Here is a 115,343-nt window from a genome sequence, read left to right as displayed (position 1 = left end):
CCCGAGTGCTTGAACCGGCCCAGCGTCGTGCGCTTGACCGGTGTGCTGCCCGGCCGCAGAGGGTCGATCTCGGCGATCCAGCCGTGCCGGTTGGCCTCACGGGGGTGCGCGGCCAGGTCGTACCGCTCGTCCGCCCGGTGCCACCGATGCCCGTAGCCGAAGGAGTTGAGGCCGTAGCGCCGCTGAAGCTCATCGGGTCTCCACGAGGCGTCGTCCGTGCCGAAGAAGCGGTTGAAGTTCTCCTCGCACGCCAGGTATGTCCCCCACGGCGTCGAACCGCTGAAGCTCGCTCCCAGCACACCGCGTGCGGCGTACGGGGTGCGGAGCTCCGGATGGTCCGCGGTGACGGGGCCTGAAAAGGTGACGGGTGTCGATCCGGTGATCCGCCAGTTGCGGCGCGAGGTGACCGTACGCCAGCCCTCGGCATGCCGCCGGACGTGGACGACCGACACGCCTGTCGCCGCGAGCGCCTTGGCGAGGTGCCCGTCGGCTGTGTCGGTGCGCGGGCCGTCGGAGGAGAGCAGCGACTCGTCGACGTACTCGTGGCTGATCACCAGCAGGCCCTGGCCGGCGGCCGTCAGTGGCTCGAAGTGCAGACCGCTGTGGTGTGTGCCCACCTGACGCGTCTGACCTGCGGCGTCGTCATGTCGGGCTGCGGCACCGGCCTGGAGCGGTGTGCCCCACGGGGCCAGGGTCCGGGCGGTGTGGCCCGGTCCCACGGTGACGGTGTCGGCTGTGCCGGCCGGTATGGCGGCCGTACGCGTTCTCTGCCCGCCGGGAGCACCGCGTGAGGAGTCGGCGGCCGCGGTCCGCTCGGCGGAGAGTCCTGCCGCGACCGCGACGGCGCCCACGACGAGGCTGCGGCGGCTCGGTCCCTCCGGTGCATGCGGTGACATCAGGGTCCTCCCGGGTTCGCACAGTGATCCGCTCTTGCCGCGGACACTGTGTCAGGCCCGCCCGGTGGGCGGACAGTGTTTGCCGCCCACCGCAAACTCATGGGTCAGGGGGGCACTTGGCCGTTCAGTACGGGCGAGGCCGAGCGGAGTCGCGCGGTGATACGCGGAGTTGGCCCTGCGCCGGATCGACAGCAGGCCGGCTTCCCGCAGCACGGCGGTGTGGCGGCTGACGACCGGTAACGCCACCCCCGCCCGCTGCGCCGGCTGACTGGTGTTGCCGCCGGCCGCGGCGGCCTCCAGGACGGCACCCCGGGCGCGGCCCAGGAGCGCGCCGAGTGCCTCGGCGCGACTCGTCTCCCCGGTGGACGTCGTGGGCCGCAGCCAGCCGAACTGCGGCTTCACGGGGTAGACGAGAACGGGTGGCAGGGTGCTGTCCAGGAGCATGATGGGCTGGATGCGGCAGAGGAAGGACGGGACGAGGACGATCCCGCGACCGTCGAGGTGGATCTTTTGATCGGCATAGACCGGGATCCTGAGGAGCGGAGGCTGCCACTCCAGTCGCGGACGGAGTCCGGCGAACAAGCCGTCGACGTCGCCGGTTAGCAGCGCCTGGCCGCGCCGCAACAGGTCGGCTTCGACGGACTCCTGGCACGGTAGTCATAGGGGGCGAGGGCGATCTCGTGGTAGGTGGTCAGTGCACTTCCGAGGTGGCACATCAGCTGGCTGGAACCGGCTGCGAGCTGGGCGACGGGAGGCGTCGTGGAGCCTTCCCGTGCCAGTTGGACCAGATCGTTCCGGAGTCGTGTGTGTGGGCGTGCACAGGACGCGTTCGAGCTGATCGGGAAATTCTGCCCCGCCCCGGCCCGGCCCGGAGTCAGGAAGTCCGGGGAATAGCCCCATGGTCGCGCGAGTTCCAGTAGCAATCGGGTTCTGGAGGGAAGCGCGGCAGCCGTGCGGCGGCGCAATTCACCGAACACCAAGGGATTGAAGTCCTCCTGCAGGCTGAGCAGGATCTCCCATATCGGATCCACGCGATGGGCAATAGTGATCTTCCGCGACATTCCGCAGGTCTTCCGATGTGAAACGGACCCGCAGCATGCGCAACGCCCCAGGGCCACATATGTAGCCGGCCTCCCGATTGCGTGCTCTCGGTGGAGTGGAACGCGGTGCCGAACCACTCTGCGTTCGGCTGGTTTTCCCCCGCAGCGTGGGCGGCGCGGCTTGCGCTGAGGCCGCGACCTCGGGTGCGGGGGGTCGGCAGCATGAGGCCCCGAGCGATGACGCCCGGGGCCCGCCTTGAGCCTGCTCTCCCCGGGGGCTGCAATGTCAAACCACTGTAAGCCGAGGTGGTCCGAAGCGCTGGTACTCAAGGCAACCGGCGGGCCGTGCGAAAAGGAAAGCCTAATTCAGGTTGCAGCGGGGTTTCGCTCCGGCGCTGGAATCGCTCGTGTAGCTCGAGAAATTGTCTACGGACATCCATCCCATCGTTTGAGTGTTCGCGACTCTCCCGTAGACCCACCAATTTCCGTGGTCGTTCTCGGCCCAGCAGTGAAAGTATATGAGGGTGTTGGATCCCAGGGAGGCAACACTGTCACACCTCGCATAGGGGGCGTTTTTGAGGTTGTAGGAGCTCCTCAGCCTGCCCGAGCCGGTGTCAATGTTCGGACCCCACCAGTCGGTGCATTCAGCCGCAGCCGCAGCTTCCGGGCTGGAGTTCTCGGCCTGGGCGGCGCCAGTGAACCCGACCAGCAGGCTGGCGGTGGCGGCGGCAGTGGCCAGCATGTGCCGCGTGCCCTTGAAAATGTCGGCTCGCATGAGGGGGGACCTCTCGCTTCGGTTGGCGTTACCGGACTGGGCATGAGCATGCTGGATATGTTCATGGTGTTGTTGGCATCCGGTGCACGGTTGTTGGCTCTCAGCGCACTGCAGTCATTCCGGGGTGCTGGGTCTGGTGGCGGTGGTCGCGTGGGGTGATGCCGTACAGCGTCTTGAGGGCACAGTTGAAGGATGTGGGGCTCCGGGAATCCCCGGCGTGCGGCGATGTCCTGGTGTCCCGGATGCGCAGCAAGGTCATTCACGAGGTGTATGAACGCTGGTGGGCCGGTCCGGAACTGCCCGTCGCCTCCTGGCCCGCCCAGATGCCGGCCCGCGCCGCGTCCACCGTGGTGGAACTGCTGCGCTGGATAGCCACCGGCGACCGGCCCGCCGACATCCCGGCCGACGTCGAGTGCCACCAGGGAGACGTTCTGGTCTTCCTCACCGGACGCGGCGGTATCACGACCGCCATCAAGGAGACCACCCAACTCATCGGAGCAGAGCCAGAAATGGGCCGGATCGCCGACGCGCTTGAGCTGCTGCCGCTGTACGGCGAGCTGCCCGCCGCCCAACGGAGCCGCGCCCTGCGGCCGGAGAGTCGTCGGCGCGGCACCCGCTACCGAGTAATTTTCGCCACCAACCCGGGCGGAGACCTCGCTGACCATCGACGGCATCCGCCACGTCGTGGACACCGGTCTGATCAACCGCTCCTTCTGGGATCCGGCAACCGCCATCGAGTCGACCGAACCGGTACCGCATTCTCAGCACGGGCTGCGGCAGCGGCGCGGCCGGGCCGGCCGGACCGCCCCGGGGATCTGGCACTGCCTTTACACCGAGCGGCAGTTCACCGAGCTGGAAACCGAGACCCCGCCGGAGATCGTCCGGGCGCCGCTGCCCCGCCGTGCTGCTGGTTGCCACCGTCGCCGGGGTGTCCGACCCCACTTCGCTGCGCTGGCCGCGCCCGCGACGAACATGGAGACCCGCCCCCTGTCGGCCGTCAACTGGCGATCACACCAACGAAACCGCGTGCTCCCCGCACCCGCGGGGATGGTCCCGCCTACCTCTTCAACCCCGCAGACCTCGAGACGTGCTCCCCGCACCCGCAGGGACGACACCTCGTCGGGTTGAGCTAGCGCCGGTTCAGCTTTAGGTGGGCGATATGACCCATTCGATGAAAGTGCCTGCGAACGGCGCATGCGTGACGCAAACTCGCAGGTGAGGCTGCTCCCCGCACGAGCGGGGATGGCCCCTCGGCCGCTTCGGCATGGGTCAGCCCGGCCTCCTGCTCCCCGCGCGAGCGGGGAAGGTCCCTCATCGAGGCCCACACGGACGGCACCGGAGTCCTGCTCCCCGTATCCGCGGGGATGGTCCCACCGAGCTCCGTGCAGTAGCGCCGTGATCATCTGGGCCGGCTGCTGGAGGTGAGTGGGGCGGGTCGGGTCATGCCCGAAACCTGAGCGGCCGCACTCGGCTGCGGGCCCCCGGACTCGGCGGTGCCCCGCCCAGTTCCCCATGTGGGGTGCCTGGCGGGGCACGGCTGTGTCCCAGAATCTTCAGTAGGTGTTTTTGATCCCTGGCCGTGAGGTGCGTGCGCCTGGATGATCTGAGTTGTGAGGGCTGGCGGGACGGCTCGGCGGTACTGCCGGGAGTGTGGTGATCCGCTGCCGCAGACGATGGCGGCGGAGGCGGTGTTCTGCTCGGGTCGGTGCAGGTCACAGCGGTGGCGGAGGCGCTGTCACGTTGTTGGGTGGGTAGGTGTCTGATGGTGCGTCGTGGCGTGGTGGAGCCCGGTTCCGGGCTGTGCTCAGGCCGTGGTGGAGGGGTAGGCGGCGCCGGTGATCTGCTCCCAGATTGCGAAGCGGATGCTCATTTCGGCTCGGTAGTGGTGTGCGGACAGCCGGTGGCGTCGGGGTCGGAAGTGGGGTGAGATGCCGCTGAACGCGGACAGGAACCGCTGGGCTGCGCCGGTGCCGCGGAAGCCTTTCATCGCCCGTTCGCGCTGCCTTGTTGGCTGGTGGCTGTTCTCCGCCCGGTTGTTCAGCCCCTTGTGGGAGCGGTGCTCGACGCAGGGCATGACCTCGCGGAGGGCGGCGCCGTAGGAGCGGAGCTTGTCGGTGACGATCACCCGCGGCACCGCACCCGTGTTCTTCAGCAGGCGGCGCAAGAAGCGTCTGGCCGCGGCCTTGTCTCGCCGGTTCTGCACCAGGACGTCCAGGACGTTGCCGTCCTGGTCGCCGGCCCGCCACAGGTACTTCTGTTCCCCATTGATCTTGACGAAGACCTCGTCCAGGTGCCACTTGTCCCCAGGTCGAGGCTGTCGGCGGTGCAGCGCGTTGGCGTACTGCTGACCGAACTTGCCGCACCACCGCCGTACCGTCTCGTACGAGACGGTCACGCCGCGCTCAAGCATCAGCTCCTCGACCTCGCGGAACGACAGCGGGAAACGGAAGTACAGCCACACACAGTGGGAGATCACCTCGACCGGATACCGGTGCCCCTTGTACGACAGCGACGCACTCCCCACGGACGACCCCTCCCAGCCTGATCGATCCGAAGATCATCCCACCGGTCAGCCAACGTGACAGTGCCAGCGCGACAGTCCGGTGAGGACTGACTCTCGGGCAAGAGACGGGTGTCGATGACGTTCTTTATGACAAGGGCGGAGTTCATGGGAGTCCATGCTGTGAGGGGTACTGACAGGGACCCCCACTGATCGCTTCGCTTTCCTACGCTGGGATCCATGGACAACCGGGCCGAAGTCAGCGCGTTCCTCAAGTCCCGCCGCGCCAAGATCACACCGAAGCAGGCGGGCATGCCGGTGTACGGGCAGCGGCGGGTGCCCGGGCTGCGCCGCGGTGAGGTCGCGATGCTCGCCGGGATGAGCGTCGAGTACTACACGCGCCTGGAGCGCGGCAACCTCACCGGGGTCTCCGACAGCGTCTTGGACGCCCTCGCCCAGGCCCTGCGGCTGGACGACACCGAGCGGGATCACCTCTACGCGCTCGCCCGGGCGGCCAACACCAGTGGGGCCCGGGTCCGGCACCGCCCGAAGAAGGCCACCGTGCGGCCGAGTGTGCTGCGCATCGTCGAGGGACTTCACGACCAGCCGGCGTACGTGCGCAACAACCGAATGGACATTCTGGCGGCCAATCCGCTCGCCCGCGCTTTGTTCAGCGAGGTGTTCGAGGCGGAGCCGGTCAACACCTGCCGGTTCGTCTTCCTCGACCCCCGCGCCGCCCGGCTGTTCCCCGACTGGGAACGCGTGGCCCGCGACGGGGTCGGGGTGCTGCGGGTCGAGGCAGCCAACAACCCCTACGACCGGGAGCTGTCGAACCTGATCGGTGAGCTGTCCACCCGCAGCGACGCCTTCCGCACCATGTGGGGCGCGCACGACGTGCACGTCTTCACCGAGGGAACCAAGCGGTTCCACCATCCGGCGGTGGGCGAGATGGAGCTGGTGCACGAGTCGCTGGCCCTGCCCGGCGACGAGGGGCTGTCCATCACCGTGTACAGCGCCGATCCTTACACCCCGGCCGCGGACGCCCTGAAGCTGCTGGCCAGCTGGGCAGCGAGCCAGAACCGGGACGCGGCCGCCTCTTAGAGGTCGTTTGCTTCTGATGTTTTATCCCGGAATCTGCTGTTTAGCCTATGGTGTCGGGTCGCGCCAGGAGATGGTGGCCTCATCGGTGAGGCGGCGGGCCATCAGGTCGGTCATGGCGAGGTGGATCACGGCTTCGGAGCGGGCGGGCAGGGGCTCGTAGTCACGGGCGAGACGTCGGTGGAACATCAGCCAGCCGTAGGTTCGTTCGACCGCTTACCGCTTCGGGATCGGGGTGAATCCCCCTCCCAGGGGTGCGGGCGGTGATTTCCATGTCGATGCCGAGGGTGGCTGCGTGCTCGACGAGGTGCTGGCGGTAGCCGCCGTCGACCCACACCTTGCGGATGCCGGGGTGTTCGGCGGCGACCTGGTCCAGGAGCCGGGTGCCAGCTACGGAGTCCTGCACGCTCGCCGCGGTGACCAGCACGGCAAGCAGGAGTCCGATGGTGTCGGTGACGATGTTCCGCTTTCTGCCCACGATCTTCTTCCCTGCGTCGATGCCCTGGCTGGAGGCATGAACGCTGCTGGAGGTCTTGACGCTCTGGGCGTCGATCACACAGGCCGATGGCTCGGCGTCCCGTCCTTCCTTCTCCCGCAAGAGTTGCCGGAGCAGGCCGTTGAGCTGGGTGAACACTCCTTCCTGTTGCCACTTGACGAAGTAGCCGTAGACCGTGTTCCAGTTCGGGAAGTCGTGCGGGAGGTAGCGCCATCGCACGCCGGTGCGGTCCACGTACAAGATCGCGTTCATGATTTCGCGCAGGTCATGCTCGGGCGGCCGGCCGAAGTCCAGGGCCCTGCCGCGGCGCTCGAAGCGCCGGGCTGAGAGCACCGGCTCAATCAACTCCCAGCGGGCATCAGAGAGATCGAGCAGGCGCCTGGCCGGGCGCCAGCCAGGCGCCTTCAGCCGGCCGACGCCCCGACGTCGTGCGCGAGTGGCTGACGTGGGCGTCGGCTGGGATGGAGGGGGTGGTCTTCAAGAGGCTGGACGACGCCTACCGCCCGTCGGTGAGGGGCTGGCAGAAATACAAGGTCCGTGAGACGAGCGAGGCGATCGTCGGCGCATCTGTTCTCCCTACTCACATGAGTGCGCATGGGCGCAGGTCGCCAAGGCGCACGCGCCCGGTGCGACGACCGCTCCGCTGCTGCGAGGTCACCGGCCCGGGAGGCTTCCCTTCCGCGTCTTCTCCACCGGCGCCCTTCTCCACGCAACCTGCAGCGGCAGTGGCACAGGGCTGCCGCCGACCGGAAGGACTCCGCTACCGACCGCCGCACGCAGCCGTCCGCGTCACACCCTCGTCCACCTCTCTTCGCTCGCCGCGGCGGCATGAGCCGGCGGACGCCTCCGCCATCTCATGGTCCTGCCACCAACGGTCTCCTCATCTGGACGTCATGTCTCATGCGGGGCCGGGCGAGGCATGACTTGGCCGGGGCATCTGTGCCGATCGGTCCCCTGAAGCCGATGGTCGGCCACCTGGGCACTGCTGGCGACCCGACCCGGACTGCGCGCGGCAGCCGCCCGCAAGCCCGAGGCTGGGCAGTGTCCGGGGCGTCCGGCGTGGGCCGTCCCGGACACTGCCGGCGCCAGCCGTCCCGGAGCGACTTGTCTCCAGCCCCGGCGCTGGAGGCAGGCGTCTGACAGTGGCTGCGCCGTGTGATCGTGAGCTGGTCCGATCGCGCTCGTGGAGCAGGATCAGAGACTCGCGAACCCCAGCACCAGCGGCGCCACGGCAACGAGCATGATGGCGGCCGGGATGCCGCTCCCCTTCGCGTCGCCTCCACGGACGTGCGTGATCACGGCGCCCAGGAAGTACAGGACGACACCGATCGCCGCCGCGATGCCCAACGGTCGGAAGACGATGCCGGCCAGCAGCCCCAGAGCGCCCGCGATCTTGACCAGGCCGAGCGGCAAGAACCAGCTGTCGGGCACCCCGAGCGCCTTGAGCGGCTCTGTGATCTTCGGATCGCGGGTGATGTCGGGAACGGCAGAGAAGACCAGCAGCAGGGACACCACGACAGCGAGGACGACATAGGCGATAAACACGGAGAACTCCGGAGGGAGAGGGGACCGCCGACCGGTCCGGGAATAGAGGGCGGCAAGCGATGAGTGGCGGAAAATAATGTAAGTGCTTCAATGATTGACTGCAACCGATTGTTTCCTTGCTTGCTACGGTCGGACCATGGCCAGCGAACGATCCGAGGGCACCGCCCCCGCCACCAGCGCTCCCGTCAGCTCCCCCATCAGCGACGACACCCCCGAATCCGGCGGTCCCGACTCCCGCCTCGCCCTGCTCCTGGCGCGGCATGGTGGAGCCACCGACACCTGGATCCGTGAGGCACTCACCGCCTCCGAGGTCACGCCCCGCCAAGCCGTCGTGCTGATGTACCTCGACGGCGGTCAGCTCGGCCAGCGCGACCTCGGTGCCCGGCTGCGCGTAGACCCCAGCGTCCTGGTCGCTCTCCTCAACGCGCTGGAGGACCGCGATCTGGTACGACGGCGCCGTGATCCGGCCGACCGCCGCCGTCACATCGTCGAGATCACCGAAGCGGGCACGGCCGCCGTTACCAAGCTCGACGCCGCCATCGGCCGCGTCGAGGACGAGCTCTTCGCCGACCTCACCCCGCAGGAGCGCGACACCCTGCACTCACTCCTGGCCCGTGTCCGCACCACCTACGACGGCGCCTGCGACGCCTAGCCGACCACGGACTGCTGAATACATGAACGTGCCGGGGTGCGGAGCGCTTCACGCTCGGCACCCCGTTCTCGCAGGCGATGGGCGAATTCCAGGGATCGACGCAACACGTGGTCGGTTGATCAGGCCGCGAGCAGATCAGACAGGCACTCGGCTGGGGTTTCCCAGCCGAGTGTTACGGCGACGGCGTCCAGGTGCTCACGGGTGTGGACGTTGAGATCGGTCCCCTTGCGGACGTACTGCCATAGCAGGCCGTTGGTGTTCTCGTTCGATCCGCGCTGCCAGGGCTGCTGGGTCCAGAAGTAGACAGGGATGTCCGTGGCTACGGTGAACGCCCGGTGAGCGGCCACCTCACCGCCCTGGTCCCAGGCGAGGAATCGCCGCAGATGCCGCGAGAGGTGCTTCACGGTCTCGATCAGTGCGTCCCTCGTGGCTGCCGCTCCGTGGCCCGTTGGTCGTGCAGCCGGCGCGGGACGTGGACCGTGCGGACGTTGTCGCGGAAGTACCGCTTGATCTCGCCAATGACGGTCGGCATCGCGAACGTCGGGAACTGCACGCCCGGTCCGGATCGAACCGGCCGATGGCCTTGATCAGCCCGATGGTCCCGACCTGAGAGGGCGTTAAGTCCCGTTCCTGGTGATATGGTGTCACCCGTTCGTGGGTGATGGGGTGGTTCCTCCCTCGTGTCATGTCGTGTGCATGATGGAGTCGCGGGCATGGAACGGATGCCGTACGCAACCGACTTGTCCGACGAGCAGTGGGCGCTGATCGAGCCGCTGGTCACCGCGTGGAAGCAGGAGCGGGTGGCCCGGTCGGCGACCGGGGCCCCAGGTTCCTGCGACCTGCGCGAGGTCGTGAACGCGCTGCTCTACCAGAACCGGACGGGCTGTCAGTGGCGGCTCCTGCCACATGACCTCCCGGCCTGGTCGGCGGTGTTCTACTACTTCACCCTGTGGCGCCAGGACGGCCTTGACCAGCGGATCCAGGAGATCCTGCGCTGCCAGGTGCGGGAGCGGTCCAGACGATTAGAGGACCCGTCCCTGGTGATCATCGACACCCAGTCCGTCCGCGTGGCGGCCGGGGTGCCGAAGGAGACGACGGGACTGGACGCGCACAAGAAAACGCCCGGCAGGAAGCGGGGACTCGCCGTCGACGTGCTGGGCCTGATCATCGGCGTGGTGATCCTCGCCGCGAGCGCGCACGACAACGAGGCCGGCATCGCCCTGCTGGACCAGGCGGCCGAACGATGCGGGACGCGCCTGGAAAAAGTCCTGGCCGACCAGGGTTTCAAAGACGCCGTGATCATCCACGGGGCGGTGAAGGACATCACCGTCGAGGTGGTCCGACGCAACCCCGACGACGAAGGCAAGGGCTTCGTCCCGCAGCCGAAGCGGTGGGTGGTCGAACAGGCCAACGGCACCCTCATGCTGCACCGGCGCCTCGCCCGCGACTACGACCACCGACCCGACAACGCGGCCTCCCGCGTCTACTGGGCCTCCACCGCCGGCATGCTCCGCCGCCTCACCACCCCTGCCCCCACCTGGCGGGACGACGTGGATCTGGCCGCGTGAACGTCCACGAACTCCTGCGGCTGCTGCAGACCGAACACGATGACACCGCAGCCCGCGCCGACCACCTGCGCGAGCAGATCGAGCGGCTCACCACCGCCCTCGCCGAGACCGAAGCCCGCCTGGCCGAGCTCGCCGCCACCCGCAAGGTCATCGACGGCCTCACCCCTCCCGACCACGCAACAGCCCCCGCGGAGACCGCCACCGCCACCGTCTACCAGCGCATCGTGACCACGTTCAACGAGCACCCCGGGAAGGTGTTCCGCGTCCACGATCTGCACGAACACCTCGGCCTGCCCACCGACGAGCCCTCGATCAACGTCACCCGCTCCCGCCTGGGACGACTCGTCCGCCAAGGACTCCTCGAACAAACCGGACGCGGCCGCTATCAGAAACGGACTTAACGCCCTCTGATACCGCCATGTTGCGCGAGAGTTCAAGACAGGAGGCGCAGCGGGTGCAAAAAAGCCCTGCACCGTGCGAGTGCGGGGCGGGGATGCGCGGCCGTACCCTTCGAGAGTTCGGCGGATCAGAATTCGTAGTCGGCGATGATCCACGTGGCGATCTCGCGCCACAGCGCCACGCCCGCCTGGTGGTCCGGGTGCTCGAAGTACGTGTGCAGCGCGTCCACGTCGTCGAACGCGAAGTTGGCCGCGAAGTCGTAGGCGATGGGGCGGTCGGTGAAGTTCCAGCCGAGCTCGCAGGAACGGATCTCCTTGATGCTGCCGTCGAGCGCGCGGAGGGCGTCCACACCCTTCATGACCCGCGGGTCATTGCGCTCGACGCCCTCGTTGAGCTTGAAGAGGATCAGGTGGCGGATCATATGAGCTCCAGGAGGGGCGTAAGGGGTGGGGGGCTACTCAGCCTGGTCAGCGAGCCAGGTGAAGAAGTTGCCGACGGACTGAGCCGGGTTCGAGATGCCCTCGAACCCTGTCTGGACGTAGCTGGCGGCGTTTCCCGGGTCCGTGACATCACGTACAGCACGAAGACCACGAGCTGGACGCGTTGGAGGCTGAGGGCCGCGCCGTCTTTGCGGCCCACCTGGTCGACACGAGCGGGCGGCCTGGAGACGGCGACCGCAGGCTGCGCGGACTTCGAGCGCAACTACTTGTACCCGACCGCGCCTGCGCCGGCACCCTCGTCGACGGGGCCAAGACCTGTCTCAACCTCACGATCAAAACCGCGAGCAGGCCCAAGGGCTCGCAGGGCTTCGTGGTCGCTACTCGCGGAGCATCGCGCCGCCGTTGACCGACCAGACCTGCCCGTTGATCCACTCGCCGTCGTCGGACAGGAGGAAGGCCACTGTGCCGGCCAGGTCTTCCGGCTTGCCGAAGCGGGTGCTGGGAAGCGTCATGCGGGTGAACTCCAGCGCCTCCGGGCTCAGAGCCATCTTCTGCGCGGATTCGGTCAGGACGACTCCGGGAGACACGCAGTTGCAGCGGATGCCCTGCTTGCCCCAGCGGGAGGCGATGTGCCGGGTGAGTGCGTTGATCCCCGCCTTGCTCGTCTGGTACGCCGCGCGCTGGTGGTCGCCCACGTGCGCCGCGAGGGAGGAGGTGTTGACGATGGCACCACCGCCTTGTTCGAGCAGCAGGGGAAGGACCGCGCGGCTGGTGAGCGCGAAGCCGATCAGGTTCACTTCCAGGGTGCGCCGCCATACGGCCGGGTCCATGTCGAGCAGGTCGCCGTCACGGCCCAGGGTCTCCGCCGAGACGTCGGCGGCGACGTTGTAGAGGCCGTCGACTCCGCCGAGTCGGGAGACGGCGGTGTCGACGAGTGCACGTACCGAACGCTCATCGGCGAGGTCGAACTCGACAGCGAAAGCCGTTGCGCCCGTACTGGTGATGCGCTTGGCGGTGGCCTCGGCCGCGTCGATGTCGACGTCACCGACCACCACCGCCGCGCCCTCGGCCGCGAGCCGCTCGGCGGTGGCCGCGCCGATCCCGGAGGCACCTCCGGCGACGACGATGCGCTTTCCGTTGAGTCCCTGCATTGCACTACTCCTTGTCTGTTCCGGCGCCGCAGCGATCGTCTGCTGGTAACGCCTCGTGGGGGATGTGCGGGTCTGATGTCGACCCGTCATCTCGAACTGGGGACCGTCGTCCGCGCTCTCAGCCCCTTGCGGGTGGAACCCGGCGGGGCAGATCAGTCCTGCGGTACCAAGGGCTGCCTCCTCCAGGCCCCCGGGGGCCTCGGTCAGCAGTACGACGATGTCTCCCTCTTCCCGGTGATCAAAGACGTCGGGGCGATCAGGGCGCACTGCCCGGCGCCCACGCACTTGGTTTCGTCCACGGTGAGCTTCATGGGGGTTCGTCATTCGACCGGAACGTCCACTTCAGACAACACAGTATCCGACACTAGTTGGAAAACCAACACTTGTTGGTTAGGTAGAGTGTGGGCCATGACCACGTCTCGACGGAACGCGCCGGCAGGCGACCGCCGCGTACGGCGTACTCACGCGGCCCTGCAGGGAGCGCTGATCAAGCTCGTCGAGGAGCAGGACCTGGGGCAGATCAGCGTCGCGGACGTGGCGGAACAGGCCGGGGTGAACCGCACGACCTTCTACGACCACTACCGGGACGTGCACGAACTGGCCGAGGCCGCCTGCACCGCGACGATCGACACCCTCATCGAGTCCCTCCCCGCCCTCGACCCCGCGCTGGCGGCCCCGGATGCGGAACCCGCCCGCTCACTCGTCGCGTTCTTCCAGAACCTCGCCGAACACGCCGGCCTCTACCGCAGCCTCCTGGGACCGCAGGGCAGCGCCCGCGTCATCGACCACATCCGCAGCCGAATCTGCGCCAGCGTCCACGTCACGGTGCGCCTCAACGCCGGCGCTGCGCCGGACAGCGTCTCGACGACCGACACCCCCCACGACGTACCCGCCGCATTCACCGCCGGGGCACTCCTCGGCGTGGCCACCGACTGGCTCCAACGCGACAGCCCCCGCACACCGAACGAGATGGCCGAACTGACCTGGCAACTCCTCGTCACCCACCACCCCACCGACGCCCGGCATGCCACAACATGAGGTGATCCTGCGGCTCGCGAGCCTCGAGAAGAATCGCCCGCGAACGACGATCAAGACCGCAGTCGACAGCGCGAAGGGCTGGAGGAGACGCTGGGCAGCGGGGGATCGACGGACATGCGGCTGGGAGGAAACCACCTTCGCCCAGCTCTACACGCCCCGCGCCGCCGTCGCGTCCGTGCCGCACGGAAGTCACCGCAGGCCGGGGGCGGACAAGCATTCCGAATCCCGCACCCCAGGCCAGGCTTTGAAGCCACCCGGCCAGACTCCGGCCCGCTGCTGCTGGTCGGCCGCCGCCCGCCCGCCCGACGGCGCGGGGATCACCGTGAGGCAGCGGCATCTGTCTCCTCGTGGAGGTCTCACCCTGAAAAAACTTGCACCTGACGTTAGCGTGAGGTTCTAGCGTGGCTGTTGTCGGGCCCATCAGGGCGCTTCCGACGATGCATACCTACGTGAAGGACCACTCCCATGGACATCGCCAACTCCGTCGCTCTCGTCACGGGTGCGAGCCGCGGCCTCGGCCGCCACTTCGTCACCCAGCTGCTGGAGCGGGGAGCGTCCAAGGTGTACGCCACCGCACGCAACCCCGAGAGCGTTGATCTGCCCGGAGCGGAGGTGCTTCGGCTCGACATCACTGACCCGGCCTCCGTCGCCGCCGTGGCGGAAGCCGCCTCGGACGTGACGCTGCTGGTCAACAACGCCGGGATCATCACCATCAATAGCCTGGTCAACGGGGATCTGGACCAGATCGAACTGGAGATGGACACCGCCTACTACGGCCCGTTGCGCATGATCCGGGCCTTCGCCCCGATCCTGGAGGCGGGTGGCGGCGGGGCGATCGTCAACGTCCTGTCGGTGGCGTCCTGGGTCCCTTCCGAGCACTGGGGTGCCTACAGTGCGGCCAAGGCCGCCGCCTGGAGCCTGACCAACAGCGTCCGCCTCGAACTGGCCGGCCAGAACACTCTGGTCACCGGCGTGTACATGGGACCCACCGACACCGACATGGCTAAAGGTCAGCTGTTCGAGAAGAACGATCCGGCCGACGTCGTCAGGGCCGCGCTCGACGGGGTGGAGGCCGAGAAGTCCGAGGTCATCGCCGACGCGCTGTCCGCGCGGGCCAAGGCTGACCTGGCCCTGGATCCCGCCGTGATCTACACACCGGCCACGACCGCCGCCTGACATCCAGGGATCGCTCCCCACGGCGCGACGGTCCGCAACCGAGGAGCGCGCCCTCCATTCCCCCAGCTCGCACAGCGAAAAGAAGGCCCCGCCATGAACACCCCCACCTCGTCCAAGCCCAAGGCACTGATCGTCATCCCATCGGCTGCTCTTCTGCCGCTTATCGAACCGGCAGGCCACCCCGGCGTATCCACCGGGTTCTACCTGGTCGAGCTGGCGCAGATCCTCAAGGAATTCGGCGACGAGTACGACTTCACCTTCGCCACCCCCGGCGGGATCGTCCCGCAGCTCGAGATCAACGGCCTGGCCCTGTCGATGCACGCCGCGGACAAGTTCAGCTCCGCAACGGTCTCGGCCACCGCGGCACAGGCGTTCCGCTTCGATGTCGACACCTTCCGCGCCAAGCGGCCGGAACTTGTCGCCCGCCGTGACGCCGAACTCGCCCTCTCTCGCCGCTACCTGGGCCGACTGCCCGTTTCCGAGGCGCTGCCGGGCAGCGACAAGGAAGTGGTGGTGCTGCGGGACGACCTGATCAAGTCGATGCAGGACCTGCCGGAGCACACCTTCCCGTCCGTCGAGCAGCTCGTGCACAGACACCGTGACCCCGAGGACGCCTTCGACCTGGGCGCCTTCGACTTCGTGCACATGCCGGGCGGCCACGCTCCCATGGTCGACTTCGTCGACAACCCCTGGCTCGGTGAACTCCTGCACACCCTGCGGGAGAACCAGGTGCTGATCTCACTGATCTGCCACGCCCCCATCGCCATGGCCTCGGCCAAGTACCGGGTGAGCCCCGACGGCACCGTCGTCAACGACCCCGAACACGCCTTCAACGGCGTCCGCGTGACCACGGTGGCCAAGTCCGCCGAACTCTTCGTCCTCAGCAACGGCTACCTCAAGATCCCCGGCAAGAAGGTACGGATGGGCTACTTCATCGACGAAGCCCTCAGGAACGCCGGCTACCAGGTACAGACGACCACCAACCCGACCGCCATCAAGGTCATCTGGGAGGAAGGCGTCCGCCTGCTCACCAGCAACGGCCCCCAGGCCATCGACGAGCACACCGCACGCCTGCGCACCCTCCTGCCCCGCCACTGACCCTCCCTTTCCGGCCGCCGACGTGGCGCGTGGCGTCCGCGGATGCCATACGCCAGGCCGGCATGTGTCCGCCTGATTCACCGTGATCTGGCCCGCTGCTGCCGGACGAGATGAAAGGCCCGTGATGTCGACGTCAGCTACGCTGAAACCTCCCACTAACGTCAGATACAACTCTGACGCGACGCTCAATCGGAAAGCAGGAGCGATGCGGATCGGAGAGGTCGCCGAACAGGCGGGGGTCAGCGTTCGGGCGCTGCGTTACTACGAAGAGCAGAAACTGCTCGGCGCCACGCGCACCGGCGGCGGGCAGCGGCAGTACCCGGAGGGCGCGGTCGCCCGGGTCAGGATGATCCAGCAGTTGTACGCCGCCGGCCTGTCGAGCAGGCTCGTCCGCGAGGTCCTGCCCCGGTGCATGAACGAGGGCGAATCGCCCGTCGGGTTCAGCGACAGTCTCATCACCGAACGGGCCCGCATCGACCGCCAGATCGGCGACCTGACAGCAGTGCGCGCCCGCCTCGACGAGATCATCGCGGTGGCGACAGACCCCAGCCACCCGCACCACAGCCACCCCGTACGCGGCGGCGCTACCGCCGGCACCGCCTGAATCGGTACCCAGGACCACCTGAATCGGCCTGCCGCACACTGGTCACCAGCAGTGTGCGGCAGGCCGATTCAGCGACGGACCTCACCGTGGCCGCAGGGTCGTACGAGCCGGTGCCCCTTCCGCTGCCGCACGGTCGCCGGACGGTGCGACCGGCCACGGCGCAGAGCGCCCCGGCCGGTCGCGTCACAGGAGTACGAGAGGGTGCGTGCTCACTCCATGGTGAGGACGACACGCCCCTGGAGCCCGCCCTTGACCATGCGCGCGTAAGCCTTCGAGGCCTCCTGCAGCGGGTAGGTCGCGGCCACACGCAACGCCAGGTCTCCGGCCGCGGCCAGATCGGACAGCGTCGAAAGCGTCGCTCCGTCCGGGCCGACCTGCGTCAGGAGGACCCGGATGCCCCGCTCGGTCTGGGGCAGGGCGTCGAGCCGTGTGGTCACGAACCTGCCGCCGTCCGCCACCGCCCCGATGGCGGTCTGCCCCAGCCTGGCCGTGTCCAGAACGGCGTCGACTCCTTCGGGGCGCACCTTGCGGACGGTCTCGACGAGCGGCTGCGACGCCGGCACGTACACGTCGGCCCCTGCCACCTTGGTCGCGAACTCGCCCTCGGGCGACAGGTCGGTCGCGATGACCACGGCTCCCCGGCGCTTGGCCAGCTGCACCGCGTAGCCGCCGACCGCCCCCTCCGCCCCGGTGATGAGCACGGTCTGGCCCGCCTGGATGCCGAGCAGCTCGACGGACTGGGCGGCGGTCAGGCCGTTGAGGGGGATGGTGGCGGCGTGGACGGGGTCGACACCGGCGGGCGCCGCGGCGATGGCCTGGGAAGGAACCACGATGTACTCGGCCTGGCCCCGGTTCAGCCCCAGGGGCAAGCCGTGGCTGAACGCGATGACGCTCTGCCCGGGCTTCCAGTGGGTCCCCGGGCCGACGGCGTCGACAGTGCCGGCGACATCCCAGCCGAGGCCATAGGCGACCCCCTCCGGCGGAGCGGGGAAGAAGCCCCCGCTCCAGGCCGCCACATCGGTCGGATTGAGTGCGGCCGCCTGGACCTTGATGCGAATCTCGCTCAAGCCCGGAACAGGCTTTTCGACTTCGGCGACCTCGACGACGTCCGGGCCGCCGAGCGAACGGTAAACAACTGCGCGCATGAGTACTCCTGCTGTCGGTCGCACCTGCTCACAGCAGACGCGGAAGATCGTTGACGTAGGGAGGCGAGGTCCACAGGGAACCGCGGAGCGCCAACAGCAGCCACGCTAAAACCTGACGCCAACGTCAGGTGCAAGTCGGGCGGCGTTCGGCATGAGGCCGAGCACGCCGAGCTGGTTCTCCTCCATGGTCCAAGCCCTCGGTCGCGTAGAGCGGGGGCAGGGACGCCACGCAGGACTGGACAGGGAAGTCGTCACCCACGACGCCTCGCAGATCATCGAGCGAGAGCACCTGCGAGGCCGGCCAAGCGCGGGCCAGCGTCGACTTGCCCGCGCCGGAGGCTCCGATCAGCAAGATCGGCACGATCAGCCCGTTCTCGAGCAGGCCCGGGTACAGCACCGAGGTCCTTGGGTATCTCCTTGCGGGTGACGGGCGGGCAGCCCGGTTCAGGCGTTGCCCGGCGTTGTCGTGATCAGGGCGGCGGCCTCGTGCAGGTAGCAGGAGGCGTCACCGTCGCGGTCCGGCTCGATCTGCTCCGCCCGGCGTGCGTCGGTGCTGACCAGCTGCGCGAGCATCGGCAAAGACGGCCCACCTCCCGTGCCGCGGCCGTTACCCCGATTCGCCGTGTACACGCTCACGTTCTCGGCATGAGGGGGTCTCTGCTGTTACCCCTCACAAGCGTGACTGTCTGCCGGTCTCGACTGCTGGTTTCGTGGAATGCGGCGGGCCAGAAGTGCTCCGCCCGCACCACCTACGGCGCGCATGCCGCTTTGCCGGAACGCCTCCGGATGACCGGGGCCCGCCCCGGCTCTCTTGAAAGGATCGTCAGTGAGTTCCCCCTCGTCCACGAAGCCGGATCCCTCGGCCGCCGCACCCCTCACGGGTGACGGCGGCACGGCAGCGCCTGCCGGGAAGGTCAAGCTGCCGCCGGTGGTGTGGCTGCTGGGTGCCATCACCTTCATCATGGGCACCAGCGAGTTCGTCGTCTCCGGCCTGCTGCCGGAGATTTCCGGCGCCCTCGGTGTCAGCGTCTCCAGCGCCGGGACGCTGATCAGCGCCTTCGCCGTCGGCATGATGATCGGCGCGCCCGTGATGTCGATTGCAACCCGGCGCCTGCCGCGTCGCTCGGCCCTGGTCGCCGCGCTGCTGGTCTTCGCCGCGGGTCACGTCGTCAGCGCGCTCAGCTCCAGCCTGGGGCTCGCGCTCGTCGGCCGGGTCGCCGCCGCGCTGGGCAATGGCACCTTCTGGGCCGTGGGCGCGGTGGTGGCGACCGCCGCCGCGGGACCGGCCGCCAGCACCCGTGCCACGGGTGTGATGGTCGGCGGCATCACCCTCGCCAATATCGTCGGCGTCCCGCTCGGTACGGCAGCCGGCCAGCTGGGCGGCTGGCAGGCCCCCTTCTGGATGCTCGCCGCTCTCGCCGTGGCCGCCGCCGTGGTGGTGGCCCGCCAGCTGCCCGCCGACACCACACGCGCCGGCACATCTCTGCGCTCGGAGACGGCCGCGCTCAAGCATCCGCGCCTGTGGCTGGTCTACCTGGCCATCGCGCTCATCCAGGCCGGCATCATGGGTGCCTACAGCTACGTCGCCCCGCTGCTGACCGAGCGGGCCCACCTCGCGAGTGCCGTGGTACCGCTGGCGATGCTCGGCTTCGGCATCGGCGCCCTGGCCGGCACCACGGTCGGCGGACGCCTCGGCGACCGCCGGCCCTACACCACGCTCATCCCGGCCACCGCAGTCACGGCCGCGATCCTGGGTGCCATCACCCTGTGGGCGACCAACAGCGTCGTGGCCGTGGTCCTGGTCGTACTGCTCGGCGCAGCCGGCTTCGCCAACAACCCCATCGTCGTCGGTGAGGTCGTCCGCATCGCCGGAGCTGGCCGGTCCCTGCCCATGGCCCTGGCCACGTCCGCCTTCCAGGTCGGCATCGCCACCGGTTCCTGGCTCGGCGGCATCGCCCTGACCTCCAGCCTGGGCCTTAAAGGCCCGTCGCTGACCGGCTTCGCCTTCGCTCTCGCGGCCCTGCTGCCGCTGGGCCTGCTGGCCGCCTCCCACCGCAAGACGGAAGCAGCGCGAAGCTGACACCGCACGGGGAAGCCGGGCCCTCCCCGTCCGGCATCCGACACCTCGATCCGAGCAAGCCGTACAAGACAGTTGGAGATCACCATGGAGCACCGTCTGCTGGGCCGGACCGGCCTGTCCGTCAGCAAGATGTGCCTGGGCGCGATGATGTTCGGCCCGTGGGGCAACCCCGACCACGACGAGGCCACCCGGACCATCCACCGCGCCCTGGACGCCGGCATCAACTTCATCGACACCGCCGACGTCTACTCCCACGGCGAGTCCGAGGAGATCGTCGGACAGGCGATCAAAGGCCGCCGGGACGACATCGTCCTGGCCACCAAGTTCCACAACCTCATGGGGGACGACCCCAACCAGCGCGGCAACTCCCGACGCTGGATCATGCGGGCCGTCGAGGACTCGCTGCGCCGGCTGGGAACCGACTACATCGACCTCTACCAGGTGCACCGGCCCTCACCCGACACGGACATCGAAGAGACCTTGGGCGCCCTGACGGACCTGGTACGCCAGGGCAAGGTCCGCTACCTCGGCTCCTCCACCTTCCCGGGCAGCCAGATCGTCGAAGCCCAGTGGGCCGCCCACGACAGGCGCCTGGAGCGGTTCGTGTGCGAACAGGCCCCGTACTCCATGCTCGTGCGAGGCATCGAGGCCGACGTCCTGCCCACCGCGGCCCGGCACGGCATGGGAGTGATCACCTACAGTCCGCTCGCCGGTGGCTGGCTCTCGGGCCGCTGGCGCCAGGACGCCGACCTGCCCACCCCGTCCCCGGCCCGGCAGCGCCTCGCCGACCGCTTCGACATGTCCCTGCCGGTCAACCAGCGAAAGCTGGAGGCGGCCGAAGCCCTCGCCCACCTGGCCGAGGACAACGGAATGACGCTGATCGAGATGGCCATCGCGTTCGCGCTCAACCATCCCTCGGTCGTCTCGGTCCTCATCGGCCCGCGCACGCTCCAGCATCTGGATACGCAACTGCCTGCGGCCGACGTGGTCCTGGACCCCGCGGTCCTGGACCGCATCGACGCCATCGTCACCCCCGGCACGGTCATCAACCCGGCCGACAGCAGCTTCGCCAACCCCGCCCTGGAACCGGTGGCCCGCCGACGCTGACCAGGGACTTACACGGAACACGGAACATCGAACCAGCAAGGAGCAAGCATCCATGCGGTACCGCACACTCGGCAGCTCGGACCTTCAGGTCTCGGAGATCTCCCTCGGCTCGTGGCTTACCTACGCTGGCGGCATCGAGGCCGACGCGACCCATGCCTGCACCGAAGCGGCCTTCGACGCCGGAATCAACTTCTTCGACACCGCCAATGTCTACGGACAGGGAGCTGCCGAGACGGCCTGGGGTGAGATCCTCTCGGCCCACCCCCGCGACTCCTACATCCTGGCCACCAAGGTCTGGGGCCCGATGTCGGACGACCCGGCCGACAAGGGCCTGTCTCCCGCCCAGATCGCCCGGCAGATCGACGCCTCCCTCACGCGCCTGAAGACCGACTACGTCGACCTGTACCAGGCGCACCGCTTCGACCCGTCCGTGCCCATCGAGGACACCATCGAGGCGTTCCAGAAGGTCGTCCAGCAGGGCAAGGCTCGCTACCTCGGCTTCAGCGAGTGGACCCCCGAGCAGATCCAGGCCGCGATCGACATCGTCGGCCCCGACCTGTTCGTCTCCTCCCAGCCGCAGTACTCCATGCTCTGGCAGGCCCCCGAGGCCGAGGTGTTCGGCCTGTGTGCCGCGGACGGCATCTCCCAGATCGTCTGGTCCCCCCTCGCCCAGGGCGTCCTGACCGGCAAGTACAAGCCCGGACAGCCTGTCCCCGAAGGCAGCCGGTTCGCCAGCGAGACGATGGCGGTGTCGAAGGACCTCGTCTACAGCGACGCCATCCTGGAGGCGGTCCAGCGCCTCGCGCCCATCGCCGAGCAGGCCGGGATGAGCATGCCCATCCTGGCGCTGGCCTGGGTCCTGCGCCAGGGTGAAGTCGCCTCCGCCATCACCGGCGCCTCCCGCCCCGAACAGGTCCACGCCAACGCCGCCGCCTCCGGCGTGAAGCTGTCGGACGACCTGCTGGCGGCCGTTGACCAGGCCCTCGGCGACGTCCCCGTTACCGAACCCACCCTCGCCCCTTCCGCTCAGGCTGGCGTCAAGCACCGCTGAGCAGACGGCTGCTGCCCGGCCGACGCCCCCCACCACAGTCAGAAAGCGAAGGTCTCCGCCATGACCAGCAAGATCCCCCAGGTTTCCCTCAACAACGGCGTGCAGATGCCGATTCTCGGCTTTGGCGTCTTCCAGATCCCCGAAGACCAGACCCAGCGACGTGACCGACCGCGTCGTCCTGGCCACCAAGGGCCGCTACGGCACCGGCACCGACGTCAACAGCCTCGGCTCCACCCGCCGACAACTGCGCCGATCACTGGACGCCTCCCTGCACCGCCTCGGACGCCGCGGCCATGCCGACCTGTACCAGATCCACGCCTGGGACCCCCTGACGCCGATCGAGGAGACGCTGCCCTTCCTCGACGACGCCGTCCACGCGGGGAAGATCACCTATGTGGGGCTGTCCAACTTCACCGGCTGGCAGCTCCAGCTCACCCTCTCCACCGCGCAGCAGATGGGCACCCACATGCCCGTGACACTCCAGCAGCAGTACAGCCTGCTCTCCCAGGAGAGCGAATACAAAGTCATCCCCGCCGCACTGCACAACCACGTCTCCCTGCTGCCCTGGTCCCCGCTCGCCGGCGGCTTCCTCACCGGCAAGTACCAGCGCGACACCACCCCGCCCCCGACACCCGCGCCGGCTCCGACGACAAGCTCTACCAGTGGGTCTCCGCCGAGTACGCCGCCTTTGACCGCAACTGGCACACCATCGGCACGGTCATCGGCACCGCCCACGAGATCGGCGCGACACCCAGCCAGGTCGCCCTGGCCTGGGCAGCCGACCAGCCCTCCGTCGCCGCTCCCATCGTCGGCGCCCGCACCCTCACCCACCGCACCGAGAACCTCGGTGCGGCCGAACTACACCTCGACGCCGACACCACCGTCCCCCTCAACACCGTCAGCGCACCCCAGCACGGCGGCTACCCCTACGGCGGCTTCGGCATCGCGCAGCGCTCCCGCGACTTCCACGGCAGCAAAGCCCAGACGAACCTCATCGACGGCGGAAGCGACGCACCTCTCGGTCACGCATAGCCGCACCGGTCCGGTCCGCGTCACGGCGGGAGTGTCATGAATTAGGCTCTGTTCCGTAGTCGGCCGACTACGAGACAGAGCCTAAGACCGTACAGGCCCTAGTGTCCTGAGTCTTTGATTCACTGAAGAAGTAGGCTGGGCTCATGGCGCGTATGGGTCGGCCGACGGTCGAGGTGGTCCTGACAGACGACGAGCGGGATACGTTGCTGCGCTGGTCGCGGCGGGCGACGTCGTCGCAGGCTTTGGCGTTGCGGTGCCGGATCGTTCTGGCCTGCGCCCAGGGTGGCTCAAATACCGTCGTGGGTACGGAGCTTGGGGTGCACCCGGTGACGGTGGCCAAGTGGCGCAAGCGGTTCGCGTCCGATCGGCTTCAGGGCCTGTCGGACGAGCCGCGGCCAGGGCCGCCGCGCACGGTGAGCGACGAGAAGGTCGAGGAGGTCGTGGTGCGCACGCTGGAGTCCACCCCGAAGAACGCCACGCACTGGTCGACGCGGGAGATGGCCGAGGCCAGCGGCTTGTCGCAGTCCACGGTCTCCAGGATCTGGCGGACCTTCGGCCTCAAGCCGCACCTGGTGGACACCTTCAAGCTGTCCAAGGACCCGCAGTTCATCGAGAAGGTCCGCGACGTCGTCGGTCTGTACCTGGACCCGCCGGAGCGGGCGATCGTGCTGTGCGTGGACGAGAAGTCGCAGATCCAGGCGCTGGACCGGTCCGCGCCGGTACTGCCGATGATGCCCGGCATGCCCGAGCGCCGCACCCACGACTATGTGCGCGGTGGGGTGACGGCCCTGTTCGCCGCGCTGAACGCTGCGACCGGCGAGGTCATCTCCTCCATCCACCGCCGGCACCGCGCGGTGGAGTTCAAGAAGTTCCTGGCCAAGCTCGACAAGGAGGTGCCCGAGCACCTCGATGTCCACCTGATCTGCGACAACTACGCCACTCACAAGACCCCCGCGATCCAGAAGTGGCTGCTGGCCCACCCCCGGTTCCATATGCACTTCACGCCGACCAGCGCCTCCTGGCTCAACCAGGTCGTGCGACACGAAGTCGCTTGAGAAGAGTGGGAATCACCAAGGAGGTTCGACGATGTCGAAGGTGTAGACCCGAGCCAGTGCACAGGGCTCGTTCCCGCCTCAGCGTGCGTCGCGAGTGATCGCGGGGTGCGAAGCCTGAGGAAAGGTCCAAGGATTCCCGTTCCATCCGGGGATTACAGGCCGGGAAATGCCGGACGGGTGAATGCGAATGAACCCTTGATGATGCCTCGTCATGAGCACTCTCGCCGATGGGTTGTTTCAGCGGGAGATAGGGACTGGCCATTGAAAAGTGGCAGGCGCCGACCGGAGATATCTGACCGGTCGGGAGTGCACCGCCGTCCCCGGGGTGCAGAGGGCACCCTCCCCGGCAGCACCTCTCTCATGCGGAACGTGACAACCCCGATGGAGTCCAGGCAATAAGTTTCTGGCCTGGTAAGCCAACCGCAAGTAAGGCCCAAATCTCCAGCGGGCGCAGGAAGACCCAGCAAGCGAATGCCGGTGGCCGAAAGGCAGCAGGAAACCGGGAACCACATGCCGACACCTCCGTCGGCGGTTCCCGCATAACTGGCCGGATAGGGGCCGATACCCCGACCTGAAAGGGTGCTGACGTGGGTCTGGTGAGCTTGTGAAGGCACGAAGACCGAAGACACCGGAACCGAAGGAAAAGTTGGACGTCATGACGACACACGCGGCCGGGACGGCGCAAGCCGCAGCGACCGCCGTCGGCATAGCGAACGGACCGGAGGGCGAGATCACCGACTGGCCGTCGATCGACTGGCGGAGGGTCGAGGACGACGTACGGCGTCTGCGGCAGCGCATCTTCACGGCATCGCAGGCAGGAGACCTGGCCAAGGTCAGGAATCTGCAGAAGCTGATGCTCCGCTCCCGCGCCAACGCACTCGTGAGTGTGCGGCGGGTCACGGAGGTCAACGCTGGCCGCAAGACGGCGGGGGTTGACGGGAAAGTCGTCCTGCCGCCCCAGGAAAAGGCCGAGCTGGCCGACTGGGTCCAGCATGGCGCGGCCCCGTGGAAACCCAAGCCCGTCAAGCGGGTGTATATCGCCAAGGCGAATGGAAAACAGCGCCCGCTCGGAATTCCCGTGATCGCTGACAGATGCCTCCAAGCTCTGGCACTGAATGCGCTGGAGCCCGAGTGGGAGGCACGGCTGGAACCGAAGGTCTACGGCTTCCGTCCCGGCCGTGGCTGTCATGACGCGATTGTGGCCATCCACACGACGGCGTGCGGCAAGACCGCCAAGCGCCTGTGGGTGCTCGACGCCGACTTGAAAGCGGCATTCGACCGGATCGACCACGATAATCTGCTCACGTCGCTGGGTTCGTTTCCCGGAAGGGGAATGATCGCCGGATGGCTGAAGGCGGGCGTGGTCGAGAAAGGTTGGTTCGCCCCCACGTTGGAAGGAACTCCTCAGGGCGGGGTGATCAGTCCCGCGTTGTTGAATATCGCTTTGCATGGAATGGGAAAGGCCGCTGGAGTCCGCTACCAGACTCTCGGCAGCGATGCCGCGATTTTGGCGCGTGACTCACCGGTTCTGGTCGTCTACGCCGACGACCTCCTCGCCCTGTGCCACTCGCAGGAACAAGCCGAGGAGGTCAAGGCACGGCTCGCCGCGTGGCTCGCGCCCCGGGGACTGGCTTTCAACGAGGACAAGACGCGCGTTGTCCACCTCGATGAGGGCTGCGACTTCCTGGGGTTCAACATCCGACGCTATCGCGGCAAGTTGCTGACCAAGCCGAGCAACGCGGCCCTGTGGCGGATCCGGGAACGGCTCGCCGCCGAGATGCTGGCCCTGCGAGGGGCCAACGCCGACGCGGTGATCGCCAAGCTCAACCCGATCATCAAGGGCTGGGCCGCCTACTACCGGATCGGGGTGTCCAAGCGGGCGTTCAACTCGCTGGACGCCTACGTGTGGAGGCTGGTCTACAAGTGGGCCAAGTTCTCTCACGCGAACAAGTCGAAGCGCTGGGTGACCGACCGGTACTTCGGCATGTTCAACCCGTTCAGGTATGACAGGTGGGTGTTCGGGGACCGCACCAGCGGTTTCTACCTCTACAAGTTCGCCTGGACGCCGATCGTCCGGCACCGGATGGTGCCAGGAACGGCGTCGACCGACGATCCCACCCTGGTCGACTTCTGGGCCAAGCGGCGTCGCCGCGGCAAACTCCCGCTGGGCAAAGGCACCCTGCATCTATTGCAGAAGCAGGACGGCCGATGTCCAGTCTGCGGAGGGCTGTTGCTGCACGCCGACCACGAGCCGCAAACTCCCGACCAGTGGGAACAGTGGCTCAAGGTCACCCGCACGGCGATCCGGAAACACGCGATCATCGCTGATGCGGGCAACGGCAAGCCGGACAAATCCGCCGCCCCACGTCTGATCCACACCCACTGCCACCGTCGGCTGACCACCGGCATCGGCAAGTCGCCAGCACTTCTGACCAGCCCGCGAGCCATAGAGCTTGCTTGAGCCGGTTGCCTGGAAATCGGGCACGGCCGGTTCTGAGGGGGGACCGCTGCAGCAATGCAGCGGTCCTACCCGACGAGCGCTGGTTCGGCCTGCTGACGGACAAGCAGATACGGCGCGGCGTCCACAAGAACGTGCAGGCCCTGGAGAAAGACATCCGCTCCTGGATCGCCACCTGGAACGAAGATCCCCGACCTTTCGTCTGGACGAAGACCGCCGACGAGATCTTCGAACGCCTCGCCGGATATCTGAACCGAATCAAAGACTCAGGACACTAGCCGGTTTCTCCTGCGCTCGCGGACTGCGCGTGCGCCGCGACGCGGCTGAGGTGGTGAGCGCCGTAGGCGTTGGCTTCGGATATCCGGCGGTGGCTCTGGTCGGAGATGCCGTCGCGGGTGTCGAGGACGGCCTGGAGTGTTCGGACGTGGATCCAGCCTCCGAGGACCAGGCCCCACATCTTGAGATAGGGGACGCCGCCGGCGTAGGCGTCACGTCGGCGGCCCTCGGCTGCGTGGTCCAGCAGAAGGGCGGTGACGTCTCGAATCGAGGCGAGGGACCGCGTCATTCGCTCGGCCGTTGCGACGGCTACCGGGTGCTCGGCTTCGGCCAGATGCCGAACATCGGTCTCGATCATGTCGAGCACGCGGGAGGCGGTGCCGGCTCGATCTCGCAGGATCTTGCGGCCGAGGAAGTCGTTGGCCTGGATCGCGGTGGTGCCTTCGTAGATTGCAGCGATGCGGACGTCGCGGTAGTACTGGGCGACGCCGGTGTCCTCGATGTAGCCGGCGCCGCCGTGGACCTGGACGGCGTCGGAGGTGATCCCGATGGCTTCCTCGGTTATCCAGCCCTTCACGACGGGGGTGAGGAAGTCGGTGAGCTCGAAGCTCTCGGCGTCGCCGGCGAATGCTCGGTCGAGGTGGATGCTGGTTTGCAGCATCAGCCCACGCATGGCGGTGATGATGCCGGCCGACGAGGACAACAGGCGCGCTACGTCGGGGTGGCGGGCGATGGGTGTGCCTTCGGGCTCGTCCAGGACCCTGCCCTGGACACGATGGTGGGCGTAGTGCTGAGCCGCCTGGTGGGCGCGGTCGGCGATGCCGAGGGCCCAGATGCCGGCGCCGAGGCGGCTGAGGTTCATCATCACGAACATCGCCGGGAGCCCCTGGTTCAGCTCCCCCAGGAGAAAGCCGGTTGCGTCCTCGTACTGCAGGACGCAGGTCGGGCTGCCTTTGATGCCCATCTTGTGCTCGAGTGCGATGGGGGTGACCCCGTTCGCGTGGCCCGGGCGGCCGTCGGCGTCGGGAAGGAATTTGGGGACGATGAACAGTGACAGTCCCCGTAGCCCTGCCGGTGCGTCCGGCGTTCGAGCGAGCACGAGGTGCACGATGTTCTCGGTCAGGTCGTGGTCGCCCCAGGAGATGTAGATCTTCTGGCCGCTCACACGCCATGTCTGATCGTCCTGCGGTCGAGCGAGGGTGCGGATTGCGGCGAGGTCTGTGCCGGCCTGGGGCTCCGTCAGGTTCATCGTGCCGGTCCAGCGGCCTTCGGCCATCGGCTCGAGGTAGACGGATTTCTGTTCGGGTGTGCCGGACCAGGAGATTGCGGCGACGGCGCCTTGGGTCAGTCCGCTGCACATGGCGAATGCAGGGTTCGCAGCGCTCCACAGTTCGGTGAGAGCTGCCGAGACGATTCGGGGAGCGCCGCCGGCTTGGACCGGTGCGCCTACGCTGCTCCAGCCCGCCCCGATGAACTTCGCGTAGGCCTCGCGCATGCCGGGTGCGGTGATGACCTGCCCGTTCTCGATGCGCGCTGCGACCCGGTCGCCGGAGACGTTGGTGTCCTGCAGGACCTCGGCGGCCAGTTTGGCGGCCGGCCACAGAATGGCCACGACGTCGTCGATGTCGTATTCGCCGTTGGTCACGTCCGCCAGGTGCTCGGCGCCGTTCATGACGCGGCGCAGGAAGAACTCGTACTCATTGATCGGTGGGTTGTAGCTCATGGCGGTTCTCACCGTTCTCGACGCGTGGACAGGGGCGGTTCGGCACAGCGCCGCACCGTTGGGGAGGTTTGTTCAGGGACGGTGGTGAACCGCGGGCCGGGGTCAGAGCCGGGCGGCGAGCTCGGTGGCCTGGCGGATGGCTCGCTTGGCGTCGAGCTCGGCGGCGACGTCGGCGCCGCCGATGACGTGGGCCGGGCGGCCCAGCGCTTCGAGCGGTTCGATCAGGTCGCGGACCGACTCCTGGCCCGTGCACAGGATGATCGTGTCGACGTCGAGTACCCGTGACTCGGTGGTGTCGTCGCCGACGGCGACCGTGATGTGCAGGCCGTCGTCGTCGATCCGGTCGTAGGTCACACCCTTGACCATCTCGACGCCGGAGTCCTTGAGTGTCTGGCGGTGGACCCAGCCGGTCGTCCTGCCCAAGCCCTTGCCGAGCTCGGTTGTCTTGCGCTGGAGCAGTGTGACCTGCCGGCGGGGCGGCGCCTTGACCTTCGTTGTCAGGCCACCGCGCTCCAGGGACGGGTCTGTCACTCCCCAGCGCTGGTTCCAGTGCTGCACCGACTCACCGACGTCGTGCAGCAGGAACTCCGACACATCGAAGCCGATGCCGCCTGCACCCAGCACCGCGACCCGTTCCCCGACGGTGGCGGTGCCACGAAGGACGTCCTGGTAGCCGACGACCGATGGGTGGTCGACGCCTGGGATGGTCGGCACGCGCGGCTCGACGCCCGTCGCGACGACAATCTCGTCGAAGTCGGTCAGGTCGTCGACGCTCGCGCGGACGCCGAGGTGGACTTTCACCCCGTTGATCTCCATCCGGCGCGAGAAGTAGCGAATCGTTTCGCGGAACTCCTCCTTGCCGGGTATTTCCATGGCGAGTCGGAACTGTCCGCCGATTTCATCGCGCGCTTCGAAGAGCTCGACGGTGTGGCCGCGCCCGGACAACTCGGTCGCGGCGGCGAGACCGGCTGGACCTGCGCCGACGACGGCGACCCGCTTGATGGCCCGAGTCGGCGACAGGACCAGCGTGGTCTCGTGACCCGCGCGGGGGTTGACCAGACAGCTCACGCGCTTGTTGACGAAGCCGTGGTCGAGACACGCTTGATTACAAGCAATGCAGGTATTGATCTGGTCGGCACGCCCATCGCCTGCCTTCTGGACGAAGAACGGGTCGGCCAGCAGCGGCCGGGCCATCGAGACCATGTCGGCCTGGCCCAAGGCGATGATCTTCTCGGCGACCTCGGGAGTGTTGATCCGGTTGGATGCGACGACAGGAACCGTGACCTCGGCCTTGAGTTTGGCCGTGACCCACGCGAACGCCGCGCGGGGCACGGACGTCACGATCGTGGGGATCCGGGCCTCGTGCCAGCCGATGCCGGTGTTGATGAGCGAGACGCCGGCGGCCTCGATTCTGTGGGCCAGCTCGACGGTCTCTTCCCAGTTCTGCGCGTCGTCGACCAGGTCGAGCAGGCTCATCCGGTACATCACGATGAAGTCGTCGCCGACAGCCTCGCGGACTCGCTCGACGATCTCGACCGGGAAGCGCATCCGGTTGGTGGCGCCGCCGCCCCAGCGGTCCGTGCGGTTGTTGGTGCGCGCGGTCAGCATCTGATTGATCAGGTAGCCCTCGGACCCCATGATCTCGACGCCGTCGTAGCCCGCGCGGCGGGCGAGGACCGCCGAGGCGGCGAAGTCGTCGATGGTCCGGTCGACTTCCCTGGTCGACATCGCCTTGGGGGCCCGGAACGGAGTGATGGGCGATTTGATGTCCGACGCCGCCCGCTTGAACGGATGGTAGGCGTAACGCCCAGCGTGGAGGATCTGCATCACGATCTTGCCGTCGTGCTCGTGCACCGCGTCGGTCACGATGCGGTGCTTGTCGGCAGACCGCCTCGACGTCATCTGCGCTCCGAACGGGAGCAGCCAGCCGTGCCAGTTCGGTGCATAGCCACCGGTCACCGCCAGGGCGACGCCACCCTTCGCGCGCTCGGCGAAGTAGGCCGCGAGTTCGGGCAGATGCTTGGCGCGGTCCTCCATGCCGGTGTGCATCGACCCCATGACGACGCGGTTGCGCAGCGTCGTGTGGCCCAGGTCGAGGGGTTCCAGCAAGTGCGGGTACGGGTTCACGGTGCTCACTCTCGGGCGGGTGTCGTGCTGTGGAGACCGGCGATCGCTTCGGCCTGGATCTGAGAAAACTGGGCGCCCATGGCCGCAGCGAGGGCGGTCGCCGCCGACAGAGGCCGCACCATGACGGTGAACCCGCTGACCAATCCGGCGTCATTCGTGCGGATCTCGCCCAGCGCGGCGAAGTCGCCGGCCTCGACGGCGGAACGAAAGGCGCGTATCGGGCAACGGGTGGTGGAACGGCCTCGGGCTTACTATGTCGTGCTGATCGCGCTGACGGTCCCGACCTGCCTGAGCATCCTGGTCCGGGGCGTCGGGGCTCATCGATCCGTCTCCTCGGGCGCCAGCCGCTGCAGAATCTCGTCGCACCAGGCCAGCGCGGTCTCCTCGGCCAGCATTCCCCCGCGCAGCACGAGCCAGGCGCCCATCTGGTCCGGGCGCAGGGCGTCGGGGTCGGGATAGAAGCGCGCGGCGCTCTCGGCGTAGTAGGCGAGGCGTTCTTCGTGCACCCGGCGACGGGTGCGGACATCTTCGACGATCGCAGTCGGGTTTCCGAATGGCAGGGCACGCAGTTTGATCGCGAACTCGCTGCGCAGGTACTCGACCGGCGTTGCCTGGGATGTCCACACACCCAGCTCATCGCGACCAGCCGATGTCAGAACGTAGACCTTCTTGTCGGGTCGCCCGTCCTGGGCCACGGTCTCGAACTCAACCCAGCCGGCGCGCTCCATCCGGCCCAGCACCTTGTAGATCTGCTGGTGGCTGGCCTTCCAGAAGTAACCGATCGATGCGTCGAACCGGCGCGCCAGGTCGTATCCCGTGGCGGACTTTTCCGCCAAGGACACAAGAATCGCGTGCTCCAAAGCCATGAGCGCACCGTAATATGCAAATCGATGCTGTGCAACTAGATGCATAGGTGGGTTCGCGAGCTGGGGTGGACCGCGCCGCGACTGCCCGGGGTGGCCTGCAGCGGCCGTGTCGCGCCGGTCCGTGTCGGCTGATCTGGCTTCCTGACGTGACCGAGGATCGTCCGGCCGGTAGCTCGAAGACGGGCGGGCGTATGACTCATGTCGTCTGCGCTACTGCTGCGCTGCTTCGCTGACATCGCTGCCTCACGGACGGCCGCGAGGCCGAGCGACAGGAGCAGGAGCACCGGCCAGAGTGTCTTGCCGTTGGCGGCGGTGATGAGCACGTCCGCGGCGGCCGGCAGGACCAGCGTGATGATGCCCGCCACCACACGTAGGCAGCCCTGTCGGCGGGCCGTGTCGCGGTGAAGGGCGCTGTCACGTTGTTGGGTGAGTGGCTGTCTGATGGTGCGTCGTGGTGGGGTGGAGCCCGGTTGCGGCTGTGTGCTCACGGTGCGGTGGGCAGGCTGGCGACGCCGGTGATCTGCTCCCAGATTGCGAAGCGGACGGTCATTTCGGCGCGGTAGTCGTGTGCGGGCATCAGGTGGCGGCGGGGTCGGAAGTGCGGCGAGATACCGCTGAACGCGGAGAGGAACCGCTGTGCTCCGCCCACGGAGCGGAAGCCCTTCATCGCCCGTTCGCGCTGCCTGGTGGGCTGGTGGCTGTTCTCGGTCCGGTTGTTGTGGTACTTCGACTGGCGGTGCTCGACGGAGGGCCTGACCTCGCGGCGGGCGGCGCCGTAGGAGCGGAGCTTGTCCGTGACGACCACCCGCGGCACCGTGCGGGTCTTCTCCAGCAGGCGGCGCAAGAAGCGTCTGGCCGCGGCCTTGTCCCGGCGGTTCTGCACCAGGATGTCCAGGACGTTGCCGTCCTGGTCGACGGCCCGTCACAGGTACTTCGGTTCTCCATTGATCTTGATGAAGACCTCGTCCAGGTGCCATTTGTCACCCGGCCGGGGTTGCCGCCAGCGCAGCGCACCTGCGTACCGCTGTCCGAACTTGGTGCACCACCGCCGCACCGTCTCATAAGAGACAGTCACGCCGCGCTCAAGCATCAGCTCCTCGACCTCGCGGAACGACAGCGGGAAACGGAAGTACAGCCACACACAGTGGGAGATCACCTCGACCGGATACCGGTGCCCCTTGTATGACAGCGACGCACTCCCCACGGACGGCCCCTCTCAGCCTGACCGATCCGAAGATCATCCCACCGGTCAGCCAACGTGCCAGTGCCTTCCTCGGGGCAGGCATCGTCTGGGCTCCTCTCATGAGACCCATCTGACCTGCTGTCACCTTTCCCCGCATCTCGGGGGAACCTCAGACCGACGTCTGCGGTCAGCCGCCGAGGCCGCCTGGTCACCTTGTCTTGAGGCCGACGCGAGGGAGTGGCGTGCTGGCAGTTACTTCTGAGCGAACGCCACCGCGATACGGGCACCCAGGCGGGCGTTGTTGTTGACCAAGGCGATGTTCGCGCGAAGGCTCTCGCCCTCGGTGAGTTCGACGATCTTGCCCAGGAGGTACGGGGTAGCCTCCTTGCCGCCGATGCCGACCTTGTCCATTGAGGCGAGGGCCTGCTGGATGATCCCCTCGATACGCTCGGCGGGGATCTCGTCGGCCTCGGGGATCGGGTTGGCGATGTTCAGGCCGCCGGTGGCGCCCAGTTCCCAGTGGGCTCGCATCACCGCGGCGATCTCTTCGGGGGAGTCGGAGCGCAGGGGCGAGGTGTGGCCGCTGGTCCGGGAGTAGAAGGAGGGGAACTCGTCCGTGCCGTAGGCGATGACCGGGACGCCCAGGGTCTCCAGGGTTTCCAGGGTCAGCGCGATGTCGAGGATGCTCTTCACACCCGCGCTGACCACTGCGACGGGAGACGTGGCGAGTTCGGTGAGATCGGCGCTGGTGTCGAAGCTGGTGGGGGCGCCCCGGTGCGCCCCGCCGATACCGCCGGTCACGAAGACGGGGATCCCTGCGAGTGCCGCCAGGCGCATCGTGCTCGCCACCGTCGTCGCGCCGTGGGCGCCCCGGGCGACGACGTGTCCGAGGTCGCGGACACTGACCTTGGCGACATGGGGGCTGGTCGCCAGGAGTTCGAGATCGTCGGCCTCCAGACCGATCCGGGGCCTGCCGTGCAGCACCGCGATGGTCGCCGGAACCGCGCCGTTGTCTCGGATGATCTTCTCGACCTCGGTGGCCATCTCCACGTTCTGGGGATAAGGCATGCCATGGCTGATGATCGTGCTCTCCAGGGCGACGACCGGGCGGCCGTCGTGCAGGGCGTCCCGGACCTCGTCGGTGATCGTCAGCATGGGGTGGTGCGTGGTCATCTCAGTCTCCGTAAGAGTGGTTCAGTGCGTCCTCGACGAGGCGCGGGGTCAGGTCGGGTCGTACGGTCGTGGTGGCGGCGACGGTGAGCGCGGCGGCGGCGTGGCCGAAGCGCGCGGCCTCGACGGGCTCGGCCCCGGCCAGGACGGCGTGCACGAAGGCGGCGAGCATGGAGTCCCCGGCGCCGGTGACGTCCACGACCTCGGTCGGGGGCGCGGGCAGGAAGGTGTGCTCCTGGCCCGCGCTGCTCAGCAGGCTGCCCTGCGGGCCGAGCCGCACCCAGACGTGGCTGACGCCCTGGTCGTGCAGCGCGGCGGCGGCGGAAAGGATCTCCTTGTCGGTGTCGACCGGGAGATCCACCAGCGCCTGGAGCTCGTCCTTGTTGGGCGTGATGGCGAAGTACGGGCGCTCCGGCATGATCCCGGGGCCCAGCAGCGCCGCTTTGGGGACGCTCACCGGATCGATGACCACCGGGACGTCGGCTGCCTTGGCCAGCTCTACGACGTAGTTGAGCGTCACCGTGGCGAGGTTGCCGTCGAGCACCAGCATCGCGGCGCCGGCCACCAGTTCACGGGTGTGGTGGAGATCGGCGGGGGACAGTTCGTCCGTGGCCGTCATGTCGGCGATCGCCACCAGTAGGTCGCCGTCCGCGTCCAGGACGGCGGTGTAGGTGCCGGTGGGATGGGCGCTGAGGTGGACGTGGTCCGTGCGCACCCCGGCGGCCTGGGTGTCGCGCAGCAGCGCCTCACCCGCCGCGTCCCGGCCGACGGCGGCGATCAGGTGCGTGGGGGTGCCCAGCCGGGCGAGGTTCTCGGCGATGTTGCGCCCGACCCCGCCCGGACTGGTGTGGGAGACGCCGGGGTTGCTGGTGTGCCGGGTCACCGGTGCCAGACTGCGGACCTTGTGGTCCATGTTCGCCCCGCCGACCACGACCACCGCGTTGTCCTGCCGGACGATGTAGCCGCGCCCCAGGATGGCGCCCTTCTTGCCGAGGTTGGAGAGATGGACGTTCACCGCGGTGCGGGTCGTCCCCAAGGCCTCTGCCAGCACCTGGGGTCCTGCCAGAGGGTCACGGCGCAGGAGTGCGAGGATCTCGCGTTCCCGTTGCGTCAGCATCATACTTATCATGATAAGGCTTCTTTGCTTGAATAAGGAAGGATCACGCCTTGGTGATTCGCCCGCTCCGCAGGGCAGGGATGACCGTCTCGCCGTACACGCGAAGCGTCTCTTCCTTGCTGTCGTGCTGGAGGTAGCCGGCGAACTGGTCGACACCCAGTTCTTCGAGCTGCTTCAGTTTGGTGACGTGCTCTTCGGCGGTGCCGATGAGACAGAAGCGGTCGACGATGTCGTCGGGCACGAACGTGGTGTGGGTGTTGCCGGCGCGACCGTGCTCGTTGTAGTCGTACGACTCGCGGCCCTTGATGTAGTCGGTGAGCGCCTGCGGTACCGCCCCGTCGGAGCCGTACTTGGCGACGATGTCTGCGACGTGGTTGCCGACCATGCCGCCGAACCAGCGGCACTGCTCGCGCGCGTGCGCCAGGCCGGTCTCGGTGCCGTCGGTGATGTACATGGGGGCGGCCACGCAGAACTTCACCGATCGCGGGTCGCGGCCCGCCGCCTCCGCTGCCGCCCGGACCGTGCGGATCATCCAGGTGGCGATGTCGACGTCACCAAGCTGGAGGATGAAGCCGTCCCCGGCCTCACCGGCGAGCTTGAGGGCGAGCGGCCCGTACGCCGCGACCCAGACATCGAGTTGGGAGCCGTGGCTCCACGGGAATTGCAGGGTTGACGGCCTCCCGCAGCGCCTTGAGCGTGGTGGGGGAGTTGTTGGCGACCCGCACGGCCGACTCGCCGCGGCCGATCCCGCAGATGGTGCGGTTGCCGTACATGTTGTTGAGCGTCGCGTACAGCGACGCGGTGACCGCCCAGTCACGGGTGGCGGGGTTGGTCACCATCGGTCCGACGACGATCCGCAAGGTCCGTTCGAGGATCCGTGAGTAGATGACGTACGGCTCCTGCCACAGAATGTGCGAGTTGAAGGTCCAGAAGTGGCTGAACCCGTGCTGTTCGGCCAGTTCGGCGAGCGCGACGGTACGCGCGGCTGGCGGGTTGGTCTGGGCGACGACGCCGAAGTCCATGAGTATTCTCCGTTCCTGCTTCAGACGAGGTACTGGCTCAGGCCGCGCTTGACGTACTGGCCGTGGCCCTTGGGGCCGAGGTAGGTGCCGCCGTCGACGACCTCGCCGCGCGAGAGCACGATGTCGACGTGGCCGTCGATCTCGAAGCCCTCCCAGGCCGAGTGGTCAATGTTCATGTGGTGGGTCGCGCCCACGCCGATGGAGGTGTGACCGTTCGGGTCGTAGACGACGACATCGGCGTCGGCACCCGGCTGGATCACCCCCTTATTCCCGTACATCCCGAATATCCGGGCCGGGGTGGTCGAGCTGATCTCGACCCACCGGGGCAGTGAGATCCGGCCGTCGACGACGCCCTGGTAGAGCAGGTCCATGCGGTGCTCGACCGAGCCGATGCCGTTGGGGATCTTCGAGAAGTCCCCGATCCCCAGGTTCTTCTGGCCCTTCATGCAGAACGGCCAGTGGTCGGTGGAGACCAGCTGGGTGTCGTTGGTGCGCAGCGCCTGCCACATGTGGTCTTGGTGGCACTCCGCCCGCGCGCGCAGCGGGGTGGAGCACACCCACTTGGCGCCCTCGAAGTCTGGCGCGCCCAGCTGCTCCTCCAGGGAGAGGTACAGGTACTGAGGACTGGTCTCGCCGAACACGTTCTGGCCCCGGTCGCGTGCCGCCGCGATCTGCTCGACGGCCTGCTTGGCGCTCACATGCACCATGTACAGGGGCGCGCCGGTGAGGTCGGCGAGCATGATCGCGCGGTGTGTCGCCTTCGCCTCGGCCTGCCAGGGCCGGGCGGCCCATGGTGGTACGGCATGGTCCGCCCGGCGGCGGGGCCTGCTGGGCGAGTACGTCGATCACGGCGCCGTTCTCGGCGTGCACCAGCATCAGCGCGCCGTTGTCCGCGCCCTTCTGGAAGGCGCGCAGAATTTGCCCATCGTCGGACAGGAACACGTCCTTGTACGCCATGAAAAGGGGTCCGGGTACTGGATGACGAAGTCCACGATGGTCGTCGTACCGCCCCAGGCCGCGGCCCGGGTCCCGGTCTCGAAGGTATCGCTCGCGAAGGCGGCGCCGAACGGCATCTCCATGTGCGTGTGGGCGTCGACACCGCGACACCGCCGGGGACCACGTACTTCCCGGCCGCGTCGATCACCGTGTCGACCCGGGCCTCCAACTCCACTCCGAGCAGCCGCGAACCGGGCACCACGACGGCGGCGATCGTCTCGCCGTCGACAGGACGTCCGCGCGGGCCGTACCGGTCGCGTTCACGACCGTGCCGTTCTTGATCAGCGTCTTCATCGCCGTCCCCGCTTACGGCGCGACGATGGCGCCGTAGGCTTCCGGCCGGCGGCCGCGGTAGAACTGCCAGGCGTTGCGCACCTTGCGGATCAGGTCCATGTCCAGGTCGCGCAGGAGCAGCTCCTCCGAGGTCGAACTGCCCTTCCCACCCGCAAAGTTGCCCAGCGGGTCGGCCACATACGAGGTGCCGTAGAAGTCGACGGCCAGCTCCCCGTACTCGTTGTCCTCACGTCCGACACGGTTGGGTACGGCGACGTCCTGCGGGACCAACGGCGCTCTTGCCCTCGGAACGCGGTCGGTGAGCGCAGGGCGCAACCCCGAAGTGATACTTGCCCATCTCATGTTGAGATAGTAGCGTCTCATTTAGAGACGGGGATGTCGCATCATCCAGGACAGGAGCTGTGTCATGAGAGGTCTCAACGGAAAGCGCATCATCGTCGCCGGAGGTGCCTCCGGGATCGGCGCGGCCACCGCCGAGCGGCTCGCGGCCGAGGGCGCGGCGGTCGTGGTCGGTGACGTCGACATCGACGCGGCCGAGGCCACCGCCAAGCGCCTCACCGATACCGGCGCAACGGCTCTCGCCGTCGAGTTCGACCTCGGCGACGAGAGTTCGGTACGTGCGCTCGTCGACACCGCCGTCTCCCGACTCGGCGGAGTCGACGGCCTCTACAACGTCGCCGCCGACGTCTCGGCGGAGACCCTGGGCCGTGACGGCGACCTGCTGGACATGGACCCGGCCGTATGGCGGCGCACCCTGGAAGTGAACCTGATCGGCTTCGCGCTCACCAGCCGCGCGGTCCTTCCCCTGCTGCTGGAACAGGGCGGTGGTGCCATCGTCAATACCTCCTCCCTCGCGGCGCACGTGGGCGACCACCAGCGCGCGGCGTACCAGACGAGCAAGGCGGGGATCAACGCACTCACCCGGCACATCGCCTCCCGCTGGGGCAAGCAGGGCATCCGCTGCAACTGCGTGTCTCCCGGAGTCGTCCTGACCGAATCCGCGCAGAAGATGGCTCTGAGCCCGGAGGCGCTGGAGTTCACCCGCATGACGCTTCCCAGCACCCGCTTCGGCAAGCCGGAAGACCTGGCCGGCACAGTGGCCTTCCTCCTGTCCGACGACGGCGAGTGGATCAACGGGCAGGTCTGGTCGGTCAACGGCGGCGCGATGCTCCGCGAGTGAGAGCGCACGGTATGCCTCCCAGCGAGGTCGGCTTCCCCAGCCACGCCGCCGCGTCCTCGTACGGTCCGGGCAGTCCGATCAACGACATGCCCAGGTCGTCGGCAAGCCCAGGTCGGCTGCTCCGGCTCGCTCCGTCACCGTAGGATTGATGTCTATGCCCCGCTTGCCTCACACCGACGACATGCCCGGCCCTCGCGCGCAGGCGCGGCGCTATGTGCTGTCGGCGGCGGCTACGGCACTCGCCGAGAACCCCGGCGCGAGCATGACGGAGATCGCCTCCGCCTCCGGCATCGGACGGGCCACGATGTACCGATGGTTCGCCACCCGCGAGCAACTCGTCGAGGCGATCCACGCCCATGTCGTCGCCGAGGTGGACGAGTTGATGGCGCGGCGCCTGCGCGAGAGCGGCCCAGCCCTCGACGTACTGCTCCGACTGAGCGGCGACATCATGGCCTTCGGTGACCGATACCGGTTCCTGATCGCCTCCAGCGACAGACGGCAGAACCTGACCAACACGGTCGAGTTCAAGAAGTACGTCGCCGACCGCCAGCAGGCCGGCGAGCTGCGCGGCGACCTGTCGCCCGAGTGGCTGGTCGCGGCCTACGGCGGGCTCGTCGTCGCCGCACTCGACCAGCTCGACGAGCAGCGGCTCGGCAGCGCCGCGGCCGGTGACGAGCTGGCCCGCACCATCGTCGCGGCCTTCTCACGCGAAACGCAGTGACCCACGCAGGAGTGCAACGGCCGCTCCTCGCTCTTGCGACCAGCGATCGTGGCTGCCGCTGGCCAGGAGCCACCTCCCCGAGCTGTGGCAGGTATCGCCGACGCGCAACGACATGCCTCCAAGAACGCACTCCGAGCACGCTGAGAGCGAGGAGGCGGCCCTTTAGTACCGCAGGACTAATCCGCCCTGCCGGGTTCCGCCCGCAGGGGGCTGAGAGCGCGAAAACCCGGCCCTATTTTGAGATCACAGGTCGACATCAGACCCGCACATCCCCCACGAGGCGTGGACAGCCGACGACCGCGGCAGCGCGTTCTCTACGCCGCGTGATCCGAAGGGAAGACCCTGCCTGCCGGCGCGTCATCACTGATCCCGACTGCCCCTGACCAGGTCCGCGGGCAATCCGATCTCGTTTCAGAGGAGATCCCGAGCCATATAGCGTGGCTGGCCGAGGTGTTGGACCCGCGGGATCAGCGCGCGGTACGCCACCGCCTGGCCGTGGTGCTCGCACTCACCACGTATGCCGTGCTAGCCGGGACGGCCTCGCAGGACACGCTCTGGAGCTAGAAGGTCGGCCAGGGCGAATCCGACGCCTCCACCACCGTCACCCCGGCCAAAAAACTGGTGGCCCTGGGCGGCCGACCCGAACTCAATTTGACCTGGCCCGCCTTGCGGGCCACGCAGCACCTCGGCCTCGTCGAATACGCCGACGGTTCGAGTACCTCGGGCGCACGGTCTGACAGTCACGCCGTAGCCCTCGCACGTCACCCCCACCCCCACAACCGCAGGGCCGATGGCGGCCGGACATCTGGCGCCCGACGCCTCTGCGGCATCCGATCGATATGGATCACACGTGACACGCACACGCATACGCCCGAGAGCGGCCGTCACCACTCTCGCATCCCTTCTCGTCGGATCCCTGACCGTCTTGGCGGTCATCTCTCCCACCTTCGCTGCGGACGCCAACCCCCCTGGCAGTGACGTCAGTTACGGCGACGGCACGTACATCGTGAAGCTCGCGGACCCGCCCGTCGCCGGATATGAGGGCGACCTGCCGGGCCTGAAGCGGACGGAACCCGCGGCGGGGAAGCGGCTCGACGCCGGCTCCGCCACGGTCGAGAAGTACGTGGCCCATCTGGACGACCGCCGGGAGCGGGTCCTCGGCGCCGTGCCCGGCGTCGAGACGCTCTACGACTACTCCTACACGTTCAGCGGATTCGCCGCCGAACTGACCGGCCGGCAGGCCGCGAAACTGGCCTCGACGCCCGGTGTCGTCTCGGTGACCCGGAACACGGTCGCCCAGCCGGCATCGACGGGTCCGGACCGCGGGCCGGGGACGGGAGCGGGCAGCCGGGCGGGAACCCAGACCCGGACCGTGGCTGATGTCCAGGACGGGACCGAGGGCGAAGGCGAGGTACCGATTCCTCCGGCCCAGCAGCCGCCCTCTCCCGACGGGGTGAACGGCCCGCAGGGCCAAGGTCTTTCAGGAGGACCCCACACCCCGGGCTCCAAGGCGCCTCGTACAGCCCGCCCGGCCCAGTTCCCCGATATCCCCCGTCTCCTCGGTCTCTCCGGCGCCAAAGGCCTGTGGGAGAAGGCAGGCGGCCCCGAGCACGCCGGACAAGGCATGATCGTCGGGGTCGTGGACACCGGTTTCGACCCCTCGAACCCGATGTTCGCCCCGCTGCCGGAGCCACGCCCCGACGCCGAGGCCATCGCCAAGAAGTGGCACGGCGACTGCGACCCGGGCGAGGACCCCGCACACAAGGTGACCTGCAACAACAAGGTGATCGGCGCCCAGTGGTTCGGTGCGGGCGTCCCCGCGGACAGTGAAGACGCCCCCTCGCCGTTGGGCACCGGCAGCCACGGCACGCTCACCGGCAGCACGGCCGCCGGGAATTACGGCGTCGCCGCATCGGTACCCGGCAGCAACGCCGAGGGCAAGCTCAGCGGTGTCGCCCCGGCCGCCCGCCTCGCCGTCTACAAGGCGTGCTGGCCGGGCTTCGGCTGCCCGACCGCAGACCTCACCGCCGCGATCGACCGGGCCGTGGCGGACGGCGTCGACGTCATCAACTACTCCGTCACCGGCACCCTCACCGAGCAGCCCCATCTGGAGGCCCTGTTCAACGCGGCCAAGGCGGGCGTGTTCATCGCCGCGGCCGCCAACAACCGCGGCCCGGACTCGGTGCACCACACCGGCCCGTGGGTCACGACGGTAGCCGCGGCGACGCACGACACCCAGTACACCACCTCCCTGGTCCTCGGCGACGGCCGCCGCTACACCCGCGTCGGCCTGAACCCGGGTGCCGGCCCTGCCCCACTGGTCGAGGCAGCCGCCGTACGCAAGGACGGCGCGGACGCCGGCAGGGCCGCGCTGTGCGCGACGGGGACACTCGACCCGGCACAGGCGAAGGGCAAGATCATCGTCTGCGACCGAGGCGGTGCCGGCACCTGGGAAGACTCCAAGTCGGACGAGGTCCTGGCGGTCGGCGGCAAGGGACTCGTACTCACCGACACCCCGGCCTACGACGAGTTCCTGCCCCCGTACGTCTTCTCGGCGCCCCTGATCCAGGTCGGCATCGAGGACGCGAAGGCGATCCACGCGTACGCCTCCACTGCCGGCGCGACCGCCCGGTTCACGCCCACGAAGAGCACCCATGTGGCCACCCGGGAGATCACCTCCTTCTCCTCCAGCGGCCCGGACCACTTCAGCGACGGCGACCTGCTCAAGCCCGACATCGCCTCCTTCGGCCAGCTCATCCCGGCAGGCGTGGTGCCCGGCAGCGCCAGCTACTACCCCGGCCAGTTCAGCTTCGCCGACGGCACCTCGTTGTCGTCCCCGCACATCGCCGGCCTCGCCGCCCTGCTGCGGCAACTGCACCCCGACTGGTCACCGATGGAGATCAAGTCGGCGCTGATGACGACGGCCACATCCACCGACGAGAACGGTGACCCCATCGGCCGCAACCTGGCCGACTCCGCCTCACCCCTCGACTACGGCGCGGGCCTGCCCCGGGTCACCCGGGCCACCGACCCCGGCCTCGTCTACGACTCCACCTCCGCCGACTGGACCGCCTACCTCTGCGCCATCGGCCAGAAGCCGGTCACCCAGGACGGCACCGACGCCTGCGCCACGGCCACCAAGACCGACCCCAGCGACCTCAACTACCCCTCGATCGCCGTCGGCGACCTGCTGGGCAGGCAGACGGTGACGCGCACGGTCACCAACGTCTCGGCGCAGACCGCCACGTACAAGACGACGCTCCAGACCCCGCCGGGCTTCCGCGCCGAGGTCACCCCGAAGCGGCTGACACTCGCGCCGGGCGCGTCGGCGTCGTACCAGGTGAAATTCGAGCGCACGAACGCCGCCTACGACACCTGGTCCTTCGGCTCCCTCACCCTGAGCGACGCGCACAGCCACCACGAGGTCACCAGCCCGATCGCCCTGCGCTCCGTCGCGTTCTCCGCCCCGCACAAGGTCACGGTCACCGGAGGCGACTCCGCGACGCTGCAAGCCGGGGTCGACTGGAACGGCGAACTGACCGCCAAAGCGTCCCTCTACACCGGCGAGAAGACCACCGGCACCCTCACCGGCACCGACCAGGCCGACTTCACCATGAGCCAGCGCACCAACGACGCCGTCGTCAGACACCGTATCCACGTCCCCGCAGGCGCCCCCTTCACCCGGTTCGCCATCACCTCCGCAGACCACGTCCCCGGCAGCAACCTCGACCTGTACGCCTTCGACACCGCCCGCAACCACATCGGCGACTGGGCCGGCCCCGGCTCCGACGAACACGTCGACCTGCCGCCCGGCGACTACGACGTCTACGTCCGCCAGTCAGAACTGCCGGCCGGCACCACCAGCCAGCAGTACACCCTGTGGAGCTGGAAAGTCGGCCAGGGCACCCCAGCCGTCACGCCCACGGTCACCCCGACCCAGCAGAACGTCTCGGCAGGCGACCGCCCACAGGTCACGGTGTCGTGGCCGGACGCGAAAGGCGGCCAACGGTACGTCGGCGCCGTCGAGTACAGCGACGGCACGACCACCCTCGGACACACGGCGTTGACCGTCACCCCGTAGCCACGACCCGATAGCCGATGGTGCGAACCGTCGGTGAGTGATCCGCCCGCGCACTCCCCGAGCGCGCGGGCGGATTGACGTGCGGCGCACCGGCCAGGACGTTCCTGTGTCCTCTGGCGGGTCTGACAAGTTCCGTTGTCCGACAGGCGCAAGGTCGTGGGGGCCGGGCAGAGACCTGGGGTTCAGCGCATCGATCCGGCACCACTCGTCGGCTCCTACCGAACCGCCACCCGATCTCCTCTTGCATGTTCTATGCCATATCCCATAAGTTACCGACAGGTAGCCCACCGTTGGGCCACATCGTCGTCGGAAGAGGGGGTGGGTGGATGAGCCCGCGCAGGAGTGACAGCCGTGACCGGATGATCCTCGGCGCTGCCGCCCTGCTGCGTGAGTACGGCGCGAACGCGACCAGCATCGACCGGGGGCGCTGTCACGTTGGTTGACTGGATGGGATGGTCTTCTGGTTGATCGTGTTGGAGGGGGCTGTTCGTGGGGGTCGTGTCGCCGTCGTACAAGGGGCACCGGTACCCGGTCGAGGTCATCTCTCACTGCGTGTGGCTGTACTTCCGCTTCCCGCTGTCGTTTCGCGAGGTCGAGGAGCTCATGCTCGGGCGCGGGATCGTCGTCTCGTACGAGACCATCCGCCGCTGGTGCGCCAAGTTCGGGCAGTTTTACGCAGGCGCCCTGCGCCGCAGGCAGCCCAGGCCTGGGGACAAGTGGCACCTGGGCCTTGACCCCGGATCTTGAACACGTCTATGCGGCTCGGGCCAGGGTAGTTGATGTTGAGTGGAAGGCGTTCTCGAAGGTGATCGGAGATCTCTGGCCGAGCCGGGAATGGCGGCGTCGGGTGTTGTAGCGGGACAGCCACCGGAAGGCGTCGAGTCGGGCCTCGCGCTCGTTCGACCAGCCTTTTCGGCCCTTCAGCGTCTCTCTTTTGAAGCTGGCGTTGAAGCTCTCCGCGGCGGCGTTGTCCGCGCTGGACCCGACCGCGCCCATACTCTGCCGCACCCCTGCTGACCTGCAGGCGTCGGCGAAGATTCGACTCGTATATTGGGCGAGTTCAACCAGTCGTTGCAACACCGGGCTGTTGCAGCGAGCGTAGCTGTTCCTCGAAGACCTCGGCGGGTGTCCGCCAACCGAGGATCTTGCGGGGCCGGTTGTTGATCGCCATGGCGACGGCTTCGAGGTCCGTGGACGACCACCGGGAGAGATCAGTGCCCTTCGGGAAGTACTGACGCAGCAGTCCGTTCGTGTTCTCGTTCGTCGGTCGTTGCCAGGGCGAGTGCGGGTCGGCGAAGAACGCCTTCGTCCCGGTTTCGAGGGCGAACTGGGCGTGGCCGGAGAGTTCCTTTCCTCGGTCCCAGGTGAGGGACTTGCGTAGCTGCTCGGGCAGCTGCGTCATCGACGTGGTGAGCGCCGCGTTCATCGCGATCGCGCCGTAGCCTCCGAGCGAGGGGCCGTTCTTTGCGGGTGTCCTTTCACCCCAGCCCTCCAGCCGGGGCAGGTGCACCAGGAGTGTGGAGCGGCTGCTGCGCTCGACCAGCGTGCCGATCGCGGAGCGGCCCGTCCCGATGATCAAATCGCCTTCCCAGTGTCCGGGGACCGCGCGGTCTGCGGCCTCGGCGGGGCGTTCACTGAGGACGACGTCCGCGGTGACATGCCCCTGCGGCTTGTTCTGTGACCGTGCACGGGGAGTCCGCAGCGCCCGGCCGGTGCGCAGACACGTGACCAGTTCCCGCTTGAGCGCGCCACGGCCTTGGATGAACAGCGCCTGGTAGATCGCTTCGTGGCTGATGCGCATGGACTCATCATCGGGGAAGTCGACATGAAGGCGATGCGAAATCTGCTCCGGGCTCCATGCCGTCGCCCATCGTCTGTCCTGCCGGTGCGGCTTGTTCAGCCCTTTCCAACGACGCCTCCACCGTCGTGACCCCCGTGGCGATCAGCCGCCAGAACTGGCGCTGCACGACTCGAGACGGATCAGGCCGCCCCGGCGACCGCATCGCCGGCCGCAACGCACGATCAGCGCGCCACTGCCGACGCCGACCCTCCGGAACATCGCTGGTCTTCAAACTCCAGTCCGCCGTGGCCACGTCGCACACCTCCGAGATCAAAGTGTTGCGACGACCAGTTGAATTCACCCAGGGCGCCGTGATCGGTGTGCATCACCGCTCCGGCAAGGCTGCCGCGGGTCCGCTCCGCGGCGGCGAGGGCGTCGATGACGAGCTCGGTGCGCATGTGGTCGGCGATCGCCCAGCCCGCCAGGCGGCGCGAACACAGATCGATGACGGTCGCGAGATAGCAGAATCTCCCGCTGCCGACGCTCAAGTACGTGATGTCGCCGACGTACTTCGTGTTCACCGCGGTCGTGGTGAAGTCGCGGCCGATCAGGTCCGGCGCCTTCGGTGCGGCCGGGTCCGCGATGGTGGTGCGGTGCCGGCGCCTCAGGCGTACGCCTTCGATCCCGATGGTCCGCATGATCCTCGCGACACGCTTGTGGTTGACCACCTGGCCGCCCTCGTCACGGAGCTCGGCGGTGACCCTCGGGGAGCCGTAGGTACCGTCAGATTCCTTGTGGACCTTGCGTATCCGGGCCGCCAGGCGGTCGTCGGCGGCCTGACGGGCCGCACGGGCCGGGGTGCGGCGCCAGTAGTAGAAGCTCGAGCGGGCGATGCCCAGGATGTCGCAGAGCCGCTTGACGCCGAACCGGCGCTGGTGATCTTCAACGAACTGGCAGCGGTTCACCAGCGCGTCTCCCCTGCGAAATACCGGGCCGCCTTACGGAGAATGTCCCGCTCCTCCTCCAGCTCCCGGATCCTCTTGCGTGCGGCGGCCAGCTCCGCCTGAACCGCGTCACCGCCAGCCTGCGGCGCCGCCGCAGGCGCGGAGTGCGCACCGGGCCGGCGTCCGTCGGCGGCCCGGATCCAGTTCCGCAGCGTCTCGGTGTTCACGCCCAGATCAGCAGCGACCGCCTTCGCCCACCCGCGGGATCAGGATCAGTGTCTGGTCAGCCATATTGTGATTCACATACTGCCTCAAGGCGGCGAAGAGATTGAGATTGCTCGTGTTCTGATCGGTCCGGATCACGCGGTACTGACGGTATTTCGTGGAATCTTCCTTGGTAATGATCGGGACTACCGCTTTCCCGTTCGTCCATTCATTCCATGCGTTGTACGGAATGTTAGACTCGTTGTTTCTCAGTGTTAGCTGAGCCGCGGGGAGGAACGGCGCGATGTGTATGTGCAGTTGTTCTTGCAGGCGGTTGTGCAACGAGTTGATGCCCAGGCCGATTTGTTCCGGCTTCATCGGCGACGGAGGCCTGAAGAGGAAGGGGATCAGGCGCCTTGCTTCCTGCCAGTAGTCATAGCCACCCTGTATGCACTCACACTCGATGCCCGTCACGCGGTCGGTGGGCACCAGCAGATAGTGCTTGTCGCTCCCGGCGCTGCCACGCGCCACCACCGACTGGTGGCCGTCACACGGAACGAACTTCTTTACCTCCGTCCAGAGGAAGTACTGGTCGCCGTCCGTCAGTTCGCCACACGGTGGCGCGGGCACCGTCGTGGTTGTCTCTTTTTCCCGCTGGTCCAGGGACATGGAATGCCTCCATCGTGGCCGCTGTTGTCCGATTGCGTTTGATCACGAGGTCTGTTGCGCATCCGCTTGCTGACCACACCTGAATTGCCGAGGTGTAATTCGAATCAGCAATTCACGCCCAGAACTCAGGGCTGCTCGCGTAGCCGTTGCCTCAGGGCCGCCCGTGCGGCAGGCACCGACACGTCTAAGCCGTCACGAGAGTTCGGACTGCCTGGTTTGTGCCTGACTCCCGGCGCCGCCGATGAGCGACCACATATCTCGAACCGGGCAGCATCCGGGCCGCCCAGGAAACATCGGGACAGCCTCCATCTTTCCCGAGAGCCACACCACTACTCAGGTTGAACTCGTAGAGCCTGTGGGGTCGTGACGGTTCGTGATCCCTGCGGTACGACGGGATCGTGAGGTATGCGCAGTGTCAACGGTCATTGAGATGCCCAGGTGGGTGGCCGTTGAGTGTCCAGGCTGGTGGCCATCAGAAACCCAGGTGTGTGACCAGTGGTGTTCCTGGGGGTGAGGGTCAGCTCAAGGGGACCACCCCCTTCCCTGCGAGGGCCTCGGCGAGGCGGTGCGAGTCGCCGGTGGTGGTCACGAGGTGAGCGTGGTGCATCAGGCGGTCGGTGCTCGCGCCCGCGAGAGTCTTCGGCATGATCGTGTCGAAGCCTGAGGGGTGGATGTTGCTGGTCACAGCGATGGACCGGCGTTCGTAGGCGGCGTCGATGATCCGGTAGAACGCCTCGGCGGCGTCTTCCCCGACAGGCAGCAAGCCGATGTCGTCGATGACGATGAGGTCCGCGCGGCAGATCCGGGCGACGGTCCGAGCGGTGGACCCGTCGACCTTCGACTTCCCGATCGCGGCGCTGAGCGTCTCCAGGGTGAACCAGGACACCCGCAGGTCGTTCTCGATCGCGGCCTGGGCCAGGCCCTCGGTGAAGTGGCTCTTGCCCGTCCCCGACGGGCCGGCGATCACCAGATTCTCGGCGCGGCCGATCCACTCCAGCGTGATCAGGGAGTTCTGGGTGGGTTCGGGGATCGTGGAGTCCTCGGCCCGCCAGGAGCCCAGGGTCTTGCCGGTGGGGAAGTTCGCCGAGTGGCGGCGAAGACGCCGGGTGGCCGCGTCGCGGCCGGTGACCTCCTCGGCTATCAGCAGCCGCAGCACCTCGGCGGGGTCCCAGCGTTGTGCGCGGGCGGTGGCCAGCACATCGGGGGCGGCTTTGCGCATATAGGGCAGGCGCATGCGGCGCATGAGCTTGTCGAGTTCCTCGGGGAGGGCGGGCGGGCTGGGAAAACTCACGAAGGTGCCGTTCTCTTGAATGACGAGCAGTCAGTTTGGGGTGGTGGACGACGTGTTGGCTCAGCGGCCCAGGGCCTGCCAGCCGATGGTTCCGTTCTGGACGGAGTGGGACTCGTCCGCGCGGACGACCTCGCCGGCGGGCTTGCTGTCGGCGATGTGTCCCAGGATCGAGAGCAGGTCGTCGTCGGCGAAGCGCCCGGCCGTGGCCGCAAGGCCGAGGGCCTGGTCGACTTTGTCGTTGCCCAGGACGGTGGCCAGCTCGACCGCGCGGGCCATCTTGGCGCGGATGCGGACCGCGCCGGCGGGTCCGGCCTCCTTGAGCCAGCGCCCGGCCCCGGGGCCGATGCCAACGAACGCGATCTCCGCCTCCGAGCGGGGCCGCAGCCTCGGCTGGTGGATGCTGCGGCCGTCGGGATGGTCGGGGTAGTGCTCGTCGATGATCTGCGGAACACCCGGGGTGGAAAGCTGGTGGCGCCAAATCTCCGACAGGTCCCCGGAGTTGGTGCGGGCAGTGATGGACAGTTCCTCGCCGACCACCCGGCACCACACCTTGGCACCGGTATAGCCCGGCGGGGTCGAGTAGCGCACCGCGTTGAAGCTGATCGTGCGGTCCGAGCCGACCAGCCTCTCCTCGCCCAGCGCAAGCGCGAGCGGCTCGATGGGCAGGACATGCAGTGTGGTGCGTTCGACGTCCAGACGGCTCGCGGGTATCTGCCCAGTCGCCCGGTGACGGCGCGAGTTCACGGCATCGCACCAGGTCAGGCAGGCATCGGCGAGCTCGGCGAAGGTGTCGTAGGCGGACAGCAGGTTCGCGCTGGTGGGCACCAGGTCGGCCTTCGCGATCCGGACCGTGGCCTCCGCACCACCCTTCGACTCGGGGTCGTAGGGCACGCAACTGACCACCTGGCAGCCGTAATGGCGGCCCGCGGCGACCATCTGTGGATGCCGCACCGGGATCCCGGCGATGTGCTCGACGGTGACCGTCTTCGCATTGTCGGTCAGTACATACGTCGGCGCCCCGCCGATCCGCCTGAGCGTGGTGTCCAGGCAGGCCACCAGCGTGCCCAGCGTGCAGTCCCAGACCGGGATCACGACCCGGAACCGCGACCAGGACAGCCATGCGCAGAACAACCAGGTCCGACGCCCCGCGATGCGCGGACCCTCGCCCCAGTCGAACTGCAGCCACCGGCCCGGCTCGGGAATCCACGGCCGGTAGGTGCGGCGCTTGCCCGCCTTCCACGCCACTTTTGCCGCGTTCACCGCCCGTCTCGTCGAGCGCGCGCTGCCCCGGTAGCCCATCTTCACGAGCTTGTCGTGGACCACATCGGCGCGGATCGTCGCCTTCGACTGCTCGACCCACTCCTCGACCTTCTCCAGGAACGCGTCGATCATCTTCGGCCGCGGCTCTCGCTCATAGGGATTGCGCCCGCCGTTGCGGGCCTCGACATACCGCTTGACCGTCTTCGGGTCGTGCCCCGTCAAGGTCGCCGCCGACCAGACCGTCCCGGTCAGGTCGTACGCCTCAAGGATTTCCATAATCTCCGTGTCAGACTTCGTCACAGGACCTCTCCGGCCGGTAGCTGATGCGCGCAAACACCAGCAAACGGTCGGAGGGGTCTCCTCCAGTTAAGGAAGTGATCAGGAACACCACTGGTCAGACGGCCATCCACCTGGAATTCCGGTGGCCATCAGCCTGGACTCGGCTGGCCGCACATCTGGACTTTGCCACGGCCGCCGTCACGCAGAGGGGCGGGTATACGCCCGTCGAGCAGGAGAAGCGGGAACTGTTGAGGCTGGAGGCGGCCGAGCGGTTCGGGCGCGGTGATGAGGCCACGGTGATCGCGGCCGACCTGCGGGTCACGGAGCGCACGGTGCGGCGGTGGCGCAAGGTGTGGCGCGAGGGCGGGGTCGCGGCGCTGAAGTCGAAGGGGCCCGTGTCGCGGGAGCGGCTGTCGGTGCGGGAGTGGGACCGGCTGGAGGCGGAGCTGAAGCGGGGGCCTCTGGCCCACGGCTTCAGCGATGACCAGCGGTGGACGCTGGGCCGGATCAAGACCCTGATTGGCAGGCTGTTCCACAAGGGCTACACGATCCAGGGGGTGGCCAAACTGCTGAAACGGCACGGCTGGTCCTGCCAGGTCCCGGTGCGCCACGCGATCGAGCGCGACGAGGAAGCCATCGAGATGTGGAAGGACGAGGTGTGGCCGGAGTTAAAAGGACAGCGGCGGACCTGGGCGCCTACATCTGTTTCGAGGACGAGGCGGGCCAGGGGCTGAGGCCGCCGAAAGGCCGTACCTGCTCAGGCTGAACTCGCAGCGTCGTCTTGGGCGGTGACGGCTCATGATCCTCGCGCTATTGCTGGATCATGAGGTATGCGGCAGCGGGCGGGTACACGCCCGAGGAACAGGCCCGTCGGGAACGGTTGCGGCTGGAGGTCGCCGAGCGGTTCGCGGCGGGTGAGTCGAGTGCGCGGATCGCGCGGGAGTTGCGGGTCACGAAGCGCTCGGTGGAGCGCTGGCGGGCGGCGTGGAAGCAGGGTGGAGCGGCGGCGCTGTACTCGGCGGGACCCGTGGCGCGGGAGCGGCTGAGCGAGCGGCAGTGGGAGAAGGTGGCTGCTCTGCTGGACGCCGGGCCCGGCGTGTGCGGCTTCGAGGACGATCAGCGCTGGACGCTGGCGCGGGTCGCCGACCTGATCGGCCGGACCTGCCATGTCAACTACACCCTGACCGGGGTGAGCAAGCTGCTTGACCGGCACGGTTACTCCTGGCAGGTCCCGGTGCGCCGCTCGGCGGCACGCGACGAGGAGGAGATCACACGCTGGCGGGAGGAGACCTGGCCCGAGGTGGAACCACCGCCGGCGAGCTCGGCGCCTACATCTGCTTCGCCGACGAGTCGGGGCAGGGGCTGAGCCCGCCGCGAGGCCGGACCTGGGCCAGGCGCGGGGCTCGCCCGCAGGTCACAGTGCACGTACGCAAGCGCGGGCGGGTCAACGCGCTCGGTGCGGCCTGCTACCGCCCCGGCGGCCACCGGCCGCGCTTCGCCTACCGGTTACACACCTGGCACGGCCGCAAGAACGAGAGCAAGAGCTTCACCCTGGACGAGTACCGCGCCTTCCTGACTGCGCTCCATCATCAACTGCACACCCCCGTCGTGCTGGTGTGGGACAACGTCTCCACGCACAAGACGCCGGAGTTCACCGCGTGGGCAGCGCGGCAGAAGTGGCTTCGGGTGTTCCACCTCCCCAGATACGCACCCGAGCTGAACGCCGTCGAGTGGATCTGGTCCTGGCTCAAACGAGGCATCGTCAACTTCCTGCTCGCCGGTATCGACGACCTCGAAGCGCTCGTCCGCAGTCGACTCAAGCAGATCCAGTACCGGCCCGACGCGATCACCGGCTGCCTCGCCGACACCGGACTGATCACGAAGCCGCCATGATCCATCACAGCGACGCTACGGGTTCAACCTGAGTGGGCACCGCGCGGAGCACGCCCGGTGGTGCGGGTGCGGGGCCGGGGGAACGGCCGGGTCAACATCGCCGGCGCCGTCTGCTACCGGCCCGGCAGCCGCCCGCACTTCTTCTACCGGTTGCACGTCTACCACGGCCGCAAGGGTGAGCCGAAGACGTTCGCCTGGCACGAGTACCGTGACCTGATCATCACCGCCCACCAGCAGCTCAACGCCCCCCTGGTGTGGTGCTGGGACAACCTCAACGTCCACCTTGCCAAGGATCTCGCTGCCTTCGCCGAGGAACACGCGGACTGGTTACGGATCTTCCAGATGCCGTCCTACGCACCGGAGTTGAACCCCGCCGAAGGCGTGTGGTCGCTCCTCAAGCGCGCCATCGCCAACTTCGTCGCCCCCGACCTCAGCGGCCTCGTCCGCATCGTCAAACGCAAGCTGAAGAAGATCCAGTTCAGACCCCACCTGATCGACGGCTGCCTCGCCGGGACCGGACTGATCATCGAACCTTGGTGATCGCTCAGGCAGACACTACGAGTTCAACCTGAGTACTCCGCAAGATGATCCTGCTTCAATAGCTTCTCCGGCCCTCTCTCAGGAACTGCGCCAGAGCCGAGAAGCCACGTCGCTCGCCTTGAGAACCCCTCTCCGAACGTGCATTCTGCAACTGCGAGATGATCGAGGCGTGAGCTTCCGTGTTTATGCCAGACGTGTCCGCGACCGCGATGTTCCCTTCGTGCGGCGCCACCGAGCCCTCAGGGATGCTGCAGGCTGTTATCACCCGCTCGGATTCGACGGGACATGGGCGCACCTGAGGACTGCGGGCGACGTGAGGAATGACGAGGCCGCACTGCTGCGTGCGCTGGAGATGTTGGAGGCAAGCCGGGCGGTGTGGCTGACGGAAATGGAGTCATTCGCAAACCGGCGCCGCAGCGAGAAGGCCATGCACCGAAGGACTCCCCGACAGGAGGAAACGCGCTACCTGCACGGTTGGAGATGGCCCGGCCCGCAGGCGAAGCAGGCGATGCTGAGCGAGGTCGACCGGCTCTGGGCCGTGCACGCTCGGGCGCCGTTTCCCGACGTCCCCTCCGTCGACAAGGGTGACCTGGCCGAGCTGGACACGTGGCTCGCTGGCTGCATCTCGACGTATCTCGCGAACAAAGGCGAGCTTGACACCGACCGCCGGGACATCCTCGTCACAAATCTTCCTGAACTACGCCGACACGTCGCCAGGCTCGGGTATCCGCAGGTACATTTCGCAGGGTTCGACAGTTTCCGCCGTCTACTCAAGATGACCGAACTGATCGTCAATGACACTGCCCGCGAGGCGTGGAACTACTCAGGTTGAACCCGTAGCGTCGCTGTGATGGATCATGGCGGCTTCGTGATCAGTCCGGTGTCGGCGAGGCAGCCGGTGATCGCGTCGGGCCGGTACTGGATCTGCTTGAGTCGACTGCGGACGAGCGCTTCGAGGTCGTCGATACCGGCGAGCAGGAAGTTGACGATGCCTCGTTTGAGCCAGGACCAGATCCACTCGACGGCGTTCAGCTCGGGTGCGTATCTGGGGAGGTGGAACACCCGAAGCCACTTCTGCCGCGCTGCCCACGCGGTGAACTCCGGCGTCTTGTGCGTGGAGACGTTGTCCCACACCAGCACGACGGGGGTGTGCAGTTGATGATGGAGCGCAGTCAGGAAGGCGCGGTACTCGTCCAGGGTGAAGCTCTTGCTCTCGTTCTTGCGGCCGTGCCAGGTGTGTAACCGGTAGGCGAAGCGCGGCCGGTGGCCGCCGGGGCGGTAGCAGGCCGCACCGAGCGCGTTGACCCGCCCGCGCTTGCGTACGTGCACTGTGACCTGCGGGCGAGCCCCGCGCCTGGCCCAGGTCCGGCCTCGCGGCGGGCTCAGCCCCTGCCCCGACTCGTCGGCGAAGCAGATGTAGGCGCCGAGCTCGCCGGCGGTGGTTCCACCTCGGGCCAGGTCTCCTCCCGCCAGCGTGTGATCTCCTCCTCGTCGCGTGCCGCCGAGCGGCGCACCGGGACCTGCCAGGAGTAACCGTGCCGGTCAAGCAGCTTGCTCACCCCGGTCAGGGTGTAGTTGACATGGCAGGTCCGGCCGATCAGGTCGGCGACCCGCGCCAGCGTCCAGCGCTGATCGTCCTCGAAGCCGCACACGCCGGGCCCGGCGTCCAGCAGAGCAGCCACCTTCTCCCACTGCCGCTCGCTCAGCCGCTCCCGCGCCACGGGTCCCGCCGAGTACAGCGCCGCCGCTCCACCCTGCTTCCACGCCGCCCGCCAGCGCTCCACCGAGCGCTTCGTGACCCGCAACTCCCGCGCGATCCGCGCACTCGACTCACCCGCCGCGAACCGCTCGGCGACCTCCAGCCGCAACCGTTCCCGACGGGCCTGTTCCTCGGGCGTGTACCCGCCCGCTGCCGCATACCTCATGATCCAGCAATAGCGCGAGGATCATGAGCCGTCACCACCCAAGACGACGCTGCGAGTTCAGCCTGAGTAAGAACACCTCCGGTGAAGGGTCAGCACACCAACTGCTGCGAGCGGTGACCATCGTCTCGGAATGTTCGGACAGAGTTTCGTGGTCCCGGACCTACCGCGTACGCTCCGTGACTACTCAGGTTGAACTCGTAGTGTCTGCCTGAGCGATCACCAAGGTTCGATGATCAGTCCGGTCCCGGCGAGGCAGCCGTCGATCAGGTGGGGTCTGAACTGGATCTTCTTCAGCTTGCGTTTGACGATGCGGACGAGGCCGCTGAGGTCGGGGGCGACGAAGTTGGCGATGGCGCGCTTGAGGAGCGACCACACGCCTTCGGCGGGGTTCAACTCCGGTGCGTAGGACGGCATCTGGAAGATCCGTAACCAGTCCGCGTGTTCCTCGGCGAAGGCAGCGAGATCCTTGGCAAGGTGGACGTTGAGGTTGTCCCAGCACCACACCAGGGGGGCGTTGAGCTGCTGGTGGGCGGTGATGATCAGGTCACGGTACTCGTGCCAGGCGAACGTCTTCGGCTCACCCTTGCGGCCGTGGTAGACGTGCAACCGGTAGAAGAAGTGCGGGCGGCTGCCGGGCCGGTAGCAGACGGCGCCGGCGATGTTGACCCGGCCGTTCCCCCGGCCCCGCACCCGCACCACCGGGCGTGCTCCGCGCGGTGCCCAGGTACGGCCTTTCGGCGGCCTCAGCCCCTGGCCCGCCTCGTCCTCGAAACAGATGTAGGCGCCCAGGTCCGCCGCTGTCCTTTTAACTCCGGCCACACCTCGTCCTTCCACATCTCGATGGCTTCCTCGTCGCGCTCGATCGCGTGGCGCACCGGGACCTGGCAGGACCAGCCGTGCCGTTTCAGCAGTTTGGCCACCCCCTGGATCGTGTAGCCCTTGTGGAACAGCCTGCCAATCAGGGTCTTGATCCGGCCCAGCGTCCACCGCTGGTCATCGCTGAAGCCGTGGGCCAGAGGCCCCCGCTTCAGCTCCGCCTCCAGCCGGTCCCACTCCCGCACCGACAGCCGCTCCCGCGACACGGGCCCCTTCGACTTCAGCGCCGCGACCCCGCCCTCGCGCCACACCTTGCGCCACCGCCGCACCGTGCGCTCCGTGACCCGCAGGTCGGCCGCGATCACCGTGGCCTCATCACCGCGCCCGAACCGCTCGGCCGCCTCCAGCCTCAACAGTTCCCGCTTCTCCTGCTCGACGGGCGTATACCCGCCCCTCTGCGCATACCTCACGATCCCGTCGTACCGCAGGGATCACGAACCGTCACGACCCCACAGGCTCTACGAGTTCAACCTGAGTAGCGGTAGTTCGTTAAATCCGGAGATAGAGATCAATACCGTGTCCGGTGGTGACCGCGTCGATTAGGGCCTGGAGGTCGGGGGGTGGGTCCGTGTCCGTCCATGCTTGCCACCATCGGGTGAGGGTGATGGCGGGGGTGAGCCAGGAGCGGACCGAACGTAATGCCTTGGGCCAGCAGGGCAGTTGGGGTGGGTGGGGTTCGGTTGGTCCCCCTCTCTGGCCCCTCGTCGGGGCAGGGGTCCGGCGCGGTGGCATCCAGGGGTCCGGGTGGGGTGAACCACTGGTCCCAGCAGAAGGAGAAGGCGCAGTTGACCAGGGTCTGGTGGCGGCGGATGGCGCGGTCGGAGCGGACTTGGAAGTCGGCCCAGCCGAGTTCGTCCTTGATCTGCTTGTAGCTCTGCTCGATCCAGGGCCGCAGTCCGTAGAGTCGGACGATCTCGGCGAGGTCGGCGGGCGGGTGCGGGCCGGCGGCGTGGTGGGGTGCGTCGGGGTGGGGCAGGTTGGTGGCCAGATACCAGGTGGCCTTCTCCGGCAGGGCGGCCGGGTCGGTGGTGGCCACGACCAGACGGCAGGGCGAGTCGGGACCGTAGCCGCCCAGTCGGGCATCGGCGGCCCACCAAGTCTCGGTGTGCCCGTCGCGGAAGTGACGCTCCACGGGCGTCCAGTCGCCTGGATGTCTGGCATCGCGCCAGGTCAGGGCGTGCGCGGCCTCGATGGGGGTGTGCGGCTGGTCGGCCGGGGCCCAGGTGCCGCGGTGCGGCTTGAGCGCGACCACGTAGGCCAGGCCGGCCTCGCGCAGTGCGAGATACCAGTCGTCGCTGACGGAGTAGGCGCAGTCGGCGACCACCGCCCGGCAGGAAAAGCCCGCCTCCTTCCCGCGGGCCGCGAGGGCGGCGGCCAGCTGCGGTTTCGTGCGGAAGGCCGGGTCGGACCGGCCGCGGGGGAAGTGGTGGGCAGGGGTGTAGGGGTGCGTGTGCAGCGGGTAGTAGACGCGGCCGTCGGTCCATACCGTGGTCACCGTGACGATGCCGTTGTCGGTCTTGCCGTACCGGCCCAGCCACTGCCGGCCCACATTCGCGGTCGCGGTGCCGGCCTTGCGGTCCCCGGAGTCGTCGATCACGATGATCCCGCCGTCGTGCGGAGCGGTCGCCGGTTCCTTGCGCAGCAGTTCAAGCCTCCGGTCGTTGATCTGTTCGGCCTCCCAGGGCGACTCGGACAGGAAGAACTGCAGCCGCTGTACCCCTGGCTTCCCCGCACCGGCCACTGGCTCCGCCCCGGCCAGGCAGGTGATCGTCTTGTTCCGCTCTCGCGGCGCCAGCAGCCCGGTCAGATACTCGCGAAATCCTCGCCGCTGGGCCAGGCTGAAGAAGAGGTCGTCGAACTGGGCCGCGTAGTCCTCCAGCGGCCCCGGCGCAGGCGGACACGGACGGCGGGCAGTCATCTTTAGCCTCCGGCAAGGCAGTTGGCTCCTATGACCGGCCTACGACCAACTCGACCCGTCGTCAACCCACGCCACCGCCGGATTTAACGAACTACCGGTAGTTCGAATCCGGCTCGTCCGTAGAGCTGCCTTTTGATCTTCTTAAAAGTTACGTGGAATCTGCCGGGGTGATCATGTCTCCCCGGCACAACCACGGACTTGGGAGATGACTTGAGCGGCACGACGGTGCTCACGGAGAAGTGGCCGGTGCTCGGCCGGCACGAGCAGGCGGCGGCCTGGCTGACGGTCTGGACGGATCTCGGACGTGCGCCACGCACGATCGATGCCTACGGCCGGGGACTGGCCGAGTACCTGCTGATGTGCGAGCGGGAGAGCGTCGACCCGGTCGCCGCGAACCGCGCCCATATCGCCGTCTACGTACGGGAGTTGAGCTCGCGGCCGCATCGCCGGGGTGCGAACGTGATCTCGATCGACTCGGGGGCGGGACTGGCGAACGCGACGATCCAGCAGCGGCTGGTACCGGTCCGTCTGTTCTACGACTTCGTCATGGAAGAGGGGCTACGGGATTCCAACCCCGTCGGCCGCGGTCGGTACACCCCCGGCCGACGCAGCGGCGGTCAGCAGCGCGGTCTGGTGCCCCGACTGACGAAGCTGCCGTGGATTCCCGGAGAACAGCAGTGGCTGAGTGTCCTGGAGGTCGCCAAGCACGAGCCGGTACGCAACCGCGTGATGCTCGCCCTGGCCTACGACGCCGCCCTGCGCCGTGAGGAACTGTGCTCGCTGCGGACCGATGACGTCGATCCGGCCCACCGCACGCTGCGGATACGGGCGGAAACGACGAAGAACCGGCTGGAGCGGGTGGTGCCCTACTCGGCACCGACGCAGGGCTGATTCAAAGTCCTGGTGATCATGTGGTGTTGCTGGTCAAGGTAGTCCGATCAGGTCCAGTGGGCGGGTGAAGGGCGTGTAGGAGAGCTCGCGCAGGCCGGCGGCGATGCTGTGGTGCCCAGCGGTGTGTAGGGTGCTGATCGCGAAGCTGCGCAGGGTGGCCATGTTCTCCGGTCCGTGGCCGGTGCGGATCTTCGAGGCGTCCTCGCCGAACGTGGTGTCTCTTACGTGGTGCACGGCCTCGATGCCCCATTGCGCGCGGGCGAGTTGGCCGATGGCCTGGGGAGATGCCGCACGCGCCGTCAGGTCGGTGATGGCGTAGACGGTCTCACGGGTGATCTTGCCGGTTTTGAGGTCGGTGCGATGCCGGTGGATCTTCGCGGCCTGCGCCACGTGCGGGAAGTCCAGCCCGAGACTGGTGACGGTGAGGGTGCGCACCGAGCGGGTCTCACGTCGCCCGTGCCCCGCCTCGCGGTCGTAGCGGCGGGCGGTCACCTCCTTCCACGGCAGCGAACGCAACGCGTTGTGCAGCGTCGGCTGGTTCCGCTTGACCACGAGCAGGTAGTGCGCCCTCTTCGCTTCGACCAGCCACCTGGCGTGGTCACGGTGGGTGTGCAGGGCGTCGGCGGTCACCACGACACCGGTCAGGTCGAACGGGGACAGCAGCTTCGTGAAGCCGGTGACCTCGGTGGTCTTGTCCGGCACCCGCAGCTGGCTGACGGTGCGTCCGCCTTCCAGGACGGCGGAGAGCAGGTGGGCGGCCGGGCCGGTGTCCGTGCGCGAGCCGCGGGCGGTCTTGCCGTCCATGGCCAGGTGCCGGCTGCCCGTGGGGTCGCATCCGAGTAGGTCGGCAAGCCCGCCGGGACATACGAGAGTCAGCAGACGGCGGATGGTTGAGCTGGACGGTGCGCGGCGCACGCCCAGTGGGCCGGTGGCGCGCACGCCGAGGCGGGCCAGTGCGTCCAGGGGCGCGTGGCGGGCCCACTGGCCCACGGCCAGATAGGAGCGAGCCCCGGCCAGCACCGCGCAGCAGGCGGTGAGCAGGACCGATGCCAGCGAATGGCGTCGTCCCCGCCGATCTCGCGGATCGCGAAGAACGGCCAGTCGTTCGGCGACACCCTTCACGCCTCGCTGGGCGGCGGTGGGCGACTTGGTCAGGCAGACAGTGGCAGACTGGCGGCACATCGAAGCTCCGGACGGGCAGGGCGACTTGGGAAGGTCACCCCGTCAACCGGAGCTTCGTTGTGTTCGTGACGGACTTCCGCCGGATCGTCGCACCTCCGCGACCTGCACGTTTCCATGACCCCCAAGACTTTGAATCAGCCCTGGCCGCATCCCTGACACCACCACTGCGGGCAAGGCACGGCCACACGTAGACCTCGCCTCACGGGACAACGCCGAATTGTGTTCGGCCGCGAGGCAGCGGGTCAGGAGGCTGACCTGTTACCGGGTGGACCTCGCTGGATGGCCTGGAGGCGGTGGTGGGACGCCTCGATCCCGTACCGCCCGCTCCCATTGGCCGGACCGTTCTGAAGGTGTCCCACGAGGAGGTGCGGCACTGGTCGGCGATGCCAGTGAGATGTGTGGACGCCCCCTGCCTGCGACGCTTCCCACCGTGCGCATGCTCGCCGGTCCTGAAGGAGCTCGCCGAGGTGGAGGGCGAATTCCACAACCCCTTCCAGCGCGCCGAACTCGCCCAACCGCAGGCGAGTTGCTGGCCGCGGCCCCACCGTCGGCGGGCCGAGAGGTACTGCTGCGGCTGATGCGCGAATTCGTCCGGGAGAACCTCGTCGGTCCACGGATCGGACCGGGAGCGATCGCTGAGCAGCACCGCATATCGGCGCGCTACGTGACATCGCTCTTCCTCGATCTCGGCACCTCGCCGGCCGCATCCGTTCGTGAGCAGCGGCTGGAGCAGGCGCAAATGTCGCTTGGCGGCCCGCTCCGCCGCGAGTTCGGCATAGCCGCGGTCGCGGTGCTGTGCGGTCTCACCGACACCGTCACCCGGGCCTTCCGCCGCGCGTATGGCGTGACACCGGCAGAGTCTCGCTCGGGGGGACATCACCTGGTCGAGCCCGCAGCCGCGAGTTCTCCGGTAGTCGACTCGCCCAGGGCTCAGCCTGACCGGAAAGAGAGCTTGCACCGGTTCCAAGATCGGTAGCGCTGGTGCCTGCGAAGCGCCGTTCGGCGCATCGGTTCGTGACTCTCCTTGCCCAGCGAACCCGGGCCCCTTTGCCCTGGCGCCTGCCCGGCGGCGGTGCCGGCCTCCGACGTCGCCAGAGAGGCCCGCAGGCCGCGACAGAGATCAAGGTCACCTGTTACCTGAACGTTACGAACCGACTGCTTGTTGCTCCTCCGTCGGTGACCTAGGTTGCTAACGCGCGTCACTAACGCGCGTCAGTGACGTCACTGACGTGGCGTACTGCCAGCGATTCCCTGCAACAGAGACATGTCCGCCTCGGCTGCCATCACGAGGAGCGCGTCGAGGAGCTCGACTGACTCAGCCCTCTTCCGAACGTTCGACGACGCAGCACCCGCAACCACCCCTCCCGCTCACACGCAGGAAAGGCCGCCGTGCTGGACAACACGATCTCCCCACCCCCCGTAGAGGAAGCGACCGGTTTCAGTGCGCGTCACGCGCTCGTACTGTTCGCGCTGCTTCTGGCCGTCGCGCTGAACCCGATCGTCGGCCTGCTGAGTGGCAACGCGCAGGCAGAGGTCGCGATCCACTTTCACACCACCCAGCTCGCCTGGTTCACTCTCGCCGGCGCCCTGGTCGGAACCTTCATGCTGCCTTTCGTGGTCAAAGCTGCCGGGATCTACGGCAAGAAGCGCGTCATCGTCATCGTCACCGCGCTCGGTCTGGTCGGCGATCTCATCGCCGCCTCCGCGACGAGCTACGACATCCTGCTCGTCGGGCGGGGCATCGCGGGTATCTACGGGGCGGCCGCAGCCGTGGCCTACGCGGCGGCGCGCGATGTGTTCCCGCGTCCGCTGGTCGGGCCGGCGAGCGCACTGCTCGCGGGCAGTGTCGGTATGGTCGGCATGGGAGGCCCGTTCCTTTCGGGATGGCTCATCGACACCTGGGGTTTCCGCGGCGCGCTGTGGTTCATGGTGGCCGCCACCGCGTTCAGCCTGGTGATCCTGCTGGCCTTCCTGCCCGAAAGCCCGGTGCGCGAGGCGCGTGTCCGGATGGACTGGCTGGGTGGGATCCTGCTGGGCGGCGCGCTCACCGCGATCGCCTACGGAGTCGGAAAGGGCTCGGAGTGGGGCTGGACCAGCGGTAAGTTCCTCGCCTACCTCGTCGGGGCCCTGGTGGCGCTGATCGTCTTCGGATTCACCCAGACCCGGATCGCCAACCCGCTGTTCCCGATGGCACTGCTGGCCCGACGCCAGGTATGGACGGTTCTGCTTGCCACCGGGCTGTCCGCAGGCGCGCTGTACTCCGTGGGCGTCGTGATGCAGCTCCTCGCGCTCATGCCGAAGATCCCCTCCATCTCCGACGGCCTGGGCTGGTCGGCGACACACAACGCCGTGGTCACCGCTCCGATCAGCGTCGCGGTCATCCTGTCGGCTGTCGCGACCGGAGTCCTGGCACGCCGGGTCGACCCGCGGATTTTGCTGGGCGCCGGCGGAGTCCTCGCCACGGTCGGGTACGGGATCGCGGCCCAGTGGCACGACACAGCGGGTCACATCGTGGCCTGGGGCCTGGTCAGCGGAGTCGGGATGGGCATGGTGGTCTCCAGCGTCCCGATCCTGATCATCGCGGCCGTCTCCCCCGAAGAGCAGGCCTTGGGCAACGGCGCCCAGAGCATGGTGCAGGGCATCGCGCAGGTCGTCATCTCCCAGCTCGTCTTCGTGCTCATGGCCAGAAACGGCGAAGTTCTGAAAGGCACGCAGTTCTACAGGGACTCGGGCTTCAGCAACGGGTTCTGGCTGGTGGCCGGTTGCTGTGCGGCCGGGACCCTGCTGGTGCTGCTGATCCCGAGGACCAAGAAGCTCGACGAGGTCGAAGTCGGCCAAGCGGCCATTTGACCTGGCTGCCGGGGGCAGCTCCGCCCTGCCTGAGCCGCCCCCGGCAGAACTGACTCTCGAAGTAGGGAAGTTCCTTTGATCCGCGTTTCCTTCAACGACGACTGGCAGTCCAGGCCGAAGGTGAATCCCTTCGCCGAGTTGGGAGGCCATTCGTTTTCGTTCCAATCGGTGACCGTTCCCCACGACGCGATGATCGGGCAGGAGCGTGCCGCATCAGGCGGCGATGCCGGTACGGAGAGCGGTGCCGGCGCCTATTACCCCGGTGGCACCTTCGAGTACCGCAAGGCCTTCCACGTGCCCGAGGAGTATCGGGGCAAGCGGATCATCCTGGAGTTCGAGGGTGTCTACCGAGACGCGACCGTCCACATCAACGGCGCCTACGCCGGCCAGCGCCCCTACGGCTACTCGCAGTTCCTCATCGACGCCGATCGCTTCCTGCGCTTCGGTGAGGACAACGAGATCCGGGTCGAGGCCCGCAGCCACCGGGACTCCCGCTGGTACACCGGAGCGGGGATCTACCGAGACACCTGGATGCTCGTCGGCGGCCTAGTCCGGATCTCGCCCGACGGCGTCCACGTCACCACCCCCGACATCGACCGGGAGTTGGCCGTGGCCGAGGTCGTGACCAGGGTCGAGAACGACTCGATCGCGATCCGGGCCGTCGACGTCCGCACCGAGATCCGCGACGGTGCCGGGACGGTGGTCGCGAGCGATGACTCACGGATCACGGTGCTGCCCGGCGAGCCCGCCGTCTGCCGTCAGCGCCTCTTCGTCGACGATCCGTCACTGTGGAGCCCGGACTCACCCTCCCTCTACGCCGCCGGCGTGACCCTGACGGACAGCGACGGCGACGTGGACACCGAGATCGTCACCTTCGGCATCCGTTCGCTGCGCCTCGACCCCAGCCACGGTCTGCGCGTCAACGGCGAGATCGTCAAGCTGCGCGGCGCCTGCGTCCACCACGACAACGGGGTCCTGGGCGCGGCGACGTTCGCCCGTGCTGAGGAACGCCGGGTCGAACTCCTCAAGGACGCCGGGTTCAACGCGATCCGCATGTCCCACAACCCCATGAGCAAGGCGATGCTGAACGCCTGCGACCGCCTCGGCATGCTGGTCGTGGACGAGGCATTCGACATGTGGACCTCGGGCAAGAACGAGTTCGACTACAGCCTGAACTTCCCCGAATGGTGGGAGCGCGACATCGAGGCGATGGTCGCCAAGGACTTCAACCACCCCAGCGTCATCATGTACTCGATCGGCAACGAAATCCCCGAGACCGGCTCGCCCTCCGGCGCCGCATGGGGGCGCGAACTCGCCGAAAAAGTCCGCTCGCTGGACCACACCCGCTACGTCACCAACGGGATCAACGGGATGCTGGCCGTCATGGCCGACCTGGCCTCCCTGCGGAAGCAGGCGGCTGAGACGGTCAACGAGGGCGCCGGCATCAACACCCTCATGGCCGACCCCGCGCAGGGGATGAACGCGATCGGCGCCTCGGAACTGGTGACGCGCCGTACGGCGGAGTCCTTCGCCGTGCTGGACGTCGCCGGCATGAACTACATGGAGGCCCGGTACGCACCCGACCGGGAGCTGTTCCCGAACAGGATCATCCTCGGTACGGAGTCCTTCACCACACGGATCGACGGGATCTGGCGACTCGTCAAGCAACACGGCCATGTCATCGGCGACTTCGCCTGGACCGGCTGGGACTACCTCGGCGAGGTCGGCATCGGCCGGCCACAGTACCTCACCCCCGACGCCCCACGGGCCTCTTTCGCCGCGCCGTACCCGCACCTGCTGGCGGAGAGCGGTGACATAGACATCACCGGCCACCGGCGGCCCGCCTCCTACTACCGCGAGATCGTCTTCGGCCTGCGCACCCGGCCCTACCTGGCGGTCAAACGGCCTCAGCACCAAGGGAAGACCTTCGCCGGCACCCCTTGGGCCTGGAGCGACTCGATCTCCAGCTGGACCTGGCCCGGCTTCGAGGGCTCGCCGATCACCATCGAGGTCTACGGCGACGCGGACGAGGTGGAACTCCTCGTCAACGGACGCTCGTTGGGGCGGCAACCGGTGGGAGAGGACCACCGTTTTCGCACCGAGTTCGACACGGCGTACGAGCCCGGCGAACTTCTCGCAATCGCCTACCGGGACGGCGCCGAAACCGGCCGTACCACCCTGCGTTCCGCGACCGGCCCGGTGGAACTCCGCGCCGAGGCCGACCGGCGGGTCGTCACCGCGTCCGGCGGCGACCTTGCCTACGTCACCTTCACCCTGACGGACGCCCACGGCACCCTGCACCCTGCGGCCGACCGCCTGGTGAGCCTCGAAGTCTCCGGCGCGGGCACGCTGATCGGCTTCGGAAGCGCCGTACCCGCGACCGAGGAGCGCTTCGACGCCAAGGAGCGGCATACGTACGAGGGCCGACTCCTCGCCGTCATCCACCCGACGGGCACAGGCGAGATCCGCCTCACCGCCGGCGCCCCGGACTGCGCACCGGTCGATGCCGTCGTCACCGTCAAGGAGGCCGCCGGCCACCAAGCGCTCATGTGACGAAGGTGATGCGATGAGCCACCATCCCGTCCTCTCCAGATTTCCCCCCCGACCCCTCGATCTGCCGTGCGGGCGAGGACTTCTCCCTCGTCACCTCGTCGGTCGAGTACCTCCCGGGCGTGCCCCGCCTTCCACGCCGGGACCTCCTGCGCTGGGAGCAGATCGGGAACGCTCTCGACCACGAGGACCAACTCGCCGTTCCCTCCCGGCAGGGCAGCGGGGCACCGGCCGTGTTGTCGTCGTTGAGCCCCTGGCTGGTACGCGTGTGGTGTGGAGCTTCAACTGCCGCCCCGGACGCGAAGGAGTGTCCGGTGGTCTTTCCCGACCGATTTCTCCAGGGTTCGGCGACCGGGATCCACCAGGTGGAGAGCAACCACAGCGCGAGCGGCTCCTGGGCCCTGTACCACCACTGCCGCCACCGTCACGCCCGGTTGGGACGCCACGGTGGGCTTCCTCCGTCGCCATAACAGCCACTGATCGACGCATACCGACCGAGGTGACCATGATTGACCGGGAATCCATAGTACGTCGGCACACCGTCGAGCTGGCCGAGGCCGACGCATCCTGCCCGCTGACGGTCGGCAACGGCGACTTCGCCTTCACCGCCGACATCACCGGCATGCAGACCTTCACCGCCTTCCACGACCAGGGAGCCGCGCAGGCCCAGCGGCGGCTCGCCGTGAACACCACGACGATGTCGACCTGGGGCTGGCACTCAATGCCCAACCCCGACGGCTTCGTGCTCTCGGACGCGATGTCCAGCTACGAGACGGTCCGTGGGCCCGTGGAGTACCCGGACAAGTTCGACATGGCCGCGATGTTCGGCGGGCAGGTCGCCGAGGAGTACCGCGCCGGAACCTGGCTCCACACGAACCCGCAGCGGCTCGACCTGGGCCGCATCGGTCTCGTACTACGGCCCGGCACGAGCGCGGCGGCGGAGAGTGACCCGGCTGCGCTGGGCAACCCGCGCCAGCGGCTCGACCTGTGGCCGGGGATGCTCACCAGCGTCTTCGAGTACGCCGGGGCGGAGGTGCGAGTCACCACCGTCGCCGATCCTCGCCACGCGCGGGTCGCCTTCCGCATCGAGTCCGAGCTGCTCGCCGACGGCCTGGCAGCTGTCGCCGTGCGGTTTCCCTACGCCAGCGACAGCTTCTTCAATGCCTCCGACTGGTCGGCAGCCGACCGGCACACCACCACATCCGAGCTGTTCGGCGAGCGCAGCTGCCGCATCCGCCGGGTGCTCGACGACACCACGTACACAGTCTGTCTGGACTGGTCACAGGGCACTCTCGCGGCGACGGACGAACCGCACGCGCTCGAACTGACCGCCCCCGGCGCCGTGTTGGAGATCGCGGCAGCCTTCTCCCCCGAGGCGGAGCCTGAGCTCGGGCCCGCTGGCTTCGAAGCGATCACACACGCGGCGGCGGTGTGGTGGCGCGACTTCTGGACCACGGGTGCGGCCGTCGACTTCGCGGGCAGCACCGATCCGCGGGCCGCGGAACTGGAACGCCGCGTGGTCCTCTCCCAGTACCTGACCGCGGTGAACTGCTCGGGCACCCTGCCCCCGCAGGAGACCGGACTGATCACCAACTCCTGGCAGGGCAAGTTCCACTTGGAGATGCACTGGTGGCACGCCGCGCACTTCCCCGCCTGGGGACGGCCCGAACTGCTCGAACGCAGTCTCGACTGGTACCAGTCCATCCTTGACACGGCATGCGACACCGCGCGGCGACAGCACTACGAAGGTGCCCGCTGGCCCAAACACGTCGGCCCTGACGGCCGGGAGAGCCCCAGCGACATCGGAGCGCTGCTGATCTGGCAGCACCCGCACCCGCTCTACCTCCTGGAACTGCTGTACCGGGGACGCGGCGCGCCGGAGCGCGAGCGGCTGGTGGCCCGGTACGCGGAACTGGTCGAGGAGACCGCCCTGTTCATGGCGTCCTTCGCCGAGAGCCGGGCCGACGGCTACCACCTGCCCGCACCGTTGGTACCCGCCCAGGAGTTCTACACCGCCGCGACCACCGAGGACCCCACCTTCGAACTGGCCTACTGGTGGTGGGGGTTGGAGATCGCCCAGCGCTGGCGCGAACGCCTCGGCCTCGAACGGCACAAGCAGTGGCAGCGAATCCAAGACGGCCTGACCCCACCGCACCAGGACGAAGGCCGCTACACGGCGATCGCGACGGAGCCCTACCTGCGGCGCGACGACCATCCCTCGATGCTGTGCGCCCTGGGCGTCGTACCCGCCACTCCGCTCATCGACGCCCCCACCATGAAGGCCACACTGCTGGACGTCCTCGACAACTGGAAGTGGGACTCCGCCTGGGGCTGGGACTTCCCCGCCATGGCGATGACCGCGGCCCGAGTCGGCCGCCCCGACCTGGCAGTCGACGCCCTCCTCATGGACAGCCCGAAGAACCGGTACCTGCCCACCGGCCACAGCCCGCAGATGGGCAGCGTCCTGCCCGTCTACCTCCCCGCCAACGGCGGCCTGCTCTCGGCCGTGTCCCTTATGACCGCCGGATGGGAAGGAGCCGGCACCGACTGCCCCGGTTTCCCCGACGACGGCACCTGGTCCGTACGGCACGAGGGCTTCACCGCGTGGCCCTGACACCGACGGCCGTACAGAGGCAGCGCCCTGCCTGTCCTCCTCCGGACCGACGTCCGTCAGATCCGCCTCACTGCCACATCCACGGCCTGCGCTCCAGCCGAAATCACCGTGACTGCCATATCGGAGAACACCATGTCCACGTCCGCCCTTTCCCCGGATCCCGAAGCCGTCTCGGGGCTCGTCTCCAAGCTGACGCTTGAGCAGAAGATCGCGCAGCTGACCGGCTTCAGCGTGGCGGAGATCTTCGTCCGGTCCGCCGGCGGCGCCGCGCAGGCCCCCACCCCTGATCCGGGTCTCATCCCCGTGCTGCGTCCGCACGGTGTGGGGCACCTGTCGATGGCGTGGTTCCTCGGGCACGACGCCGAAAGCCTGCGTGAGGACATCGCAAGCATCCAGGACGCCATCCGGGAGACCTCGCCGTTCGGCATCGGAGCCCTGGTCCACAACGAGGGCATCAGCGGGTTCCTGCATGTGTCGGGCTCGCAGTTCCCCACCGCCTGGGCGCAGGCCGCGACCTGGGATCCCGGTCTGATCGAACGGGCCGCGGCGGTGACATCGGCCCACATGCGCTACTCCGGCGTCCAGTTGCTCTTCTCGCCGGTCATGGACATCAACCGCGACCCCCGATGGGGCCGCGTGCACGAGACCTACGGCGAGGACCCCGAGCTGGCAGCCCGGTTCTCCGTCTCCTTCGTCCGCGGCATCCAGGGCGCGGAGCAGGAGAACGGCGTCCTGGCGACCGGCAAGCACTTCCTGGGCTACGGCGCTTCGGAGGCCGGCCTCAACACCGCGATCACCCAGCTGGGCAGACGAGCCCTGTCCGACGAGTACGCCGAGCCGTTCCGCCGGGCGATCAGCGAGGCGGGGCTTTCGGTCGTCATGAACTCCTACAACGAGATCGACGGCATCCCCGCCGCGGCCAACCACTGGCTGCTGACGGATCTCCTGCGCGGCCAACTCGGTTTCGACGGCCTGGTCGTCAGCGACTACTCCGCCGTGAACCTCCTGCGCGTCGCCTACCGCACCGCCCTCACCGAAGGCGATGCTGCCCGGCAGGCACTCACCTCGGGCCTGGACGTCGAACTGCCCGGCGCCGAGAACTTCTCGGCGCTCGTCGGCGAGGTCGAGAGCGGACGTCTCGACGAGAGCGTCGTCGACACCGCCGTCGCCAGAGTCCTGACGACAAAGGCCCGAGTCGGACTGATTCCCGCCTTCGGCCCGGCCCCGTCCTCCACCCCCCGGACACTCACCGCTCTCGAGCCAAACGAGATCGGCCGTCCCACGGACGCGCAGCCGTCATCGCACGCACCAGCCCTCCCCGACCCCGAGGAGGCTGCCGGAATCCGGCGGTCGATCGCGGAACGCAGCCTGGTGCTGCTCGCCAACGACGGGACCCTGCCGCTGACACCCGGCGCGCGCCGCGCCGTCCTCGTCGGCCCGGCGGCGGACGAGCTGCGGATCCACTTCGCCGCCTACACCTCGGTCGCCGCTGTCGAGATGCCGATCGGAATGCGGGCCGTACGAGAAGGCAAGGTCCCCGGCGTGGATCCGGCGACCTTCGTGTTCACCGACATCTTCCAGACCCGGATCCCCGGCCTCGATCCCGTCTTCGAAGACCAGACCCGGAAGATCCACCCCGACGCGCTCACCGTCCTCGACGCTCTGCACGGGCTCGACCCGACGGTCGAATGCGTGACGCTGGGCCGGTTCGCCGCCGATTCCGGCGAAGCGTTGGACACGTCACGGGTACACCAGGCCGTCGACAACGCGGACCTGGTCATCGCCGTCGTCGGCGAACGCACCGGATGGGTGGGCGCCAACACCGCCGGGGAAGGCCAGTCGACAGCCTCGCCGGCACTGCCCGGAGACCAGGAACAACTCCTCGCGCTGCTCGCCGCGACCGGAAAGCCGCTGGTGACCGTGGTCGTCTCCGGCCGCCCCCTGCTGCTCGAACCAGTGGCACGGCTGTCCAACGCCGTCCTACTCGCACCGCTCCTGGGCGAGGAGGCCGGCCCGGCCATCGCCTCGGCGATCTTCGGGAAGATCAATCCGAGCGGCAAGCTGCCGAGCACGTTCCCCCGGCATCTCGGCCAGCTGCCCCTCCACCACGGACACCACCACGGCAGCGGGTACGGCCACCCGACCGGGACCCGCCACGGCTACGGGGACCTCGAACGCCAGGGCCCGCTGTACGCGTTCGGCCACGGCCTGTCCTACACGTCGTTCGCCCTCGACCTCGACGAAGAGGAGGGGCCGGCCGTGGAACTGGTCGGCGCGACGGTACGAGCCCGCGTCCGGGTGACCAACACCGGCCGGACCGACGGCGAGACGGTGATGCAGCTGTACGCGCGGGACGAGGCCGCGTCCGTAGTCCGCCCGGTCCGGCAGCTGATCCAGTTCCAGCGGGTCGACCTGGCCGCCGGCGAAAGCCGCCAGGTCGTCCTGGAGGCTCCTGTCGAACGCCTGCACTACACGCTGCCCGACGGCCGCCGCGGCATCGAAGCGGGTGACGTCACCGTCCTCGCCGGGTTCAGCAGTGACGACATCCGATGCGACACGACGATCACCGTCGACGCCAGCATCGCCGCGTCCTGAACCACCCGCCGAAGCACGAAGGAACTGGAAGATGACTCGACTCACACCCGGCTTCCTCTGGGGAGCGGCGACCGCGCCTCACCAAGTGGAGGGAAACAACGTCAACAGCGACTGGTGGCAACGCGAGCTGCGCACTCCCGGTATGGAACGCAGCGGCGACGCCGTCGACAGCTACCACCGCTACGCCGAGGACATGCGGCTGCTCGCCGAGGCGGGGCTCACCAGCTACCGGTTCGGGATCGAATGGGCCCGCGTCGAGCCGGACGAGGGCCAGATCTCTCGTGCCGCACTCGCCCACTACCGGCGCATGATCGACACCGCCGCAGGGTTCGGACTCACCCCGGTCGTCACCCTGCACCACTTCACCGCCCCCCGCTGGTTCGCCGAGGACGAAGGCTGGCTGGGCCCGAAAGCGATCGGACGCTTCGGGACCTACGTCCAGGCCGTCACCGGCATCCTCGGCGGCGTCGAGTGGGTCTGCACCATGAACGAGCCGAACATGCTGGCCATCATGGTGTGGATGAGCGACCCGGTACGGTCGGCCGAGGCGCGCAAGCTGATGCTCACTCCGACCGTCGCGGACGGCCGGTACCCGGTACTTCCGGACCCGGATCCCGAGGTCGGGCTGCGGTTGGCCGAGGCACACCACGCCGCCCGCGAGATCCTGAAGCGCGAGACGGACGCCAAGGCCGGGTGGACGGTCGCCAACCATGCCCTCACCGCCACCCCCGGCAACGAGGCCAAGCTGCGTGAGGTGCGGTACGTCAAAGAGGACCTCTATCTGGAGGCGGCCCGCGGCGACGACTTCATCGGAGTGCAGTCGTACTCGAGTCAGGCCGTCGACCAGAACGGTGTCGTCCCGCACCCGAGTGCCCCGGACAACACCCTCACCGGCAACGCCTACCGTCCCGACGCGATCGGGATCGCGCTGCGGCACACCTGGGAGGTGACCGGCGGCGTGCCGATCCTGGTCACCGAGAACGGCATCGCCACCGCCGACGACACCCAGCGCATCGCCTACACCTCGCAGGCCCTGCGCCACCTGTTCGCGGCCGTCGACGACGGCATCGACGTCCGCGGCTATCTGCACTGGAGCGCCTTGGACAACTTCGAGTGGGGCCACTGGAAGCCGACGTTCGGCCTCATCGCCGTCGACCGCGAGACCTTCGAACGCCAGCCCAAGCCCAGCCTGGCCTGGCTCGGCGAAGTCGCTCGCCGCGGCCACCTCTGATCCACGGGGACCACAAGGGCCAGGAAAGCGTGTCACTTGAAACCTGGAACGCGAGTGCCGAGGCCGACCTCTCCGACCCCGGCACTCGCGCACGCTGTTCGGCTATCGCCTTGACGGGAGCGTCTTCGCCTCGCCGAGCGCAGCAGCGAAGAAGTCCAGCGACTCCTCTATCTGCGGCAGGTCCGCGGTGAAGTTCAGATGCCCGTGGAGCATGCCCTCGGCCAGGAAGGTGGCGACCGGCACGCCGGCCTCGTCCAACTGCCGTTTGAGTAGTTCCCCGGACGGACGCAGGTCGTCGTACTCGGACAGGACGATGTGCGTGGGAGGCAGACCGTCCAGCCGCGCCGCACCGGGCAGGGCGTCGGCCGGCAGGTCGCTGATCCGCCCGACATAGTTACGGACCAGGTACTCGAGCAGGCCCGGTGTGAAACGTGCCATGGCGTCCTGGGTGCTCAGCTCGGCGGCGGTCGGCTCCTCCAGCGCCGGTACCGGGAAGTGCGCGTGCGGGTAGGCCAGCAGCAGGGCGTCCGCGGGCCGGCCGCCGTCCTGGCTGCGGAGTGCCGTGGCGAGGGCGAGTGCCGCGCCTGAACTGGCGCCGCCGATCGCCGTCGGCACGCGGCCGGTTTCGTCGGGCAGACCATCCGCGCACAGCCAGTTCCAGGCCGCGTGGACGTCGTCGAGCGGCACGGGATAGTGGACGGACTCGTTCGCCAACCGGTAGTCCACCGACACCACGAACGCTTCCGCACGCAGAGCGAGTTCTCCGCAGACCATGTGGGCTTCCGGCATGTCCAGGTCGCCTGCCATGAAGCCGCCTCCGTGCGCCCACAGCAACGCCACGGTGACCCGGCCGTGGACGGGACGGTAGGCGCGCGCCGGGACGGGTCCGTGCGGACCTGCGACGGTGATGTCCTCCACCACGACGTCCGGGCTCGCCCATGACTTCTGACGTTCGCCGAACTCCCGCGCCACCGCTCGGGCTTCCTGCTCCGAGGCGGCGCTCGCCATCGCTTCGCGCAGCCGTCCGTAGTACTCACCGAAGAAGGGATTCACGGGCATGCCGGACTCCTTCGGCTCGCTCCGCCCGCAGGCGCCGCCAGAATCCGGTTGGCCTCGGATCGGACATATCGGCTGTCGTCAAACAAAGTTCCGGCCATCGTGTCCGTCCCCCTGTCGTTCGTGATGTCGAGTGGCGGACGGTCGCCAGGGCTCCTGCTCGGAGGGTGGGTTCCCGGGGACGCAAGGTCCGCCGGCCTCCTGCAGGTCGAGGAGCGTGCGGTCGGCCCGACATGGTTCAGCATCCTCCGGCGCGACGCCGACCCCCGCTAATGCGCGTTAGTCGTCATGATGCCACCACGGTGGGCCGATCGGCCAGGGCCTCCGGCGGAAACGAATGGATCACGGCGTGGTCGAAGGACCTCGTCGGCTTCCGGGTCCGCCGGTGGACCGCAGACGTTCAGCGTCCGCCGTGTCAGGTGGATGAACGCTCCACGAGGCGCGGACTGATCGCCTCGGAGGTGAAGCCGGGCTCGCGGCCCGTCAGTCCGGCCACGATCATTTCGGCCCGGCGTCGGCTCACCTCGTGCAGGGCAAACGAAACGGTGGTGAGCGGCGGGGCCGCCAGACGGGCGGTGGGGGCGTCGTCAACCCCGACGACGGCAAGGTCGGCGGGGGCGGCGAGGCCATGTTCGCGCATGCCCGCCAGGACCGCGATCGCTGTCTCGTCGTTGAAAGCGCATACCGCGGTGACGGATTGAGCCGTCCACTCGGTCACCGCCAGGGATGCGGCGGCCACCTCCAGGTTCGTACTCGCCACGACGGGTGGGGCGATACCGGCTTCGGCGCAGGCGGCGGTCACACCGTGCAGACGGTCCTCGGCCATGGTGCGCAGTCCGCGGTTCGCCGGCATCGCGTAGCCGATGCGCCGGTGTCTGCGGCCGATCAGGTGTGCGGCCTGCATGCGGCCGATTGCCCGCATTGAGTGGGTGTCGTCCATCTGGGACGGGAACACGAACTCGGCACCCGCGCTGTAGAGGGCCCGCACGGTGTCGGGGTCGAACGACTCGAACCCGACCACCGCCGAGGCATTGACGGCCGCGCACACGTCCGGCAGCGGTCGGCCCCGTGCTCCCGACAAGTGGGTGACCAGAGTCAGGCCGTGCTCTACCAGCGCGGCAGCGAGTTCCTCGATGAACCGGCTGGTACCCGGGCCGATGGGCATGTCCGGAACGGAGAGCAGGACGATCTCACTGCGACCGGCAGCGAGGGCGCGCGCAGAAGAGTGCGGATGGTATTCGAGGCTCCGGGCGGCTTCGAGGACGCGGCGCCTGGTCTCCTCCGGGATCGTCTGGCCCGGCTTGTCGTTGAGGACGAAACTCACGGTGGTCCGGGAAACACCAGCGACGCGGGCAACGTCAGCGCTGGTGGCGCGCTTGGCGGGTCGGTCCATGGCCCTCTCGCAACAATGATGCCGGTCTCCTTGACACGCATCATGGTACGGCTGACCTGACGCGCGTTAGCTGCTGCCTCCATGCGGACGATCACGGGGCTGGACCGACCGACCTCGGGTACGGTCAGCAGGAAGGCCGCACGCGCAGAGGACAGGGCGCCGCTGTACGAGATCGGCGCTCTGCCGGAGGTCTCTACCGGAGGTCAGGGCCGGTCGGCGTTACCACCACGTGCGGGCGCTGGCCGCAAGCTACGGGATCGGTGTGCAGCGGGTGCTGGAGATCACCGACCTGGTCGGGCCGGTCGGGCTGCCGGAGGTGGCGCGCAAGCGTGCAGGCACGTTCTCACTGGGCGTGGGACAGCGGCTCGGCATTGTCACGGCACTCCTCGGCGCCCCGAGGACGATCATCCTGGACGAGCCGGTCAACGGCCTGGACCCGGAGAGCGAGCTGTGGATCCGCAACCTTCTCAAAGGGCCGGCCGGGGCGTACGGTCCTGCTCTCCTCGCGTCTGATGAGCGAGATGACAGTGACCACCGAAGACTCATCCTCATCCGGCGGCGCCGGCTGCTGCAGGCCGGTCCGATCGCAGACTTCATCGCCCACTCGTCCAGGCGCAGCATCCACGAGGGCATTCGCCCGGCACGGCTGCGGGAGGTGCTGTGGGCGGTGGCGTGACGGTGAGCAGTGCCGAGGCTGGTGTACTCGACGTGGAGGGGCTGGAGGCGTCCGAGATCGGGGAATGCGCGGCCGATGCAGGCCTGGTCCTGCACTGTCTCGCGCCCAGGCGGCCTCGGTGTAGGAGGTGTTCATGGAGATCACCCATGACTCCGTCGAATACCACGTGGGTTCGGCCCCCGACGCGCCGCTCACCGCCCAGGGAGGAACGAGCCGATGAGCGCCGACACGCTGATCCGGACGTCGGGTTCGAGGGTCACCTTGCCGCACGTCGTCCGACCTGCGTTTCCACAGGACCTCAGGTCTGCTGCGTGGAACCGGGGCGGACCATGCCGGTCTCATAGGCGATCACCACGAGTTGGGCGCGGTCCCGAGCGCCGAGTTTGGCCATCGCCCGGTTCAGGTGGGTCTTCACCGTCACCGGGGTGACGAAGAGTTGCTCGGCGATGTCCTGGTTGGACAGGCCCGTCGCCACAAGAGTCATCACTTCGCGCTCCCGCGGCGTCAGGGCAGCCACACGATCCGGGTCGGTGGGACCGTACGGCGCGGGTTGCGAGAGGAACCGGGAGATCAGACTTCTGGTCGCGGCGGGAGACAACAGCGCCTCCCCCTCCGCGACGAGGCGGATGGCGTCGAGTAGTTGTGCGGGTTCGACACCCTTGCCGAGAAACCCGCTCGCTCCGGCGCGTAGCGCTTCGACGACGAACTCGTCCACTTCGAACGTGGTGAGCACCAGCACCTTCACTCCGGCCAGGTCCTCGTCCTGGCCGATCAGCCGGGTGGCTTCGAGGCCGTCGACCTCGGGCATCCGGATGTCCATCAACACCACGTCCGCCTGCTGGCTGCGGGCCAGTCCGACCGCCTCTTGGCCGTTGGACGCCTCCCCGACGACCTCCATGTCCGGCTGGGCGTCGATGAGCAGCCGAAAGGTGCCACGCAGCAGTGCCTGGTCGTCCGCGAGCAGAACACGAATGGTCATCAGGAACCTTCCAGGGAAAGCGTGACGGGGAGTTCGGCGAACACGCTGAATCCGCCTTCCGGCCGGGGCCCGATGGTGACCTTGCCGCCGATCGCTGCGGCGCGTTCGCGTATGCCGATCAGACCGTGGCCCGTGCCCGCGCCGCTTGCTGTGCCGGGGCGGCCGTCGTCCGTCACGGTGATCCGCAGGCTCTCCGGCCAGTAGTCCAGCGCCACTTGAACGTGCGTTGCCGCCGCGTGTTTGTGGGCATTGGTGAGTGCTTCCTGGATGATGCGGTAGGCCGTCAGATCCGTGGTGGGCGCTATCGGTTGCCGCTCACCGCTGCGCACTACTTCCACGGGCAGGCCGCTGCTGCGGAAGGAGTCGACCAGCTCGTCGAGGTCGCTGAGGCTCGGGAGGGGGTGACGGGGTTCGGGTACGTCGTCGCCCTGGCGGAGCAGACCGACCGTGGCACGCAGTTCGTCGAGTGCCGTGCGGCTATTCTCCTTGATGTGCGCGAGTGCTTCGTACGCCTTGTCGGGATCCGTGCGCATGAGGTGTTGGGCCACCCCAGACTGGGCGTTGACCAGGGTGATGTGATGGGCGACGACGTCGTGCAGTTCGCGGGCGATGCGGACGCGCTCCTCGGTGACCCGGCGGCGGGCTTCCTCCTCCCGGGTATGTTCGGCGTCCTCGGCTCGGGCCACGACCCGTGCGAGGCGGATGCGGCGCCTGCGTACGGAGTCTCCGAGGGCGGTAGCCGCGATCGCCAGGTCGAGCCTGGCGAGAGTGTGTCCGGAGAAGGCTGGCTGCGAGGCGGCCATCGCATAGGTGGTGGTGATGGCAGCGGCCGCGGCGAGCCCCACGATCCAGGCGGCGCGGCGGTCGCTGTGGGTCGCGAAGGTGTAGAGGGCGACCAGGCTCGCCGCTGGGGCGAGCCAGTATCCCGGCGAGTTGGCCAGGTGGGCCAGGTCAATAGCGAGCGTCACGACGACGACCGCCAGGGGCCAGCGGCTGCGGAAGACCAGGGGCGCGCAGGCCAGAACCGTCCAGCCGACTCCCTCGGCGCGGGGGAATTGCCAGCCGTCCTTTCCGACCGCGTTCGCCCCCATGGCCGCTCCCACCAGCATCGCAGCCGGGAACGCGTCCCTGACCCGATCATGGCGAGTCCACCAGCTGGGCCACGTATGTGTCACTTGCACCCCTTCACCGTACGCAGCGCGGGCCGGGGCCAGTGGACCCCGGCCCGCGCTGTCGGCGGTCGGCCTCAGGCCGGGATCCCGGCCGACTGCGGCTCGCGTACCAGGTGCGGGGCCCGGTCGGCCGCCTCATCGGGCGGGCCTTCCACCGACACCCGGGGAAGGGCCCGGTCCAGCCAGCGCGGCAGCCACCAGTTCGCCCTCCCGCACAGGTGCATGAGGGCCGGTACGACGACCATCCGAATGAGCAGGGCATCGAGTGCGACGGCCAAGGCGAGGCTCAGTCCGAATTCGGCGATTATGCGCATCCCGCCGAAGACGAAGGCACCGAAGACGCAGAACATGATTGCTGCGGCGACGGCGATCACCTTGCCGGTCTCGGCCTGACCGACACGGACCGCACGCCGGTTGTCCCCTGTGCGGGCCCATTCCTCACGCATTCGGCTGACCAGGAAGACCTGGTAGTCCATGGAGAGGCCGAACATGACACCGATGATCAGGATCGGTACGAACGACTCGATCGGACCGGCCGAGCCTGCTCCCAGCAAACTGCTGCCGAAGCCGTGCTGGAAGACGAGGACGATCGAGCCGAAGGCGACGCCGATGCTGAGGATGTTGAGCAGCGCGCCGACGGCCGGGATCAGCAGACTGCGGAAGGCGATGGTCAGCAGCAGGAAGCCGAGCGCGGCAATCACCGCCAGGAACATGGGCAGCTTGCCGATCAGCACCGACGCGAAGTCGTCGTGACTGGCCGTGGTACCCCCGATGTAGACGCGCATCGAGGTGCCCTTCTCCACCGGTGGCACCACGTCGGAACGCAGATGGTCGATGAGGTCGGATGTCTTGACGGACTGCGGTGACGTGGTCGGCACCACGCTGATCACACCGACGTCCTGCCCGTCGCGCATCGGGGCCGCGGAGACGCTCGCCACTCCGTCGACCTGACGAAGCTCCTTGACCAGGTCGGCCGCGGCGGCCATGTCCGCGGCGTCGGGTGCCTGGACGGCCAGCACGAGCGGGCCGTTGAAGCCGGGGCCGAAGCCGTCGGCCATCATGTCGTACGCCTGGCGGTTCGTGGACGATGTCGGCAGGTTGCCGTCGTCGGCCGAGCCGAGGCGCAGGGACAGCGTCGGGAACGCGATGGCAGTGAGGATCACCACGGCGACGACCCCGAGCGTCTTCGGCCGGGCCTGCACGCGCGCGGCCCACCGCCCCCACAGCCCCGCGTCGTCCGCGGCGTGGTGATCGTGCCCCGCCAACTGCTTGCGCTGCTTGCGGCTGAGGACCTTGAGCCCGATGAAACCGAGCAGCGCCGGCAACAGAGTGATGGCGGACAGCACGGTCAGGACGACGGCGATGGCGGCGCCGATTGCCATACCGTTGAGGATGCCGAGGCGCAGCGTGAACATTCCGAGCAGCGCAACGACCACGGTCAGACCGGCGAAGATCACCGCGCGACCGGAGGTGTTGAGCGACTTCGCCGTCGAGTCGCCGACACTCATGCCGTCCATCAGGTTACGGCGGTGGCGGTTGACAATGAACAGCGCGTAGTCGATGCCGACGCCGAGGCCAATCAGCGCGCCCAAAGTGAGCGTGGTGTCGGGGAGAGTGACGACATGGCTGAGCAGCATCACGGACAGCGAAGCAGTGCCGACGCCGACGACAGCCGTGATAATGGGCAGCGCCGCCACCCACACGGCACGGAAGACCAGCAGCAGGATGACAAACGCTGCGACGATGCCGAGTCCCTCGGCGGCCGGGTTCGACGCGGGGGTGACCGAGAACGCCTGGCCGTTGAGCGCGATGCGGAGTGTGCCGGACTCAGGTGCGGTGGCGAGCTTTTCCACCTTCCTGGCCTGCGTGTCACCGCTGCCGTCGACGAAGGAGATCCTCGCGTACGCCGTCGTACGGTCCTTGCTGATCTGCTGCTGACCAGCTGCCGTGTAGGGGCTACTCACGGACACCACACCTGGAGAGTGGGCAATCTGGTCGAGCGCGCCGGTCATGTCCTGCTTCACCGAAGTGTCGGTGACCTTGCCGCCGTGGACCTGCCAGACCACGGTGCCGTTCACGCCCGCCGAGCTGCTGGCGCCCTGTCGCAGGAGAGCGGTGGCCTTGGCCGAATCGGTGTTCTGCGCGGTCGTGCTGTTGCCGAACTTGCTACCGGCCGCGCCGAGGCCGGCAACGAGGGCGAACAGCAAGCCCACCCAGGCCAGAAGAACGACAAGCCGGTGCCTATGGCACCAGCTGGCTAGAGCGGACATCGGCGGACCTCCGGAGTTGCGCCACAGGGTCGTGCCGGCGATCTCCGGCATCTCTTCGAAGTTCCCAGTCCCGCGATCTCTCGTCATCGACCCAGCGCAGACACTTGCGCCTACTGCGATCGCAGTAGACACCGGAGGTGAGGGGTGTAACCAGCTACACCCCGGGTCCGCGAGCGTACTCCCCCTGGCGGAATCCACCGGACCGGATCAGGGAGACCACTGAGGCACTCCGTGCTGGTCTCCGCTCAGACACGGACGGCGCGAGATCGAAACGCCGTTGGAGGCGCCGGGCCAGACTCCGCGGCATTTGCCCACGCCCGTCGACGGCGTGGGGGAGGAGCAGGGGCACCGGGTGCTGGAAGCGGCGGAGAGGATCTTCGTGTCGCTGACCGGTTACACCGGCTTCGACCGCGACCTGTCCGAGGAGATCCTCACGATTGTCCTGAAGGCGGTCAGCGCCGAGCAGCAGGAGGGCTACGGACGGCAGTTGGAGGCCTTCGCCGCCGACAACCATCTCGGCGACCGGCGCACCGTTGGTTGCGGTTAGCACGACGAAGTGGTCTACGAGCTCGCGGTGTGGCCAGGCACCCGCATTCCCTGCCGCGCTCACGCGGTGGAGATCTGCGCGGCGAGGGTGCCGAGCTCGTATCGGTCCGCCAGCAGGAACTGCACCGTGTGCCCGTTGCGCGAGGACGGTGCCGTGGGCCGGCGGGCCTGGGTGTAGCGGACGCCAGCCGCTTGCTTTGCCTTGCGGGTGCGGGTCTTGGGGCCGCTCGCACCGGACTTGGTAGTGAGGATCGATTTTTTTGCTCCAGGGCCCCACTGCCCCCGCAGAGTCGATGACGCGTGGGCATGGGCGAAACGGGGCGGGACCGTCCCTGGAACCGAGTCGGTTCCGGTGTCCTTCACCTGGTGCATGACCGGTGCGGGGTACCGGACACAGGCTCGCGGCGTGCGCATCCTGCCGCAGCCCAGAACCACAGCGGCCCAGCAGACCAACGAGACGGCACGACACCGCACCTGACGCAGCGGCCCACAAGACCCGCTGCGTGACCGCCCGGGACTGGAGTCGTTACACCGTCTGGTGCCGCCTTCTTGTGACCGCTGTGACGGTGCCCGGCCGAGTGCCGCGTCAGCTCCCGACTAGATGCGGACAGGTAGGCCCTAGACGAACTGCGTCGTTCACAGCGCCCATCGTGTGGCCCCGTCCCCGAGGAGCGCCGGATGACGGGGACCGGCCAGAAAGCACACCGCCATGACCTCGTATCCGCGCCGGCGCCCGGTACGGCGCAGCGAAAACCGCCCGCGGCCCCCAGCAGCCTGACGGCCTACAGCAGATCCGCGACGCCCTGCCACCCGCCCGGGAGGCTCGCACAGTGGCGCCAGTTCCGCGTCCGGCCGGTGTCAAGATCCTCGAACGACGGAACCAGCCGAATGCGGAAGAGAGGCCCCTCAAGCGGCTTGATAAGACACAGCAGTCTCCGGGAGCGAACGAGACGAGGGACGGGGCGGTGCCCGCGTTGCCGGCAGCCGTACGCGTCCGCGTCGCGCCACCAGGCCGCTTGGGTAGGTCGCTCGGCTAGGGCTGGGCGACGCCGCGCAGGATCACGCTGACCAGGTGTTCGATGTCAGGGCGCTCAGGATGGGGCGCTCGGCCGGTGGCCGCGAGCACACTGCGCTCCCACAGTGCGCCGAACAGCAGCAGGGAGATGTCGCGGGCGCAGTCGGCTGCGAGCTCGCCTCGGGAGCACGCGCGCTCCACCGAGCGCCGCACCAGGTCTTCCCGCCGCTCGCCGACCTCGGCGCTCACCCTGGCGAAGAGGTCGGGGTGGAAGTGGGCATCAGCCATGAGCCTCGTGCCGGCGAGCCCGCGTGGCCCGTGCATCATGGTCGAGTAGTCGGCGCCCAGCCGCACAAGTTCGTCCCGCAGTGAACCGAGATCCTCGTCGACCAGCCCGGGGGTGAGCTGTTTGAAGGCGTCGACGAGCAGGGCAGTCCGGTCCGCCCAGCGCCGGTAGAGGGCTGGGCGGCCCACGCCGGCGCGCGTCGCGACGATGTCGAAGTTGAAACCGCTCCAGCCCTTTTCGGCGTAGCAGTCGATTGCGGCGCGCAGGACGTTGTCCCGCAGCTCGGGATTCTCAGGCCGTCCGATGCGCCGCTTGGCTGGGGAGGACACGGATGTCAGGCTACTCGATCGGTTCACAGCACCTGGTTCTGTCCCGGGCGTTGGCGATGGAGGGGGAGGAGAACGGCGGTTCGCAGCCGTGGTCCGGGCCTGTCGAGTCCGCGGCGGATGTGCGTGGCCGGCCCCAGGACGTACCGGCCGATGATTCGGCGGCGGCCGGAAGCCACAGTGGCGGTGTGACCCGTCCCGTTGCCTACCGGCAGCTCGGACGCCTCGTGTCGGTTGCTGTGGCGCAGGTGCTTTTGTGCAAGAGCGGCGATGTGCGTCTGCCCGTTCTCGATGTGGCCCATGCCGATGACCCCGTGATCCCGAGTCGTTCGTCCTGCAGCCCGGTGCCGGGCACGAAGGACACATCCCGGGTCCACGCCGCCCTGGAGTGCACCAGGCGGTCACCTTCCACGAAAAGGGTGAGGTCGACCGTGGCGTCGACCAGCACGCCCGGGGGTTCGTGCCGCTGCCCCGTGCTGGACGATGGCCTTCGCGTCGAGAACATCCGCGTCGCTCCGGTCACTGAGCACGGTGACCGGAGCTGTCGCTCCAACGACCGCATTCCGGAGTTCTACAGGACTGGGCGGGCGGTCGTGCGGTGAAACCCAGACACCACCCACCCACCGAGCGCGGCTGCCGAGAGCGATCTGGTGGAAGCGCCCGGGTGACCACGATGCGCGGGAGGGTGGAGTAGATCGTCAGGAGAAGCGGTCTTCGGTGGTGGCGTGGATGGCGGTTGGCATTTGTTCCGGGGGGCATCGGTTCAGCCGTGAACCGGGCGCCGGTGGTCAGCTGGACCGCTGCTCCTTCACCCGGACCGCGCGAATGCTCTCGGAGCCGACCTGCAGTCGGCTGATCTCGTCGGCCGGATCGATCGCGGGAGCACAAGCGGTCTGGACCGGCCTGTCCGGGGCACCTCGTGTCGGCCTGGCACGCGTCGCGGTGGACCGGACGTGTTCCGCTCCGCGGCCGGGTTCCGGTGGGCCGGTCCGGTGTCCCTCGGGGTGGAGCCGAAGTCCTTATTACTCGATCAGTCCGTAGCGCCGGGCTGCTTCCCTGCTGTCTGCGATGCCCAGGAAGTCGTCGTAGTCCCACAACGAACCGAACCGGTCTTTCAGGGAGACGGTGGACTTCTCTTTCGCGAGGATCTTGATCGCGGCCTCCATGCCTGCCTTGGCGGCGATGTGCGCGAGGGCGTAGTAGACGACGACGTCCGTGCCCTGCCGGGCGTGGTCGGCGGCCGACTGCCCCTGGATGTCGATCGCGAAGACCGGCACGGTGGCCTCCTTGCGCAGGTGCGCGTACGACGCCTCGTCCAACGGCTCGGGGGTGGCGATGAAAATCCCGTCAGCGCCGGCCTCCTGGTAGGCGAGGACGCGGTCGACGGCGGCGGCCGGGCCTTCGATGCCGGCCGCGTCGGTCCTCGCGATAATCATGAAGTCGTCCGAGGCGCGGGCGTCGAGTGCCGCTTTCACCTTCTCGACGGCCTTGGAGACCGGGAGCACCCGGGGCTGCATGGTGAGGTGCTTGCCGAAGTCGTGGTCCTCGATGTGTGTGCCTGCCGCTCCGGCCCGCTCCAGCACCTGGACGGCGCGGGCGACGTGCAGTGGATTGCCCCACCCGGCCTCGCCGTCGACGATGAGCGGGACTCCGACCGCCGGTGCCAGGCGGCGGACCTGGTCGGCCATGTCCTCCAGACCGAGATAACCGATGTCGGGGATCCCGTACTTCGACGCACCGGTGGCGTAGCTGCCGACGTAGGCGGCCTGGAATCCGGCTTCATGCACCAGCAGCGCGGAGATTCCGTCGTAGACCGACGGGACGATCAGCGGTTCGTTCGCGGCGATCGCTTCCCTGAGCGACGTCATGGTCATCCTTCTTCCCAGGCCGCGCGCAGCGCCGGCCGGTCGATCGGAACGCCGCCGATGATCACTTGCGAGATCCGGCGGGTGTGGGCGATGTCATCGAGCGGGTCGGCGTCGAGAACGAGCATGTCGGCGCGCTTGCCGGGTGTGATGCTGCCGCGGTCGGCCAGCCCCAGGAGTTGGGCGGGCAGCAGCGTGGCGGCCCGGATCGCCGCCGGTGCGGGCATCCCGGCCCGCACCATCGCTTCCAGCTCCAGGTGCTCGGCGAAGCCGAGGAACTGGGAGCCGACGCCGCTGTCGGCCGACAGCAGGACCCGGACGCCGCTCTCGACGAGCCGGCACAGTCCGCTCTCGAGGACCTCGTAGGCCTTCTGCCAGTCGGTGTCCACCGATGCGGCGAAGGCTTCCACCTGGGCGCGTACGGCGGCCCGGTGGGCAGGCGGCACGGTCTCGGCCAGCGCGGGGTCGTCCAGCCACGCGGTGTCGCCGAAGAAGCCCTTCTGGATGCTCATGGACGTGAACACGAAGACGTCGTGTTCCACAAGGAGGTCGATGAGTTCCTGGTCCGGTCCGGGCTCGCGGACCATGTGGGCGATCCCGTCCGCTCCGGCCCGTACGACGGCCTTGGCGTCGTCGAGCTCGAAGATGTGGGCGATTGCCCGCAGCCCTTGTGCGTGCGCCTCGGCGATGATCGCCGCGGAGATTTCCGGTCCGAACTTCGCCTTCTGCCCCCACCGGTCGTCCACCCAGAACTTGATCACGTCGGGTTTCCGCTCCGCGGCGGCGAGTTCCCGCACCGTGCGACGGGCCTGCTCGGGGCCGGTGACCTCGTGCAGCACATCGGTGGCGAAGAACGGTCCGGCGTTGGCCGAGCCCGCGGTCGGTGCGACCAGCCCGCTACCGGCGCTGAGCAGCAGTGCCAGCTCGGGATCGGTCAGGTCACCGGACCGTTGGGCGTCCCGGACGGCCAGTTCGATGCCGTCCCGGTCGGTGCCGAGGGACTGGAATACGCTGACCCCGTAGTAGGTGAGCCGGCGCAGGTGGTCCAGGACATTCTCGCGCGAGTAGTTGCGCGGGTGGGTCTCGCCGTCCTTGAGATACCCGATGTGCCCGTGCGGGTTGACGATCGTCGGCATGACCGTCTTGCCGCTCAGGTCGACCCGGGTCGCGCCTTCGGGGACCGGTACGTCGGCGGCCGGTCCCGCAGCGTCGATGATCCCGTCGCGTACGGCGATCACCGCGTCGTCCAGCGGCGCGCTGCCGTCGCCGGTGATCAGTCGGCAGCCGGTGTAATACGTGGTGGGCATCTCACTGCTCCGGAATGATGCGGAAGGAATCGCCGTGATGCTGGATGCGGCCGGCACTCGGGGTGCCGAAGTGCGTCCCGATCACGAGCGTGGAGGTGTCGGCGAACCGCTCCAGGAACGCCCGCCGGGTCTTGGCCGACGCCTTCTGGTCGCTGTCCAGGCTGGCCGACCAGTCGGGGCGCCCGACCTGGCAGGGGGCGTGCATCAGGTCCCCGGTGATCACCGCGCTCTCGCCCTGGGACTCGATGAGCACCGCGACGTGACCGGGCGTGTGGCCCGAGGTGTCGATCAGTGACACCTCGGAAGTGATGTGCCCGCCCGCTTCGGTGAACGTGATCAGACCGGCGTCGGCGATGGGCCGCACGGAGTCCTCGTACACCGCGACGCCGTCGACCATGTCGTGCGCCCACTCCGTGTACCCGTCACCGGATCCGGCACCGCCGCTGCGCGCCTCCGCGTACGCCTTCCAGTGGTCGAACTCGTGCCTGACGAAGAAGTACTCGGCGTTCGGGAAGGTCGGCACCCACGCGCCGTCGACCAGTCGCGTGTTCCAGCCGACGTGGTCCACGTGCAGGTGCGTACAGACGACCCCGTCGACTTCGGTCGGGGACCAGACCTTCTCGAACCGCTCCAGGAAGTCGGTGTCGAGCATGTCGAACATCTCCATGGCGCGCTTCTTGCCGTTGCCGATGCCGGTGTCGATCACCAGCTTCTTCTCCGGCGTCTCGACCAGAAGGGCGTGGACGCTCATGTTGATCTGGCCGTCCTTGACGTAGACGGGCCGCAGCCAGTCGATCTCCTCGATCTCCGCGCGGGTCGAACCGGGCAGAGCGTCGCCCAACCATTCCAGCGGCATCCAGTGGGCGACCTCGTCGACCTTCGTGACGGTGACGTCACCGATGTTCCATCGCTCCGTTGCCATGGATCTCTCGCTTCTGCTTGATCTCGTAGGGAGCCCGGGTGCGACCCCATTTGAGTTTCGGACGAAGAGTGTACGTAAGTCAATGCTGGTGAGCGTCTTTCTTTGCGGGCTGGTGACTCCCGGGTCTGGTCGGTGCGCAGGGATGTGCCGGGGGAGCGGTGCCCCGGCCCTCGACGGGGTAACGGAGGGGATCGGGCGATGCGCGGGGCCGGTCGACGGACGGACCACGCCGGACGCTGCCCCGCTCCAGGCCGCGGGGGAGGCCTGATGCAGCCCCGCCCAGCCTCAACCGCCCAGCCGGGTACGGCCCGCTCGACGTACTGCTCGGTGCGGGCAGCGTCGAGGTGTGGCGTTCGTCAACCCCGACGGGTCGTCCGTGCTCATCGCGCACAACTCCGGGAAGAGCCAGAAGACCTTCCGTGTACAGCGCGGAGACCGCTGGTTCCCGTACCGGCTGAACCCCGGGGCGGCCGCGACGTTCACCTGGAAGGGTGCCCAGCACGGCAGCACCGCCCCGGGCGCGCTGGACTCGGTCGACCTGACCTTCGACACCCCCGGCGGCACGCGTCCCGTGGTCAGCTACAGCCCGGATCTGTCGGCGTTCGAGGACCGGGTGCGCGTCGGTGACCGGTAGTACGGGCAGACCGTGCCGACCGGTGGATCGGTCGAGCTCACCACGGAGCAGCAGGCTCTGCCGCGCGATGACTGGAAGGTCAGCGGGATCGCCAGCGCGGACGGGAGTCCGCCGTCCCACGCGATCGACGCCCACCCCGTTACCCGGTGGAGCACCGGTCGGGCCATGCGGTCAAGGCGACTGGCTCGACATCGACCTCGGTTCGGCCCAGACCGTGGACCAGGTCGTCATGGACTCCGGAACCAGCCTGGGCGACCAGACGCACGGCTACCAGATCTTCGCTCCGACGACGGGAAGAACTGGGCGATCCGGTCGCCTCGGGAGCCGGAAAGGACCAGAGGACGACAGCGATCTTCCCGGAGACCCAAGCCCGTTACATCCGGTTGGTCAACGCGGGTGCAGCGCAGAACTGGTGGTCGCTGTATGACGTCGACGTGTTCACTCCGGTTGGCCCTGCGGACGAGCAGCCGGGCAGCGGCGACCTGAGCCAGGTGCAGCGCAGGACCGCCACGCTCTCCGACGGCACGCAGTTGACCGCCCTCTACAACACCGGAACGTCAGCGGCGACGTTCAAGGGGCAGTGGGGCACCACGCCGTACGTCTACCGCCTCCCGCCCACGGCGGTGGAGATCTTCACCGAACGCTCCGGGGGCCGACCCGGCCGACCTTGACGGAGCGCGCCTCTGATCAGCGACCCTCTCGCGGGGTGTCGGGGTGGTGCACATCGTGCAACTCCTTGCGGGCGGGCATCATCAGACGCGGAGGTGAATGGCGTCAGACCGCTGTATGGAGGCGGTCGCCGTCAGATGTGACGTCAGCGGTCAGTCGCAGGTCGCGGCTGGAGCGTCCGACGTGCAGTCGGTAGCGGCCGGGCGGGGTATGCCAGGCTCGCATGCCGGGATCCCAGATCTGGAAGGCTCGGGCGGGCACCCGGACCTGGGCGGTGGCTCGTGCGCCGGCCGCCGCCTGGACAGTGGTGAAGCCGGCGAGCTGGCGTACGGGACGTTCGGGGCCGTCCTGCGGCGGCTCCAGGTAGACCTGGACGACCTCGCGGCCCGGCCGGGGGCCGGTGTTGGTCAGTTCCACGGTCAGCTGGAGTCCGTCTCCGCCTGTGTGGCCGGTCAGGTGGCCGGCGGAGACGGACGACTTGGGGGTGGTGACGGACTCGTACGTCCACTCAGTCCAGCCGAGGCCGTGTCCGAACGGGAAGGCGGGCACGAGGCCCTGCCGGTCCCAGGCTCGGTGGCCGATATGGAGGCCTTCGGAGTAGGCGACGATGCCGTCGTGCGGCTGGGCGTCGGGGACCGGGACGTCCTCCGTCCGGGCGGGGAGCGTCCAGGGCAGGCGGCCCGCCGGTTCGGTCCGGCCCAGCAGGACGTCGGCCAGCGCATGTCCGGCCTCCTGGCCCGGCAGCCACGCCCACAGCAGTGCGGGTACCTCGTCGGCCCAGGGCAGCAGTACGGGTGCGCCAGCGTTGACGACCACTACAGTACGGGGATTGGCGGCGAGCACTTTGCGCACCAATTCGTCCTGAAGTCCGGGCAGTTCGAGCCCGGTGCGGTCCCAGCCCTCCGACTCGGTCTCCTCGTTGGTGCCCACCACGACCACGGCCACATCGGCCGCCCCGGCCGCGGCGGCGGCTTCGGTGATCTCCTCGTACGGCGTCGGTCCGGGCAAGGCGTGGCGCAGCTGGGCGGTGACGAAACGGTTGTAGCCGCCGGGCTCGACGACGGTGAGGTCGATGGCGAGGGTGATCCTGCGGGCCTCGGCCCCTACCTCCACGTCGATGCCCTGCAGCGTCGGGTGGTGATGGCTGGACTCGAGAACCAGCTCCACGCCCCGGTCGTCGTCGCCGGCCCACCGCTGCTCACCGTCCACCGTCACGCGGAAGCGTCCCGCGCAGCCGAACTCCAGGCGGTGCACGCCGGTTTCGGACAACGTCAGCACGGTGTGCAGCACGACCCGGTGTGTCGTCGGCCCGAAGTCGTCGTAGATCGTCCAGTCGCCGCTCTCGCGAACCTCACCGCCGATCCGGTTGCCGTCGGCGTCCAGGTGGTCGGCCCGCATTCCCGCCGCGCCGGTGTCGGGATCGGTGAGCAGCACGCCGGACACGAAAGGCGGGCGGCAGCGCGAGTCGCCGCCGCGATGCACGGTCAGGCGTACGTGGTCGGGCAGTTGGGCGCGCAGCCCCTCCTCGAAGGACACCGTGTGCGCCGCCGGGACGAACGCGCTGCCGCCTCCTTGGAGATACGGCGTGACCGCGTTCGGGCCGATCAGCGCGATGCTGCCGATGCCGTCCGGTTGGAGGGGCAGCACGTCCGCCGTGTGCCGCAGCAGCACGGTGGCGCGGGCGGCGGCCTCACGCAGCAGGGCGAACTCCCTGGGCGCGGGGGGCGAGAGATGGGAGCTCTCCGAGGACGCCGGTGCAGGCTCTTGTCCCGGGAGGCCGAGGCGGCCGGTATTCCGTGCCAGGCGCAGGAGCCGCAACACCTTGTCGTCGATGATCCGCTCGTCCAGCTTGCCGGCGCGTACGGCCGCCACGAGGTTTTCTCCCCATGGGCCATCAGGTCCCGGCATCACCAGGTCGAGGCCGCCGGCCGCCGAGGCCACAGTGGAGCCGGTGGCGGCCCAGTCGCTGACCACGGGTCCGGCGAAACCCCACTCACCCTTGAGGACACCCCGCAGCAGCCCGGCGTGCTCGGTCATCGGCGCTGAGTCCACTCCGTCGTCGACCCCCGAGTAGGCGGCCATCACGCTCCACGGCCCGGCCGCGGCGAGGACGTGCTCGAACGGGGCCAGGTAGACCTCGCGCAGCGTGCGCTCATCCAGCCGGGAGCGGTAGCGGGTGCGGTCGGTCTCCGAGTCATTGGCCACGAAGTGCTTGAGACACGCGCCCACGCCGCGGGCCTGTAGACCGCGGACCATGCCGGCGGCCAGAGTGCCGGTGAGCAGCGGGTCCTCGGAAAAGTACTCGAAGTGCCGCCCGGCGACCGGAGTGCGCTGCAGGTTCACCGACGGCGCCAGCAGTACGTCGACACCCTTGCGGCGTGCTTCCGTGGCGAACAGCTCTCCCAGCCGCTCGGCGAGCTCCGCGTCCCACGTCGCCGCCAGAGCGCTGGGGGCCGGGGCCAGCAGCCCGGTGGCGTCCGGGTCCGCTCCGGTCCCGCGCACTCCCTGCGGGCCGTCGGACATCGTCACCGAAAGCAGGCCCAGCTGCGGCTCGGCCGGCAGCGTCCACAGGCTGTCCCCGGTCAGCAGTTGTGCCTTGGAATCGAGGTCCAGAGCACGGACGCGGCGACGCAGCTCGGCGTCGTCAGGCAGGGAAACGGAAGTCATGCGGGTCCTTCCAGGCCACTCACCGCGGCATGAATCGGGTTGATCGATGACCTCTCAGGGTCGTGACGAAGGCAACGAACTGCGTTGACACGCGGCACAGCCAAACCGGACGCTGCAGGGCGGCTTCGCCGGGTCGGGGGTCACCGACTGTGGGCTGATGCGCAGTGGGATTGAAGGTAGCTGTCTGCAAAATGGGCGTCAACCGGTTCACACAACTATCTGCTGTGCCGTCGGACGGGGCGCCGATTGACCGCGTCGATCCGAGCAGCAGATCCGATGTCGAGCCTATGGCCTGAAAATTCGCGGACTGCGGCGCGTCGTGACGTTCATACCGAGTCCCGGTCAGGAACGTAGACCGGTCCATTTTCGCGACCATCGCGCGCCGCCTCGTGCAGCCGGTCCGTCTGACATGAACGAGGCGGTGTCCTGGGGCCCTCGCCATGAGGAGGGCAGCCTGCCGTCAGGACTGAGCGGCCAAGGAAGGGCGGGCAATGCACCGGACTTCGGCCATGTTCCGGGTGGTCGGCGCTCAGTTCCCCGTGCGGCTCTCGGGCAGGTTACGGCTGCGTGCGGCCTGCGACGAGGCTCTGACTCGAAGCTCCGGATGGATCTGGTAGTGGCGTGCGGTCGTTCGCTTGCCGGAGATCCGCTCCATCAGCAGCTCGATCGCCATCGCGCCCATCTTCTCGCCGAACTGCGAGACGGTGGAAAGCGACACCAGTGGGTGGCCGGCGACGTGGATGTCGTCATACCCCACCACGGAGATGTCCCTGGTGGTGAGTCTCAGATCCGCGAGCGCACGCAGCACGCCGATCGCCAGGTTGTCGTGCCCGGCGAAGATGGCAGTGATCGAGGGATCACGGCTCAGCAGTTCGCGCGCTACTGCGTAAGCGTCGTCCTGTGCGTCAGTGCAGTATTCGACGATCGAGTCCAGGCCGGCGTCGGCGGTCATCTGCTCGTACGTCAGCAGGCGGAGCGAGTGTGGGGCGCACGGCCGGGCCTCCGGCCGCATCCGCATCGTGAGGTGCGCGATCCGCTCATGCCCGAGAGTGCGCAGATGATCGAGGGCCAACGTCGTACCTGCGACATCGTCACTGGTGACTGTGTCGTAGTTGACGGAGTCGTCGTGCCGTCCGATGAGGACGATCGGGAGCTCGAGGGCGAGGGTCTCGAGCCAGTCCGGCGTGACCTCGGGCGAGATCGCTATGAGGCCGTCGACCTGGCGGTCGGCCAGATTCTCCAGGACCGGCGCACCGCTGAGCTCGCCGATCCCTGGGGCGATCATGAGTTGGTAGCTTGAACCGGCCAACTGCGCGGCCGAACCCTGCATGATCTGGGTCAGGAAGTCGTTGCCGAGGTTGGGGATTTCCAGGCCGATGCTGAAGCTCGACCCCCTCATGGCTCTGGCCGCGATACGGGGCCGGTACCCCAACTCCTGGATCGCGACTTCCACGCGCGTCCGCATGGCATCGCTGACCCCGTACGCGTTGCGGATCACTTTGGACACCGCGCCCTTGGACACTCCTGCAGCCCGGGCCACGTCGTCCATCGAGGGGCGCCGACCCGCACCAGCGGACGTATCCGATCCCACAGTTGCCCTCCTTCTTGAAACCATCCGCGAGGCTACCACCGCGCATCCGGCTCGTGGCCCGATCTTGTAGACCGGTCTCCGCTGAATCCGATCGCACTCGCTTGCGTGATGCCGCTGAGCAGCACTTATGGCTCAGCGCACCGCCTCATCGACTGCCCTGAAGCTTCGCGAACCAGTTTTTTGTGAACCGGTTGACACTCAGACGTCCGAGTTCTACGGTCACTAGCACATTGCCGGACGAGTCCTGTTTACGAGGCCGTAACGTCCAGGCTCCACGTTTGGAATCCAGCGGAGCATTTCATGCGAAGAAACCGTCTATTCGCGGTCGCCTGTGTCAGTGTGACCACAGCTCTGGCCCTTGCCGGATGTTCGACCAACTCGGATTCCGGCTCGGGATCCACCTCCGGCAGCAAGAACCTCACGGTTGCCGGTTGGGCCGATGACGCCGTGATGAAGGCGGTCATCGCTCAGTTCGAGAAGGACAATCCGGGAGTCAAGGTCAAGCTGACCGGCTACCCCTGGCCGGCCATCCTGACGCAGATCAACACCCAGCTCGTCTCGGGCACCGCAGCGGACGTCAACGTCGTCTTCCCCGGCAACGGAAACCCGATCACGGCCCAGACTCTGGCCAAGGGCAAGTACCTCGCAGACCTCTCCTCGGAGAGCTGGGCTTCGAACTTCAACGAAGCGACCAAGAACGTCATGAGCGCTGACGGCAAGGTGCTGATGGTCGCCAACAACTCGACCATCATCCCCGCCACCTACAACACGCAGGCACTCAAGGCCATCGGCAAGACGGCGCCCACCACGTGGAGCCAGGTGCTCGACCTCTGCTCGGCCGCCAAGGCCAAGGGCAAGGTTGCCTACGCGATGGCCGGCCTCGCCGGCGGTACTTTCAACTACCTTCCCTACGCTCTCACCGCCACTCTCGTGTACGGACCGAACCCGGACTTCTCGGCACAGCAGGCAGCCGGCAAGGCGACATTCAGCGACTCCGAGTGGACCACCGCGCTGACGAAGTACCAGCAGATGCTCAAGGCCGGGTGCTTCACCAAGGACTCCCTCGGAACGAGCCTCGATGTCGCGCAGAAGCAGGTCGCCACGGGTGACGCCCTCGGCATCGTGACGGTGAGCAACCAGATCGTCGACATCCAGAAGGACGCGCCGAGCGGAACGACGTTCGAGACCGCCGCACTCCCCGCAACGGACGACCCCTCGCAGACTGTCCTGCCGGTCGGCCTGGGGGCAGGGTACGGCGTCAACGCCAAGGGCAACGTCGCACTGGGAAAGAAGTTCCTCGACTTCTACATGTCCAAGAAGGGGATGGGCGTCGCGGTCAAGGCCGGATCCATCTTCCCCAGCACCACGGTGGAGGGATTCAAGCCCGCGCCGGCTCTGGCGGGTGTGTCGGATCAGGTGCGCAGCGACAAGACCGCCGCTTTCCCCGACCAGACCTGGCCGAACGCCAACCTGACCCAGGTCTACCAGGACGAGCTGCAGAAGCTCCTGGGCGGACAGGCCTCGGTCAAGGACGTGCTCGCCGCAATGGATGCCGCTTACAAGGGATGAGCTGGAAGAACGGACAGCACGGCGCGAGGAACGCGCACCACGCTGTCCATCTGCGAGAGACAGCAAGGAGTCCCGTCATGGCAACAAGTACTGATCCCGCGCCCACGGGCGCGCCGGCACCCGGACCGAGGCGTCGGTACCGCAGTTACGCACAGTCGGTGTGGTGGTTCGTTCTGCCCGCAGCCGCGCTCTACGCGTTCGCGGTGATCGTTCCTGCGGTACAGGGCAGCCTCTTCGCGTTCACCGACTGGGACGGTGTCTCGTCGGTCAAGCACTGGGTTGGTTTGCGCCAGTTCCGGTCGATTTTCGACGACACGAACAGCTTGACAGCGATCAAGAACACCCTGCTGATCGCTGTCACCGTGACAGTAGTCCAGAACGCCATCGGCCTGCTCATCGCCCTCGGTGTGAACTCGCAGATCAAGTCGCGGAACTTCCTGCGGGTTCTTTTCTTCGCACCAGTGGTGATCACGTCGATCGCGGTGGGTTTCCTCTGGCAGAACCTCCTCGCCCCGGAAGGCGCACTCAACCAGGTCCTCAAGAACATCGGCCTCGGTGGAATGCGGCAGAACTGGCTCGGCGACCCGAAGGTCGCGATCTGGGCGATCATCGCGGTCGTCATCTGGCAGTTTGTCGGATACTCCATGGTCATCTTCCTTGCGGGGCTCCAGGGAATTCCGGATGAAGTGATCGAAGCGGCGGCGATCGACGGCGCTGGCCCGGTGCGGCGTTTCTGGTACATCGTCCGCCCGATGCTGGCTCCGGCGTTCACGATCAACCTGATGCTCTCCCTTATCGGGGGCTTCAAGCTGTTCGACCAGGTCTTCGTCATGACCCAGGGCGGACCCGGCGGTGCGACCGACACGATTTCGACGCTGATCTACAAGGACGCCTTTCAGCTGGGGCGATTCAGTAACGGCGCTGCCCTGGCTGTCGTACTCACCCTGTTCGTGGCTGCGGCATCAGCGTTTCAGTATCGGATGATCTCCAAGAACGAAGGCTGAGATGTATCGCTACACATGGAGGACAGGGGTCCTCGAAGTCGTCATGATCCTGACGGCCCTGGTGTTTATTTTCCCAGTCTTTCTGCTCCTCAACATCGCCTTCAAGGCTCCCGGTGACCAGAGCTCGACTCTTGCGCTTCCCAAGCATCCGACCTTCCAGAACTTCGTCGACGCGTGGCACCAGGGCGCTCTCGGCGGTGGGCTCATCAACAGCGTGATAGTCACAATCCTGACCATCGTCTTCCTGGTCGTCTTCGCGTCGTCCGCGGCCTACCCCCTCTCCCGGCTACGCTCGCGGTGGTCCACCGTCAGCTACTTCGCGTTCCTTGCGGGACTCCTGCTTCCGATGCAGCTCGCTCTGCTTCCGCTGTACCAGACGATGCGCGACGTTCACCTGCTTGGCTCGCTCAGCGGTGTCATCCTCGCGAACGTCGGCCAATCGATGCCGTTCACGATCTTCCTGTACGCCGGCTTCATGCGCGCACTGCCCCACGATTTCGAAGAGGCTGCCGCACTCGATGGCGCAAGCGCATTCCGTGCCTTCTGGTCGGTGGTATTCCCTCTGATGCGGCCGATCACGGGAACGGTCGTGATCCTGAATGCAGTGTTCACCTGGAATGACTTCCTGCAACCGCTGCTTTACCTGTCGGGTTCGGGGAACAAGACGATCACCGTTGCCGTCTACGGATTCGTGGGCCAATACGGCGCCCAGTGGAACCTGATTTTCGCCGGGATAATCATCAGTATCGTGCCGATCCTCACTGCGTACTTCGTTCTCCAGCGCTACATCGTCCAAGGATTTGCGGGCGGCCTCAAGGGCTGAGTTCATCGTTGTCCCCCCACAGTGCTTTGGTGAATTGGAATTTACGTGACCATCTGGACGGGGCGCTTCATCGCGCCCGAAAACGGCATCGAGTCCGCCCCGCGATTCCGACGGGAGTTCTCCACCGAGCCAGGGCACGGAGGACTGGTCGCAGCCACCCTGCGACTGTCCGCATTGGGCATATGTGAGGCCTGGATCAACGGACGGCCGGTGACGGACGCCGTACTGACTCCAGGGTGGACCAGCTACGAGTGGCGACTGCACTTCGTCGAGCTCGACGTGACTGATCTCGTCGGCGAGATCTCGACGCTCGCGATCACAGTCGGCAACGGCTGGTACCGCGGACGTCTGGGCTGGATCGAGACGAATCGTTATGGTCAGGACATCGCTGCCTTCGCGGAACTGCGGCTGACCTACGCCGACGGGCACGAGGCGGTAGTCGCCACCGATGAGTCGTGGATGTCCGGCCCCGGGCCGGTGGTCGCCGACGACCTGTACAACGGCCAGGCCATCGATGCCCGACGCGAGGACGATGCCTGGCTGCGCCCCGGATTCCAGGCCGACGGCTGGGCCGGTGTCCGTCTGGTGGACTACGACAGCGCCCGCCTCAGTCTTGACCCCAAGCCGCCGGTACGGCGCATCGCCCACCTGCAGCCGCAGACGACATGGCGCAGCCCTTCGGGCGCCGTCCTCATCGACTTCGGACGGAACGTCGTCGGCTGGCTCAAGCTCCGTGTGCGCGGACCAGTGGGGACGGTCATCACGGCACGGCACGCCGAGGTCCTCGAAGACGGCGAGCTGTGCGTACGGCCACTGCGTTCGGCTCTGGCAACCGACCATTTCACGTTGAGCGGCGGGGACGACACCTTCGAGCCGACAATGACCTTCCACGGGTTTCGCTACGCCGAACTCAGCGGCTGGCCGGAAGGACTTCCGGTCGATGACGCGGTGACCGCCGTCGTCGTCTCGTCCGACCTGCGCCGGACCGGTGAGTTCGAGTGCTCCGACCCGGATCTGACGACCTTCCACGCGAACGTCGTCCGCAGCATGCAGGGCAACTTCGTCGACGTCCCCACTGACTGCCCGCAACGCGACGAACGCCTCGGCTGGACGGGAGACCTCTCAGCGTTCGCACCGACGGCCGCTTTTCTGTTCGACGTGAAGGACTTCCTCCTCGACTGGGTGCGCGACCTCGCGCTCGAGCAGTCCCACGCCGGCATCGTCCCACTCGTCGTTCCTGACATCCTCAAGCATGCCGTCGACGCGGAAGCCGGCCCGCCGGCAGGCCAGCCTGTTGCGTTGTGGAGCGACGCTGCTGTCTGGGTTCCCTGGGCACTGTGGGAGGCGTACGGCGAGCTCACGATCCTGAGCGAGACGCTCCCGACGATGCTCGCCCACGCACGGAGGGTCCGCGCATCGCTATCCCCTTCGGGCCTGTGGGACACAGGCTTCCAGTTCGGCGACTGGCTCGACCCGGACGCCCCTGCCGAACACCCCGAACGCGCCAAAGCGGATCCCGGTGTGGTGGCAACGGCGTGCGCGTACCGGACGATGATGCTCGTCGCGCAGGCGGCACGGCTGCTCGGCAAATCCGAGGAAGCCGCGGAATTCGCCTCTACGGCCGCGGGCATCCGGGCCGCATTCCGCCGCCACTACGTCGACGATCAGCGCATCAAGAGCGATTGCGCCTCCGTTTACACGCTGGCTATCGCGTTCGGGGTGCTCGACGAAACGGAACAGGCCTGGGCCGGTGACCGGCTGGCTGAACTCGTCGAGGCGAGCGGCCACCGGATCTCGACCGGCTTCGCCGGAACGCCTTTCGTCACCGGCGCTCTGAGCTCGACAGGGCACATTGACACCGCGTACCGCCTGCTTCTCCAGCGCGAGTGCCCGTCGTGGCTGTACCCAGTCACCATGGGCGCCACGACCATCTGGGAGCGCTGGGACTCAATGCTGCCGGATGGCCGTATCAACCCGGGCGACATGACCAGCTTCAACCACTATGCGCTCGGGGCGGTAGCCGACTGGATCCATCGCACCGTAGGAGGTATCGCGCCATTGACCCCTGGTTACCACGAGATCCTGGTGGCACCGCAGGTTGCGGACGGCATCGACTGGGCTCGGTGCGCACTGCAGACCCCCCACGGCCGAGTCGCTGTCGACTGGCACCGCCAGGACAATCGCGTGACGGTCTCGGTGACCATCCCCAGGGGCAGCCGCGCGGTCTTTCGCTGGCCGGGCCACGCCGACCGTGAGCTGTCGTCCGGTCGTTACACCCTCGACGTCGAGTTCTCGCGGTTACCCGTTCAGAACGGAGTGGCTCGAGACGGCTCCAGCACCTCCTCGCCCCCGCCCGCCACGCGGTAGCTGTCGGTCGACTTCGCCGTGCGCAGGGGACGCGTACCGAGCCCCCGTTCACGAGGACCTTCCAGTGCCGTACGACGACCTCGCTGCCCGGCGCGAGACCGCGGACGCGCAACCGCACCCAGCCGACCGCGACCTGACCGAAGTGGGGTGGACCGGCGACATCCAGGTCTTCTCGCCCACCGCGAACTTCCTGTTCGACACTGCCGGCTTCCTCACCCCGTCCTGTCGATGCTGCTCCAAGTCCTCTCCACTCGTACCCAGCGCGTGCGCATCGTCCGGGGCAGCCGCACCCGGCGCGCCCTGGACCAAGCCCACCAGGACCACGAGGCGATCCTCGCCGCGCTCCAGGCACGCGACGGCCCTCTGGCCGTCTCCACCACCACCGTCCATATCGCCGTGGTGGAGCAGTGGCTGGCGGGGAAAACCCTGCCGTCGGCGCCTCTCCGCCGGGGCACACCGCCGACCCCGCGAACTGACCCTGCACGGGCCCCGCCACGCGGGGCCCGAAAGAGCCGAGGCAGAGGACCGGACCCGCGGGAAACGCCCTGCTTGCAGCAGTACGATCACCTCTTCGCCGAGCAGGTCGACTTGTTCCAGCACGCACTTCGGCGGATCAATCGGGCCGAACCGCAAAGATGGATGGCCGCTGTGCCGTGAAGGCCACTCGTACGAACCCGCCCGGCAAGGGCGTGCAGGCCGCCGCGACGGGTGCGCCCCCGCCGTCCGTCACCCGTAGCGGCAGGCCGCCGGTCGGTGCCGTGAGCGTGTACACGCCCGGGGCCGTGATGCTCAGTCCCGCCGTGGTCAGGCAGCCGTCCTGCCAGTCCAGGTCGACCCCGACGCGGCCCCGGGCGCGGAGGCCGCGGACGCTTCCTGAGGGCCAGGCCGAGGGAAGGGCGGGGAGCAGCCGCAGCTTGTCCGTATGGCTCTGGAGCAGCATCTCGGCGATGGCGGCCGTGGCGCCGAAGTTGCCGTCGATCTGGAAGAGCTCGGGCGGGTGGAGGTCGAGGAGGTTGTCGGAGGTGGATCCGGCCAGCAGGTCGCGCAGGGCGCGGTGGGCACCGTTCCCGTCGCCCAGGCGGGCGGCGAGGGCGGCGACCCAGGCCAGGCTCCAGCCGGTGCCTCCGCCGCCGTGGGCCAGGCGCTGGTCGAGGGCGGCGCGGGCGGCGGTGAGGAGTTCCGGGGTGTGCTCGGGGTTGACCCGGCTGCCCGGGTAGAGGCCGTAGAGGTGGGAGAGGTGCCGGTGGCCGGGGTCCTCGGGCTCGACCGGCTCCCACCATTCGGCGAGCGGTTGCCCGGGGGCATGAGGAACGGGGCGCAACTGCTTGCCGGCGGTGCGCAGGGAGTGCCGGATGTCGTCCGTAATGCCCAACTCGTCAATGGCGGCCAGGCAGTTGGTGAACAGCTCGTCGGTGAGCCAGAGGTCCATGGTGGCCGCCGCGGTGGTGGCGACCAAAGCCCCTTCTCCAGAGTCCGTCCGGGGGCCCCCCCCTTCGCTTCGCCTGGCCCGGAAGCGGTGTTCGGGTGAGGTGGAGGGGCAGGTGACAAGGTACCCGTCGGCGTCCTCCGTGAGGAAGTCGAGGAGAAAGAGCGCCGCCTCGCGCATGGCCGGGTAGGCGCGCTCCGCGAGGAAGCGGCGGTCGCCGGTGAACCGGTAGTGCTCCCAGAGGTGGGCGCAGAGCCAGGCGGCGCCCATCGGCCAGTTGGCCCAGCTGGGGCTGCCCTTCACGGGATTGGTGCTGCGCCAGATGTCGATGTTGTGGTGGGCGGTCCAGCCGCGGCAGCGGTAGTAGGCGTGCGCGGTGCGCCGGCCGGCCTCGGCGAGGTCTCCGATGAGGTCCAGGAGCGGTTCGTGGCATTCGGACAGGCCGGTGGTCTCCGCGTGCCAGTAGTTCATTTGGAGGTTGATGTTGGTGGTCCAGTTGGACTGCCAGGGCGGCTGGATCTCGATGTTCCAGATGCCCTGGAGGTTGGCCGGCTGGGTGCCGGGGCGGGAGGAGGCGATGAGCAGGTAGCGGCCGTACGCGAACTGCAGCGCGGCCAGCCCCGGGTCGTCGGCGCCCGCCCGGACTGCCGCGAGCCGTTCGTCGGTGGGCAGGGCCGCGAGTGCCGGATCGTGGTCCAGGCGCAGCAGCGCCCGGTCCTGGAGGGCCCGGTGGTCGGCGGTGTGGTCGGCGCGCAGCCTGTCGTAAGAGAGTGCGGCGGCGGCCTCCAACTGCCGTACGGCTTCGGCCTCCAGGCCGGATTCCGGGCCCAGCGGGGTCCGGTTCCAGCCCCGGAAGCCGGTGGCGGCGGCCACCAGCACCGTGGCGGACGTCGCCCCGGCCAGCCGCAGGCCGCCGTCCGGGGTGCGCTCGACGGTGCCGCCGCCGGGGCCGGGCAGGATCTTCAGGCCTGCCGCGAATCCGGTCCCGGTGCCGGGGGTGTACGTGACGGCGTCGGGGCCGGTGTCCTCGAACCGGACGTCGGCCGGAGCACGGCCCGTGATGGTGGCCGGGCCGGGGTCCTGGCTGGAGTTCTGACCTGGGTGCGCCGAGCGGAGCCGGGCGGTGAACGACAGGGCCCCCGGTCGGTCGCAGTCCAGCCGGACCACGAGGACGCCCGCGACCGCCGACACGAACAGCTCGCGGGTGTGGCGTACGCCGTCGGCGGTGTACGCGACGGTGCTCACGCCCTCGGCGAGGTCGAGCGCCCGGCGGTAGCCGGTGACGGCCTCACCGGCGTGGTCCAGGTCGAGCAGCAGGGCGCCGAGCGGCTGGTACGCCTGCGTGAACGGGCCCTGCATGCGCTGGGCCAGCTCTTCGGCGCATACGTGGTCGCGGTCGCGCAGCACCGCCTGGCGCAGGGCGGGCAGGTGCCGGGCGGCCCCGTCGTCGTTGTGGTCGGCGGGGCCGCCGGACCAGAGGGTGTCGGCGTTGAGGTCGACGCGCTCCTTCGTGGTGCGGCCGTACACCATGGCGCCCAGAGCGCCGTTGCCGAGCGGCAGTGCCTGGAGGAAGCCGTCGGCGGGCTGCCGGTACCACAGGGTCAGCACGGCCGGAAGCCGATCGCCAGAGTGACCGGGCGGGCGACCAGCTCGTGCTGGGGCTGGGTCGCGGGGCCGCAGGCGCCGCTGCCGATGCCCTGCTGGGCGGCATCGAGGTTGACGTACACCCGGTCACGGGGCCGCAGGTCGGTGGTGTGCCGGGCCTGGTCGAGATCCTCGCTGGTCCAGCGCCGGACCGTGAGGTCGAGGTGAGGGCCGCCGGTGATGACCAGGCCGCTGCCGTGGCCGCCGGTCAGGCGGGCGTGGCGGACCTGGCGCCGGTTGCCGTTCTCCTGCGGGAGCGCGTACGGCGTCTGGAGGTCGTCGACGCGGGCGGTGAAGCGGCCGACGCGGACGGCGGCGGTGGTGTCGGAGTACGCCTCGCCGGGGCCGAGGCCGAACCAGTCGACGGTCTCGATGTCCTGCGGGAGGGCGAGGCGGATGCCGATGCGGGGGAGCGGGCAGGGCCAGGTTCCGACGGGTTCGGTGGTCAGCGAGAGCCTCAGCAGCCCGGGGTCCTCGGCGTCGGCCGCCCAGCGGAAGACGGTGCGCATGGCATGGTCGGCGCCGGCGGGGGCGGTGCGGATGGTGACGGCCAGGCCGCCGTCGTGGGGCTGGACACGGACGGTCCGGTGTTCGAGACGGTCCAGGCCCGCGTTGCGCCAGGCCTCGGCGAGAGGGCCGCCCCAGGTGCGTAGGTCGTTGTCGGTGGGGGCGCGCCAGAGATCGAGGCGGGGTCCGTCGACGTCGAGGTCGCCGCCGAGCCGCAGCAGCGTTCCGGTGACGGCGTCGAAGACCGCCGGGCCGAGAGCGTACGTCCCGTCGGTGAGGACCGGAGTCAACGGCCGTGCCAGCGGCGGGGTTTCGGGCACTGGGCCGGCGATCGCGGCCTGGGACCAGGCGATCTCGTGCCCGGCCGGGGCCCAGGGCTCGTCCCCGGCCAGCTCGGCCGTGACTGTCACCCAGCGCTCCTCGCCCTCGTCGAGGGGGGCGTCGCAGAGCTTGGTGAGGGCCTCGGGCCAGGTCAGTTCGGTGGCGGCGCCCGCAGCGACCGCCGGTACCGCAAGTTCCCCGTCGCCCTGGGGCCGGCCCTGGTCCTCGACCGTCCAGCGGAAGCGCAGATGTGCGGTGTCGAGTGTGTGCAGGTGGCTGCGGATACGGATGGTCCCGCCGGCCGGGTCGAGGGTGATCCGGACCGGCTCGACGGCCTTCTTGTACTCGGTGAGGCCGGGGGAGGGGGTGCGGTCGGCGAAGACGAGGCCGTCGCAGACGAAGTTGTCGTCGTGCACCGGTTCGCCGAAGTCGCCGCCGTAGGCGAAGTGTTCGCGGCCGTCCGGCAACCGGCGCCGGATGCCGTGGTCGATCCACTCCCAGACGAAGCCGCCGTGCAGCCTCGGGTAGCTCTCGAAGAGGTCCTGGTACTCGCTCAGGCCGCCGGGGCCGTTGCCCATGGCGTGCGCGTACTCGCACAGGATGAAGGGCATGGTGCGGCGCCTGGCGTCCTGGGCCGGGTCGCGGGTGACGGGCTCGTGTCCGCGGCCGATGACGCCCAGCCCGTTGTGGTCGGTGTACATCTGGCTGTAGACGTCCACGTAGTCGCAGTTGTCGTCGCCCTCGTAGTGGATGAGCCGCTCCGGGTCGCGTTCGCGCGTCCACTCGGCCATGGCCCGCAGGTTGGAGCCGTGCCCGGCCTCGTTGCCGAGCGACCACATGACGACGGACGGGTGGTTCTTGTCGCGCTCGACCATGCGGCGCATCCGGTCGAGGAACGCCTCGCGCCAGCTCGGATCGTCGCTGGGGTTGCCCTCCCAGCCCACCAGGCCGAAGCCGTGGGTCTCCAGGTCGCACTCGTCGATGACCCACAGCCCGTACTCGTCGCACAGGTCGAGGAACGTGGAGTCCGGCGGGTAGTGACTGCCGCGTACGGCGTTGATGTTGTGGCGCTTCATCAGCAGGACGTCGGCGAGCATGTCCTCGTGGCTGAGGGTGCGCCCGGTGTCGGGGTTCCACTCGTGGCGGTTGACGCCGCGGAAGAGCACGGGCCGCCCGTTCGCGAGGATGAGGCCGTCCTTGACCTCGATCCGGCGAAAGCCGATCCGCAGCGGGATCCGCTCGCCGTCGCTCACCAACTCGGCGTCGTAAAGCCTGGGTTGCTCGGCAGACCAGGACACGATCCCGGCGACGGTGTGCGGCCCGGCGGGGTCGGCGTCGGTGATGCCCAGCTCGGGGACGGTCAGGCGGGCCGGTGCGCCGGTGGTGTGTACGGAGAGCGTGCCGTGCCCGGTGAGGTGGTCGTAGTCGGCGTGGACGAAGACGTCGGTGAGCGCGCCGTCCGGGCGGGAGAGCAGGGCGACGGGGCGGAAGATACCCGACAGCCACCACATGTCCTGGTCTTCCAGGTAGCTGGCGGCCGACCACTGGTGCACGCGTACGGCCAGGGTGTTGGGCCCGTCCGCCCTGAGGGTGTCGGTGACGTCGAACTCGGTGGGCAGGCGGCTGCCCTGGCCGTCACCGAGGAGCGTGCCGTTGAGCCAGACGGCGAAGCAGGAGTCGACGCCCTCGAAGCGCAGCAGCGTACGCCCGGCCGGCCACGGGGCGGGGAGGGTGAACTCGCGGCGGTACTCCCCCGTCGGGTTGGTGTCGGGGACGTGCGGCGGGTCGATCGGGAAGGGGTAGATCTGGTTGGTGTAGGACGGCGCCCCGAAGCGCGGCTCGCCCGGCAGTCCGTCCATCTGCCAGCAGGACGGCACCGCGATCGTGTCCCAGTCGCTGTCGTCGAAGCCCTCCGCCTCGAAGCCCTCGGTGACCTGCGGCAGGCCCGCCGCGAGACGGAACCGCCAGGTGCCGGTCAGGTCAAGTACGGGAGCGTTGGAGGTGAAAGCTGCGCGGGGCTGCGCGCGGCCGTGACCCGGAGAGTGGCTTTCCAGGTAGTCGTGCGCGGTGGACTCGCTCATGGGGCAGAGCTCTCCTCAGGGAGGTGCGGGCGTGGCGGGGGCGGGGCACACGCCCCGACCGGTGAGGTCAGCCGGTCGGCGGCGCGGAGCTCGCGCGGACCAGGACTTCGGGGGTGATGAGGGTCAGAGAGGGCGGCACCTGCCGGTTCTCGGCGATCCCGCGCAGCAGAAGTCCGGTGGCCTCCTGAGCCATCTGCCGCTTCGGGAGGGCCACAGTGGTCAGCGGCGGATGGGCGTGCGAGGCCTGCGGAATGTCATCGATGCCGACGACCGACACGTCCTCGGGTACCCGCAGACCGTGGCGCCGTACGGCTTCCATCACGCCCAGGGCGATGGCATCGGTGGAAGCGAACACCGCCGTCGGGCGGTCGGCGGCGCTCAGGGCGAGCATGGCCGCCTCGTATCCGGACTCGGAGGTCGCCCCGAGAGCGGTGAACACTGAGTCTTCGCGGACGTCGAGGCTGTCCTCGGCGAAGGCCCGCAGGGCGCCGCTGACCCTGATGCGGTGTGCCGGGAGGTCGGCGATCACCATCAGCCGACGGTGGCCGAGTTCCCGGAGGTGACGGCCGGCCAGATACCCGGCCTGCTCGTAGTCGACGGTGACCACGGGCAGTGTGTCCGGCGGGTCGATCTCCCAGGCGCACAGGACGACCGGCAGGCCGTAGTCGTCCAGTGGCGGGACGCCGTCGCTCAGGTCGAAATCGCCGGCAACCAGAAGGGCATCCACGGACCGGCTGGACAGCGAGGCCAGGTGGCGCCGGGCGCGCTCGCCGTCACCCCGGGTCGTGGCCAGGAGCAGGTGATAGCCGTGCCTTTCCAGCAGGGTCTCCACTTCCTCCACCACCTCCGAGTAGAACGGATGGACGATGGTGGGCACCATGAAGCCGACGGTCATCGTCGTGCCGGTGGCCAGACTGCGGGCGACCAGGTTGGGGGTGTACCCCAGCTCTGCGATCGCCGCCTCGACTCTGGCTCTGGTGTCGGGGCTGACGACCGACCGCCTCCGGACCACATTGGAGACGGTCTGCTTGGTGACGCCGGCGCGCTTCGCGACGTCGGCCATGGTGACCACGGAGCGGCCCGCCTCTCGTTTGACCGGTAAAAACGCTGTCGAGGCTGGATTGTTACAGCGTCCGAAGAGTGCAGTCAAGGCGATGACACTTCATGGTTTCCATCGGCTGCGGGCCACCACCAAAAAAGAGATGGACACGAGTTCTTGACGCATCCGATACACGTGGCTAACGTCTTGCCCCGCAGCGTTTGACCGGTCAAAAACTGGTCTGCGGAAACTCTTCCCATTTGGTCAAGCGTGCTCCCCGGCCCTCGCATCGCCGCTCTGAGCTGCACTGACTCCGTCGATCCGACGTACGTCCCAAACTTCGGCATTCAACCTGACGCTGGACGGAATTTCCGCGCCAGGAACACGCTGCGCCCATCGCCGTACAGGAAAATCGCGCAACAGCCCCTGAAAGGCAGGCAATTATGCGGTCCATAGCCAGAACCCCGATGACACGTCGCGGGTTCCTCACCACTTCGGCCGGCGTCGCCGCGGCGGCCACCGGAGGCGGCCTGCTGTCGGGGTGTGCCGGCTCGGTGTCCTCGGACAAGTCCGGGGGCAAGTCCGGGGCCAAGGCCGCGGTGACCATCATGTCGAACGGCACGGAGCTGGGAGAGCCCGCCGCCATCAAGGCGGCCGAGAAGGCGCTCGGCCTCAAGCTCACGATCCTGAAGTACGACCTCACCCGGCTGACCGCCATGCTCACCGCCGGCAGCCCCCCTGACATCGTCCGCGGTCAGGGTGCTGTGGACGCCCCCTACCTCGCGGCGCACGGTGTCGCCCAGGACCTGGACGACTACTTCGCCAAGAGCAGCATCCTCAAGGTCGGCGACCTGGACCCGATCAACGACGTCTGGCGCTACGACGGTACGACGCAGGGCAAGGGACCCCGCTACGGGATGGCGAAGGACTACTCCCAGGACAACATGATCTGGTACAACACCGGACTGTTCGACCAGGCCGGCGTGGAGAACCCCAGCGACACCGTCCCGATGACCTACGACGAGGTCTTCGAGAAGGGCAAGGCCCTCACTCGGACCGGCAAGAAGGCCAAGGTCTACGGGCTGAGCTTCGCCGGCAACACCGCGAACTTCCTGACCATGATCGCCTCTCAGGGCGGTCAGCTCTTCACCGACGACTTCTCCGCCGTCGACTTCTCCAGCCCGGAGGGGATCAAGGCTCTCACCTGGTATCTGAAGCTGGCCAAGGCCGGTATCACGCCCAGCATCGCCAACCCCGACCCCAACGGCTGGGACTGGCCCACCTTCCAGGCCAACCGCATGGCGATGGCCACCGACGGCTACTGGTTCGGCGGCATGGTCGCCACCGACAAGAAGAGTGCCGAGACCGCGCGCTTCGCCCCCGCCCCGCAGTTCGGCAGCACCCGGGTGAGCTCCTGCTCCGGAGCGACCGGCTACTGGATGCCCAAGGCCGGCAAGAACAAGGACGCGGCCTGGGCGGCGTACGAGTACTTCCTCGGCGGTGCGCCTGCCAAGGCGCGTGCGGAAAGCGGCGGCGGCCTGCCCGCACTGAAGTCCCTGCGCCCCCTGCTGCCGCAGACCGAGGCCTACCAGAAGCAGGCATACGCGGTGCAGGAGAGGGAGCTGCCCCACTTCTCGGTGATCTCATTCACCCCGTACGCCCGGCTCGACGCCCTCGATGCTGTGGTCAACCAGGTGATGCCCGCTGCGATCAAGGGGGACCTGGCCGTGGGAAAGCTGGCGGACCAGCTGAACTCGGGCATCAACAAGCAGCTCGCGAACGGTAAGAAGCTGGTCAAGTGAGTACGGGCCGGCTCGCCGAAGCCTCCGTCCAGTCCGCGAAGCCCTCCGGGACCGCGCGGGTGACCGACGGCCGGGGAAGAGGCCGACGGCCCGGCCGCGGGGGCGGGATGGCCCGCCAGCAGTCCCGGGTCTTCTATCTCTGCGTCGCGCCATGGGTGATCGGGTTCCTCGGCCTCACGCTGTATCCCCTGGGGTACGCGCTGTGGCTGAGCCTGACCAACTCCGACGGAATCTCCGAAAATGCGAGTTTCATCGGCCTCGACAACTACAGGGAACTGCTTTCGGATCCGGTCACCCGGGAGACCCTGGTCCGCACCGGAGTCTTCGTAGCGGTCGTCGTGCCGCTGGGCATCATCGCGGGGCTCGCCCTCGCGGTGCTGCTCAACCGCCCGATCCGGGGCCGGGGCGTCTTCCGTACCCTGCTCTACCTGCCGGCGGTGTTCCCGCCGGTGGGTGCGGCGATGGCCTTCAAGATGATCTTCGACCGTGACGCCGGCGCCGCCAACGGCCTCCTCGGCTTCGCCGACATCAACCCGGTCTCCTGGCTCACCGATCCCTACGCCCGGTACGTGCTGATGATGCTCACCCTCTGGGCCTGCGGAAACGCCATGATCATCTCCTTGGCGGGGCTGCAGGACATGCCGAAGGAACTGCATGAGGCCGCCCGCCTCGACGGAGCAAGTGCCTGGCAGGTGTTCCGGAAAATCACCATCCCCCTGCTGTCGCCCGTGATCTTCTTCCAGGTCATCACCGGTGTCATCGGGGCCCTGCAGAGCGCGACACCACTGCTCCTGGCGGCGAACCCGGGTACCTCCGGGGTCACCACAGTGCCTCAGGGCGACTACCTCTACATGATCAACGTGTTCGCGCAGTACCTCGCGTACGGCCGCTTCGGCTACGCCTCCGCGCTGCTGTGGGTGCTGTTCGCCGTGATCCTCGTCATCACCGCCGTGATCTACAAGCTGAGCTCCGGTGCGGTGTTCTACAGCTTCGAGCCGGAGGCCAAGAAATGATTCTCGCTCGTCGCACCAGCATGTACATGATCCTCATCGCGCTGGCCACGCTGTTCATCAGCCCCTTCGGCTGGCTGGTCATCACCGCCCTCAAAAACACCTCCGAGCTGGCCGCCTACCCGCTGCACTGGACGCCCGACAAATGGCAGTGGAGCAACTTCTCCCGGGCCCTCACCCAGATCCCCTACCTCGCCTACGCCAGGAACTCCCTGACCATCGCCGTCATCTACTCGGTGCTGGTCACCCTCAGCTCGGCGTGGGCGGGCTTCGGCTTCGCCCGGCTGCGCGCCCGGGGCAAGGGGTTCCTCTTCGGGGTCCTGCTGTCCACGATGATGATGCCGGCGATGATCACCCTCATCCCCACCTACATCATCTTCGCCAAGACCGGGATGGTCGACACCTACTGGCCCTGGGTCCTGTGGGGACTCTCCGGCGCCCCCTACCTGATCTTCCTGTTCCGGCAGTTCTTCGCGAACATGCCCCGCGAGCTGGAGGAGGCCGCGATCATCGACGGCTGCGGCTACGGCCGGATCTTCTGGCGGATCTTCCTGCCGCAGTCCTGGCCGGTGCTGGCCACCAGCCTGGTGCTGTCGTTCACCTGGACCTGGGGTGACTACATCGCCCCGTCACTGCTGCTCAGTGCGGACCACACCACCCTGGCCGTCGCTGTGGCCACCGAGTACGTCACCCCCTCGACCGGCGCGCCGATCAACAACCTCCTCGCGGCCGGCGCGGTCATGTACATCATCCCCGTACTGCTGCTCTTCCTCGTCCTGCAGAAGGGCTTCGTCACCGGATCCTCCACCTCGGGCCTGAAGTAGAGACCGTCACTTTCGATTCTCCAAGGACGCAGCATGTCTTCACCCCGCCCTGCCCGCTTCACCCTCGACCCCGCCTTCGGTATCGGTGCCGTCAACCCGCGGATCTACGGTTCCTTCGTTGAGCACCTGGGCCGCTGCGTCTACGACGGCATCCACGAGCCCGGCCACCCCGACGCCGACGAGGCCGGTCTGCGCGAGGACGTACTCGCCCTCATCAGGGAGCTGGGCGTCACCACGGTCCGCTACCCGGGCGGGAACTTCGTGTCCGGCTACCGCTGGGAGGACAGCGTCGGCCCGGTCGACGAGCGGCCGCGGCGGCTGGAGCCGGCCTGGCGGTCCACCGAGACCAACAGGTTCGGCCTTGCCGAGTTCATGGACTTCTGCGCCAAGTCGGGCATCGAGCCGATGATGGCCGTCAACCTCGGCACCCGTGGAGTGGAGGACGCGGGCCGGCTGCTGGACTACGCCAACCACCCTGGTGGCACCGAGCTGTCCGACCTGCGCGCCGCCCACGGCAGCAAGGAACCGTTCGGCATCCGCATGTGGTGCCTGGGAAACGAGATGGACGGCCCCTGGCAGATCGGCCACAAGACGGCGCAGGAGTACGCGCCCCTGGCCCGCGAGACCGCCAACCTCATGAAGCAGATCGACCCCGGCCTTGAGCTGGTCCTGTGCGGCTCCTCCAGCTTCGCGATGCCGACCTTCGGCAGCTGGGAGTCGACGGTGCTGACCGAGTGCTACGACAAGGTGGAGTTCATCTCCCTGCACACCTACTACGGACTGGACCGGGAGAAGCCCGACCTCGACTCATTCATCGCCTCGGCGGTGGACATGGAGCGCTACATCGAGGCGGCGGTCGCCACCTGTGACCATGTGGGCGCCACCCTGAAGTCCGACAAGAAGATCATGATCTCCTTCGACGAGTGGAACGTCTGGCACAGCGAACCCGTCTCGCCGCCCCCGTCCAGGGCCGAGAACGACTGGCCCCAGGCCCCCCGCCTGCTGGAGAACAGTTACACCCTCACCGACTCCGTCCTCGTCGGCTCGCTGATGATCGCCCTGCTGCGGCACGCCGACCGGGTCACCTCCGCCTCCCTCGCCCAGCTCGTCAACGTCATCGCCCCGATCATGACCGAACCGGGCGGCCCCGCCTGGCGGCAGACCACCTTCTTCCCTTTCGCCCAGGCCTCGCGGTACGGACGCGGCCGGGTCCTGCGGGTCGAGGTGGACAGCCCGACCCACAGCACCGAACGCTTCGGCGAGGTCGACCTGCTGCACGCCACAGCCACCCACGACGAGGAAGCCGGCACGATCACCGTCTTCGCCGTCAACCGCAGCCGGACCGCAGAGCTCCCGCTCGAAGTCGACCTGCGCGGGCTCGGCGGCGTCCGGGTCGTGGAGCACCTGCTGCTCACCGACGACGACCCCGACGCCCGCAACACCCTGACGGACCCCGAACGGGTCGCCCCCCGCACGGTCGACGCCAGCTGCGTCACCGGTGACGTGCTGACCTCCACGCTGCCGCCGCTGTCCTGGAACGTCATCCGCCTGGCTGTCACCACCGCCCAGAACTGAGACGGAACGCTGAATCCATGACTCTCTTCAGCGCGCAGGGCGGCGCTCTCGAACGGCGCGCCCCGCACGAGGTTTTGGTCATCGAGCCGTGGGGCCCGCACTGGATACGGGTGTGTCCCTGCCCTCGGCGAGGGCAGTCGACGTGGCTCCGGGGTGGTCGACGACGGCGCGGGAGGCGCTCCGGTGCGCGAACGACATCGCTTGCTCGAGGTTCCTCGGCAGTGGACGCGAATGCCTGTCTTCAGGGCAGCAGTACGATCTTGCCGGCGAGGTGGCCCGTACGGCTCAGGTCGAGCGCGGCGGCCGCCTCCGCCAGGGGGAAGGTACGCGAAATCGGGACCTGTAGCCGTCCTTCTTCGATGAGGGCGAGGATGTCGCGCAGGGCCCGGACGGCGTTCCCGCTCGGGCCGCCCCTGTGGACCTGGACGCCCAGGTCACCGGCGTCGAAGGCCGCGAGGGTGAGGACGCGTTGGGGGCCTCCCGCGAGTTCGATGGACACCGGGATCTCGCCGCGTCCGGAGGCGTCGAGCACGGCGTCGACTCCCTCCGGGGCGATGGCCCGTACCCGGTCGGCGAGACCCTCACCGTAGGTCACCGGGATCGCGCCGAGAGAGCGGAGTTGTTCGTGGTTGTCCTCGCGCGCGGTGCCGATCACGCGTGCGCCGCGGGCCACGGCGAGCTGGACGGCGAACGTGCCCACGCCACCGGCGGCGGCATGGATCAGCAGGGTCTCGCCCTTGCCGATCTTGAGGCGGTCGAGGACTGTCCACGCGGTTCCTCCCGAACCCGTCAGGACTCCGGCGACCTGCCAGGAAACCGTGGTCGGCTTGGAAACGAGCGCGGCGGCGTCGGCGACCGCGGCCTGGGCGTAGGCGGGGGTGAGCGGGGTCCCGAGGACCTCGTCGCCGACGGAGAACTCGGTGACGCCCTCCCCGACCTGGTCCACCACGCCGGCCACGTCGGAGCCGAGACCCGCGGGGAGGTTCTGGCTCATGAACCCCTGCATGATCTTCCAGTCGATCGGATTGACGCCGGCCGCACGGACCGCGAGCCGCACCTGGCCGGGGCCGGGAACGGGTGCCGGGACATCCACGACACGCAGGACTTCGCTGCTGCCGTACTCGGAGAACTGCACTGCAAGGGACATCTGCTCAGCTCCATGCTCTCGCGCGGGAAAGACTTCCCGGGAATCGGGTTGGGCGGCGATCGGCGTCGGTGTCACCGGCCGCAGGCGCCCGAGTGGTCGCAGTACGGCTGCAGTTGGCTGCGCCCGCAGCCGCACAGCACGGCCCTGGTCTCGGCGCGCTGGCCTTGCGGCGTGTCCAGTGACAGCTCGCCTCGCACGATCAGTTGGCCGGCCGGGGTCGGGGTGATCCGGGTGGGCCGGTCGGGAGTCTCCGTCCCGCCGTCCGCCACTTCGTACTGCAGGGCGCCCGATGGGCAGCGGCGTACCACCTCGGCCAGCCGGTCGGCCGGGACGGCGTCCGGCTGGATCCACGGGCGCCTGCTTCTGTCGAAGACCTCGGGCAGGCCGTTGACGCACTCGGCGGCGTGCAGGCAGCGCGTCGCCTCGAAGGTGACGGTGATGTCCTGGGCCTTGTACGCCTTTTTCTGGGGGTGCTGGCTCATGCCGGCCTCTCTCGCCGCGTCTTCGGCCGGTCAGTCGCTGACCTTGCTCCGGGCCTGGTACAGCAGGTCGGCGTAGGCGGGGTGGCGGGCGATCCAGCCTGCGTAGAAGGGGCAGGTGGCCAGCACTCGCAGCCCCGCGGCTCGGGCTTCGTCGAGGGAGGTCCGAGCCAGCTCGGACCCCACGCCCTTGCCTTCGTGTTCCGGTGCCACCTCGGTGTGGACGAAGGCGATCAGTTCCGCCGTGCGGATGTACTCCGCGAAGCCGGCCACCGCGGAGTCGCCGTCCATCCGTGCCTCGTAGCGACGTGCTTCAGGCGCGTCGATGACCTTGATGGTCACATGTCCTCCTTGGGAGCCGGCCCGGATCGCGGGAACGCCGTTCGGTAGCACCTCGAAGGACCGGTGCAGCTGGAGACAGGGGCCGTCTGCGTGCTCGGCCGGCAATAGGTGTTCGCCTGTTCGCGGTTCGCGGAGACTGGTCGACTCGTCTGCGAAAGCACAGGCTGTGGGTTGATGTATCTACCTTATCTGACAGCGGGAGTGAGGGTCCAGGTTGATTAATCAACCTTTATATTGTGGCGCTGCCGACCTCGGCCTGCTTCTCGGTCTGCTCCTGCGGTCGGCCGGCGGTTACCGCGTCGCGCTCACGCGCGGTCGTCCTCCAGGCCTTCGAGGATGAGGTTCGAGATCTGGGCGAACATGGCGAGCTCCGCCGGGCTGAGCGGGTCGATGAAAAGGCGGCGGACCCGCTCGACATGGCGGGGGGCGGCGGCCGCGAGGGCCTCGCGGCCGGCGGGCGTGACGACGACGAACGCCACGCGCGCGTCATCGGCATACTCCTCCCGGGCGACCAGACCGCGCTTGGTCATCCGGTTGATGTGGTGGGACATCCGGCTCTTCTCCCACTCCACCGCCTTGGCGAGTTCCAGCAGGCGCTGCCGGCCCTCGGGTACCTCGGTGAGGCGGACGAGTACTCCGTAGTCGGCCTGGGACAGGCCGCACTCCGCCTGTACCTCGCGGGCCAGCCGACCGAGGAGCTTTTCCTGCAGCCGTACGAAGCTGCGCCAGGCGTGCTGCTCCGACTCGGTGAGCCAGCGCGGTGTGTCGGTCATACCCGTGAGTGTAACGAGCTGTTGACGCGTCAATATGGATGCCGGACTGCGCGGGGTAGGCGCCACCATGGACGTAGACGAACGCCCGTCCGTTCGGCCTGTGCCCGGGGCGTGATCCGCACCACGGGTACGTTGCTGAGCGTCTCGTGGCGGATCGTGGTTCCCAGCGAAGAGGCGAGCTGCTGGTCCCAGGTGCGAACGCCCCTCCATCAGCTGGTTCGCGCTGTCGAAGTCGGCGGCCGTTTCCGGCCTGGTCGGCGCGGGCTCCTGCCGGCCGGCCCCGTACATCACCTTGAGCGCCGCCGCGGCCCTCGGGCGATACGGTCAACAACCCCGAAGCGCTACGGCGCCATCCATGCGTCCGTTGGGTCGATGGTCATTACGCATTCCCCCTTTGGTTGTGGTTTGCCGTCCGATCGGCATTCCGGAGGGCGCGGAAGATCATTCGGCTTCGCCTCCGGGTGTCGTTCGCGGCCGCGGCCAGGTGGTGGTCGTCTCCGCGGAGGTCTGGCAGCCCAGGCGGCAGGGGTCCTGCGCCGAGGTGTTCACCCGGGTCAGCACCGCTTCGCACATCTGGCCGAACGCGGTGAGCTGGTCCGGGGTCATCGCATCGACGAACCATGCGCGTACGTGGGCCACATGGCGCTGTGCGGCAGCCTCTATGGCGGCGCGTCCGGCGTCGGTCAGGGCGACGTCGGAATACCTGCTGCTCTCAGCCTCCTGGCGGCGCAGCAGTCCACGCCGTTCCATGCGGCTGATGTGGTGGGAGAGGCGGCTCTTCTCCCAGTCCATTGCCCTGCCCAGGGCGCCGGGCCGGGCCCGCCCCCCGGGCGCTTCGGAGAGTGCCACCAGGACCGCGTAGTCGGCGGAGGACAGCCGACTGTCCTCCTGGAGGTGCGTGTTCAAGCGTCCGACCAGCGCCGCCTGCATGGCGCTGAAGTCCCGCCACGCATGCAGCTGGGCCTGGGTCAGCCCTTCGGGGTCACTCATGGCTCAAGGCTAACCGGAAAGGTTGACTCGTCATCCTGCCCGCGTTAGGTTACATTGATACATCAACCTTAAAGGTCTTTTCCGGACAGAGGTAGTAGCCATGAGCGACCACAAGATCATCGCGGTCACCGGGGCGACCGGGTCCCAGGGTGGTGGTGCCGCGCGGGCGATCCTCGCCGACCCGGATTCGGGTTTCACGGTGCGCGCGCTCACCAGGAACCCCGACTCGCCCGCCGCCCGGGAACTGGCCGCGCTCGGTGCCGAGGTCGTCCGGGCGGACTTCTATGACGAGCTGAGCGTGCACCAGGCGTTCGAGGGTGCCTACGGCGCTTTCCTGGTCACCAACTTCTGGGCGCACGGCTCGGCGGCGAAGGAGATCGAGGAGGTCAACGTGCTGGTCCGGGCTGCCAAGGCCGCCGGGCTGAAGCACGTGGTGTGGTCGACGCTGGAGGACACCCGCGAGCTGCTGCCGCTGGACGACGAGCGGATGCCGGTCCTCCAGGACAAGTACAACGTGCCGCACTTCGACGCCAAGGGCGAGGCCAACAACCTCTTCCGCGAGGCCGGCGTGCCCACCACCTTCCTGAACACCACCTTCTTCTTCCAGGGCTTCCTGGCCCAGATGGGCCCCCAGCGCGGCGAGGACGGCGTACTGACGCTGACCCTGCCGCTGGAGGACGGCAAGCTGCTTTCCGGTGTGGACGCCGACGACATCGGCCTGACCGCTCTCGGCATCTTCAAGGCCGGCGAGCGCCTCGTCGGCGAGACCGTGGGCCTGGCCGGCGACCATCTGACCGGTGCGCAGTACGCGGCGACGTTCGAGGCCGCGTTCGGGGAGCCGGTGCACTTCCAGTCGGTGCCCTACGACGTCTTCCGCTCGCTCGACATCCCGGCCGCCGAGGAGATCGCCAACATGTTCCAGTACTACGGCGACTTCGACCAGGAGTTCACCGGCAGCCGCGACCTGGACAAGGTGCGGGAACTTAACCCGGCGCTCAAGACCTTCGACGCCTGGCTGGCCGACAACGCCCCGAAGATCAAGAAGAGCTGAGCGGACACCCCGGTGACGTGGGTACCGGAACGAGTCCACAAGTCAGGCGAGCGTCCCCAGTCAGTCATGGCGGGGCGTGTTCAACTTGCCGGCCGAGCGCCCGAGCGGGCTGTCTGCCGCTCAGCAGCGGCGGGCGGCCGTGTAGGCGCGTTCCAGCTCCGCCGCCGTGGTCATGAAGCTTTCCTGTCCGGTCGCCTGGATCACTTCCACGGCGAGCCGCTCAAGGGTCGACCACACGCCGGCGATTGGCTGGCGCATTGCTTCTCCCTGCTCGGAGAGGGAGACGATCATGGCCCGTCGGTCGCTGCTGGACGGCTCGCGAACGAGCAGGCCGGCCTCTTCCATGCGCCTGATCGACCGCGACACCGTCGAGTGCTCCAGTCCGACGGCCTGTTGGAGTTCGGCCTGGGTCTGGCCGTCCCTGTCGAACAGTTGCATGAGGATGAGTTCCTGCCCGGCGTGCAGACCGATGTCGGAGAGCAACTCGGCGCCGTAACCGTGCAAGGCGCGGCCGAGCGCGAACAGCCCGAAACTCACGGGAGCAGTTCTTGCCAGGGCGGATCGGCGCACCATCTCCTCCGGTGCATCAGTCATGGACGGTCCTCCGAGGTCAGGGCACTCTCGCTTGACTTATGTGCCTAGACACGTAAGTATGTGCCTAGGCACATTTTTCGGTTCGGGGCCGCTTTTCTATACGTACCCCTGTATGGGTAACACAATAGTAAAGGTGGTTCGCGAGGTCATCGGCGCGTACGGCGTCTGACCCCGAGGTTCGTCCCGGCCGGTGGTGTCGGCCGTCCTGGGTAGTGCGAACCGACTGCCGTCCAGCGGTTCGAGGCGGTGCCGTATCGCAGTCCCCTCGGCCTGGCTGCCGCGCCGTTCCCGTCGGCCTGTCCGGCAAATCTCAAATCTCCGTGCCCTTCTTGCGGACCCGCTTCCGGGCGTGGTCGGCAGCGGCGTGGTTCGTCTTCCGGCGCCCGCAGCACCCTTGCTGGACGGCTCGCCGTCGATATACCGCCTGTTTCCCCCATCGAGTGATCGGAGCAAATGATGAGTGACACCCCCACCGCCGTGGACCTGTTCCAGCGCAGCCTGGACAGGTTCCTCGCCAAGGACATGAAGGGCTGGGCGGACCTGTGCGCCGAGGACGTCGTCGCCGAGTTCCCCTTCGCCCCTGAGGGCTCCCCGAGGAGGCTGGAGGGCCGCGCCGCCCTCTACGAGTACCTGCGCGGCTACCCCGAGGTCATCGACGTGGCCGAGCTCCCCTCGGTGAAGGTCTATGCGACCGACGACCCGAATGTGGCCATCGGGGAATGGAGCGCCTCCGGCCGGGTCCTGGCCAACGGGAACCCCTACGAGATGTCGTACGCCACCTTCGTGACGTTCCGTGACGGCCTGATCGTCAGCTACCGCGAGTACTGGAACCCGCAGGCGTTCCTGGCGGCCCTGGGCGGCGGAGGCTTCTAGACAGCAACGATCCGGGACTGGCAACCGGATCGTGCAGCCCTGTCAGCCACCACCTGACCTCGTCACGCTTATGGCCTGCCCAGGCAGTTGAACTCCCCACCGTATGTCTTCTCTCTCAAGGGAAAAGGGAAAGTCGGAATGACGAACTCCCAGTTCGAAATACCCGGTGCCACACGTCGCCTCTTCCTGGCCGCCGCGGCCGCCGCGGCTCCAGCCGCCCTGGCGCTGACCGCCGGGGCGACCCCCGCGGCCGCCTCGGCCCCGACCGGGGCGGCCACCGCCGCCGATCTGCCGGACTTCGCGCCGGTTCCGGCGGCCTCGCTCGGCCCGGCACTGAACAGCCAGGGGTACTACGTCGGACGAGTCAAGAAGAACCTGTACTGGGTCACGGACGGTGACTATCAGGCCGCATTCCTGACGACCCGCCACGGCGTCGTGCAGTTCGACGCCCCGCCGAGCCTGGGCCACAACCTCCAGCGCGCCATCGACGAGATCGCCGCCGCCAACGGTGTGAGCAACAAGGTCACCCACCTGGTCCACTCCCACCACCACTCGGACCACATAGGTGCTTCCGCACTGTTCGGCAAGAACGTCGTACGGATCGGACACGAGGACAACCGCAGGCTCCTGCGGCGCGACAACGATCCCGCCAAGCCCCTGCCCGAGGTCACGTTCAAGGACCGCTACACCCTGCACGTGGGCGGGGAGCGGGTCGAGCTGGCCTGGCACGGCTCCAACCACTCCCCGGACAACATCTACATCCAGTTCCCCGACCACGACACCCTGATGCTGGTCGACATCGTCATGCCTGGCTGGGCGCCCTTCGGCAACCTCAACTTCAGCGAGGACGTACCCGGATACGTCAAGGCCCCCACCACCGCCCTGGCCTACCCCTGGAAGCAGCTCATCTCCGGGCACATGGGGCGTCTGGGCAAGCGGGCCGACGTCACCATGCACCAGGCGTTCATCTCCGACCTCAACGAATCCTGCAAGCAGGCTCTGGGCACCGTCGACATCGCGCCCTACTACGCCCGCTACGGGAACAACACCTGGGCCGTGATCAAGACCTGGCTGGA

At 68.2% G+C, this 115,343-nt stretch carries 92 protein-coding genes and 14 pseudogenes (2 of these 106 only partly in view); 49 read left to right on the top strand and 57 right to left on the bottom strand.

Translation table 11 applies throughout. The features are described 5' to 3' along the window. From OG622_RS01755 to OG622_RS01740, 4 genes are all read right to left on the bottom strand, one after another. Window positions 1-896, bottom strand: partial view of a PhoX family phosphatase gene (locus OG622_RS01755; protein ID WP_371572607.1) — the 5' portion only. 850 nt of this gene lie to the left of the window's left edge; 896 of the gene's 1,746 nt are visible here — the first part of the coding sequence; it begins with the start codon at window positions 894-896; its stop codon lies off the left edge, out of view. 51 nt (window positions 897-947) lie between these two features. After that, window positions 948-1,478, bottom strand: coding sequence for an ArsR/SmtB family transcription factor (locus OG622_RS01750; protein WP_371572604.1), 531 nt, complete (start codon window positions 1,476-1,478; stop codon window positions 948-950). Window positions 1,479-2,970: 1,492 nt separating this feature from the next. Further along, window positions 2,971-3,156: a hypothetical protein gene (locus tag OG622_RS01745; protein WP_371572602.1), complete on the bottom strand. Its 186-nt coding sequence runs from the start codon at window positions 3,154-3,156 to the stop codon at window positions 2,971-2,973. Window positions 3,157-4,515: 1,359 nt separating this feature from the next. After that, window positions 4,516-5,235 (bottom strand): IS6 family transposase, encoded by a 720-nt coding sequence (locus OG622_RS01740; protein WP_371572600.1) that lies wholly within the window; start codon window positions 5,233-5,235, stop codon window positions 4,516-4,518. A gap of 216 nt (window positions 5,236-5,451) precedes the next feature. Here OG622_RS01740 and OG622_RS01735 point away from each other — a divergent pair, with 216 nt between their 5' ends. Further along, complete coding sequence (locus OG622_RS01735; protein ID WP_371572598.1) at window positions 5,452-6,312, top strand: helix-turn-helix transcriptional regulator; 861 nt, start codon at window positions 5,452-5,454, stop codon at window positions 6,310-6,312. A gap of 45 nt (window positions 6,313-6,357) precedes the next feature. On the opposite strand, the pseudogene OG622_RS01730 reads toward OG622_RS01735, so the two are convergent. Both OG622_RS01730 and OG622_RS01725 read right to left on the bottom strand, forming a co-directional pair. Further along, window positions 6,358-7,180 (bottom strand): annotated as a pseudogene (locus tag OG622_RS01730) (IS5 family transposase). Window positions 7,181-7,999: 819 nt separating this feature from the next. After that, window positions 8,000-8,350 (bottom strand): DoxX family protein, encoded by a 351-nt coding sequence (locus tag OG622_RS01725; RefSeq protein ID WP_371572597.1) that lies wholly within the window; start codon window positions 8,348-8,350, stop codon window positions 8,000-8,002. 136 nt (window positions 8,351-8,486) lie between these two features. On the opposite strand from OG622_RS01725, the gene OG622_RS01720 reads away from it, so the two are divergent. Further along, window positions 8,487-9,002 (top strand): MarR family winged helix-turn-helix transcriptional regulator, encoded by a 516-nt coding sequence (locus OG622_RS01720; protein WP_371572595.1) that lies wholly within the window; start codon window positions 8,487-8,489, stop codon window positions 9,000-9,002. 119 nt (window positions 9,003-9,121) lie between these two features. Here the strand turns inward: OG622_RS01720 and OG622_RS01715 are convergent. Together OG622_RS01715 and OG622_RS01710 are read right to left on the bottom strand one after the other, a co-directional pair. After that, window positions 9,122-9,454, bottom strand: a pseudogene (locus OG622_RS01715) (transposase); the annotation flags it as partial. After that, window positions 9,454-9,737, bottom strand: a pseudogene (locus tag OG622_RS01710) (sigma factor); the annotation flags it as partial. The pseudogenes OG622_RS01715 and OG622_RS01710, both read right to left, overlap by 1 nt. Here OG622_RS01710 and OG622_RS01705 point away from each other — a divergent pair. After that, on the top strand, window positions 9,716-10,570 hold the full coding sequence (locus OG622_RS01705; protein WP_319270049.1) for an IS5 family transposase: 855 nt from the start codon (window positions 9,716-9,718) through the stop codon (window positions 10,568-10,570). The pseudogene OG622_RS01710 and the gene OG622_RS01705 sit on opposite strands and share 22 nt — an antisense overlap. Beyond that, a complete protein-coding gene (locus OG622_RS01700) occupies window positions 10,567-10,971 on the top strand; it encodes a hypothetical protein (RefSeq protein ID WP_371572592.1) in 405 nt (134 codons plus the stop codon). The genes OG622_RS01705 and OG622_RS01700 overlap by 4 nt, the downstream gene beginning before the upstream one ends. 125 nt (window positions 10,972-11,096) lie before the next feature. Here OG622_RS01700 and OG622_RS01695 read toward each other — a convergent pair whose 3' ends face one another. From OG622_RS01695 to OG622_RS01685, 3 genes and pseudogenes are all read right to left on the bottom strand, one after another. Then, window positions 11,097-11,390, bottom strand: a complete 294-nt coding sequence (locus OG622_RS01695; protein ID WP_371572590.1) for a Dabb family protein — start codon at window positions 11,388-11,390, stop codon at window positions 11,097-11,099. Between the two features lie 33 nt (window positions 11,391-11,423). Then, window positions 11,424-11,608 (bottom strand): annotated as a pseudogene (locus OG622_RS01690) (hypothetical protein). A gap of 178 nt (window positions 11,609-11,786) precedes the next feature. Beyond that, window positions 11,787-12,560 (bottom strand): SDR family NAD(P)-dependent oxidoreductase, encoded by a 774-nt coding sequence (locus OG622_RS01685; protein ID WP_371572588.1) that lies wholly within the window; start codon window positions 12,558-12,560, stop codon window positions 11,787-11,789. Window positions 12,561-12,968: 408 nt separating this feature from the next. On the opposite strand from OG622_RS01685, the gene OG622_RS01680 reads away from it, so the two are divergent. The 4 genes from OG622_RS01680 (at window position 12,969) to OG622_RS01665 (ending at window position 16,476) form a co-directional block, all read left to right on the top strand. Then, entirely contained in the window at window positions 12,969-13,598 is a 630-nt protein-coding gene (locus OG622_RS01680) for a TetR/AcrR family transcriptional regulator (RefSeq protein ID WP_371572586.1), read from the top strand. A gap of 465 nt (window positions 13,599-14,063) precedes the next feature. Next, window positions 14,064-14,774 (top strand): SDR family oxidoreductase, encoded by a 711-nt coding sequence (locus tag OG622_RS01675; protein ID WP_371572584.1) that lies wholly within the window; start codon window positions 14,064-14,066, stop codon window positions 14,772-14,774. Window positions 14,775-14,867: 93 nt separating this feature from the next. Then, on the top strand, window positions 14,868-15,872 hold the full coding sequence (locus tag OG622_RS01670) for a hypothetical protein (protein WP_371572583.1): 1,005 nt from the start codon (window positions 14,868-14,870) through the stop codon (window positions 15,870-15,872). 205 nt (window positions 15,873-16,077) lie between these two features. After that, a complete protein-coding gene (locus OG622_RS01665) occupies window positions 16,078-16,476 on the top strand; it encodes a MerR family transcriptional regulator (protein ID WP_371572582.1) in 399 nt (132 codons plus the stop codon). A gap of 209 nt (window positions 16,477-16,685) precedes the next feature. Here the strand turns inward: OG622_RS01665 and OG622_RS01660 are convergent, their stop codons facing one another. The 3 genes and pseudogenes from OG622_RS01660 to OG622_RS01650 form a co-directional block, all read right to left on the bottom strand. Next, window positions 16,686-17,621 (bottom strand): NADP-dependent oxidoreductase, encoded by a 936-nt coding sequence (locus OG622_RS01660; protein ID WP_371572580.1) that lies wholly within the window; start codon window positions 17,619-17,621, stop codon window positions 16,686-16,688. A 247-nt stretch (window positions 17,622-17,868) separates the two neighbouring features. Then, window positions 17,869-18,018: pseudogene (locus OG622_RS01655) on the bottom strand (ATP/GTP-binding protein); the annotation flags it as partial. Between the two features lie 47 nt (window positions 18,019-18,065). Beyond that, window positions 18,066-18,194: a hypothetical protein gene (locus OG622_RS01650; protein WP_371572578.1), complete on the bottom strand. Its 129-nt coding sequence runs from the start codon at window positions 18,192-18,194 to the stop codon at window positions 18,066-18,068. A gap of 253 nt (window positions 18,195-18,447) precedes the next feature. On the opposite strand from OG622_RS01650, the gene OG622_RS01645 reads away from it, so the two are divergent. The 8 genes and pseudogenes from OG622_RS01645 to OG622_RS01610 form a co-directional block, all read left to right on the top strand. Next, window positions 18,448-19,701, top strand: coding sequence for an MFS transporter (locus tag OG622_RS01645; RefSeq protein WP_371572576.1), 1,254 nt, complete (start codon window positions 18,448-18,450; stop codon window positions 19,699-19,701). A gap of 84 nt (window positions 19,702-19,785) precedes the next feature. Next, a complete protein-coding gene (locus OG622_RS01640; RefSeq protein ID WP_371572574.1) occupies window positions 19,786-20,808 on the top strand; it encodes an aldo/keto reductase in 1,023 nt (340 codons plus the stop codon). A 52-nt stretch (window positions 20,809-20,860) separates the two neighbouring features. Next, window positions 20,861-21,859, top strand: a complete 999-nt coding sequence (locus OG622_RS01635) for an aldo/keto reductase family protein (RefSeq protein WP_371572572.1) — start codon at window positions 20,861-20,863, stop codon at window positions 21,857-21,859. A 160-nt stretch (window positions 21,860-22,019) separates the two neighbouring features. After that, a pseudogene (locus OG622_RS01630) lies at window positions 22,020-22,475 on the top strand (aldo/keto reductase); the annotation flags it as partial. Further along, on the top strand, window positions 22,376-22,891 hold the full coding sequence (locus tag OG622_RS01625) for an aldo/keto reductase (protein WP_371583981.1): 516 nt from the start codon (window positions 22,376-22,378) through the stop codon (window positions 22,889-22,891). The pseudogene OG622_RS01630 and the gene OG622_RS01625, both read left to right, overlap by 100 nt. Before the next feature lie 143 nt (window positions 22,892-23,034). After that, window positions 23,035-23,931: pseudogene (locus tag OG622_RS01620) on the top strand (IS630 family transposase); the annotation flags it as partial. 670 nt (window positions 23,932-24,601) lie between these two features. After that, window positions 24,602-26,407: a reverse transcriptase domain-containing protein gene (locus tag OG622_RS01615; RefSeq protein ID WP_371572569.1), complete on the top strand. Its 1,806-nt coding sequence runs from the start codon at window positions 24,602-24,604 to the stop codon at window positions 26,405-26,407. A 74-nt stretch (window positions 26,408-26,481) separates the two neighbouring features. Beyond that, window positions 26,482-26,682, top strand: a pseudogene (locus tag OG622_RS01610) (IS630 family transposase); the annotation flags it as partial. Here OG622_RS01610 and OG622_RS01605 read toward each other — a convergent pair. The 9 genes and pseudogenes from OG622_RS01605 to OG622_RS01565 all read right to left on the bottom strand — a co-directional run bounded on the left by OG622_RS01605 (window position 26,679) and on the right by OG622_RS01565 (window position 37,520). Next, window positions 26,679-28,403, bottom strand: coding sequence for an acyl-CoA dehydrogenase (locus OG622_RS01605; RefSeq protein ID WP_371572568.1), 1,725 nt, complete (start codon window positions 28,401-28,403; stop codon window positions 26,679-26,681). The pseudogene OG622_RS01610 and the gene OG622_RS01605 sit on opposite strands and share 4 nt — an antisense overlap. A gap of 102 nt (window positions 28,404-28,505) precedes the next feature. Continuing rightward, window positions 28,506-30,530: an FAD-dependent oxidoreductase gene (locus OG622_RS01600; protein ID WP_371583980.1), complete on the bottom strand. Its 2,025-nt coding sequence runs from the start codon at window positions 30,528-30,530 to the stop codon at window positions 28,506-28,508. Window positions 30,531-30,847: 317 nt separating this feature from the next. Continuing rightward, window positions 30,848-31,396, bottom strand: a complete 549-nt coding sequence (locus OG622_RS01595) for a PadR family transcriptional regulator (protein ID WP_371572566.1) — start codon at window positions 31,394-31,396, stop codon at window positions 30,848-30,850. A gap of 484 nt (window positions 31,397-31,880) precedes the next feature. Beyond that, window positions 31,881-32,600, bottom strand: a pseudogene (locus OG622_RS01590) (IS6 family transposase). Between the two features lie 231 nt (window positions 32,601-32,831). Then, window positions 32,832-33,752: a pseudouridine-5'-phosphate glycosidase gene (locus OG622_RS01585; protein WP_371572564.1), complete on the bottom strand. Its 921-nt coding sequence runs from the start codon at window positions 33,750-33,752 to the stop codon at window positions 32,832-32,834. Window position 33,753: 1 nt separating this feature from the next. Next, window positions 33,754-34,869, bottom strand: a complete 1,116-nt coding sequence (locus OG622_RS01580) for a PfkB family carbohydrate kinase (RefSeq protein WP_371572562.1) — start codon at window positions 34,867-34,869, stop codon at window positions 33,754-33,756. A gap of 40 nt (window positions 34,870-34,909) precedes the next feature. Then, window positions 34,910-35,888: pseudogene (locus OG622_RS01575) on the bottom strand (TIGR03842 family LLM class F420-dependent oxidoreductase). Window positions 35,889-35,908: 20 nt separating this feature from the next. After that, window positions 35,909-37,178: pseudogene (locus OG622_RS01570) on the bottom strand (amidohydrolase family protein). Window positions 37,179-37,190: 12 nt separating this feature from the next. Then, window positions 37,191-37,520, bottom strand: coding sequence for a nitrilase-related carbon-nitrogen hydrolase (locus OG622_RS01565; RefSeq protein ID WP_371572561.1), 330 nt, complete (start codon window positions 37,518-37,520; stop codon window positions 37,191-37,193). A 64-nt stretch (window positions 37,521-37,584) separates the two neighbouring features. Between OG622_RS01565 and OG622_RS01560 the strand changes: the two genes are divergently transcribed. The 4 genes and pseudogenes from OG622_RS01560 to OG622_RS01545 form a co-directional block, all read left to right on the top strand. After that, window positions 37,585-38,358, top strand: coding sequence for an SDR family NAD(P)-dependent oxidoreductase (locus OG622_RS01560; protein ID WP_371572559.1), 774 nt, complete (start codon window positions 37,585-37,587; stop codon window positions 38,356-38,358). A 154-nt stretch (window positions 38,359-38,512) separates the two neighbouring features. Continuing rightward, entirely contained in the window at window positions 38,513-39,079 is a 567-nt protein-coding gene (locus OG622_RS01555) for a TetR/AcrR family transcriptional regulator (protein WP_371572557.1), read from the top strand. An 850-nt stretch (window positions 39,080-39,929) separates the two neighbouring features. Then, window positions 39,930-43,160: a S8 family serine peptidase gene (locus OG622_RS01550; RefSeq protein ID WP_371572555.1), complete on the top strand. Its 3,231-nt coding sequence runs from the start codon at window positions 39,930-39,932 to the stop codon at window positions 43,158-43,160. A gap of 489 nt (window positions 43,161-43,649) precedes the next feature. Beyond that, window positions 43,650-43,886 (top strand): annotated as a pseudogene (locus tag OG622_RS01545) (IS6 family transposase); the annotation flags it as partial. Between the two features lie 27 nt (window positions 43,887-43,913). Here the strand turns inward: OG622_RS01545 and OG622_RS01540 are convergent. The 7 genes and pseudogenes from OG622_RS01540 to istA all read right to left on the bottom strand — a co-directional run. After that, window positions 43,914-44,216: pseudogene (locus OG622_RS01540) on the bottom strand (integrase core domain-containing protein); the annotation flags it as partial. Between the two features lie 4 nt (window positions 44,217-44,220). Then, window positions 44,221-45,069: pseudogene (locus OG622_RS01535) on the bottom strand (IS30 family transposase); the annotation flags it as partial. A 113-nt stretch (window positions 45,070-45,182) separates the two neighbouring features. Further along, window positions 45,183-45,905, bottom strand: coding sequence for an IS3 family transposase (locus tag OG622_RS01530; RefSeq protein WP_371572554.1), 723 nt, complete (start codon window positions 45,903-45,905; stop codon window positions 45,183-45,185). Continuing rightward, on the bottom strand, window positions 45,902-46,111 hold the full coding sequence (locus OG622_RS01525; RefSeq protein ID WP_371572552.1) for a hypothetical protein: 210 nt from the start codon (window positions 46,109-46,111) through the stop codon (window positions 45,902-45,904). The genes OG622_RS01530 and OG622_RS01525 overlap by 4 nt, the downstream gene beginning before the upstream one ends. A 7-nt stretch (window positions 46,112-46,118) precedes the next feature. Then, window positions 46,119-46,757 (bottom strand): CDP-diacylglycerol diphosphatase, encoded by a 639-nt coding sequence (locus OG622_RS01520; RefSeq protein WP_371572550.1) that lies wholly within the window; start codon window positions 46,755-46,757, stop codon window positions 46,119-46,121. Window positions 46,758-47,274: 517 nt separating this feature from the next. Beyond that, on the bottom strand, window positions 47,275-48,000 hold the full coding sequence (gene istB / locus OG622_RS01515) for an IS21-like element helper ATPase IstB (protein WP_371583979.1): 726 nt from the start codon (window positions 47,998-48,000) through the stop codon (window positions 47,275-47,277). Window positions 48,001-48,108: 108 nt separating this feature from the next. Next, window positions 48,109-49,584 (bottom strand): IS21 family transposase, encoded by a 1,476-nt coding sequence (istA, locus tag OG622_RS01510; RefSeq protein ID WP_371572548.1) that lies wholly within the window; start codon window positions 49,582-49,584, stop codon window positions 48,109-48,111. 98 nt (window positions 49,585-49,682) lie between these two features. Between istA and OG622_RS01505 the strand changes: the two genes are divergently transcribed. The 5 genes from OG622_RS01505 (at window position 49,683) to OG622_RS01485 (ending at window position 52,852) form a co-directional block, all read left to right on the top strand. Further along, window positions 49,683-50,321 (top strand): winged helix-turn-helix domain-containing protein, encoded by a 639-nt coding sequence (locus OG622_RS01505; protein WP_371572546.1) that lies wholly within the window; start codon window positions 49,683-49,685, stop codon window positions 50,319-50,321. Between the two features lie 89 nt (window positions 50,322-50,410). Then, entirely contained in the window at window positions 50,411-50,953 is a 543-nt protein-coding gene (locus tag OG622_RS01500; protein WP_371572293.1) for a winged helix-turn-helix domain-containing protein, read from the top strand. Further along, window positions 50,863-51,480: an IS630 family transposase gene (locus OG622_RS01495; RefSeq protein WP_371583978.1), complete on the top strand. Its 618-nt coding sequence runs from the start codon at window positions 50,863-50,865 to the stop codon at window positions 51,478-51,480. Before OG622_RS01500 ends, OG622_RS01495 begins: the two co-directional genes overlap by 91 nt. A gap of 57 nt (window positions 51,481-51,537) precedes the next feature. Further along, entirely contained in the window at window positions 51,538-52,020 is a 483-nt protein-coding gene (locus OG622_RS01490; RefSeq protein WP_371572545.1) for a transposase, read from the top strand. Between the two features lie 169 nt (window positions 52,021-52,189). Continuing rightward, entirely contained in the window at window positions 52,190-52,852 is a 663-nt protein-coding gene (locus OG622_RS01485) for a hypothetical protein (RefSeq protein ID WP_371572543.1), read from the top strand. Window positions 52,853-52,875: 23 nt separating this feature from the next. Here OG622_RS01485 and OG622_RS01480 read toward each other — a convergent pair whose 3' ends face one another. The 5 genes from OG622_RS01480 to OG622_RS01460 all read right to left on the bottom strand — a co-directional run bounded on the left by OG622_RS01480 (window position 52,876) and on the right by OG622_RS01460 (window position 56,739). Then, window positions 52,876-53,406: a transposase gene (locus tag OG622_RS01480; protein ID WP_371583967.1), complete on the bottom strand. Its 531-nt coding sequence runs from the start codon at window positions 53,404-53,406 to the stop codon at window positions 52,876-52,878. Then, a complete protein-coding gene (locus OG622_RS01475) occupies window positions 53,403-53,945 on the bottom strand; it encodes a winged helix-turn-helix domain-containing protein (protein WP_371572293.1) in 543 nt (180 codons plus the stop codon). Before OG622_RS01475 ends, OG622_RS01480 begins: the two co-directional genes overlap by 4 nt. 216 nt (window positions 53,946-54,161) lie before the next feature. Next, on the bottom strand, window positions 54,162-54,764 hold the full coding sequence (locus tag OG622_RS01470; RefSeq protein ID WP_371572542.1) for a transposase: 603 nt from the start codon (window positions 54,762-54,764) through the stop codon (window positions 54,162-54,164). Continuing rightward, window positions 54,689-55,231 (bottom strand): winged helix-turn-helix domain-containing protein, encoded by a 543-nt coding sequence (locus tag OG622_RS01465; protein ID WP_371572540.1) that lies wholly within the window; start codon window positions 55,229-55,231, stop codon window positions 54,689-54,691. The genes OG622_RS01470 and OG622_RS01465 overlap by 76 nt, the downstream gene beginning before the upstream one ends. Before the next feature lie 98 nt (window positions 55,232-55,329). After that, window positions 55,330-56,739 (bottom strand): IS701 family transposase, encoded by a 1,410-nt coding sequence (locus tag OG622_RS01460; RefSeq protein ID WP_371572538.1) that lies wholly within the window; start codon window positions 56,737-56,739, stop codon window positions 55,330-55,332. 210 nt (window positions 56,740-56,949) lie between these two features. Between OG622_RS01460 and OG622_RS01455 the strand changes: the two genes are divergently transcribed. Beyond that, window positions 56,950-57,630, top strand: a complete 681-nt coding sequence (locus OG622_RS01455) for a tyrosine-type recombinase/integrase (RefSeq protein ID WP_371572536.1) — start codon at window positions 56,950-56,952, stop codon at window positions 57,628-57,630. Between the two features lie 33 nt (window positions 57,631-57,663). Here OG622_RS01455 and OG622_RS01450 read toward each other — a convergent pair whose 3' ends face one another. Next, on the bottom strand, window positions 57,664-58,812 hold the full coding sequence (locus OG622_RS01450; protein WP_371572534.1) for an ISAs1 family transposase: 1,149 nt from the start codon (window positions 58,810-58,812) through the stop codon (window positions 57,664-57,666). Between the two features lie 577 nt (window positions 58,813-59,389). Here OG622_RS01450 and OG622_RS01445 point away from each other — a divergent pair. The 7 genes from OG622_RS01445 to OG622_RS01415 all read left to right on the top strand — a co-directional run bounded on the left by OG622_RS01445 (window position 59,390) and on the right by OG622_RS01415 (window position 70,652). Continuing rightward, window positions 59,390-59,788, top strand: a complete 399-nt coding sequence (locus OG622_RS01445) for a hypothetical protein (RefSeq protein WP_371572533.1) — start codon at window positions 59,390-59,392, stop codon at window positions 59,786-59,788. 413 nt (window positions 59,789-60,201) lie between these two features. Beyond that, window positions 60,202-61,662, top strand: a complete 1,461-nt coding sequence (locus OG622_RS01440) for an MFS transporter (RefSeq protein ID WP_371572531.1) — start codon at window positions 60,202-60,204, stop codon at window positions 61,660-61,662. 168 nt (window positions 61,663-61,830) lie between these two features. Beyond that, on the top strand, window positions 61,831-64,215 hold the full coding sequence (locus OG622_RS01435) for a glycoside hydrolase family 2 TIM barrel-domain containing protein (RefSeq protein WP_371572529.1): 2,385 nt from the start codon (window positions 61,831-61,833) through the stop codon (window positions 64,213-64,215). A gap of 23 nt (window positions 64,216-64,238) precedes the next feature. Further along, window positions 64,239-64,682 (top strand): family 43 glycosylhydrolase, encoded by a 444-nt coding sequence (locus tag OG622_RS01430; RefSeq protein ID WP_371583977.1) that lies wholly within the window; start codon window positions 64,239-64,241, stop codon window positions 64,680-64,682. Window positions 64,683-64,717: 35 nt separating this feature from the next. Further along, the gene (locus OG622_RS01425; protein WP_371572527.1) at window positions 64,718-66,826 is read left to right on the top strand and encodes a hypothetical protein; all 2,109 of its coding nucleotides are present in this window, start codon (window positions 64,718-64,720) and stop codon (window positions 66,824-66,826) included. 132 nt (window positions 66,827-66,958) lie between these two features. Next, complete coding sequence (locus tag OG622_RS01420) at window positions 66,959-69,421, top strand: glycoside hydrolase family 3 N-terminal domain-containing protein (protein WP_371572525.1); 2,463 nt, start codon at window positions 66,959-66,961, stop codon at window positions 69,419-69,421. A gap of 31 nt (window positions 69,422-69,452) precedes the next feature. Then, window positions 69,453-70,652: a glycoside hydrolase family 1 protein gene (locus tag OG622_RS01415; RefSeq protein WP_371572523.1), complete on the top strand. Its 1,200-nt coding sequence runs from the start codon at window positions 69,453-69,455 to the stop codon at window positions 70,650-70,652. A gap of 102 nt (window positions 70,653-70,754) precedes the next feature. Here OG622_RS01415 and OG622_RS01410 read toward each other — a convergent pair whose 3' ends face one another. After that, window positions 70,755-71,711 (bottom strand): alpha/beta hydrolase fold domain-containing protein, encoded by a 957-nt coding sequence (locus OG622_RS01410; RefSeq protein ID WP_371572521.1) that lies wholly within the window; start codon window positions 71,709-71,711, stop codon window positions 70,755-70,757. A gap of 412 nt (window positions 71,712-72,123) precedes the next feature. Further along, window positions 72,124-73,101 (bottom strand): LacI family DNA-binding transcriptional regulator, encoded by a 978-nt coding sequence (locus tag OG622_RS01405; RefSeq protein ID WP_371572518.1) that lies wholly within the window; start codon window positions 73,099-73,101, stop codon window positions 72,124-72,126. Between the two features lie 229 nt (window positions 73,102-73,330). Between OG622_RS01405 and OG622_RS01400 the strand changes: the two genes are divergently transcribed. Continuing rightward, a complete protein-coding gene (locus OG622_RS01400) occupies window positions 73,331-73,777 on the top strand; it encodes a hypothetical protein (RefSeq protein ID WP_371572516.1) in 447 nt (148 codons plus the stop codon). Window positions 73,778-74,075: 298 nt separating this feature from the next. Here the strand turns inward: OG622_RS01400 and OG622_RS01395 are convergent, their stop codons facing one another. The 3 genes from OG622_RS01395 to OG622_RS01385 all read right to left on the bottom strand — a co-directional run bounded on the left by OG622_RS01395 (window position 74,076) and on the right by OG622_RS01385 (window position 78,249). Then, window positions 74,076-74,756 (bottom strand): response regulator, encoded by a 681-nt coding sequence (locus tag OG622_RS01395; RefSeq protein ID WP_371572514.1) that lies wholly within the window; start codon window positions 74,754-74,756, stop codon window positions 74,076-74,078. Further along, window positions 74,756-75,847 (bottom strand): sensor histidine kinase, encoded by a 1,092-nt coding sequence (locus tag OG622_RS01390; protein WP_371572512.1) that lies wholly within the window; start codon window positions 75,845-75,847, stop codon window positions 74,756-74,758. Before OG622_RS01390 ends, OG622_RS01395 begins: the two co-directional genes overlap by 1 nt. A 155-nt stretch (window positions 75,848-76,002) precedes the next feature. After that, window positions 76,003-78,249: an efflux RND transporter permease subunit gene (locus OG622_RS01385; RefSeq protein WP_371572510.1), complete on the bottom strand. Its 2,247-nt coding sequence runs from the start codon at window positions 78,247-78,249 to the stop codon at window positions 76,003-76,005. Window positions 78,250-78,505: 256 nt separating this feature from the next. Between OG622_RS01385 and OG622_RS01380 the strand changes: the two genes are divergently transcribed. Further along, a complete protein-coding gene (locus OG622_RS01380) occupies window positions 78,506-78,745 on the top strand; it encodes a hypothetical protein (protein WP_371572507.1) in 240 nt (79 codons plus the stop codon). A gap of 59 nt (window positions 78,746-78,804) precedes the next feature. Here the strand turns inward: OG622_RS01380 and OG622_RS01375 are convergent, their stop codons facing one another. The 5 genes from OG622_RS01375 to OG622_RS01355 all read right to left on the bottom strand — a co-directional run bounded on the left by OG622_RS01375 (window position 78,805) and on the right by OG622_RS01355 (window position 84,465). Continuing rightward, window positions 78,805-79,116, bottom strand: coding sequence for a hypothetical protein (locus OG622_RS01375; RefSeq protein WP_371572505.1), 312 nt, complete (start codon window positions 79,114-79,116; stop codon window positions 78,805-78,807). A gap of 661 nt (window positions 79,117-79,777) precedes the next feature. Then, entirely contained in the window at window positions 79,778-80,374 is a 597-nt protein-coding gene (locus OG622_RS01370) for a TetR/AcrR family transcriptional regulator (protein ID WP_371572504.1), read from the bottom strand. A 1,019-nt stretch (window positions 80,375-81,393) separates the two neighbouring features. Then, window positions 81,394-82,239 carry an oxaloacetate decarboxylase gene (locus OG622_RS01365; RefSeq protein WP_371572502.1) on the bottom strand — a complete coding sequence of 282 codons (846 nt, stop codon included), beginning with the start codon at window positions 82,237-82,239 and terminating at the stop codon, window positions 81,394-81,396. Window positions 82,240-82,241: 2 nt separating this feature from the next. Next, the gene (locus OG622_RS01360) at window positions 82,242-83,543 is read right to left on the bottom strand and encodes an amidohydrolase family protein (protein WP_371572501.1); all 1,302 of its coding nucleotides are present in this window, start codon (window positions 83,541-83,543) and stop codon (window positions 82,242-82,244) included. 1 nt (window position 83,544) lies between these two features. Beyond that, window positions 83,545-84,465 (bottom strand): MBL fold metallo-hydrolase, encoded by a 921-nt coding sequence (locus tag OG622_RS01355; RefSeq protein ID WP_371572500.1) that lies wholly within the window; start codon window positions 84,463-84,465, stop codon window positions 83,545-83,547. A gap of 346 nt (window positions 84,466-84,811) precedes the next feature. Here OG622_RS01355 and OG622_RS01350 point away from each other — a divergent pair, with 346 nt between their 5' ends. Next, on the top strand, window positions 84,812-85,099 hold the full coding sequence (locus OG622_RS01350; RefSeq protein WP_371572498.1) for a glycoside hydrolase family 30 beta sandwich domain-containing protein: 288 nt from the start codon (window positions 84,812-84,814) through the stop codon (window positions 85,097-85,099). A 434-nt stretch (window positions 85,100-85,533) separates the two neighbouring features. Next, window positions 85,534-85,770, top strand: a complete 237-nt coding sequence (locus OG622_RS01345) for a hypothetical protein (RefSeq protein ID WP_371572496.1) — start codon at window positions 85,534-85,536, stop codon at window positions 85,768-85,770. Between the two features lie 103 nt (window positions 85,771-85,873). Here OG622_RS01345 and OG622_RS01340 read toward each other — a convergent pair whose 3' ends face one another. After that, entirely contained in the window at window positions 85,874-88,435 is a 2,562-nt protein-coding gene (locus tag OG622_RS01340) for a beta-glucosidase (RefSeq protein WP_371572495.1), read from the bottom strand. A gap of 529 nt (window positions 88,436-88,964) precedes the next feature. After that, window positions 88,965-89,984 (bottom strand): LacI family DNA-binding transcriptional regulator, encoded by a 1,020-nt coding sequence (locus OG622_RS01335; RefSeq protein WP_371583976.1) that lies wholly within the window; start codon window positions 89,982-89,984, stop codon window positions 88,965-88,967. A gap of 381 nt (window positions 89,985-90,365) precedes the next feature. Between OG622_RS01335 and OG622_RS01330 the strand changes: the two genes are divergently transcribed. From OG622_RS01330 to OG622_RS01310, 5 genes are all read left to right on the top strand, one after another. Next, the gene (locus tag OG622_RS01330) at window positions 90,366-91,595 is read left to right on the top strand and encodes an ABC transporter substrate-binding protein (protein WP_371572493.1); all 1,230 of its coding nucleotides are present in this window, start codon (window positions 90,366-90,368) and stop codon (window positions 91,593-91,595) included. Between the two features lie 77 nt (window positions 91,596-91,672). Continuing rightward, window positions 91,673-92,599, top strand: a complete 927-nt coding sequence (locus OG622_RS01325) for a carbohydrate ABC transporter permease (RefSeq protein WP_371572491.1) — start codon at window positions 91,673-91,675, stop codon at window positions 92,597-92,599. 43 nt (window positions 92,600-92,642) lie between these two features. Next, window positions 92,643-93,422, top strand: coding sequence for a carbohydrate ABC transporter permease (locus OG622_RS01320; RefSeq protein WP_371572489.1), 780 nt, complete (start codon window positions 92,643-92,645; stop codon window positions 93,420-93,422). Between the two features lie 45 nt (window positions 93,423-93,467). Next, window positions 93,468-95,789: a family 78 glycoside hydrolase catalytic domain gene (locus tag OG622_RS01315; RefSeq protein ID WP_371572487.1), complete on the top strand. Its 2,322-nt coding sequence runs from the start codon at window positions 93,468-93,470 to the stop codon at window positions 95,787-95,789. Window positions 95,790-96,017: 228 nt separating this feature from the next. Then, window positions 96,018-96,446: an FCD domain-containing protein gene (locus tag OG622_RS01310; RefSeq protein ID WP_371572485.1), complete on the top strand. Its 429-nt coding sequence runs from the start codon at window positions 96,018-96,020 to the stop codon at window positions 96,444-96,446. Here the strand turns inward: OG622_RS01310 and OG622_RS01305 are convergent. From OG622_RS01305 to OG622_RS01295, 3 genes are all read right to left on the bottom strand, one after another. Then, entirely contained in the window at window positions 96,403-98,823 is a 2,421-nt protein-coding gene (locus OG622_RS01305; RefSeq protein ID WP_371572483.1) for a glycoside hydrolase N-terminal domain-containing protein, read from the bottom strand. The two genes, OG622_RS01310 and OG622_RS01305, sit on opposite strands and share 44 nt — an antisense overlap. Then, window positions 98,817-101,768, bottom strand: coding sequence for a glycoside hydrolase family 2 TIM barrel-domain containing protein (locus tag OG622_RS01300; RefSeq protein ID WP_371572481.1), 2,952 nt, complete (start codon window positions 101,766-101,768; stop codon window positions 98,817-98,819). Before OG622_RS01300 ends, OG622_RS01305 begins: the two co-directional genes overlap by 7 nt. A gap of 67 nt (window positions 101,769-101,835) precedes the next feature. Next, window positions 101,836-102,831 (bottom strand): LacI family DNA-binding transcriptional regulator, encoded by a 996-nt coding sequence (locus OG622_RS01295; protein WP_371572479.1) that lies wholly within the window; start codon window positions 102,829-102,831, stop codon window positions 101,836-101,838. A gap of 443 nt (window positions 102,832-103,274) precedes the next feature. Here OG622_RS01295 and OG622_RS01290 point away from each other — a divergent pair, with 443 nt between their 5' ends. From OG622_RS01290 to OG622_RS01275, 4 genes are read left to right on the top strand one after another with little or no spacing between them, the layout of a single operon-like run. Next, complete coding sequence (locus tag OG622_RS01290; protein WP_371572478.1) at window positions 103,275-104,609, top strand: extracellular solute-binding protein; 1,335 nt, start codon at window positions 103,275-103,277, stop codon at window positions 104,607-104,609. After that, the gene (locus OG622_RS01285) at window positions 104,606-105,622 is read left to right on the top strand and encodes a carbohydrate ABC transporter permease (RefSeq protein ID WP_371572476.1); all 1,017 of its coding nucleotides are present in this window, start codon (window positions 104,606-104,608) and stop codon (window positions 105,620-105,622) included. The genes OG622_RS01290 and OG622_RS01285 overlap by 4 nt, the downstream gene beginning before the upstream one ends. Further along, window positions 105,619-106,443, top strand: coding sequence for a carbohydrate ABC transporter permease (locus OG622_RS01280; protein ID WP_371572474.1), 825 nt, complete (start codon window positions 105,619-105,621; stop codon window positions 106,441-106,443). The genes OG622_RS01285 and OG622_RS01280 overlap by 4 nt, the downstream gene beginning before the upstream one ends. Window positions 106,444-106,476: 33 nt before the next feature. After that, window positions 106,477-108,018 carry an alpha-N-arabinofuranosidase gene (locus OG622_RS01275; protein WP_371572471.1) on the top strand — a complete coding sequence of 514 codons (1,542 nt, stop codon included), beginning with the start codon at window positions 106,477-106,479 and terminating at the stop codon, window positions 108,016-108,018. A 241-nt stretch (window positions 108,019-108,259) separates the two neighbouring features. Here the strand turns inward: OG622_RS01275 and OG622_RS01270 are convergent, their stop codons facing one another. The 5 genes from OG622_RS01270 to OG622_RS01250 all read right to left on the bottom strand — a co-directional run bounded on the left by OG622_RS01270 (window position 108,260) and on the right by OG622_RS01250 (window position 111,749). Then, complete coding sequence (locus OG622_RS01270) at window positions 108,260-109,165, bottom strand: NADP-dependent oxidoreductase (RefSeq protein ID WP_371572470.1); 906 nt, start codon at window positions 109,163-109,165, stop codon at window positions 108,260-108,262. Window positions 109,166-109,236: 71 nt separating this feature from the next. Then, window positions 109,237-109,647 (bottom strand): (4Fe-4S)-binding protein, encoded by a 411-nt coding sequence (locus OG622_RS01265; protein ID WP_371572468.1) that lies wholly within the window; start codon window positions 109,645-109,647, stop codon window positions 109,237-109,239. Between the two features lie 30 nt (window positions 109,648-109,677). After that, window positions 109,678-109,986 carry a GNAT family N-acetyltransferase gene (locus tag OG622_RS01260; RefSeq protein ID WP_371572466.1) on the bottom strand — a complete coding sequence of 103 codons (309 nt, stop codon included), beginning with the start codon at window positions 109,984-109,986 and terminating at the stop codon, window positions 109,678-109,680. Between the two features lie 305 nt (window positions 109,987-110,291). Next, complete coding sequence (locus OG622_RS01255) at window positions 110,292-110,759, bottom strand: MarR family winged helix-turn-helix transcriptional regulator (protein WP_371572464.1); 468 nt, start codon at window positions 110,757-110,759, stop codon at window positions 110,292-110,294. A 441-nt stretch (window positions 110,760-111,200) separates the two neighbouring features. After that, entirely contained in the window at window positions 111,201-111,749 is a 549-nt protein-coding gene (locus OG622_RS01250; RefSeq protein ID WP_371572462.1) for a MarR family winged helix-turn-helix transcriptional regulator, read from the bottom strand. Window positions 111,750-111,849: 100 nt separating this feature from the next. On the opposite strand from OG622_RS01250, the gene OG622_RS01245 reads away from it, so the two are divergent. Continuing rightward, window positions 111,850-112,800: an NmrA/HSCARG family protein gene (locus OG622_RS01245; RefSeq protein ID WP_371572460.1), complete on the top strand. Its 951-nt coding sequence runs from the start codon at window positions 111,850-111,852 to the stop codon at window positions 112,798-112,800. Between the two features lie 120 nt (window positions 112,801-112,920). Here OG622_RS01245 and OG622_RS01240 read toward each other — a convergent pair whose 3' ends face one another. Continuing rightward, complete coding sequence (locus tag OG622_RS01240; RefSeq protein WP_371572458.1) at window positions 112,921-113,394, bottom strand: MarR family winged helix-turn-helix transcriptional regulator; 474 nt, start codon at window positions 113,392-113,394, stop codon at window positions 112,921-112,923. Between the two features lie 456 nt (window positions 113,395-113,850). Here OG622_RS01240 and OG622_RS01235 point away from each other — a divergent pair, with 456 nt between their 5' ends. Further along, entirely contained in the window at window positions 113,851-114,267 is a 417-nt protein-coding gene (locus tag OG622_RS01235) for a nuclear transport factor 2 family protein (RefSeq protein ID WP_371572456.1), read from the top strand. A gap of 138 nt (window positions 114,268-114,405) precedes the next feature. Next, window positions 114,406-115,343 carry the 5' portion of an MBL fold metallo-hydrolase gene (locus tag OG622_RS01230; RefSeq protein WP_371572454.1) on the top strand. 148 nt of this gene lie beyond the right edge of the window, so the window shows 938 of its 1,086 coding nt (coding positions 1-938); the start codon lies at window positions 114,406-114,408; its stop codon lies beyond the right edge, outside the window.

Source organism: Streptomyces sp. NBC_01314 (genome assembly GCF_041435215.1).
Lineage (GTDB): Bacteria > Actinomycetota > Actinomycetes > Streptomycetales > Streptomycetaceae > Streptomyces.
The sequence above is the reverse complement of the archived record's forward strand: the minus strand, read 5'-3'. Positions and strand labels throughout refer to the sequence as shown.

Bases quoted from the DNA above. Each gene is read 5' to 3' on its own strand.
- OG622_RS01735 (WP_371572598.1), top strand. From the start codon at position 5,452: ATGGACAACCGGGCCGAAGTCAGCGCGTTCCTCAAGTCCCGCCGCGCC.
- OG622_RS01720 (WP_371572595.1), top strand. From the start codon at position 8,487: ATGGCCAGCGAACGATCCGAGGGCACCGCCCCCGCCACCAGCGCTCCC.
- OG622_RS01705 (WP_319270049.1), top strand. From the start codon at position 9,716: ATGGAACGGATGCCGTACGCAACCGACTTGTCCGACGAGCAGTGGGCG.
- OG622_RS01695 (WP_371572590.1), bottom strand. From the start codon at position 11,390: ATGATCCGCCACCTGATCCTCTTCAAGCTCAACGAGGGCGTCGAGCGC.
- OG622_RS01685 (WP_371572588.1), bottom strand. From the start codon at position 12,560: ATGCAGGGACTCAACGGAAAGCGCATCGTCGTCGCCGGAGGTGCCTCC.
- OG622_RS01680 (WP_371572586.1), top strand. From the start codon at position 12,969: ATGACCACGTCTCGACGGAACGCGCCGGCAGGCGACCGCCGCGTACGG.
- OG622_RS01675 (WP_371572584.1), top strand. From the start codon at position 14,064: ATGGACATCGCCAACTCCGTCGCTCTCGTCACGGGTGCGAGCCGCGGC.
- OG622_RS01670 (WP_371572583.1), top strand. From the start codon at position 14,868: ATGAACACCCCCACCTCGTCCAAGCCCAAGGCACTGATCGTCATCCCA.
- OG622_RS01665 (WP_371572582.1), top strand. From the start codon at position 16,078: ATGCGGATCGGAGAGGTCGCCGAACAGGCGGGGGTCAGCGTTCGGGCG.
- OG622_RS01660 (WP_371572580.1), bottom strand. From the start codon at position 17,621: ATGCGCGCAGTTGTTTACCGTTCGCTCGGCGGCCCGGACGTCGTCGAG.
- OG622_RS01650 (WP_371572578.1), bottom strand. From the start codon at position 18,194: ATGCTCGCGCAGCTGGTCAGCACCGACGCACGCCGGGCGGAGCAGATC.
- OG622_RS01640 (WP_371572574.1), top strand. From the start codon at position 19,786: ATGGAGCACCGTCTGCTGGGCCGGACCGGCCTGTCCGTCAGCAAGATG.
- OG622_RS01635 (WP_371572572.1), top strand. From the start codon at position 20,861: ATGCGGTACCGCACACTCGGCAGCTCGGACCTTCAGGTCTCGGAGATC.
- OG622_RS01615 (WP_371572569.1), top strand. From the start codon at position 24,602: ATGACGACACACGCGGCCGGGACGGCGCAAGCCGCAGCGACCGCCGTC.
- OG622_RS01605 (WP_371572568.1), bottom strand. From the start codon at position 28,403: ATGAGCTACAACCCACCGATCAATGAGTACGAGTTCTTCCTGCGCCGC.
- OG622_RS01595 (WP_371572566.1), bottom strand. From the start codon at position 31,396: ATGGCTTTGGAGCACGCGATTCTTGTGTCCTTGGCGGAAAAGTCCGCC.
- OG622_RS01585 (WP_371572564.1), bottom strand. From the start codon at position 33,752: ATGACCACGCACCACCCCATGCTGACGATCACCGACGAGGTCCGGGAC.
- OG622_RS01580 (WP_371572562.1), bottom strand. From the start codon at position 34,869: ATGATGCTGACGCAACGGGAACGCGAGATCCTCGCACTCCTGCGCCGT.
- OG622_RS01565 (WP_371572561.1), bottom strand. From the start codon at position 37,520: ATGAGATGGGCAAGTATCACTTCGGGGTTGCGCCCTGCGCTCACCGAC.
- OG622_RS01560 (WP_371572559.1), top strand. From the start codon at position 37,585: ATGAGAGGTCTCAACGGAAAGCGCATCATCGTCGCCGGAGGTGCCTCC.
- OG622_RS01555 (WP_371572557.1), top strand. From the start codon at position 38,513: ATGCCCCGCTTGCCTCACACCGACGACATGCCCGGCCCTCGCGCGCAG.
- OG622_RS01520 (WP_371572550.1), bottom strand. From the start codon at position 46,757: ATGTCCCTGGACCAGCGGGAAAAAGAGACAACCACGACGGTGCCCGCG.
- istB (WP_371583979.1), bottom strand. From the start codon at position 48,000: ATGCGCCGCATGCGCCTGCCCTATATGCGCAAAGCCGCCCCCGATGTG.
- istA (WP_371572548.1), bottom strand. From the start codon at position 49,584: ATGGAAATCCTTGAGGCGTACGACCTGACCGGGACGGTCTGGTCGGCG.
- OG622_RS01500 (WP_371572293.1), top strand. From the start codon at position 50,411: ATGAGGTATGCGGCAGCGGGCGGGTACACGCCCGAGGAACAGGCCCGT.
- OG622_RS01475 (WP_371572293.1), bottom strand. From the start codon at position 53,945: ATGAGGTATGCGGCAGCGGGCGGGTACACGCCCGAGGAACAGGCCCGT.
- OG622_RS01460 (WP_371572538.1), bottom strand. From the start codon at position 56,739: ATGACTGCCCGCCGTCCGTGTCCGCCTGCGCCGGGGCCGCTGGAGGAC.
- OG622_RS01450 (WP_371572534.1), bottom strand. From the start codon at position 58,812: ATGTGCCGCCAGTCTGCCACTGTCTGCCTGACCAAGTCGCCCACCGCC.
- OG622_RS01445 (WP_371572533.1), top strand. From the start codon at position 59,390: ATGCGCGAATTCGTCCGGGAGAACCTCGTCGGTCCACGGATCGGACCG.
- OG622_RS01425 (WP_371572527.1), top strand. From the start codon at position 64,718: ATGATTGACCGGGAATCCATAGTACGTCGGCACACCGTCGAGCTGGCC.
- OG622_RS01420 (WP_371572525.1), top strand. From the start codon at position 66,959: ATGTCCACGTCCGCCCTTTCCCCGGATCCCGAAGCCGTCTCGGGGCTC.
- OG622_RS01415 (WP_371572523.1), top strand. From the start codon at position 69,453: ATGACTCGACTCACACCCGGCTTCCTCTGGGGAGCGGCGACCGCGCCT.
- OG622_RS01410 (WP_371572521.1), bottom strand. From the start codon at position 71,711: ATGCCCGTGAATCCCTTCTTCGGTGAGTACTACGGACGGCTGCGCGAA.
- OG622_RS01405 (WP_371572518.1), bottom strand. From the start codon at position 73,101: ATGGACCGACCCGCCAAGCGCGCCACCAGCGCTGACGTTGCCCGCGTC.
- OG622_RS01395 (WP_371572514.1), bottom strand. From the start codon at position 74,756: ATGACCATTCGTGTTCTGCTCGCGGACGACCAGGCACTGCTGCGTGGC.
- OG622_RS01390 (WP_371572512.1), bottom strand. From the start codon at position 75,847: ATGGGGGCGAACGCGGTCGGAAAGGACGGCTGGCAATTCCCCCGCGCC.
- OG622_RS01385 (WP_371572510.1), bottom strand. From the start codon at position 78,249: ATGCCGGAGATCGCCGGCACGACCCTGTGGCGCAACTCCGGAGGTCCG.
- OG622_RS01375 (WP_371572505.1), bottom strand. From the start codon at position 79,116: ATGCACCAGGTGAAGGACACCGGAACCGACTCGGTTCCAGGGACGGTC.
- OG622_RS01365 (WP_371572502.1), bottom strand. From the start codon at position 82,239: ATGACGTCGCTCAGGGAAGCGATCGCCGCGAACGAACCGCTGATCGTC.
- OG622_RS01360 (WP_371572501.1), bottom strand. From the start codon at position 83,543: ATGCCCACCACGTATTACACCGGCTGCCGACTGATCACCGGCGACGGC.
- OG622_RS01355 (WP_371572500.1), bottom strand. From the start codon at position 84,465: ATGGCAACGGAGCGATGGAACATCGGTGACGTCACCGTCACGAAGGTC.
- OG622_RS01340 (WP_371572495.1), bottom strand. From the start codon at position 88,435: ATGACTTCCGTTTCCCTGCCTGACGACGCCGAGCTGCGTCGCCGCGTC.
- OG622_RS01335 (WP_371583976.1), bottom strand. From the start codon at position 89,984: ATGGACGACGTGGCCCGGGCTGCAGGAGTGTCCAAGGGCGCGGTGTCC.
- OG622_RS01325 (WP_371572491.1), top strand. From the start codon at position 91,673: ATGGCAACAAGTACTGATCCCGCGCCCACGGGCGCGCCGGCACCCGGA.
- OG622_RS01320 (WP_371572489.1), top strand. From the start codon at position 92,643: ATGATCCTGACGGCCCTGGTGTTTATTTTCCCAGTCTTTCTGCTCCTC.
- OG622_RS01310 (WP_371572485.1), top strand. From the start codon at position 96,018: ATGCTGCTCCAAGTCCTCTCCACTCGTACCCAGCGCGTGCGCATCGTC.
- OG622_RS01300 (WP_371572481.1), bottom strand. From the start codon at position 101,768: ATGAGCGAGTCCACCGCGCACGACTACCTGGAAAGCCACTCTCCGGGT.
- OG622_RS01295 (WP_371572479.1), bottom strand. From the start codon at position 102,831: ATGGCCGACGTCGCGAAGCGCGCCGGCGTCACCAAGCAGACCGTCTCC.
- OG622_RS01290 (WP_371572478.1), top strand. From the start codon at position 103,275: ATGACACGTCGCGGGTTCCTCACCACTTCGGCCGGCGTCGCCGCGGCG.
- OG622_RS01280 (WP_371572474.1), top strand. From the start codon at position 105,619: ATGATTCTCGCTCGTCGCACCAGCATGTACATGATCCTCATCGCGCTG.
- OG622_RS01275 (WP_371572471.1), top strand. From the start codon at position 106,477: ATGTCTTCACCCCGCCCTGCCCGCTTCACCCTCGACCCCGCCTTCGGT.
- OG622_RS01270 (WP_371572470.1), bottom strand. From the start codon at position 109,165: ATGTCCCTTGCAGTGCAGTTCTCCGAGTACGGCAGCAGCGAAGTCCTG.
- OG622_RS01265 (WP_371572468.1), bottom strand. From the start codon at position 109,647: ATGAGCCAGCACCCCCAGAAAAAGGCGTACAAGGCCCAGGACATCACC.
- OG622_RS01255 (WP_371572464.1), bottom strand. From the start codon at position 110,759: ATGACCGACACACCGCGCTGGCTCACCGAGTCGGAGCAGCACGCCTGG.
- OG622_RS01250 (WP_371572462.1), bottom strand. From the start codon at position 111,749: ATGAGTGACCCCGAAGGGCTGACCCAGGCCCAGCTGCATGCGTGGCGG.
- OG622_RS01245 (WP_371572460.1), top strand. From the start codon at position 111,850: ATGAGCGACCACAAGATCATCGCGGTCACCGGGGCGACCGGGTCCCAG.
- OG622_RS01240 (WP_371572458.1), bottom strand. From the start codon at position 113,394: ATGACTGATGCACCGGAGGAGATGGTGCGCCGATCCGCCCTGGCAAGA.
- OG622_RS01235 (WP_371572456.1), top strand. From the start codon at position 113,851: ATGAGTGACACCCCCACCGCCGTGGACCTGTTCCAGCGCAGCCTGGAC.